The sequence below is a fragment of the Streptomyces sp. Z26 genome, from assembly GCF_003665095.1.
GTDB classification, from domain to species: Bacteria; Actinomycetota; Actinomycetes; order Streptomycetales; family Streptomycetaceae; genus Streptomyces; species Streptomyces phytohabitans.
The window spans coordinates 4864653-4979995 of record NZ_RCHV01000002.1; the positions used below are offsets into that span (position 1 = coordinate 4864653).

Genomic DNA, 115343 nt, shown 5'->3' on the forward strand with positions numbered 1-115343 from the left:
AACTGCCCCCGCCCGATGACGATCAGGTGGTCGGCGGTCTGCGCCATCTCGCTCATCAGGTGGCTGGAGACGAAGACCGTACGGCCCTCCGCCGCGAGCCCCTTCATCAGGTTCCGCACCCAGAGGATGCCCTCCGGGTCGAGGCCGTTGACCGGTTCGTCGAAGAGGAGCACCTGCGGGTCGCCCAGCAGGGCGGCGGCGATGCCGAGGCGCTGGCCCATGCCGAGGGAGAAGCCCTTGGAACGCTTGCGGCCCACGTCCTGGAGCCCGACGACGCCCAGCACCTCGTCCACCCGGCGGGCGGGGATGCCCGACAGCTGGGCCAGGGACAGCAGGTGGTTCCGCGCGTTGCGGCCGCCGTGCACCGCCTTCGCGTCCAGCAGCGCGCCCACCTGCCTTGGCGCGTTGGGGAGTTGCCTGAAGGTGTGGCCGCCGATGGTGACCTGTCCGGACGAGGGGGTGTCGAGTCCGAGGATCATGCGCATCGTGGTGGACTTGCCGGAGCCGTTCGGCCCCAGGAAGCCGGTGACGGCGCCCGGCCGTACCTGGAAGGACAGGTTGTAGACGGCCGTCTTGGCACCGTAGTGCTTCGTCAGGCCGTACGCCTCGATCATGCCGTCGCCTCTGGACGCGGGTGGCGGGGACGGCGAGTCGCCCCCCTGACAGGGCTTAGGAGGCCGCGGGGCGCGCTTTCGGTTCCCGCCGGGCCCACCGGGGCCGGGCCGACCTCGGGTGCGGCCCCGGGCCCACGGCCCCGTACGGGCGCCGCCCGCGCGTACCGTACGACACGGCTCCGGCGCCCGGGAAGCGTTCTCCCGGGCGCCGGAGCACCGTACCCGACGGTGCGGCGGAGCGTCGCGGACGGCCCCGCCGCCCGCCGCCGACGGCCTTACGCGTCGCGCTTCTTCAGCACCAGGTAACCCGCGACGAGCGACGCGACCACCCACAGGGCCATGATGAACAGCCCGCCCCACGGCCCGTACGGGCGGTCCCCGACGCCGAACTCCCCGCCGCCGCCCGTCTCCACGGTCATGATCATGGTGCCCGCCTGGTCCGGCAGGTAGTGCGCGAACTTCTTCGTCGCGCTCACGCCGCCGAGGATGCCGGAGATGATGAAGAAGAACGGCATCAGCGTGCCGAACGCCAGCATCGGGCTGCGCAGCACGAACGCGACACCCATCGTGAACAGCGCGATCAGCGTCATGTAGAGCCCGCCGCCGATCACCGCGCGCAGCACGTTCGGCTCACCGATCGTCGTGCCGTGGTCGCCGAGCAGCTGCTGGCCGACGAAGAACGTGGTGAAGCTCGTGGCCATGCCGACGACCAGGACGAGCGCGGTCGCCACGAAGATCTTGCAGAACATGAACGTGCCCCGCTGCGGGACGGCGCTCAGCGAACTGCGGATCATGCCGGTGCTGTACTCGTTCGAGACGACGAGCACGCCGAACGCGATCATCGCCAGCTGCCCGAGCGACATCCCGGCGAAGCTGACGTACGTCGCGTCGAACACCGCCTTCTCCGACTCCGCCATGGAGTCGAAGTCGGAGGCGGTGAAGGCGCAGATGAGCGCGGACAGGCCGACCGTGACGACGGCCGCGATCAGCAGCGTCCACAGGGTGGACCTGACGGACCTGACCTTGGTCCATTCCGAGCGGAGGACCCGCGTGGTGTGTGCCATGGCTCAGCGCCCCTCCTTCCAGCCCGTGCCCCACTGCTGCGTCGGCCGGTCACCGCCCGGTGGCTGCGACTGCCCCGGCGCGGGCCCCGGCGGCTGCCCCTGCGCCGCGGTGTGCGCGTGGTACTCGACCGACTCGGCCGTCAGCCGCATGAACGCCTCCTCCAACGACGCGTTCTGCGGGCTCAGTTCGTGCAGCACCACCCGGTGCTGCGCCGCCACGTCACCGATCCGCGCCGCCGGCTGCCCGTCGACCTCCAGCGAACCGTCGTCCGCGGCCACCGCGTTGACGCCCGTGGCGTGCAGCGCGTCCCGCAGCCGTTCCGGTTCGGGCGTCCGCACCCGTACGTACGTGCGCGAGTTCTCCGCGATGAAGTCGGCCATGGAGGTGTCCGCCATCAACCTGCCCTGCCCGATGACCACCAGATGCTCCGCCGTCACGGACATCTCGCTCATCAGGTGGCTGGAGACGAAGACCGTACGGCCCTCCGCGGCGAGCTGCTGCATCAGGTTCCGCACCCAGTGGATGCCCTCGGGGTCGAGGCCGTTGACCGGCTCGTCGAACATCACGATCCTGGGGTCCCCGAGCAGCGCGGCGGCGATGCCGAGGCGCTGCCCCATGCCGAGGGAGAAGCCCTTCGGCCGCTTCTTCGCGACGGACGCCAGCCCGACCATGTCGAGGACCGCGTCCACCCGGCGGTCGGGGATGCCGTTGCTCTGGGCCAGGCACAGCAGGTGGTTGTACGCCGTACGCCCACCGTGCACCGACTTCGCCTCCAGCAGCGCGCCGATGTGGTTCAGCGGCTCCTGGAGCTGGTCGTAGCGCTTGCCGTCGATGCGGACGTGCCCGCTGGTGGGGCTGTCCAGACCGAGCATCATGCGCATCGTGGTCGACTTGCCCGCGCCGTTGGGCCCGAGGAAACCGGTGACCACACCCGGCCGGACGGAGAAGGTCAGCCGGTCGACGGCCGTCTTCTCACCGTAACGCTTGGTCAGCCCTTCGAGCTCGATCATGCGGCGACGCTACGGGACCGGGCGGGTGGCGTCCACAGATACGCCCCCGTTCGGTATGCGTACATATCCGGACGGGGGCGCTCCGTGGAACTCCGCCGCTACGTCCGCCGCGCGCCCGCCGTCTCCCGGCCGAACGCCCGCCGCACGTCGGGGACTCAGCGCGACTGCTGCGCCGGCACCCCGCGCGACAGCGACTCGTCGGAGTCGTCGTCGTCGGGCTGGCCCGCCGCGGCGACCGCGGCACCGGTCAGGGTGGCCAGCATCTCGCGGACGTTCGTCAGCTGGGCGTTGATGCTGTCGCGGCGGTTGGTCAGGGCCGCCAGCTCGCGCTCGGACTCGCTGCGGACGCGGTCGGCCTTCGCGTTGGCGTCGGCGACGATGTCCTCGGCCTGGCGCTGCGCGGTCTCCACCGTCTGGCGCGCGCGACGCTCGGCGTCCGTACGGAGCTTCTCCGCCTCCAGGCGCAGCTGCTCCGCCCGGTGCTCGATCTCCGCGAGCCGCTTCTCCGCCTTCGCCTGCCGGGACGCCAGGTCGCGCTCGGACTGCTCCCGCCGCTTGGCGAGGTTCGTCTCGAAGTCCGCGGCGGCCTGGGCGGCCTTGGCGCGGGTGTCCTCGAAGAGGGAGTCCGCCTCCTCCCGCTTGGACTGCGCGTCCTTCTCGGCCTCGCCGCGCATCGTGGCGGCCTCGGCCTTCGCCTTCTCGACGACGCGGGCGCCGTCGTCCTCGGCCTTCGCCTTGCGCTCGGCGGCGAACGCCTCGGCGTCGTTCCGCACCTGCTGCGCCGCGCCCTCGGCCAGCTCGCGGTGCTGCTCGGCGGCGCGACGCGCCTCCTCGCGCAGGTCCTTGGCCTCCTCCTCGGCGAGGCGGAGGATCTTCTCGACCCGGGCACCCAGACCGGCGTACGACGGCTCTGCGTCGGTGACCTGGGCCTGGGCGTTCTGCGTTTCGAGGTGCAGCTCCTCGATGCGCTTTTCCAGAGAGGTGATGCGGGCCAGCGCGCTGTCACGGTCGGCGACGAGCTTCGTGATGCGGTCGTCCACCTGCCCGCGGTCGTAGCCACGTCGCACGAGCTCGAAGCCGAAGGGGGAGGAAGTGTCGCTCATGGGGTTCCTGTCGGGTCGGACGGGTTATCAGACGGGGGAGTGTTGGGGGGATTCATCCTAGGGGGACAAGGGTCGTGCCATCGAGTCAATGGCGGTTTGAACGGGAGAATGTGCGCTCGTTCGAGTGGCTACCCATCGGATGACTTGCCACTCGTCCGTGTGGTGCTCCCGCCAACTCCCGCCTTCACCCCGCCGTTCGGGCCGGAGCCCGCGGCACCCTTCTTGCCACCGCCCCCGGAGCCGCTCCCCGAGCCGCCGGAACGGGAGTTGCCCCCGCCGCCCGGCGTCTCGAACGACTCCAGCGCCTCCAACACGTCCTGGACACGCGAGATCTCGGCGTTGATGTCCTCCTGGCGCCGTTCCAGGACGTCGAGTTCGCGACGGCCCTCGTCCACGGTCTGCCGGGCCTCCGCCTCGGCCTCCGCGCGGATGCGCTCCGCCTCCTTCACCGTGGACGCCTTCCGCTGCTCGGCCTCCTTGAGCAGCCCCTCCGCCTTCTTGACCGCGGCGATACGCACCTTGCTCGCCTCCGAGTCCGCCTCGGCGAGCGTGTTCCTGGCCTTCTCCTCCGCCTCCGTCAGCTGCTCCTGCGCCGCCTTGACGAGCTTGTCGCACCGCTCGCCCGCCGACTGCATCGCCTCGGCCGACTCCCGCCGGGCCCGGTCGTGCAGCTGCTCGACCTCGGTCTCGACGCGGGTACGCAGCTCCTCCGCCCGATCCCGTACGGCCACCGCGTCGTTCCGCGCCTCGTCCAGCATCGTGTCCGCGTCGCGGCGGGCCTTCTCGACGATCTCGCGGCCCTCGCCGCGCGCCTCGGCCACCAGCCGGTCGGACTCCTTGCGGGCGGCGCCCACCATGCCGTCGGCCTGCTTCTCCGCCGCCGTGTAGGTGTTGCCCGCCTCCTCCTGCGCCTTGGACAGGAGCTGGTCGGCCTGCTCGGCCGCCTCCGTACGGCGCTTCGCGGCGGCGTCGCGCGCCTCGTCGCGTACGCGCTCGGCGTCCGCCCGTACCCGCTCGGACTCCTCCAGCGCCTCCGTGACGGTCCGCTCCGCCAACTCCCGCGCGGCCTCCGCCTCTTCGCGCGCGTCCCGGCGTGCCGCGGCCGCGTCCTGCTCGGCGGAGGCGCGGAGCGCGGTGATCTCCTCCTCGGCCCGCTCGTACAGCCCGCTCACCGAGTCCCGCACCTGCTGCGCGGTCTCCTCGGCGGTGGCCAGCAGCTCCGCCGAGCGCCGCTCGGCCTCGTCCACCAGCCGCGCGGACTCCGTCTGCGCGTCCTCGACCCGCTGCCGCGCCGCGGCCAGCAGCTCGTCGCTCTGCTCGCGCGCGGCCGTACGCTCCCGGTGCGCCTCCTCGCGGGCCTCCGCGAGGAGTTGCTCGGACTCGCGGTGGCGCCGCGCCGCCTCCTCCTGCGCGGCGGACAGCGCGCCTGCGGCCTCGGTGTTCGTACGCTCCGCCGCCGCGTTCGCCTCGGCGCGCACCCGGTCCGCGGTCTCCTGGGCCTCCGTGCGCAGCCGCTCCGCCTCGGCGGCGGCCTCGCTGCGCAGCTGCACCGCGACGGCCTCGCCCTCGGCGCGCGACTGCGAGGCGTCGGCGGCCGCCTCGTTCCGCAGCCGCTCGCTCTCCTCCTCGGCCTGCCGCTGAAGGGTGCCGCGGCGCTCCGCCGCCTCGTTCCGCAGCCGCTCGGTCTCCGCGCGCGCCTCCTCGCGCAGCCGCTCCGCCTCGGCGCGCGCCTCGCGCAGCGCCTCCTCGGCGGCGGCGTCCCGCTCCCGCGCCTCCGTGTGCAGGCGCTCCAGCTCGGCGGCGCGCTCCTCCTTGAGGTCGGCGGCGGACTGCTCGGCGTCCTCGCGGATGCGCTGCCCGGCCTCGTCGGCCTCGGCCCGGGTGCGTACGGCCTGCTCCTCGGCCGTGCTCCGCAGCTCCTCGGCCTCCGTACGGGCCCGCTCCAGCGCCTCCTCGGCCTGTCGGCGCAGGGTCCCGGCGCGTTCGATGGCCTCGGTGCGTACGCGCTCGCTCTCGGAGGTGGCGTCGCCGCGCATGTCCTCCGCGTCGGTCCGCGCCTTGGCCAGCAGCTCCTCGGCGCTGGTGGCGGCCTCCTCGATCTGCTGGACGGCCTCGCGGCGGGCCTCGCCGCGGATGCGCTCGCCCTCCTCGACGGCCTCGGCGCGCAGCTGCTCGGCCTCGCCGCGCAGCCGCCGCGCCTCCTCCTGGAGCTCGACGGTCTTGGCGCGGTAGTCCTTGGTGTCGTCCTTGGCGGCGCCCTTCAGCTCCTCCGCCGTGTCGTGCGCCTCGGCGCGCAGCCGGTCGGCCTCGGCCTCGGCCTCCGTGCGCAGCCGCTCGGCCTCCTCGGTGGCCGCGCGGGTGGTGGCCTTGGCCTCCTCGGACGCCTTGTTGAGGACGTCCTCGGCGGCGCGGGCGGCCTCCGCGAGCTGGTTCGCGGACTCCTCGGCCGTACGGGTCCGCGCCTCCTCCTTGGCCTCGGCGACGAGCCGTTCGGCCTCGGAACGGGCGTCGGCCCGCAGCTGCTCGGCCTCGGACTTGAGGGTCTCGGACTCCTTGGTGGCCTCGCCGACCATCCGCGCGATCTCGGCCTTGGCCGTACGGACCCGCTGCTCGTTCTCCGACTCGGAGTCCGCGAGGAGCTTGGCTGCCGACTCCTGCGCCTCCTCGACGTTCTTCGTCGCCTCGGCCCGCGCCTCGCGCAGCGCCGCCGCGGCCTCCTGCATGCGCTGCTCGGCGCGGCGGACGAGGTCGGCGGCCTCGCGGCGGCTGCTCTCGGCCTCGCCGCTGCTGGCCGTACGCACCTGCTCGGCCTGGTCGACGGCCTCCTGCGCCTGCGTGGACGCGGCGCTCAGCATGCGCTCGGCGTCGGCGCGGGCCCGGCGCAGCAGGGCCTCGGCCTCGGCGCGGGCCGCCTCGGCCTCGCTCGTCAGCCGCTGCCGGGACTCCTCGGTGAGGCGCTGGGCCTCGGCGCGGGCGCTGGCGAGGGAACGTTCGGTCTCGGCCCGCGTCTCCTCCATGAGGCGCCTGGCCTGGGCCTCGCTGCGGGTGCGCAGCTGCTCGGCCCAGGCGACGTTCTCGTTCACGTGGGACTCGACGGTGGCCCGGCGCTCGGACAGCTCCTGGTCGAGCTGCTGCCGACGGCGTACGGCCTCGGCGTGCAGGTCCGACTCGAGCTGCGCGTGCCGCTCGGTCTGCTCCTGGATCAGCCGCTGGCTCTGGGCGCGGGCCTCGCGCAGCTCGCGCTCGGCGTCGGCGCGCAGCTGGTCGGCCTGGATCTGGGCGTTGTGGAGGAGCTGCTCGGCCTGGTGGGAGAGGTTCTCGTACCCGGCGGGGCGCAGCGCGAGGGCGCGACGCGCCTCGTGCAGCTTGGCGCGCAGGACTTCGACCTGGTATCCGAGGTCGTCGGCGTGTTCGACGGCCTTCTCGCGCTCTTTCTTCAGCCGCTCCATCCCGGCTTCGAGCTGCGAGAGCTGGTCGTCAGGCTCGTGGCGGTCGTAGCCCGGCACTACGCGGTCCCATCCGTCCCCTGGTCGTTATGTGGCGAACTGGCCCTCGTCCCGGGCCTCATGCACGGGAAATGGTGTCAGATCATCGGCGGAACGTGGACCGAGCGCAGCCCGGAACTCTCCACGGCTGCCGGAGAGTCCGCCCCGGCCGTCACTCTACCGGCCGGGGAAGCGGACGTCAGTGGTCCGTTGCCGCCGACGGCTGCGCGGACGTGACCAGCTCGGTCAGGACGCCGTGGCAGTCCTTGGGGTGCAGGAACGTGATACGGGAGTCCATCGACCCGCGGCGCGGCTGCTCGTAGAGCACGCGGACGCCCTTCTCGGCGATGGCGCCCGCGTCGGTGTCCACGTCGGCCGTGCCGAACGCGATGTGGTGCACGCCCTCGCCGTTCTTGGCGAGCCACTTGCCGACGGCGGAGTCCTCCCGTACGGGCTCCAGGAGCTGGAGGTAGGACGCGCCGCCGTCGTCCGTGCCGTTGATGCGGAGCATGGCCTCGCGGACCCCCTGCTCCTCGTTCACCTCGCTGTGGAAGACCTCGAAACCGTAGGTGGCGCGGTAGAACTCCACGGTCTTGTCCAGGTCGAAGCAGGCGATCCCGATGTGGTCGATGCGCGTCAGCATGGACACAGTGCAGCGCCTCGCGGCCCGTTGCGCAACGTGCGCGCGGTCACACCAACGTGCGCACGGTCACACGGGTCCGCCGGTGACCCGGAGGCGTACCGCTCAGTATCTTGGTGATAACCCTCGTTAACTTCCTCCCGCTGGAAGGAACCCTCATGACTGGCACGCCCAGCCGCACCTCCTCCGTGATCGTCGCAGGCGCCCGTACGCCCATGGGTCGGCTGCTCGGCTCCCTGAAGTCCCTCTCCGGCGCCGACCTGGGCGGTTTCGCCATCAGGGCCGCCCTGGAGCGGGCCGGGATCGGCGGCGAGCAGGTCGAGTACGTGATCATGGGCCAGGTGCTCCAGGCCGGTGCGGGGCAGATCCCGGCCCGTCAGGCGGCCGTCAAGGGCGGCATCCCCATGAACGTGCCCGCGCTCACCATCAACAAGGTCTGCCTCTCCGGCCTCGACGCCATCGCGCTCGCCGACCAGCTCGTGCGCGCCGGGGAGTTCGACGTGGTCGTCGCGGGCGGCCAGGAGTCGATGACCAACGCGCCGCACCTGCTGCCGAAGTCCCGTGAGGGCTACAAGTACGGCGCGGTGGAGATGCTCGACGCGATGGCGTACGACGGTCTCACCGACTCGTTCGAGAACATCGCCATGGGCGAGTCCACGGAGAAGCACAACACCCGCCTGGGCATCGGCCGTGCCGCGCAGGACGAGGTCGCGGCCGCCTCGCACCAGCGGGCCGCGGCGGCGCAGCGGGACGGTCGATTCGACGAGGAGATCGCCCCCGTGGAGATCCCGCAGCGGCGCGGCGAGCCGGTCGTCGTCACGCAGGACGAGGGCATCCGCGCGGACACCACGGTCGAGTCGCTGGGCAAGCTGCGCCCGGCGTTCGCCAAGGACGGGACGATCACGGCCGGTTCGGCGTCGCAGATCTCGGACGGCGCGGCCGCCGTGGTCGTGATGAGCCGGGCGAAGGCCGAGGAGCTGGGCCTGGAGTGGATCGCGGAGATCGGCGCGCACGGCAACGTCGCCGGGCCCGACAACTCCCTCCAGTCGCAGCCGTCGAACGCGATCCAGCACGCCCTGAAGAAGGACGGCCTGTCCGTCGGGGACCTCGACCTGGTGGAGATCAACGAGGCGTTCGCGGCGGTCTGCGTCCAGTCCGTGCAGGACCTCGGGGTCGCGCCGGAGAAGGTCAACGTCAACGGCGGCGCCATCGCGCTGGGCCACCCCATCGGCATGTCCGGCGCCCGTATCGTGCTGCACCTGGCCCTGGAGCTGCGGCGGCGCGGCGGCGGCACCGGCGCGGCGGCCCTGTGCGGCGGCGGCGGGCAGGGCGACGCGCTGATCCTGCGGGTGCCGGAGCGGCAGGCGAAGTAGGCGGCGGGCGGCGGCCGTTCGTACGCGGGCGGTCGCGCCGGCGTACGGGCGGCCGTACGCGCCGCGTACCCGGGACCGGGCGCGGGGCGTACGGCGGGTGCGTACGCGTGACGGGTGCGGTCGACGCGTACGGCCGTGGCGTACGGGACGGGCGCGGGTACGGCACGACGCGGTACGGGCGGGGCAGGACACGACGCGGCGGGACGCGGCACGGTGGACGAACGGTGCCGGTGGCGCCGGTGAGAGCAGAGGAGCACGACGGATGGTGGACGTCCCCACGCTGGTGGCGCAGGCGCGGGAGGGCGGGCCGCGTGCCGTCGCCCGGCTGATCTCGCTGGTGGAGGGGGCCTCCCCGCAGCTGCGCGAGGTGATGGCGGCGCTGGCGCCGCACACCGGCAACGCGTACGTCGTCGGGCTCACCGGCTCGCCCGGCGTCGGCAAGTCGACGTCCACCTCGGGGCTGGTCACCGCGTACCGGCGGGCCGGGAAGCGCGTCGCGGTGCTGGCCGTCGACCCGTCCTCGCCGTTCTCGGGCGGCGCGCTCCTCGGGGACCGGGTGCGGATGGGCGACCACGCCTCCGACCCCGGCGTCTACATCCGGTCCATGGCCACCCGCGGACACCTCGGCGGCCTCGCGTGGGCGGCGCCGCAGGCGATCCGCGTACTGGACGCGGCGGGCTGCGACGTGATCCTCGTCGAGACGGTCGGCGTGGGCCAGTCCGAGGTGGAGATCGCCGCGCAGGCCGACACCAGCGTCGTCCTGCTCGCCCCGGGCATGGGCGACGGCATCCAGGCCGCGAAGGCGGGCATCCTGGAGATCGGTGACGTGTACGTCGTCAACAAGGCCGACCGGGACGGCGCCGACGCCACCGTGCGCGAGCTGAACCACATGCTCGGCCTGGGCGAGGCCCGCGCGCCCGGCGACTGGCGCCCGCCCATCGTCCGGACGGTCGCGGCGCGCGGCGAGGGCCTGGACGAGGTCGTCGAGGCCCTGGAGAAGCACCGCGCGTGGCTGGAGGAGCGCGGCGCCCTCACCGAGCGCCGTACGCGCCGTGCCGCCCGCGAGGTCGAGACGATCGCCGTGACCGCGCTGCGCGAGCGGATGGGCGAACTCCGGGGCGGGCGGCGGCTGGACGCGCTGGCGGAACGGATCGTGAGCGGCGCGCTGGACCCGTACGCCGCGGCGGACGAGCTGGTCGCGGGCCTCACGGAGGAGTAGCCGCGCGGACGCGCGCCGGGCGGGCGGCGCGCGGGTGGGACGGCCGGGGGCGTGGGCTCCCGGCGGCGGGCCGCCCGCCCCCGCCGGGGGTGCGGGGGCGGGCGGTGCCCGGGGGAGGAGGGACGGTCAGTCGTCGTCGCGGTCGTCGTTACGGTCGTCCCGGTCGTCGTCCCGGCCGTTGTCGTCGTCGCCGTTGTCGTCGTCCTGGTCCACGTGCTTGTTCAGCACCTTGCCGTCGGACGCGTCGAGGCTGACCTCGTACCACTTCTTGTCCTTGCCGAGGACGTCCGCCTGCCAGGCGGTGGTGTTGCGGTAGTCGTCCAGCTCGACCGACTCGACGACGCCGCCCGGCACCGCCGCGGCAGCCTTCCCGGCCGCGTCCCTGGCGTCGATGCCCGCCTTCGCCAGCCGGTCCGCCTCGCCGCGGTCGTCGTCCCGGGCGTCCCGGCCGTCGTCGTCGCGGTCGTCCCGGTCGTCGTCCCGGCCGTTGTCGTCGTCCGTGGTCCGGCTGTCGGACTGCGACGCCGTACGGTCGTCCGAGCCGGAGCCCGAGCCGTCCCCGTCCAACGCGAACGCGGTGCCGCCCACGGCGAGCGCGGCCGTGGCGACGGCGGCGACGAGGAGCTTCTTCCTGCTGGAAGCGGTGCGGGTCATGGTGTTCCTCCCTGGTGCTCGATGACGTGGTCCACCGTCGCAAGATGCACCTGAAGCCACGCTGAAGCCACCTGAAGAACGCTTCAGGCGGCGTCGGGCAAGCTGGACGCATGCGCCTGCTGATCGTCGAGGACGAACGCCGTCTCGCCCTGTCCCTCGCGAAGGGCCTGACGGCGGAGGGCTTCGCCGTGGACGTCGTCCACGACGGCCTGGAGGGCCTGCATCTCGCGGGCGAGGGTACGTACGATCTGGTGATCCTGGACATCATGCTGCCGGGCATGAACGGCTACCGCGTCTGCGCCGCGCTCCGCGCCGCCGGGCACGAGACGCCGATCCTGATGCTCACCGCGAAGGACGGCGAGTACGACGAGGCCGAGGGCCTGGACACGGGCGCCGACGACTACCTGACCAAGCCCTTCTCGTACGTCGTGCTCGTCGCCCGCGTACGCGCCCTGCTGCGCCGCCGTACCCGCGCCGGGGCGGCCGTGCTGCGCGTCGGGGAGCTGACCGTGGACCCCGGCTCCCGGCAGGTGTCCGTGGGCGCCCGCGAAGTGGTGCTCACCGCGAAGGAGTTCGCGGTGCTGGAGCACCTGGCCACGCGCGCGGGCGAGGTCGTCTCCAAGTCGGAGATCCTGGAACACGCCTGGGACTCCGCGTACGACGGCGACGTCAACACCGTCGAGGTCCACGTCAGCGCCCTGCGCCGGAAGCTCGGCCCCGGCTGGATCACCACCGTGCGCGGCGCGGGCTACCGGCTGGTGAACTCCCGTGCGTAGGGGCTCCGTACGCACCCGGGCCGCCGTCGGCGCCACCCTCGTCGTGGCGGTCGCGCTGATCGCCGCGGGGCTGGCCGTCGTCGCCACGCTGCGCGCCGGGCTGACGGACAACGCGCGGCTCCGGGCCGAGTCGGCGGCGCGCGAGGTGGCGGCGCAGGTCAGCGACACGACCACCCGGAAGCTCGGGGACGTCGAGGGGCTGGACAGCGACGACCCGGTGCAGATCGTGCGGGCCGACGGCACCGTCCTCGGCGCCTCCGACGGCCTGCGTGGCCGCCCGGCGCTGCGCGACCTCGCCCGGCCGCCGGAGAAGCGCCCCGACCCGCGGCCCAGCACCCTGCGGCCCACGGCCGGTGCCACCGCCTCGGACGACGACCCGGACGACTCGAACGACTCGAACGACTCGAACGACCCGGACGACTCCGACGACGACCGCGACGACGACCGCGACGACCCGGACGACCGGGACGACGACTCCGACGACGACGGCCCCGGCCGCCGTTCCCCCGTCGTCACGACCCCGCCCGCCGAGCCCGTCGAACTGGACCGGAACAGCACCGACACCCGCGCCGCCCTCCCCGTCGACGACGAGGGCGAGGTGACCGCCGACGGCGACGCGGCCGGCGAGCAGGACTTCCACCTCGTCGCCGTCCAGTCCGTTACCCGCGACGGCACCCCGGTGAGCGTCTACGCCGGTACGTCGCTCGCGGCCCAGGAGGAGGCCGTGTCCTCCGTCAGCCGCGCGATGCTCGTCGGGCTGCCCGCCGTGCTGGCCGTCGTCGGAGGCGTGACCTGGCTGGTCACACGGCGCGCGCTGCGGCCCGTGGAGGGCATCCGGCGGGGGATGGCCGAGATCACCGCGAGCACCGACCTGTCCCGGCGGGTGCCCGAGCCCGCCGCGCGGGACGAGGTGGCGCGGCTGGCCCGTACGACCAACGAGACGCTGGCCGCCCTGGAGACCTCCGTGGAGCGCCAGCGCCGCTTCGTCGCCGACGCCTCGCACGAGCTGCGCAGCCCGATCGCGTCGCTCCGTACGCAGCTGGAGGTGGGCGCCGCCCACCCCGAACTCCTCGACGTGGACGGCGCGGTGGAGGACACCGTACGGCTCCAGGGCCTCGCCGCGGACCTGCTGCTGCTCGCCCGGCTCGACGCGGGGGAGCGGCCGGGCGCCGGCCGCGTGCCGCTGGCGGCGCTCGTACGGGAGGAGCTGGCGCGGCGCGGCGACGAGCGCCACCCGGTGCGCCACACGGACGCGGGGGACGACGGGGACGCGGCGGACGACGGGCCGGAGGACGCCGACGGGCTCGCCGTGACCGGCTCGCGCGGGCAGTTGGCGCGGGTGCTGGGCAACCTGCTGGACAACGCGCAGCGGCACGCGGCCGGTTCCGTACGGGTCGGGCTGCGCCGTGAGGGCGGCTGGGCCGTGCTGGAGGTCGCGGACGACGGCGACGGGGTGCCGGAGGCCGAACGGGAGCGGGTCTTCGAGCGGTTCGTACGGCTGGACGACGCCCGTACCCGCGACGAGGGCGGCGCCGGGCTCGGCCTGGCCATCGCCCGGGACGTGGCGCTGCGGCACGGCGGCACGCTGACGGTCACCGGGGCGCCGGAGGGCGGCGCGCTGTTCGCGCTGCGGCTGCCGGTCGCGGACCGGGGCCCGTCCGCCGGGACGGTTCGTACGTGAGGACCGCCCGTCCCGTACGGTTCAGCCGCCGCGCACCTCGTGCAGGTGCTCCGCCACCGGCGCGAGCGCGGTGCGCAGTTCGGTCATGGCCTCCGGTGGCAGCCGGGCGATGAAGTGCCGCCGTACGGACGCCACATGGTGCGGCGCCACCGTGCGCATCGTCTCCCAGCCCTGCTGCGTCAGCACGGCGAACAGGCCGCGCTTGTCGGAGTCGCAGCTCTCGCGGCGCACCAGCCCGGCGTTCTCCATCCGCGTGATCTGGTGCGAGAGGCGGCTCTTGGACTGGAGGGTGCTCGCGGCGAGTTCGCTCATCCGCATGCGGCGGTCCTCGGCCTCGGAGAGGTTGACGAGGATCTCGTAGTCGTTGTTCGTGAGGCCGAACGGCTGGAGGTCGCGCTCCAGTTGGTGCATCAGGAGGCGGCTCACCTCCAGGTGTGTGCGCCACACCCGCTGTTCGTCCTCCGTGAGCCAGAGACTGCCGTCTTCGGTGTCCATACCACGCGACCCTACCCAGAGTTCCGTACCGACGTGATCACGTTCCGTTCACGGTTCACAGTCCGAACCGTCGCTGGAGGTCACCGAGCTGACCCGGCATGCGGGGCGTCTGCTGCCCCGTACGGGACGGCTGCCCGCCGGTTCCGCTTCCGCCTCCGCCCGCGCCGCCGGGCACGCCCGCCTGGTGCGGTACGGCGCCGGTGGCCGCCTCCTCCCGCAGCACCTCCGTGGACTGGATCAGCACCGACCCGCTGCCGGTGAACTCGAACTGGTGCTCCTCGCCCGACGCCCCGCCCAGGCCCGTCAGCGCCCGCAGCCCGCCCAGTACGCCGCGCAGGTACCCGTGGTCGTAGTGGTGGCACGGCGAGGGGCAGTCGGCCCAGCCGACCAGCGCCTGCGGGTCCACTCGTACGGGTGGCTCGACGAAGTGCACCTCGCCGTTGGACGCGGCCACGAACCGGCCGGTGCCGATGAGCGTCAGGAAGCCGGGGATGATCGACTGCTTCAGCGACAGCGACGGCTCGAACGCCAGCAGGTTCCCGGAGCGGATGGTGAGGTTGCCGTCGGCCAGGTCGTACGAGTTGACGTCGAACGCCCGGTCCGCGAGCAGCATCTTCCCGCGGCCCTCCGCGACGACCCAGTCCGCCGCGTGCAGCGGGGAGTGGAAGCTGCCCGCGACGAGCCGGTCCAGCGGGCCGTGGCCGATGGCGTGGAAGTCGATCTCCCCGTAGTACGCGATCATCTTCCCCTTCTGGAGGAACCACCGGCCGTCCAGGTCGACGCAGAACGCGTACGCGTTCACGTTGTCGTCGGAGGGCAGCGTGTGGAAGTCCAGCGCGTCCGGGGTGTTCACAGCTTCTCCTCGCTCGCCTGCACGTAGACGGTGCCCTCGCCGGACAGCTCCAGCTGGAACGCCTCGCCCGAGCCGCGCCCCACCATGTCCCGCCAACCCAGCGCCGTGGACAGCTTGTTGCGTACGTCCCCGTGGTGCGCCACGTACGCCTGCGGGTCCACGTGCACCGGACGGCCCGGCGTGACGGGCAGTGGGAGCACGCCGCCGTGCGCCATCACGGCCACCCCGCCGGTGCCCCTCAGCGAGGTCGTGAACAGCCCCTGCCCGGTGACCTGGCCGCGCACCACGCCCCGCACGCCGCCCTGCGCGCCGAGGAACACGGTGTCCTGCTCCAGCGTCCCGTCGAACGCCAGCAGCCGGTCCGCCTCGACGTACAGCGTGTCCCCGGCCAGCTCCACCACCTGCACGTGGTGCCCGCCGTGCCCGAACCACACCTGCCCGGACCCCTCGACGGTCATCAGCGGCGCGGCCTCGTTCGCGACCCGGCGCCCGATCATGGAGAGCACGCCGCCCTGGCCGCTCCGCGTGTTCGGCGTGAAGGACACCTCGCCCTTGTACGCGATCATCGCGCCGCGCTGGCTGAACACCCGCTGCCCGGGGGTCACCTCGGCCTGCACCATCTTCGCGCTGATCTCGCGGAACGGCATCAGACGTCACCCCCGAGCGTGTTCCGCTCACTGGGCTGCACGTACACCAGGCCGTCCCCCTCGAAGCGGATCTGGAACGCCTCGCCCGAGCCCTCCCCGAGCAGCGTCCGGAAGCCCACGCCGCCGCGCAGCTCCTGCCGCAGCCCGCCGGTGTGCGCCACGTACGCGCCGGGGTCGACCTGGAGCGGGGTGCCCGGCGTGACGCGCAGGATCACGGCCTGCCCGTCCGACATGAGCGCGGCCCGGCCGCTGCCCTCGACGGTGGTGGTGAACAGGCCGTTGCCCTGCGAGGCGCCGCGCAGCCCGGTGAACGTGGTGCCGGTGCGCAGGGTGCCCTCGGCGCAGAGCAGGTTGCTCGACTCGACGTGCAGCGTCTCGCCGTCCAGCCGGACCAGGCTGAGGTCGCTCGCGCGGTCCGCGAAGTAGCAGGTGCCCTCGCCCTTGACCTCCATCACGGTCATCTGCTCGCCCGTCAGCCGACGGGTGACCATGCCGCGCAGCCCGTCACCGCCGCCGGACAGCTTCTTGAACGCCATCCGGCCGTCGTACGCGACCATCGAGCCGTTCTTCGCCTTCACGGTGTCGCCGGTCAGGGTCACGGCGAGCACCTTGCCGCCCCGGAGCTGGAACTGAGCCACAAGGGTGAACATAACCGGCCCGACCGGCCGTCACCAGGGTCCGTACCGGGCCGTCGACCGTTCCGCCGCCCGAACGGGACCCGTACGGGAGTGCGTACGGGCCGCCTGCGACAATGGGCGGGTTCCGCCACCCACGCCCCGATCCCCGACAAAAGGCACCCTCGTGGACATCAAGACCGCCGCCGCCCTGCACCGCCTGCGCCTCGTCTCCGTCCCGGAGGCGCTCTCGTTCCCGGCGCTGCTCCTCTTCGGTTCGCTGCTGAGCCGGGTCTCCGACATCGACTTCCTGATGATGCCGCTCGGGATGATCCACGGGGTGCTGTTCGTCGCGTACCTCGTGCTCCTCGCCGACGTGTGGAAGCGCGCGAGGTGGTCGCTGAAGCGGGTGGCGTTCTTCTTCGTGCTGGCGCTGGTGCCGTTCGGCGGTCTGTACGGCGACCGCGTGCTCCGGCGTGACGAGGCGGACGGCGTGATCGCGGCCCGCGCCCGCGCGGAGCGCGTCGGACGCACGGTCAACTCCTGACGCGTACCTCCCGGCGCGTACCTCCTGACGCGCGCCGCGCACGCCCGGCGCACGGCTCCTGACGGCGGGTGACCCCCGCACGGCCCCTCCCGGTTCGACACCGGCTGAACTGTCCCTTTTGGTGGGAAAGTCAGACGAGTTGACCGCTGGAGGGACCGTGCCGCCGGAGGGATACGACTACGAGGGCCACAGCCGCCTCGCCGGGCCGTTCAGAACGGCCGGGCCCGAATACCGCGTCCGCTACCGCAGCCTCCTGTCCCAGGAGCCCCGGCGCGTACGGGCGATCCTGCTCATGGCCGCCGCCCCCGCGTTCTCGCTCGTGCTGCTGCTCTGGCTGGTGTGGCCCACCCACTGGACCCGCCGCGACGACCCGACGGCGTGGCTCGCCACCGCCGACGGCCTGATGCTCGTGTCGGTGGGGCTGGTCGAGCTGTTCCGCCTCGTCAACGTCGTCTCCGTGGCGCACGCCGCGTTCGTCGCCCGCGACCCGGTGCCCGTACGGCCGCGGAAGGGCAGCAGCGTCGCGTTCCTCACCACGTACGTGCCGGGCAAGGAACCGATCGAGATGGTGCGGGCCACCCTCACCGCCGCCGTACGCGTCCGGCACCGCGGCCGCCTGCACGTCTGGCTGCTGGACGAGGGCGACGACGCGGAGGCGAAGGCGCTCTGCGCCGAGCTGGGCGTCCACCACTTCACCCGCAAGGGCATACCCGACTGGAACCGGCCGCGCGGCCCGCACCGCGCGAAGACCAAGCACGGCAACTACAACGCCTGGCTCGACGCGCACGGCGACGACTACGACTTCTTCGCGTCCGTCGACACCGACCACGTCCCGCTCCCCAACTACCTGGAGCGGATGCTCGGCTACTTCCGCGACCCGGACGTGGCGTTCGTCGTCGGCCCGCAGGTGTACGGGAACTACGACCGGGCCGTCACCAAGTTCGCGGAGAGCCAGCAGTTCCTCTTCCACGCCCTGGTGCAGCGCGCGGGCAACCGCTACGGCTCCCCGATGTTCGTCGGCACCAACAACTGCGTGCGCGTCAGCGCCGTCAAGTCCATCGGCGGGCTCTGCGACTCCATCACCGAGGACATGGCGACCGGCTTCGAGCTGCACCGCCGCCGCAACCCCCGTACCCGCCGACCCTGGCGCTCCGTCTACACGCCCGACGTGCTCGCGGTGGGGGAGGGCCCGGTGTCCTGGACGGACTTCTTCACGCAGCAGCTGCGCTGGTCCCGTGGCACGTACGAGACGCTGTTCACGCAGTACGGGCGCACCTCGCACCGGCTGTCCGCGGGGCGGCTGTTCAGCTACTCGCTGATGCTCGCGTACTACCCGATGAGCGCGCTGACCTGGATGCTCGGCGGGCTGAGCTGCGTCCTCTTCCTGTGGTTCGGCGCGTCCGGCACGCAGGTCGCGCCGTCGGTCTGGCTGATGCTCTACGCCGACGCCGCCGCCCTCCAGATCGGCATCTACGTCTGGAACCGGCGGCACAACGTCTCGCCCCACGAGCCCAAGGGCTCCGGCGGGCTCGCCGGGATCGCCATGTCGGCGCTGTCCGCGCCCATCTACGCCCGTTCGCTCGCCGCCGCCGTGTTCCGCCGCCCGTGCCGCTTCGTCGTCACGCCCAAGGGCGGCTCGGCCAGCCTCGACCAGCCCGCGACGTTCCGTACGCACCTGGCCTGGGCCGGGGTGCTCGGCGGCTCGCTGCTGGCGTCGGTGGCGCTGGGGCACACGCACGCGGCGATGCGGACCTGGTCCGTACTGGCGCTGGCGGTGGCGCTCGCGCCGGTCGCGGCGTGGTGGTACGGCGAGTACCGGGTGGGGCGCGCGCCCGGCCGCCACCTGCTGCGCGCGCTGCCGCGCGCCCGGCGCACGGTGCGCGGGGAGGGTGCCCTGTTCGGTGACGTGTTCGTCGAGCAGGCGCCCGCGCACGTGGGGGAGCGGGAGCCGGTGCTCACGGCGTCGGGCGGCTGACGGGGGCGGGCGGGGTCCGGCGTACGGGTCCCCGCCCGCCGTCCGACCCGCCCGCCGTACCGCTTCCGCCCACCTTTCAAGACGGCCGCGTCCGACAGGTGACCGACCGGTAGGGTCGGGCGCGTGTCCAAGCCGCTGAGCCTGCCGTTCGATCCGATCGCACGCGCCGACGAGCTGTGGTCGCGCCGCTGGGGGACCGCACCCGCGATGGCCGCGATCACCTCGGTCATGCGGGCGCACCAGATCCTGCTGGCCGAGGTCGACGCCGTGGTCAAGCCGTACGGGCTGACGTTCGCGCGCTACGAGGCGCTGGTGCTGCTCACCTTCTCGCGCGCCGGGGAGCTGCCGATGTCGAAGATCGGTGAGCGCCTGATGGTGCACCCCACCTCCGTCACCAACACCGTGGACCGGCTCCAGCGCGCCGGGCTGGTCGCCCGGCGGCCGAACCCGAACGACGGGCGCGGCACCCTCGCCTCCATCACGGAGAAGGGCCGCCAGGTGTGCGACGCGGCCACCCACGACCTGATGGCGATGGACTTCGGGCTGGGCGCGTACGACGCGGAGGGCTGCGCCGACATCTTCGACCTGCTGCGGCCGCTGCGGGTGGCGGCGCGGGACTTCGAGACGCGGGACCTCGAGGCGCGCGACTGACGCGGGACCCACGGAGCGGGGCGGGGTGTGCCCGGGGGGTGTGCCGATCGCCCCGTAAGGGGCGGATACGCTCTCCGGCATGAAGAAGAGCGTGCTGACCCGCTACCGGGTGATGGCCTACGTCACCGCCGTCATGCTGCTGCTCCTGTGCGGCTGCATGGTCTTCAAGTACGGCTTCGACAAGGGCGAGGACCTGACGTTCGTGGTCTCGCAGGCGCACGGCCTGCTCTACATCGTCTACCTGGTCTGCGCCTTCGACCTCGGCCAGAAGGCCCGGTGGCCCTTCGGGAAGCTGCTGTGGGTGCTGCTGTCGGGGACGATCCCGACGGCCGCGTTCTTCGTCGAGCGCCGGATCGTACGGGAGACCGAGCCGCTGCTCACGGACGCGCCCGGCACACCCGCGCGGGCGTGACCCCCGCCGCGTACGCCGCCGTGTGACACGCCCCGCCCGGGGGTCACTTGCGCCGGGCGGGGTCTCGGGCGGACTATTAGTTGGACGTCCTAGTAATTATCCCATCGCAGCCCGCCCCCGGCAGACCCCGTGGGACGCGCGCCCGCGGAGAGGCGAAGAGACCCCATGGATGCTGAGGCCATCGAGCAGGGCAGGCGGCGCTGGCAGGAGCGCTACGACGCGGCCCGCACCCGCGACGCCGACTTCACCACGCTGTCCGGCGACCCGGTCGACCCGGTGTACGGGCCCCGGCCGGGCGACACGTACGAGGGCTTCGAGCGGATCGGCTGGCCCGGCGAGTTCCCGTACACCCGCGGCCTGCACGCCACCGGATACCGCGGACGCACCTGGACCATCCGCCAGTTCGCGGGCTTCGGCAACGCCGAGCAGACCAACGAGCGGTACAAGATGATCCTGGAGGCGGGCGGCGGCGGCCTCTCCGTCGCGTTCGACATGCCCACCCTCATGGGCCGCGACTCGGACGAGCCCAAGGCGCTGGGCGAGGTGGGCCACTGCGGCGTCGCCATCGACTCCGCCGCCGACATGGAGGTCCTCTTCCGGGACATCCCGCTGGGCGACGTGACCACGTCCATGACCATCTCCGGGCCCGCCGTCCCCGTCTTCTGCATGTACCTGGTGGCCGCCGAACGGCAGGGCGTCGACCCCGGCGTGCTCAACGGCACGCTCCAGACGGACATCTTCAAGGAGTACATCGCGCAGAAGGAGTGGCTGTTCCAGCCCGAGCCCCATCTGCGGCTGATCGGCGACCTGATGGAGCACTGCGCGCGCGGCATCCCCGCGTACAAGCCGCTCTCCGTCTCCGGCTACCACATCCGCGAGGCCGGTGCGACGGCCGCGCAGGAGCTGGCGTACACCCTCGCGGACGGCTTCGGGTACGTGGAGCTGGGCCTCTCCCGCGGGCTCGACGTGGACACCTTCGCGCCCGGCCTGTCCTTCTTCTTCGACGCGCACCTCGACTTCTTCGAGGAGATCGCCAAGTTCCGCGCCGCGCGCCGGATCTGGGCCCGCTGGATGCGCGACGAGTACGGCGCGAAGTCCCCGAAGGCGCAGTGGCTGCGCTTCCACACCCAGACCGCGGGCGTCTCGCTCACGGCGCAGCAGCCGTACAACAACGTCGTCCGTACGGCCGTCGAGGCGCTCTCCGCCGTCCTCGGCGGCACCAACTCCCTGCACACCAACGCCCTCGACGAGACCCTCGCGCTCCCCAGCGAGCAGGCCGCCGAGATCGCGCTGCGCACGCAGCAGGTGCTGATGGAGGAGACGGGCATCACCAACGTCGCGGACCCGCTGGGCGGTTCGTGGTACGTGGAGCAGCTGACCGACCGGATCGAGGCCGACGCCGAGAAGATCTTCGAGCAGATCAGGGAGCGCGGGCGGCGCGCGGTGCCGAGCGGCGAGCACCCCATCGGGCCGATCACGTCCGGCATCCTGCGCGGCATCGAGGACGGCTGGTTCACCGGCGAGATCGCCGAGGCGGCCTTCCAATACCAGCGGGCGCTGGAGAAGGACGACAAGCGGGTCGTCGGCGTCAACTGCCACACCGGCTCGGTCACCGGCGACCTGGAGATCCTGCGCGTCAGCCACGAGGTGGAGCGGGAGCAGGTACGGGTCCTCGGCGCGCGCCGGGAGGCCCGCGACGAGACGGCCGTACGGACCGCGCTGGACGCGATGCTCGCGGCGGCCCGCAGCGACGCGAACATGATCGAACCGATGCTGGAGGCCGTACGGGCCGAGGCGACGCTCGGCGAGATCTGCGGCGTGCTGCGCGACGAGTGGGGCGTCTACACGGAGCCGCCCGGCTTCTGAGCCGGCGCTCGGCCCGGCGCGTTCACCCCGGCGCGTTCACCCCGGTGGGGTGAGCGCGCCGAGCCCGGCCACGAGGAGGGCGGTGAAGGCGGTCACCCACGCGTCGTCCGCCGGTTCGCCGCTGACCAGCACGCGGTGGACGACGGCGCCCGCGATCACGTCGAACACCAGGTCCGCCTGCCGGGCGGCCGCCACCGGGTCGGCGTCCGGGGGCAGCTCGCCGCGGGCCTGCGCGCGGGCGCGGCCCTCCAGTACGAGCCGCTTCTGCCGGTCCACGACGGCCGTACGGATGCGGTCGCGCAGACCGGGGTCCCGGGTGGACTCGGCCACCAGGGCCATCAGCGCGGTGGCCGTCTCGGGCCGCTCCAGCAGCGCGGCGAACGAGCGGACCACACCGCCGACGTCCGCCGCGAGGCTGCCCCGGTCCGGCAGTTCCAGCTCGTCGAAGAGGACCGCGACGGCGTCCACGACGAGCGCGCTCTTGCCCGGCCAGCGGCGGTAGAGCGTGGTCTTCGCCACACCCGCGCGGGCGGCCACGTCCCCCAACGTCAGCTTGGACCAGCCCAGTTCGACGAGGGCGGCGCGCGTCGCGTCGAGCATCGCGCGCTCCGCCGCCGCGCTCCGTGGTCGGGCCATGGGCGCACCCTACTCAGCCCTCCGGCCGGGGCCACCCCCGTACTGCCCGGACGGCCGGTGTTACGCTACGAGCCGTAGCGGAACGGCGTACGTACGGGCCCGGGGGGCGGGTCCGGCGCGGCGGCGGCACGCAGGGTGGGGACCCGGTAACGAACACCGCGCGGAAGGGGGAGACTGGTTCCATGCAGCCACGCAATGTGTCCATGAGCGGAGTGGTCGACCTCGCCGCGGTGAAGGCGGCCGGAGAGGCCAAGCAGAAGGCGGAGCAGGCGCGGGCCGACGCGGCCGAGCGCGGCGGCAGCGCCGCACCGTCCGGCCTGGTGATCGACGTCGACGAGGCCGGTTTCGAGGCGGAGGTCCTCCAGCGCTCCGCCGAGGTGCCCGTCGTCATCGACTTCTGGGCCGAGTGGTGCGAGCCGTGCAAGCAGCTCGGGCCGGTCCTGGAGCGGCTCGCGCGGGAGTACGTCGGCCGCTTCCTGCTCGCCCGCGTCGACGTCGACCAGAACCAGATGCTGTTCCAGCAGTTCGGCGTGCAGGGCATCCCCGCGGTCTTCGCGGTCGTCGCCGGTCAGGCGCTGCCCCTCTTCCAGGGCGCCGCTCCCGAGGCGCAGATCCGGGAGACCCTGGACCAGCTCGTGCAGGTCTCGGAGCAGCGCTTCGGCATCACCGGCCTGCCGTACGTGCCGGAGGACGGCGCCGAGGGCGCCGACGGCGCGGACGCCGTACGGCAGGGGCCCCCGGAGCCGCCGGAGGACCCGGCGCTGACCGCCGCGCACGACGCGCTGGACGCGGGCGACCTGGACGCCGCGGTGCGGGCGTACAAGGACGTGCTCGCCGCCGACCCGGCCAACACCGAGGCCCGGCTGGGGCTGGGGCAGGCCGAGCTGCTGGCCCGGGTGCAGGGGCTCGACGCGCAGCAGGTGCGCAAGGAGGCGGCGGACCGACCGGCCGACGTGGACGCCCAGTTGCGGGCGGCGGACCTGGACCTGGCCGGTGGCCACGTGGAGGACGCGTTCGGGCGGATCGTGGACACCGTACGGCGGACCGCGGGGGACGACCGGGAGCGGGCACGGCTGCGGCTCCTCGACCTCTTCGACGTGATCGGCGGCGACGATCCCCGTGTGGTGACGGCGCGCAGCGCGCTGGCGCGCGTCCTGTTCTGAGCCGGGCGCTCCGCGCCGCCCTCCGGGGCGGCGGTGGGAGGCGTTCCGCCGCTCATTGATTTAGCGACATCAGCGGCTGTGTTTTGCCAAAGCTTGGCAATCGCAGCCGCTGTGACGCTCGGTGAGCAACACGCGGGAAATCGGCCTGACATGTCCGAATAATGCACTTGTCACGTGAAGTTTCCCCGCTACGTGGGGTGTTCGACCGATGCCGTTCGGAGCCTTCGCGGTGATCCGAGCGTTACTCGCAAGTAATGAGCCCCTTGTATGTCGGCGCCCGATGCACCACGATCAGCCAGGCTCGGTCCATTACCCGGCCCGTCAACCAGTCGGGCGCCCAAGGGCGATGGGTCCCCACCGAGTGGACCGGCGGTGTCACCGCGGTCCGCGGGCAGGGGGGTCTCTGCCGCCCGGCGGAGCCTGTCCGCCATGGAGGGTTGCGCGAGAGCGTGGCCAGTGGTTGTCGCTCGGGGGTGATCGCCGGCAGCTCGGAACGCACGCAGCAGTTCGCTCCAGTCGACGGCGCTCCCTTTCCCGAGGACGTAGCACTTCTCCCATCCCAGGCGCGGGTCCGCAGCCCGTTTCTTGAGATGTACGTCCGAGAAGGAGGAAAGTCATGGAGTCCCTGGCTCGTGGCGGGACCAGATGGAAGCGGTTCGCCGTCGTCATGGTGCCCAGCGTTGCCGCTACGGCCGCCATCGGAGTAGCCCTGTCCCAGGGTGCGCTGGCGGCCTCGTTCAGTGTGTCCGGCCAGCAGTTCAAGGTGACTGCCGACCGGCTCGAGGGCACCGGGTTCGCACAGTACGGCGCGATCGACAGCACCAAGGCGGGCACCAAGCCCGTCACGGTCGTCGGCATGAACGACGCGACGATCAAGAACCTGTGCCAGTCGGTCGTCATACCGGTGCCGGTCTTCGGTGAAGTGTCGATGAAGCTCGGCGCGGGCAGCGGAAGCACCCCCGTCGAAGCGAAGAAGCTGTACATCGACGCGGACGACCTGTCGACCAACGCGACGTTCAAGAACATCGACATCGGCGTCTCCGTCGATGACACCACCAAGGGCCCCGGCCCGCAGAAGGGCGACAAGTACCTGCCGGGCTCCTTCGCCCAGCAGGCCGACAGCGTCGTCTTCACCGATGTCAAGCAGCGCGCGTGGGCCACGACGGCCGGCACGTTCAAACTCAGCGGTCTCAAGATGAGCGTCAAGAAGGGCGCTCACGAGTGCTTCTGAGGCACTGAATGCCTACGGGCGCGGGGACACCCCCCTTTCCCGCGCCCGTACGCATGCTCCACCTGCAAGTTCTCGACAGTCCCCGAGGAGCTGTACGTATGAGCGCCGACACGCGAGAGCGGCCCGCCGACCGGCTGGCCCGGACGCGCGCGAATTTCCGGGTCTGGCGAGGACAGCGGCCGTTCTGGGGCGGGATGCTGACCCTGCTCGCCGGTATCCCGATCATGTACATCCCGTACCAGAACCTCACGCTGGGCTCGTTGACCATCCGGATGGCGACCACCGCGGGAGCGGGCTCGCTGATCATCGGCGTTCTGCTCGTCGTGCTCGGCCTGACCATGTGGTACCAGCCGGAGTCCCGGGTGTTCGCCGGTGTCGCGGCCATCCTGCTGGCGCTGGTCTCGCTGGTCGTCTCCAACTTCGGCGCCTTCCTGATCGGCTTCCTGCTCGGCATGATCGGCGGCGCCCTCGGCGTCTCCTGGGCCCCCGGTGAATCTCCCGGCGGGCGTGACCCCGTCCGGGGCAGGCGGCACGTACGGGAACCCCTCCGGCCGCGCGACGACGACGCGGACCGGGACGACCGCGACCGCGACGACCGCGACGCGTTCCGCGACACGGAGCACACCGCCGCCCTCGACGCGTACGACGCGGACGGCGGCGGGACGAAGGGCGACGGGGCGGACGACGGCGGGACGAAGGACGCGTACACCGCTCCGGACGCGGGCGATCTGTCAGTCAGTGGAACGGCTTCCGCCGCGGCCTCCCCGACCGCGACCGCAGCCGACGCGAACGACGTGAACGGGAGGCACGGTGCCGGGTGACGAGATGCGGGAGGACGCCACCGCCTCGACGGGCGCCGACCGGGAGCGAAGAGGCCCACGGCACGCCGCTCCCCGCAAGCCGCTGCTGACACGGCTGCACGTGCCCGCGGGCAAGGCGATAGCCATGGCCGCGATGCCGTCCGCCGTCCTGATGGGCATGGGGCTCACCCCCCAGCTGGCCAACGCGAAGCAGCAGCCCAAGAACCCGTTCAAGGACGGGCCCTGCGTCTCCGCGCCCGACAAGGACGAGGAGGCCGAGAAGAAGGCGGAGGAGAAGGCCGAGAAGGAGGCCGCGAAGAAGAAGGCGGCCGAGGCGAAGGCCAAGGCGGAGAAGGCGCGGAAGAAGGCCGAGGAGGACGCCCGGGAGAAGGGCGGCCGCGGCGAGGACGACGCGAACGGCTCGGACGGCGGCGCCTCCGACGGCGGTACGTCCGGCGGCGGCGCTTCGGACGGCGGTACGTCCGGCGGTGACGGCGGTACGGGCTCCGGTGGCGAGCCCGGCGCGGACGCGGGTGCCGACGCCGGTGCCGACGCGGGCGCGGACGCCGGTGCGGACGCGGGCGCGGGCTCCACGGAGTCCGGCGACGGCGCGGACGACGGTACGGACTCCGGCGACCGGAACCCCCTCGACCCGTTGGGGCTCGGCGATATACTCAAGGACGTACTCACCCCGAAGGAGAAGGCCGAGCAGGACGAAGCCGAGCGGGACGGCGGCGCGTCCGAGCGGCCCGCTCCCGGGCCGTCGTCCTCGGCCGAGGACGAGGCCCCCGACCCTGCCGAGGACGCCGTGGACGAGGTGGAGAAGGGCGTCGAGGACACCGTCGACGGTCTGCGCGACGGCGCGAAGGACGCCGGGGACGGGAAGTCCCGCCCCTCGCCCTCGCCCTCCGGCAGCGGGGACGGTTCCCGCGACGACGACCGGGACGGGAAGAAGGAGCAGCGGGACGGGGCCGCCGACGCGGAGGACGAGGACGGCAAGAAGCCGTTCCCCTGCGTGGAGGAGGAGAAGGTCGCGGGCACCGACCAGGAGACCCCCACCGCCCTCCCCAACCAGCCCTGGTTCCTGGAGGCTTCGTCGCTCGCCCTGCACGGCCTGGACTACAAGGGCGTCGTCAACGTCACGACGGCGAACGGCCAGACCAAGCAGGCGCTGAAGTTCACCGCCTCCGGTCTCGACATCGGGGACCTGCACCAGATCGTCGACGGTCAGGGCGGCGTGAAGTACCACGTACAGGCGGCCCAGGGCTCCACGTCCACCATCCGCGACGGCCAGGTCACCATGTACACCGAGCGGTTGCAGGGCAATCTCTTCGGGTTGATCCCGATCGTCTTCGACCCGGAGCACCCGCCGCCGGTCAACCTGCCCGAGGCGTTCTTCACCAAGGTGAAGGTCACGCAGGCGGCCCAGTTCGGCGGCACGCTCACCGTGCCGGGACTGCACCAGAGCATCAGCCGCTGACGCTCCCGTAGCGACGGCGACGGCGACGGCGACGGAAGGGCGGGCCGGGGAGGAGATCCCCGGCCCGCCCTTCGCGCGTTCCGCGTCCGCAGCCCACCGTGCGGCGGGCGTGCGGGAGTTACGACTCGCCGCCCAGGTGGTGCACCCGCACCATGTTGGTGCTGCCGGGCACGCCGGGGGGCGAACCGGCGGTGATGATCATCATGTCGCCCGCGTCGTACCGCTTGAGCTTCAGCAGCTCCCCGTCGACCAGGTCGACCATCTCGTCGGTGGTGTTGACGTAGGGCACCACGTACGTCTCGACGCCCCAGCTCAGCGACAGCTGGTTGCGCGTGGGCTCGTCCGAGGTGAAGGCGAGGATCGGCTGGCAGGCGCGGTAGCGGGAGAGGCGCCGGGCCGTGTCGCCGGACTTGGTGAAGGCGATCAGCGTCTTGGCGTTCAGGAAGTCCGCGATCTCGCAGGCGGCACGGGCCACCGAACCACCCTGCGTACGGGGCTTCTTGCCCTGTACGAGCGGCTGGAGGCCGCGGCTCAGCAGCTCCTCCTCGGCGGCCTCGACGATCTTCGACATCGTCTTGACCGTCTCGATCGGGTACTGCCCGACGGACGACTCCGCGGAGAGCATCACCGCGTCGGTGCCGTCCAGGATCGCGTTCGCGACGTCGGACGCCTCGGCGCGCGTGGGACGGGAGTTGGTGATCATCGACTCCATCATCTGGGTCGCCACGATCACCGGCTTGGCGTTCCGGCGGCACAGCTCGATCAGCCGCTTCTGCACCATCGGGACCTTCTCCAGCGGGTACTCCACCGCCAGGTCGCCGCGGGCCACCATCACCCCGTCGAAGGCGAGGACGACCTCCTCCATGTTCGCCACGGCCTGCGGCTTCTCCACCTTGGCGATGACCGGGACGCGCCGTCCGACCCGGTCCATCACGGCGTGCACGTCGCGTACGTCCGCCGCGTCCCGTACGAAGGACAGCGCGACCATGTCGCAGCCCATGTGGAGCGCGAACTCCAGGTCCTCAACGTCCTTCCCGGACAGCGCCGGGACGTTCACGGCCGCGCCGGGCAGGTTGATGCCCTTGTGGTCGGAGATGACGCCGCCCTCGATCACGATGCAGCGCACGCGCGGGCCGTCGACCTCGACGACCTGGAGCGCGACGTTGCCGTCGTTGATGAGGACCGGGTCGCCCTTGGTGACGTCGCCGGGCAGGCCCTTGTACGTGGTGCCGCAGATGGACCGGTCGCCCGCCACGTCCTCCGTGGTGATGACGAACTCCTCGCCGCGCACCAGCTCGACGGGACCCTCGGCGAAGGTCTCCAGGCGGATCTTCGGGCCCTGGAGGTCGGCCAGGACGCCCACCGCGCGGCCCGTCTCCTCGGCGGCCTTGCGGAGCCGGTGGTACCGCTCCTCGTGCTCGGAGTGGGAACCGTGGCTCATGTTGAAGCGGGCCACGTTCATACCGGCCTCGATCAGCGTCTTCAGCTGCTCGAAGGAGTCGACCGCGGGGCCGAGGGTACAGACGATCTTGGAACGGCGCATGGAGCGCATCCTCTCACTTTGTTCAGGAGCGAAACGTATCGTGGGCCGGGCCGACCCGGGTAACCGAGCCCCGGTCACCCCTCGTCGACCAGGGCGAAGGTCTGCCGTGCGATCTCCAGCTCCTCGTCCGTGGGCACCACCGCCACCGCGACGCGCGAGCCCTCCGGCGAGATCAGCCGGGGAACGGCGGCGCGCGCCGCGTTCCGTACGGGGTCCACCTCGATGCCCAGACCCGCCAGTCCGGCCGTCGCGGCCTCCCGTACGGGCGCGGAGTTCTCCCCGACACCGGCCGTGAAGGCGATCGCGTCCACGTGGCCGAGCACGGCGTAGTAGGCGCCGACGTACTTGCGGAGCCGGTGCGCGTACACGTCGAACGCGAGCGCCGCCGCCTCGTCGCCCTCGTCGACCCGGCGGCGGATCTCCCGCATGTCGTTGTCGCCGCACAGGCCGACGAGGCCGCTCCGCTTGTTCAGCAGCGTGTCGATGTCGTCCACCGACATGCCCGCCACCCGCGACAGATGGAGGATCACCGCCGGGTCGACGTCCCCGGAGCGCGTCCCCATCACCAGCCCCTCCAGCGGCGTCAGCCCCATCGACGTCTCCACGCACACCCCGCCCCGTACGGCCGACGCGGACGCGCCGTTGCCCAGGTGCAGCACGATGACGTTCACCTCGGACGGGTCGCGGCCCAGCAGTTCGGCCGTACGCCGTGAGACGTACGCGTGCGACGTGCCGTGGAAGCCGTAGCGGCGTACGCGGTGCTCGTCGGCCGTGGCCACGTCGATCGCGTAGCGGGCGGCGTGCTCCGGCACGGTGGTGTGGAACGCCGTGTCGAAGACGGCGACCTGCGGGAGCCGCGGGTTGAGCGCGCGGGCGGTACGGATGCCGGTGAGGTTCGCCGGGTTGTGCAGCGGGGCGAGGGGCACCAGCCGTTCGATCTCCGCCAGCACGTCGTCGTCGACGCGCGTCGGCTCGGTGAAGCGGCGACCGCCGTGCACCACCCGGTGCCCCACGGCGGCCAGCCGGGGCGAGTCCAGCCCCAGGCCGTCCGCGGTCAGTTCGGTGGCGGCGGCCTCCAGCGCGGCGCCGTGGTCGGCCACGGGCGCCTCACGCGTACGGGCGTCCCCGGCGGCCGGGGTGTGCCGCAGCAGCGAGGAGCGCTCGCCGATCCGCTCCACCAGGCCGGTCGCCAGCCGGGCGCCGTCGGCCATGTCGAGCAGCTGGTACTTCACCGACGACGAGCCGGAGTTGAGCACCAGCACCCGGGTGGGGGCGCTGGCGCGGTCGGAGCCGGTGGCGGTCATGCGGAGGTGTCCCCTTCACGGGTCTGCGGGTCGGTGGCGTGGTCGGCGGACGTGGCGGACGTGGCGGACGTGGTGGTGGCCGCGGTGGTGGCGCGGGCCGGTCCGGTGGGCCGCGGCGGCCTGCGTACGGCGGCCTGCGCCTGGATGGCGGTGATCGCGACGGTGTTCACGATGTCCTGCACGAGCGCGCCCCGCGACAGGTCGTTCACCGGCTTGCGCAGCCCCTGGAGCACCGGTCCGACGGCCACCGCGTGCGCCGAACGCTGCACCGCCTTGTACGTGTTGTTGCCCGTGTTGAGGTCCGGGAAGATCAGCACCGTCGCCTGCCCCGCCACCTCCGACTCCGGCAGCTTCGTCCGCGCGACGGACGGCTCCACCGCCGCGTCGTACTGGATCGGCCCCTCCACCAGCAGGTCCGGGCGCCGCTCCCGGACCAGCGCGGTCGCCTCCCGCACCTTGTCCACGTCCGCGCCCGAACCGGAGCTGCCCGTCGAGTACGACAGCATCGCGATCCGCGGCTCCACCCCGAACTGCGCGGCCGTGGCCGCCGACTGGATCGCGATGTCCGCCAGCTGCTCCGCGTCCGGGTCCGGGTTGACGGCGCAGTCGCCGTACGCCAGCACCTTGTCGGCCAGGCACATGAAGAACACCGACGAGACGACGTCCGCCTCCGGCTTCGTCTTGATCACCTCGAACGCGGGCCGGATCGTCGCCGCCGTCGAGTGCACCGCGCCCGACACCATGCCGTCCGCCAGACCCTCCTGCACCATCAGCGTCCCGAAGTACGACACGTCCGCCACCACGTCGTACGCCAGCTCGTACGAGACCCCGCGGTGCGCCCGCAGCTTCGCGTACAGCTCCGCGAACCGCTCGCGCAGCGGTGACGTCTCCGGGTCCACGATCCGCGCGCACGCCGCCGACGTGTCCGGCACCTCGCCGTCGCCCAACAGGCGCAGGTCGATGCCCAGTTCGGCGGCGCGCTTCCGTACGGCCGTCTCCCCGCCCAGCAGCGTCAGGTCGCACACGTGCCGCCGCAGCAGCACCTCGGCGGCGCGCAGCACCCGTTCCTCGGCACCCTCGGGGAGCACCACGTGGCGGCGGTCGGCGCGCGCCCGCTCGATCAGGTCGTGCTCGAACATCATCGGCGTGACCCGCCCGCTGCGCACCACCGAGATCCGGTCCGTGAGCTGCCCGGTGTCCACGTGCGACTCGAACAGGCCGAGCGCCATCTCCGCCTTGCGCGGCGTCGTCGCCGTCAGCTTCCCCTGGAGCGACAGCAGCTCCGCGGCGGTCGGGAACGAGCCGTCCGACACCGCCAGCAGCGGCGTACCGGGCGCCAGCCGCGCGGCCAGCGCCATCGTCTCGTCGCCCGGCAGCGCGTCCAGCGTCAGCAGCAGACCGGCGATCGGCGGCGAACCGGCCGAGTGCGCCGCCAACGAGCCGACGATCAGGTCCGCCCGGTCGCCGGGCGTCACCACCATGCAGCCCTCCGTCAGCGCGGGCAGGAACTTCGGCAGGTGCGCACCGCCGAACACGAAGTTCCGTACGTCGCGCGACAGCCCGGCGTGGTCACCGAGCAGCACCTCCGCGCCCAGCGTGCTGCGGACCTGCGCCACCGTCGGCGCGGACAGGCTCGGGTTCTCGGGGATGACGTACACCGGCTCCGGCAGGTGGCCCGCGAGCGCGGTGGCGGCGTCGTGGGCGGCGTCCCCCCGTACGCGGTTGGCGATCATGGCGATCACCTCGCAGCCGAGGGAGGCGTACGCGTGGTGGGCGTTGCGCACCTCGGCCACGACGGAGGCGGCGGTCTGGCCGTTGCCGCCGACGACGGTGAGGACGGCGGCGCCGAACTCGTTGGCCATCCGGGCGTTCAGCGCCAGCTCGGCGGGCAGACCGGTGTCGGCGAAGTCCGTGCCGAGGACGAGCACGGCCTCGTACTCGCGGGCCACCGCGTGGAAGCGGTCGACGAGTCGCGACACCAGCTCGTCGGTGCCCTTCTCCGCCTGGAGGTCCGCGGCCTCGTCGTACCGCAGACCGAAGACGCTCCCGGCGGGCTGCGTGAGGCGGTAGCGGGAGCGGAGCAGCTCGTAGATGGGGTCGGGGCCGTCATGGGCGAGTGGCCTGAACAGGCCCACCCGGTCCACCTGGCGCGTCAACAGCTCCATGACGCCCAGTTCGACGACCTGGCGGCCGTCCCCCCGTTCGATGCCGGTCACGTACACGCTGCGGGTCACGCGTGCTCTCCCTCTGGCTCTGGGTCCTCCGGGTCCGTGGTGGGGACCCGTCGCCGCGGTGGCAGGGCCGGTTCCCTCCCTGACGGTACCTGCGGTACGGACGCCGCCGCGCGGCAGGTGTTCGCGTGGTGGACGCCCGGTGCGGGGTGCTTTCCGGACGTGAAACACTCGGACCGGCTCATCGGAAGTCCGAAGCTCCAGAAGCGATCACCACCGATCAGGAGAAGCGAACCTCATGCGCATCGGAGTCCTTACCGCGGGCGGCGACTGCCCCGGCCTGAACGCCGTGATCCGGTCCGTGGTGCACCGCGCCGTAGCCGACCGGGGCGACGAGGTCATCGGCTTCGAAGACGGTTTCAAGGGCCTGCTGGAAGGCCGGTACCGCACCCTCGACATCAACTCCGTCAGCGGCATCCTCGCCCGCGGCGGCACCATCCTCGGCTCCTCCCGGCTGGAGCGCGACCGGCTCCGCGAGGCGTGCGACAACTCCGAGGAACTCATCGAGCGGCTCGCCCTCGACGCCCTCATCCCCATCGGCGGCGAGGGCACCCTCACCGCCGCCCGCATGCTCGCGGACGCGGGCCTGCCGGTCGTCGGCGTGCCGAAGACCATCGACAACGACATCTCGGCCACCGACCGCACCTTCGGCTTCGACACGGCCGTCGGCGTCGCCACCGAGGCCATGGACCGCCTCAAGACCACCGCCGAGTCGCACCAGCGGGTCATGGTCGTCGAGGTCATGGGCCGCCACGCGGGCTGGATCGCCCTGGAGGCGGGCATGGCCGCGGGCGCGCACGCGATCTGCGTCCCCGAACGGAACTTCGAGGTCGACGACCTGACGAAGATGGTCGAGGAGCGCTTCGCGCGCAACAAGCGCTTCGCCCTCATCTGCATCGCCGAGGGCGCCCACCCCGCCGAGGGCTCCATGCCGTACGAGAAGGGCGTCATCGACCAGTACGGCCACGAGCGCTTCGTCGGCATCGGCAACCGCCTCGCCATCGAGCTGGAGCACCGCCTCGGCAAGGAGGCCAAGCCGGTCATCCTCGGCCACGTACAGCGCGGCGGCGTCCCCACCGCGTACGACCGGGTGCTCGCCACCCGCTTCGGCTGGCACGCCGTGGAGGCGGTGCACCGGGGCGAGTTCGGCAACATGACGGCGCTGCGCGGCACGGACATCGTGATGGCGCCGCTCGCGGACGCGGTGGCCCAGCTGAAGCACGTGTCGCAGGACCGGATGGACGAGACCGAGGCCGTCTTCTGACAGGAACGGGTGAACGTGCGCGGGCGCCACGCGACTTGGCCGCCCGCGCCTCGGGTGTGCGCGGAGTCGTCCGCCGACACGGTCGGGGTAGTGGACTATGTGCTGCTCGAGTTGACGACGGAAGACGCGGACACGCGGCAATGGCTCGGGGTTCACACCGCATGAATGAACGAGAATCTGGCACCGGAATTCAGCGCGGATGTCCACCTGATGTGAACGTGGCCGCGGACCTGGTCGGAGAGTTGATCGCGTTCGCGCGGAAGGTGATGGAGGGGGAGAGGTCGGCCTGACCGCAGGGTGACCGCGGCGTGGAGGAGGGGCGGTCGGTGAGCGAACCAGCACGCGGTCCGTACGGGTCGGCGCCCGTCGAAGAACCCGAGCCCTCGGGCGGCCACCGCCCGGTGCTGTTCGTCCTCCCGAAGTTGGCCGTCCGTGAGTGGGAGGCCGTGGCGCGGCTGTTCCGTCCCCGCTTCGTGGGGGTCTCCGGGTGCGTGGTCTGGGAGCAGGTGTACGAGCCCGCGAACTTCCGTTCTTGGTACGAGGAGTTGGCCGGCGACCGTACGTCCATCGAGTGGCTGCTCAACCAGGTGCGGTTGTGGCAGTTCGTCGAGGTGGTGGACGGCGATCCCGAGGAGGAGCGGGCCCTGCGCGTCCTCGCCAGGGCCGTAGCCGTCGGCTGGCGTTCCGCGCTGGAGGCCGACTTCCCCGGCCGTGCGTTCGACGGGGGCGTGGTGGAGACGGAAGACGGGCCCGTGGTGTGCTTCACCGTCCGCAGGACGGCGGAGGGGGACGACGGGTCCCCGCCTGCCGCCCCCGTCAGCCCTTGACGCCGCCGCCCAGGGTGAAACCGCCGCCCATGCGGCGGGAGATGAGGATGTAGAGCAGCAGCACCGGCGTCGAGTAGAGGATGGAGAACGCGGCGAGTTCGCCGTACACGACGACGCCGTAGTTGCCGAAGAACGTGTAGATGCTGACGGACGCCGGGAGTTTCTCCGGGTCGAGGAGCAGCATGAAGGGGACGAAGAAGTTGCCCCACATCATGATGAAGCTGTAGATCGTGACGACGGTGACGCCCGGCCCCATCAGCGGCACGATGACCCGTACGAGTGCCTGGAACCAGCTGGCGCCGTCCGTCCAGGCGGCCTCCTCCAGGACGATCGGGACGCCGTCCATGAAGTTCTTCATCAGCCAGATGGCGAACGGCAGTTGGGACGTGGCGAGGAACAGCGACGTGCCCCACATGGTGTCGATCAGGTTGATCTGTACGAAGAGGCTGTAGATCGGCACCATCACCGCCGTGATCGGCAGGCAGGTGGTGAAGAGGATGCCGAGGAGGTACGGGCGGCCGAAGCGGGAGCGGTAGCGGGAGAGCGGGTACGCGGCGAGGGCCGCGCACACCATGGTCAGCAGGGTGCCGCTGCCGCAGATCAGGAAGCTGTTGAGCATCGGCGTGAACGTGATCTCGTCCGTCCACACGGCGGAGAAGTTCTCCATCGTCGGTGACGACGGCGGGCTGACCTTCAGCTTGGCCTCCGCGTCGAGGGACGCGAACACCAGCCACAGCAGCGGCACCACGAACGCTCCCGCCGCCACCAGCAGCCCCAGGTCCGCGGCGACGCGCTGCCGCCGCTGCCGGGACAGCCGGGGCGGGCGGGACGTACGGGTGGTGGCGGCCGTAGGGGACGGGAGCAGGCCGGTGCGCGCGCCCGTACCGATGGGGCCGGACGTGCCGGACGGGCCGGGTGCGGGAGCCGGGGCGGGAGCGTCGGACATGGCTCAGACCTCCTCGCGCATCAGGCGCAGGTAGACGACCGAGAAGAGGCCGCCGACGACGAGCAGCAGCAGTGCCACGGCGGTGCCGTAGCCGATGAGCGCCTTGTTGAACGCCTGGTCGTACATGAACACCGGCAGCGTCTCGCTCCGGCCTCCCGGGCCGCCGCGGGTCATGGCCCAGATGAGGCCGAAGACCGACAGCGTCTGGAGGGTGTTGAGCATGAGGTTCGTGCCGATGGAGCGGCGGATCATCGGCAGCGTGACGTGGACGAGCCGCTGCCACCCGTTGGCCCCGTCGATCTGCGCGGACTCGGTGACCTCGTCGGGGATCTCGGAGAGCGCGGCGGAGTAGACGAGCATGGAGAACGCCGTGCCGCGCCAGATGTTGGCGAACGACACCGCCAGGATCGGCAGCGTGAACAGCCAGTTCTGGGTGGGCAGATGGAGGAAGTCGAGGACCTCGTTGAGGGTGCCGCGACGGTGGAAGAAGGTGTAGAGGAGGAACCCGGCGACGATCTCCGGGACCACCCAGGCGCAGATGACGATGGCGCCGGTGATCGTCCGTACGGTTTTGCTCGCCCGCTGCATGAGCCCGGCGAGGGCGAGGCCGAGGGTGTTCTGGCCGAGGATCGACGAGATCAGGGTGAACACCAGGGTGAGGACGACGGAGTTGACGAAGTCCTCGTCGCCGAAGGCGCGCGTGAAGTTGTCGAAGCCGACGAACGACGCGGACGCCTGCCCGGTGAGCTGGAGGTCGGTGAAGGCGAGGTAGAAGCAGTAGCCGATGGGGCCGATGAGGAAGAGGAGCAGCAGCACCGTGCCGGGCGCGACCGGCAGCCAGCGCGCGTACCGGCGTACGCCGTCGTACGGGCGCCGGGGGCGCTCCGCCGGTACGTCCGGGCCGGTGGCACCCGGTCCGCCGGAGTCCGGCCCGTCGGCGCCCGGACCGCCGGGCGCCGTGGGGGCCTTGGTGAGGCTCATCGCTCGACCACCTCACCCTCGGTGATGGATCTGACCTGCTCGTCGTACGACCGGGCGCCCTGCTCCGGGCTCGCGTCGCCCGTGGTGACCTTCTCCATGGCGACGGTGATGGCCTCGGAGACGCGCGGGTAGACGGGCAGCGCGGGCCGGTAGTGGGTGACGTCCACGAGGTCGGTGAAGAACTTGGTGCGGGGGATCGCGTTCAGGTACGCCGGGTCGGCGGCGACGTCCTCGCGTACGGCGATCTGCGAGCCGCGGACGCACCACTCGCGGGCGTTCTCGCGCCGCTGGAGCGTCTCGATCATCTTCCACGACAGGTCGTGGTTCCCGGACTTGCGCGGGATCGACCAGGCCCAGCCGCCGGACATGCTGGTGCTGCCCGGTTCCCCGCCATCCTGCGTGGGCATCGGGGCGACGCCCATCGTGTCGTTCCACTCGGGCCAGGGGCTGCCGCCGGTCTTGATCCACTGCTGGTTGATCCAGGAGCCGTCCAGTGCGATGGCCAGCTTCTCCTGCGGCAGGTGGTCGGTCATCACCTGCGTCTGCATGTCGGGGGAGAGGGCGTCGGAGACGTCCGGGCCGAGCTTCTCGGAGAAGACCGTGTCGACGAACTCCAGGCTGTCGCGGAAACCCTTGCTGCCGACGACCCACTTCTTCGACTTCTCGTCGTAGAGCTGGTCCTGCGTGCCGTAGAGCAGCATCTCGAAGCCCTGCATGGCGGCGGCCTCGCCGACGGCCTTGCCGGTGAAGATGTTGAACGGGGTGACGTCCGGGACCTTCTTCTTGATCGTGCGGGCCGCGTCCAGCACGTCGTCCCAGGTCTTCGGGGCCCAGTCGGTGGGCAGTCCGGCCTTCTTGAAGATCTTCTTGTTGAACCAGAGGCCGCGGGTGTCGGTGCCGTCCGGCACCCCGTACGTCTTCCCGTCCTCGGCCAGCCCGGCCCGCTTGGCGTTGTCCTCGAAGCGGTCCCAGTCGTCCCACTTCCCGAGGTACTCGTCGAGGGGCTGGAGGTAGTCGCTCTCGATGTCGGACTGGAGCAGGAAGGTGTCCTCGTAGACCAGGTCGGGCGCGGTGTTCGGGGACCGCATCATGATCTGGATCTTGGTGTAGTAGTCGTTCTGCGGCGCCTGGATCGGGACGAGCTTGACCTTCTTGCCCGGGTTCTCCTCCTCGAACTGCTTCGCGACGAACTCCAGGTAGTCGTCGCGGACCGTGACGTTGTTGTCGATGTCCTTGGGGAAGGCGATCTCGACCGTGTTCGGGTCGTCGTCGGGGCCGATGCTGCAACCGGTGAGCGCGCCCGCGGTGAGGACGGCGCTGAGCGCGAGTGTCAGCGGAGCGGTGGGGCGCACGGGCATGACCTCCTAGGTCCCGGCTGGCGAATCCCGTCTTGGTCGCGGCGCCCGGCACGCACGTCCGCCGCGTTGTCGGAACGTCCACGCAGCCCACTGCGAGGACGTCCCTCCGCCTTGCGGCCGCACGCACCGACCACCGCGACCACCTCCACACCACGGACGACGCCATGCGCCAGACAGGACCTAGGCGCCGTACGGACCTGGGCGGCCCGCCGGTGGTGCGCGTGGGGCGCGGCGGCTGCTGCCCGGCGACCGTACGAGGGGTCCTAATGACAGGTCAATGGAACGGACGGGGTTTCGCGAAGTCCGCTCCGGACCGGGCCCGTACGCGCCGCCGCGCGCGTCGCGTTCCCCGTACGCGCGACGCGGCCGCCGGCCCGCCCCCGTCCTCGGTGGAGGGGGTGGACCGGCGGCCGCGTGGCCGTGCGGGTGCGGGGGCTCAGCCCTGGTAGCCCGCGAGGATCTTGGAGAACTCCCAGGTGCCCTGGTCGATCCCGCTGCACGAGGCGCTGGCCTCGCCGCCGCCCTCGCAGGGCCGGTCGCGGTTCACGGCCCAGAAGCTGACGCGGGCGAGCTTGTGCTCCTTCGCGTAGTCGACCATCTGCTGGAAGTCGGCCGCCGCGATGGACTCGCCCTCGACGTCGGTGACGCCGTTCATCGAGGAGAAGCCGACCTTCTGGTACGCCTCCTCGTCGGAGATCCCGTACGCGCCCTTGACCATGTCCTTCAGCCCGTCGACCGAGGACTTGGTGGCGCCGACCATGTCGGTGGTGCCGTCGCTGTAGTCGAACGGCATGACGGCCCAGGCGGCGTCCAGCCCGGCCTCGGCGCCCTTCTTGATCAGGTCCTCGCCGTTGGCGTTCGGGCCCGCGGGGGTGGTGCCGAAGGTCAGGTAGATCTTCACGTCCGCGTTCTCGCCCTGGACGATCTTGAGCGCGTCGACGGTCCGCTGCCGGACCTCCTCCGACTCGACGGCGGTGGACTCGATGTCGATGTCGATCGACTTCAGCCCGTACGCGTCGATGACCTCCTGGTAGGCGGCGGCCAGTTCTTCGGCGCTGCCGCAGGCCTCCTCCAGCTTGTTGCCGCTCCAGCCGCCGAACGACGGGGTGATGTCGCCGCCCGCCTCCTTGACGGCGTTGATGGTCTGCTCGTCCTGGCCGCCCTTCAGCGGACGCTGGCCGTCCCAGGCGGGCGTACAGCCGCCCTGGGCGAGGATGAACGCCATCGTGAGCTGCTTGTTGCCGGTCTCCTGGAGGAACTGGGCGGCGTCCGGCGGGTTGCCCCAACCCAGGTACAGGTACGGGCCGTTCATGCCGCTGGGCGCGGCGGCCTCGGTCTTCTTCGCGGGGGCGTCGCCAGGCGCGGCCTGGGCGTTGACGGCGAAGGCGCTGGCGGCGGCCACGGCGGTGGCTATGCCGAGGGTGATCCTGCTGCGTGTGGAGAGGTGGCGCACGGTGGCATCCCATCCATGGTGGGGGTCATGGCTGGGCGGCACGCTAGCGGGGTGGCATTGGTCCAGACAAGGGAAAGGTCAGGAAACCTTACTTTCTTGACCGCCCCTTGGCCGGGCCGCAGCGGTGGGTCCCGCGGCGGGTCGTCGACACGAGGTGTCAGTGCGACCAGCGGTAGCAGAACTCCGGGCGGCCCACGTGCCCGTACTGCGGGCGCCGTTCGGCGCGACCCGCGTCGACCAGGTGCTCCAGGTAGCGCCGCGCGGTGATCCGGTTGACGCCGATCACCTCGGCCGCCGCGCTCGCCGTCAGCCCCTCGTCCCCGGCGGCGCGCAGCGCGCCGGTCACCCGCTCCAGCGTCGGTTCGCTCAACCCCTTGGGCATCGTGGCCGGTTGGGGCGCCCGCAGCGCCGACAGCGCCCGGTCCACCTCCGCCTGGCTGCCCGCCTCGCCGCCGCCCGCGCCCGCCGTGCTGCGGAACTCCGCGTACTGCCGCAGCCGGTCGCGCAGCGTCGGGAACGTGAACGGCTTCAGCACGTGCTGCACGACCCCCAGCGACAGCCCCTCCCGTACGACCGCCAGGTCCCGTGCCGACGTCACCGCGAAGACGTCCGTGGTGTGCCCGGCCCCGCGCAACGCCCGCAGCAGGGACAGGCCGTGGCCGTCGGGGAGGTAGAGGTCGAGGAGGATCAGGTCGACCGGCAGCCGGTCGAGCAGACGCCCGGCCTCGGCGCGCGAGTGCGCGATCCCGGCGACCTCGAAGCCGGGGACGCGGGAGACGTAGAGGGCGTGCGCGTCGGCGGCGACCGGGTCGTCCTCGACGACGAGCACCTGCACGGGCACGCCCCCGGGCCCCGCCCCCGCGCCCGTACCGCCGCCCGACCCCGCGCCCGTACCGCCGTCCGCGCTCACCGGGCGCCGCCCGTCGCGCCCGCGCGGTCCGTGCCGCCCGGCGCGGCGCCGCCCCCGTACGGCCGCAGCGGCAGCCGTACGGTGAACTCCGCGCCGCCGTCCGCCGCCTCCCCCAGCGACACCGTGCCGCCGTGCCGGTGCGTGATCTGCTGCACCAGGGCGAGCCCGAGCCCCGAGCCGTGCGGCCCCCGGTCCCCGGGCCGCTTGGTGGACCAGCCGCGCCGGAAGACGTCCTCGGCCGCCTCCGGAGAGATGCCCCGGCCGCTGTCGGCCACGCCGATCACCAACTGCCCGGCCGCCCCCGGCCCGTCACCCGCGCCCGCGCCCGTACGCACCGTCACCGTCACGCGTGGCGCCCGTCCCCGCGTACGGGCCGCGCCGTCCGGTACGGCCGCCGCCCCGGGCTGGGCCGCGGCCTCCACCGCGTTGTCGATGAGGTTCCCGAGGAGCGTCACCAGGTCGCGCGCGGGCAGCTCCGGGGGCACGCTGCCGTCGTCCACGTCGCTGTCCGGGGACAGCACCAGCTCGACGCCCCGCTCGTTGGCCTGCGCCGCCTTGCCCAGCAGCAGCGCGGCCAGCACCGGTTCGGCGACGGCGGCGGTGACCTGGTCGGTGAGGGCCTGGGCCAGTTCCAGCTCCTCGGTGGCGAAGGTGACGGCCTCCTCGTGCCGCCCCAGTTCGATCAGGGAGACCACGGCGTGCAGCCGGTTCGCGGACTCGTGCGCCTGCGAGCGCAGCGCCTCCGCGAAGCCCCGTACGGAGTCCAACTCCCCGGTCAGCGCCTGAAGTTCGGTGTGGTCGCGCAGGGTCACGACGGTGCCGCGCCGCTCGCCGCCGGAGACCGGCGAGATGTTCACGACGACCACCCGTTCCTTCGTGAGGTGCACCTCGTCCACGCGCGGCTCGGCGGAGAGCAGCGCGCCGGTCAGGGGCGCGGGCAGGGCCAGTTCGGCGGGGTTGCGGCCGATCACGTCCGGGTCGGTGACGCCCAGCAGTTCGCGCGCCCCGTCGTTGATGAGGGCGATCCGGCGCTGTCCGTCGAGCATCAGCAACCCCTCCCGTACGGCGTGCAGCGCGGCCTCGTGGTAGTCGTGCATGCGGCTCAGCTCGGCGGCGTTCATGCCGTGGGTGTGGCGGCGGAGCCGGGCGTTCACCACGTACGTGCCGGTGCCGCCCAGCGCCACCGCGATGCCCGCGGCCAGCAGCAGTACGGCGACCTGCCGGCGCACCTGCTCGGTGATCGTATCCACGGCGATGCCCGCGCTCACGAGCCCGACGATGCGGTCGCCGTCGCGTACGGGCGTGACCACCCGTACGGACGGCCCGAGCGTGCCCGTGTACGTCTCGGAGAAGGTGTGCCCCCGCAGCGCGGGTGCGGTGTGGCCGACGAAGGTGCCGCCGATCTCGGCCGGGTTGGGGTGCGTCCAGCGCGTACGCTGCGGACTCATGATCGTGATGAAGGTCACCCCGGTGTCCCGCCGCACCTGTTCCGCGTACGGCTGGAGCGCGCCGCTCGGCTCCGGCGTACGGATCGCCTGCCGTACGGAGGGCGAGTCCGCGACCGCGTGGGCGGTGGCCGTCGCCCGGTGCCGCGCCGACGCCTCGGCCTGGTGCCGGTCCTTCACGTAGACGAAGACCGCGCAGCCCGCCACGAGCACCGCGACCAGCACCACCTGCATGGTGAACAGCTGACCTGCGAGGCTACGGGGGCGGGGTACGCGCATCCGGCCAGTGTGCCTCCGCGAGTGGCCGGAAGTGAATGTGACGTTTCGGGGTCGTTCCGTGCACGTAATGCACGTAACAGTGACCCCCGCCACATGGCGGGTGCATAGTCACCGGAATCCCCGAGCAGCCCGAACCCTCCGAGGAGCCGACGTGTCAGGCCAGTCTCCCCCCGTGGACAAGCGGGACACCCCGAAGAAGCGGGACCGAACCCACTACCTCTACCTCGCGGTCATCGCCGCCGTCGTCGTCGGTGTCACGCTCGGCTTCGTCGCCCCCGGCGTGGCGGTGGAGCTGAAGCCCATCGGTGAGGGGTTCGTCAACCTCATCAAGATGATGATCTCGCCCGTCATCTTCTGCACCATCGTCCTGGGCATCGGCTCCGTACGGAAGGCCGCCAAGGTCGGCGCGGTCGGCGGCCTGGCCCTCGGCTACTTCGTGCTGATGTCCACGGTCGCGCTCGCGCTCGGCCTCGTCGTCGGCAACATCATCGAGCCGGGCCACGGCCTCAACCTCACCAACGAGGTACGGGAGGCGGGCGCCGCCGAGGCGGAGGGCACGCACGAGAGCACCGCCGACTTCCTCCTCGGCATCATCCCCAAGACGATGGTCTCCGCCTTCACCGAGGGCGAGGTGCTCCAGACGCTGCTGGTCGCCCTGCTGGTGGGCTTCGCGCTCCAGGCCATGGGCCGCGCCGGGGAGCCGGTGCTGCGCGGGATCGGGCACATCCAGCGGCTCGTCTTCCGCGTCCTGGGCATGGTCATGTGGGCCGCCCCGGTGGGCGCGTTCGGCGCCATCGCGGCGGTGGTCGGCGAGACGGGCACGGACGCGCTCAAGTCGCTGGCCGTCATCATGATCGGCTTCTACATCACCTGTTTCCTCTTCGTCTTCGTGGTGCTCGGCGTGATCCTGCGACTGGTCGCGGGCATCAACATCTGGCTGCTGCTGAAGTACCTGGGCCGGGAGTTCCTGCTGATCCTGTCCACCTCGTCGTCCGAGTCGGCCCTGCCGCGGCTCATCGCGAAGATGGAGCACCTGGGCGTCAGCAAGCCGGTCGTGGGCATCACGGTGCCCACCGGCTACTCGTTCAACCTGGACGGCACCGCCATCTACCTCACCATGGCCTCGCTGTTCGTGGCCGAGGCGATGGGCGACCCGCTGGCGGTCAGCGAGCAGATCTCGCTGCTGGTCTTCATGGTCATCGCGTCCAAGGGCGCCGCGGGCGTCACCGGCGCCGGACTGGCCACGCTCGCGGGCGGCCTCCAGTCGCACCGGCCCGACCTGGTGGACGGCGTCGGCCTGATCGTCGGCATCGACCGCTTCATGAGCGAGTGCCGCGCGCTGACGAACTTCGCGGGCAACGCCGTCGCCACGGTCCTCGTCGGCACCTGGACGAAGGAGATCGACCGCGAGCAGATGGAGCAGGTCCTCGCCGGGAAGCTCCCGTTCGACGAGGCGACGCTCACCGACGACCACGGCTACGGCGGCGACCCGGAGCCGGACGAGCGGGTGGACGCCGCGGTGGAGCGGCACGCCGATGCGGACCCCGACGCCGACCCGGACACCGACGGCAAGGCCGACCTGACGAAGGAGCAGGCGCCCGCCCGGTGACGGGCGGCGGGCTGCTCGCGGACGCGCGCGGCTGACCACCGCGCGCGGCTGACCACCGCGCACGCGGAAGGGGCGGACCCGAACCGGGTCCGCCCCTTCCGCGTGTCCCGTCCCCGCCGCGGCGCGCGGGCGGGTGGGGGAGTCCGTCAGTCCTCCTGCTCGACCTCGGGCCCCTCGATGTCGTAGCCGATCGGGCTGTGCTTGAGCCAGCTCTTGACGATGTACGTCTTGGCCTCGGCCTCGAACTCGTCGATCATGACCGGCCGGTTCTGCGCGGACTGTCCGGCGAAGGGGGAGTCCTCCTGGTTGACGTACTCCAGGTCGCCCTCACCGGTGTGGGTGATGTGGGTGATGTCGATGTCGGCGAACGCCGCGGGGGCGGCGACGGCGCTGAGGCCGAGGGTGAGACCCGCGACGGCAACCGCACGTGCGAAACGCTTCATGAGTCCATGTCCTTCCACTGATCCGTGACCCGAAAGAGGCGCGCCGTCCTCGCGCTCACGACGGCGGCACCGGAGTCAGGTTTGCGGGCGGCACGGCGCGGCGCGGGGAGCCCCACGCGGCGACACCCGTACCGGTGACGACATTGCGCCGAACGGCCAGTGCCCGTACGGGGGTTCCGGTACGGAAATCACAGTCCGCCGGGCCGTTCCGGGTGCAGCCACACCGTCGCCAGCGGTGGCAGGTCCAGCGCGAGCGACACGTCGTGCCCGTGCGAGGGGACCCGCTCGGGGGTGAGCGTGCCCGCGTTCCGCACGTCGCCGCCGCCGTACGCGAGGGCGTCGGTGTTCAGCGCCTCCCGCCAGCCGGGCACCTCCGCCGGGACGCCCACGCGGTACGCGTGCCGCACGACGGGCGAGAAGTTCGAGACCGCCACCAGCGGGCGGCCCGCCGCGTCGAAGCGCAGGAACGAGAAGACGTTGTCCTCCGCCGCGTCCGCGTCGATCCACCGGAAGCCCCCCGGGTCGGTGTCCCGTTCCCACAGGGCGGGCGTGCGCGCGTACACCGTGTTGAGGTCCCGCACCAGGTCCCGTACGCCCCGGTGGTCGGCCTCCGCGCCGTACGCCGGGTCGAGCAGCCACCAGTCCGGGCCGTGCGCCTCCGACCACTCGGCGCCCTGCGCGAACTCCTGCCCCATGAAGAGGAGTTGCTTGCCGGGGTGGGCCCACATGAAGCCGAGGTACGCGCGGTGGTTGGCCCGGCGCTGCCACCAGTCGCCGGGCATCTTCGACACCAGCGCCCGCTTGCCGTGCACGACCTCGTCGTGCGAGACGGGCAGGACGTAGTTCTCCGACCAGGCGTAGACCATGGAGAACGTCATCTCGCCGTGGTGGTACTTCCGGTGCACCGGGTCCTTGGCCACGTACTCCAGGGAGTCGTGCATCCAGCCCATGTTCCACTTGAAGCCGAAGCCCAGGCCGCCCCGGTCGGTCGGGCGCGTCACGCCGTCCCACGCGGTGGACTCCTCGGCGAGGGTGACGACGCCGGGGCAGCGCCGGTAGAGGGTGGCGTTCATCTCCTGGAGGAAGGCGACGGCGTCCAGGTCCTCCCGGCCGCCGTACGCGTTGGGCGACCACTGGCCGTCCTCGCGCGAGTAGTCCAGGTAGAGCATCGAGGCGACGGCGTCCACGCGGAGGCCGTCGATGTGGAACTCCTCGCACCAGTAGACGGCGTTCGCCACCAGGAAGTTGCGCACCTCGCGTCGCCCGAAGTCGAACTGGAGCGTGCCCCAGTCCGGGTGCTCCGCGCGCCGGGGGTCGGCGTGCTCGTAGAGCGGCTCGCCGTCGAAGCGGGCCAGCGCCCACTCGTCCTTCGGGAAGTGCGCGGGCACCCAGTCCATCAGCACCCCGATGCCCGCCCGGTGCAGCGCGTCGACCAGCGCGCGGAAGTCGTCGGGGGTGCCGAGGCGGGCGGTGGGCGCGTAGAAGCCGGTGACCTGGTAGCCCCAGGAGCCGCCGAACGGGTGCTCCGCGGGCGGCATCAGCTCCACGTGCGTGAAGCCCAGGTCCCGTACGTACGCGGGCAGTTGCTCGGCCAGCTCGCGGTAGCCCAGGCCGTGCCGCCAGGAGGCGAGGTGCAGCTCGTACACCGACATGGGCTCGGTGTGCGGCGTACGGTCCGCCCGCGCGGCCAGCCACTCGGCGTCGCGCCACTCGTAGCGGGACCGTTCCACGACGGACGCCGTCGCGGGCGGGCACTCCGTACGGCGTGCCATCGGGTCGGCGCGCAGGGAGCGGGTGCCGTCGCGGGTGGTGATCTCGTACTTGTAGAGCGCGCCCTCCGCGACCCCCGGCACGAACAGCTCCCACACGCCGCTGGAACCCAGCGAGCGCATCGGGAAGGCCGTACCGTCCCAGCAGTTGAAGTCACCGGCGACGCGCACGCCCCGCGCGTTCGGCGCCCACACCGCGAAGCGGGTGCCCGCGACCCCGGCGTGCGTCAGGACGCGCGCGCCGAGCGCGTGCCACAGCTGCTCGTGCCGCCCCTCCGCCAGCAGGTGCAGGTCCAGGTCGCCGAGGGCGGGCAGGAAGCGGTACGGGTCGGGGACGCGCAGCTCGTCGGTGCCGGGCTCCTCGCCGTAGCGCACGAGGAGTTCGTACGCCGGGACCTCCAGCAGCGGCAGCACCCCCGCGAAGAACCCGCCGCCCTCCGCGTGCAGCTCCGCGCGCAACCCCTGCGCCTCCGCGAGGACCGTCACGGCACGGGCGTACGGGCGCAGCACCCGTACGGCCACCCCGCCGCGCACCGGGTGCGCGCCGAGCAGGGCGTGCGGGTCGTGGTGCGCCCCGGCGAGCAGCCGCTCCCGGTCGGCGTCGGGCAGCGGGTCCGCGACGCGGACGCCGCGGCTGCCGCCGTGCGGCTCCGCGAGGGGCGCGGCGGGCGGCGTCGAGGGGGTGGGCGGCGTCGGCGGGACGGTGGGGACGGGCGGGGCGTGGCGTACGGCGGTCGCGGTCGGTTCGGCGGTGTCGGTGCGGGGGATCACGGGGGGCCTCCGGGGGAGAACGGGGTCGGGACGGGTGGGGGGCGTCGGGGACGGGTGGGAACGGTCGCGGGGCGTGCGGGAGCGACGCGGGCGTACGGGGTGCGGGCGTACGGTCGGGGCGCGCGCCGGGGTCAGTCGCCCGCCGCGGCGAGGCGGCGTACGGCGGACAGCGGGATGGGCAGCCAGGCGGGCCGGTGCCGCGCCTCGTACAGCACCTCGTAGACCGCCTTGTCCGTCTCGAAGGCGCGCAGCAGCCGCGCGTCGTCGCGCGGGTCGGTACCGGCGACGTCGGCGTAACCGGCGCAGTACGCGGCCCGGTTGGCGGCGGCCCAGTCCCGCGTCCAGCGCTCGCCGGTGCCCTGCTGGCAGGCCGCGTAGTCGAAGGAGCGCAGCATCCCCGCGACGTCCCGTACGACGGGCTGCGGCAGGCGGCGTTCGTGCAGCGGGCGGGCGGGCTCGCCCTCGAAGTCGATCAGCGTCCACTCGTCGCCGCCCGCCCCGCACAGCGCCTGCCCCAGGTGCAGGTCGCCGTGCACGCGCTGGACGCGCCGCGCCTGCCCGAGGCGGGCCAGCCCGGCGACTGCGGCGAACGCGTTCCGCAGCCCCGGCCGGTACGGGCGCAGCGCCGGTACGGCCCGCGCCGCCACCTCCAGCCGGGCGGCCATCCCGGCGGCCAGCCGCTCCAGTTCGGGGCCGCGCAGCGGCGCGGTCGGCAGCGTGTCCGCGAGCGTGGCGTGCACCTCGGCGGTCGCCCGGCCCAGGCCGCGGGCGGCGGCGGTGAAGTCCCGCCGCCCGGCCAGCGCCCGCTGCGCGAGCTGCCAGCCGTCGCCGCTGCCCGGCAGGTACGGCTGGAGCACCCCGAGGGTCAGCCCGGGGCCCTCGGCCGCGGGCCCGTCCGGCGCGTCCCCGTCCGGCCCGGCCGCCGCCTCGAACCAGGCCGTCGGCGCCGGTACGCGGGCGCAGCCGCCGCGCGCCAGCGCCAGGGGCAGCTCCAGGTCCGGGTTGAGGCCCGGGTCGACCCGGCGGAACAGCTTGAGGATGTACGCGCTCCCGTACACCACCGAGGAGTTGGACTGCTCGGCGTCGAGGACGCGCGGGCGCAGCCCGGACGGTACGGCGGCGGCGCCGGGCGCGGTGACGAAGCGGAGCGGGCCGAGACGGCCGGGGGAGCGCAGCCGTTCCAGCAGCAGGCCGGTGAGCCGCGGGTCGTGCAGCGCGTCGTACAGCGCGCGACCGCGCAGCGGCCCGTCGGTGGGGGTGCCGAGGGAGGCGGGCGCGAACTCGGGCGGGAGCACGGGCCGTACGCCGACCAGCAGTTGGTAGCAGTCCGCGTCGGGTGAGCCGTCCGTGCCCGACCCCGTTCCCGTGCCGTCGCCGGGCTCGTGGGGCGGCGCGGGCTGCCGGGCGCGTACGAGGAGGTGCAGCAGCCCGGGGGTGGCGCCCGCGTCCGAACCGGCGTGCGCGCACGGCAGCAGCTCCGTGGCGGACACCAGCGAGAAGCCGCTGATCGGCCGCCCCTTCCCGGCGAACCACCGCTGCCGCGGCAGCCACTCCGTCAGCAGCGGCGCGAGCGACCGGAGGAGTCCTCCGGCGGCGCGCTGCCCGGGGGCGGGGCGACCGGCAGCGGTCACCGTCAGGGGCAAGGAGCTTTCCGACATGGCGTCCTTTCCCCGGGCACACGAGAGGTAGGCGAAAGTGTCCCGGTTTGCGGCATGGGCTTCCCGGCGGTGCGGGACGTGTCGAGGTGATTCCGTCGGGCGGGCCAACGTGGTTGAAGGTTTCTGCGCGCCGTACGCCGCGTCCGTCGGCACCACGGCCCCCGTCCCGGGGCCCGGGAGTACGCGCCGCGGTCCCGCGGTGCCGTCGTGGCCCGGCCGTCGTCCGGTCCCGGCCCGCGCCGTACGCCGTACGCGCCCCGCCGCGGCGGACGGGACCCGTGCCCCGCACCGCCCCGGCGGGGCCGACGCCGGGAAGCGTCCTCGCGGCGGCTTCCCGGCGTCATGTCACGGCTGGCGCGTCGGCCGCGCCGGGGGCCCGGACGGAGCCTCGGGCGCGGGCTGCTCCGCCCCCGCCTCCGCCCGTGGCGCGGGGCCGCGCCGCAGCCGGAACCAGTAGAAGCCGTGGCCCGCCAGCGTCAGCAGGTACGGCAGCTCCCCGATGGCCGGGAAGGAGACGCCGCCGATCAGCTCGACCGGCACCCGCCCCTCGTACGCCCGCAGGTCCAGCTCGGTGGGCTGCGGGAAGCGCGAGAAGTTGTTCACGCACACGACCAGGTCGTCGCCGCCCTCGCCGGGCAGCGGCGCCTCCCGCAGGAAGGCGAGCACCGCCGGGTTGGACGACGGCAGTTCGGTGTACGTGCCCAGCCCGAACGCCGGGTTCTGCTTCCGGATCTCGATCATCCGGCGCGTCCAGTGCAGCAGCGACGACGGCGAACTCATCGCCGCCTCCACGTTCGTGACCTGGTAGCCGTAGACCGGGTCCATGATCGCGGGGAGCGTCAGCCGTCCCGGGTCGCTGGAGGAGAAGCCCGCGTTCCGGTCCGGCGTCCACTGCATCGGGGTGCGTACCGCGTCGCGGTCACCGAGCCAGATGTTGTCGCCCATGCCGATCTCGTCGCCGTAGTAGAGGATCGGCGAGCCGGGCAGGGACAGCAGCAGGGCCGTGAACAGCTCGATCTGGTTCCGGTCGTTGTCGAGGAGCGGGGCGAGCCGCCGCCGGATGCCGATGTTGGCCCGCATCCGCGGGTCCTTGGCGTACTCGGCGTACATGTAGTCGCGTTCCTCGTCGGTCACCATCTCCAGGGTGAGCTCGTCGTGGTTGCGCAGGAAGATGCCCCACTGGCAGCGCTCGGGGATGGCCGGCGTCTTGGCCAGGACCTCCGACACCGGGTAGCGCGACTCGCGCCGCACGGCCATGAAGATGCGCGGCATCACCGGGAAGTGGAACGCCATGTGGCACTCGTCGCCGCCCTCGGCGTAGTCGCCGAAGTAGTCGACGACGTCCTCCGGCCACTGGTTGGCCTCGGCCAGCAGGACGGTGTCCGGGTAGTGCGCGTCGATCTCGGCGCGTACGCGCTTCAGGAACGCGTGCGAGGCGGGCAGGTTCTCGCAGTTGGTGCCCTCCTCCGCGTAGAGGTACGGCACCGCGTCCAGCCGGAAGCCGTCGATCCCCAGGTCCAGCCAGAACTTCAGCGCCGAGATCATCTCGTCCTGGACGACCGGGTTCTCGTAGTTGAGGTCCGGCTGGTGCGAGAAGAACCGGTGCCAGTAGTACTGCTTGCGGACCGGGTCGAACGTCCAGTTGGACGTCTCGGTGTCCACGAAGATGATGCGGGCGTCCGCGTACTGCTTGTCGTCGTCGGCCCAGACGTAGTAGTCGCCGTACGGGCCGTCCGGGTTCGCCCGGGACTCCTGGAACCACGGGTGCTGGTCGCTGGTGTGGTTCATCACCATGTCGATGATGACCCGCATGCCCCGCTTGTGCGCGGAGTCCACGAACTCCACGAAGTCGGCCAGGTCACCGAACTCCGGCAGCACCGCCGTGTAGTCCGCTACGTCGTAACCACCGTCACGCAGCGGGGACTTGAAGAACGGCGGCAGCCACAGGCAGTCGACACCCAGCCATTGCAGGTAGTCGAGCCTGGAGGTGAGGCCCTTCAGGTCCCCGATGCCGTCGCCGTCGCTGTCCTGGAAGGAACGGACGAGGACCTCGTAGAAGACCGCGCGTTTGAACCAGTCGGGATCGCGGTCCTTGGCCGGGGTGTCCTCGAACGTGTCGGGGACGGGCTCGTTGACGATCATGGATTGGGTGACCCTCCATTCGATGGGGACGGTCGCAGCGAGAACACGTGCGCGGGCGCGGGCGCGCGGCCCGGCTCCAGACGTACGTAGTTCTCGGTGCCCCAGTGATAGGACTCAGCGGTGAGCAGGTCGCTCACCTCGATCGGCGTGGCCCCTCTCACCTGCGACGGAGTGAGGTCGAGCGCCGTCGTGTCCAACGACACCGTCGCTTCGTGGGTGTGGTGCGGATCAAGGTTGATCACGACCAGAACGGTGTCGTCAGCCGGGTCCGCGCTCCGGCGCGAGTACGCGATCACGTGCTCGTTGTCGGTGGCGTGGAAGTGCGTGCCGCGCAGCCGCCGCAGGGCGGGGTGGCGGCGGCGGAGGGAGTTCAACGTGCCGAGGAGCGGGGCGAGCGAGGTCCCGTCGCGCTCGGCGGCGGCCCAGTCGCGCGGCCGCAGCTGGAACTTCTCCGAGTCCAGGTACTCCTCGCTGCCCTCCCGTACGGGCGTCGCCTCGCACAGCTCGTACCCCGCGTACACGCCCCACGTCGGGGAGAGCGTCGCGGCGAGCACGGCCCGTACGGCGAAGGCGGGACGGCCGCCCTCCTGGAGGTAGCGGTGCAGGATGTCGGGCGTGTTCACGAAGAAGTTCGGGCGCATGTACGCGGCGGCCTCGCCGGTCAGTTCCCGCACGTAATCGGTCAGTTCCCGCTTGCCGGTGCGCCAGGTGAAGTACGTGTACGACTGCTGGAAGCCGATCTTCGCCAGGGTGTGCACCATCGCGGGCCGCGTGAACGCCTCCGCCAGGAAGATCACGTCCGGATCGGTGCGGTTGATGTCCGCGAGCACCTTCTCCCAGAACACCACCGGCTTCGTGTGCGGGTTGTCGACCCGGAAGATCCGCACCCCGCGGTCCATCCAGAAACGCAGCACGCGCAGCGTCTCCCGGACGATGCCGCGGAAGTCCTCGTCGAACGCGACCGGGTAGATGTCCTGGTACTTCTTCGGCGGGTTCTCGGCGTACGCGATCGTGCCGTCCGCCCGCGTACGGAACCACTCCGGGTGCTCCTTCACCCACGGGTGGTCCGGCGAGCACTGGAGCGCGAAGTCCAACGCCACCTCGACGCCCAGTTCCCGCGCGGTCGCCACGAAGTGGTCGAAGTCCTCGAACGTGCCCAGGTCCGGGTGGAGCGCGTCGTGCCCGCCGAGCGCCGAACCGATCGCCCACGGCGAACCCACGTCGTACGGGCCCGCCGTGAGCCCGTTGTTGGGGCCCTTGCGGAACGACTCGCCGATGGGGTGCACCGGCGGCAGGTACACCACGTCGAAGCCCATCGCGGCGAGCGCGGGCAGCCGTTCGGCGGCGGTGCGCAGGGAGCCGGACACGGGGGCCGCGTCCCGGCGCAGCTCGGCGCCCTCCGAGCGCGGGAACATCTCGTACCAGGAACCGAACAGCGCCCGCTCCCGCTCCACCTGGAGCGTCAACGCCAGCGAGGACGACAGGAGTTCACGCAGCGGGTAGCGCGCCAGCACCTCCGCCACCTCCGGCGCCAGCGCGGCGGCCAGACGCCCGGCGGGCGGCAGCGAGGCGTCGCGCAGCGCGCCCGCGGCGGCCAGTACGACGGAGCGGCCGTCGACCTTGGGCACCCCGGCGGCGGCGCGCTCGTGCAGGACGGCGCCCTCCAGCAGGGTCAGTTCGGTGTCGACGTTCGCCGGGACCTTGACGCCCGCGTGCCGCCGCCAGGTGGCGACGGGGTCGCTCCACGCCTCCACCGTGTACGTCCAGCGGCCCTCGCAGTCGGGCGTCACGTCCGCGCCCCAACGGTCGGAACCGGGCGCCAACTCCCGCATCGGCGTCCACGGACCGGACCGCCCGTTGGGGTCGCGGAGGACGACGTTGGCGCCGACCGCCTCGTGCCCCTCGCGGAAGACGGTGGCGGACACCTGCAACGTCTCACCGACCACCGCCTTCGCCGCGCGCCGACCACAGTCGACGAGCGGTTGGACGTCCAAAACGGGGATGCGACCGATCATGGGCTCACCTGGTGGATCTGCGTGGAGGCGGGCGGTTATCCGCCTATTTGTAACCTCTGTGTACGCGGCGAGGGCGCTGCGCCGGTGACCCCCGTGGCGTGCTCACCCGCCTGGCGGTGCGTCGGCGCAGACGTTCGACTCCCCGCCCCGCGCCCGACACCGAGGGGCGCACCGGACTGAGTACGCGTACTCATGCGCCGGTGCGCCGTACCCGCGGAAGGTGAAACGGCGGACGGGACGCCGACGCACTCGAACCGTCTCGTCCCGGTAGATGCCCGTAGTCCATCGCCTGCGTCGGGGGCGTCGTGGCCGATCGACCCGATCTCGCGTGAAGAGGGGAGCCCCGGTGAGGCTGCGGTGTGGGCTCGCGCTGATCATGGCGACATCCCTCGCGGGGTGCGGTGTCCTCGCGAACTCACGAGACGCGAAAGACGTCAAACCCGAAATGGACATGCGGGAAGCGGCGCGGTACGCCGACGAGGTCATCAGCGGCACGATGGGCGCTGTCGTGCCACCGGTGCGGTGGGCACACGGCACCTCGACGGACGGTGTCTGCGAAGGAGGTGCTCCTGCGGGGACCGGGAGCGTCACGCGACGCGCGGCAATCACGACGGACGTCTCATCGCAGCGCAGGGGCAGCCTGCTGGGTGTGATCGAACGCCATTGGAAGAAGCGTGGTGATGAGATCACCGAAGTCCGGAAGCACAAGGAGAGCCCCGCGATGTTCGCCACCACTCCGGACGCTTTCCGCATGTCCTTGGTAGTGGGCTACCAAGGGCAGGTCTTCATCGATGTGGTGACGCCCTGCATGACGCGGTCCGAGGTGCCGCCGCCCGGGGCGCGGCCCGGCGTTCCGGACTACACCGGGCGGAAGCCGCCGTTGCCGGACGAGCACTCCGACTTCTGGTCCGACCGGGCGCCGGTGTCGGGGGAAGGGTGAGCGGCTGGTTGGCACTGCTCGGGAACGATCGTGACCGGCGAGGGCATGGCGATCACGCGGCGGGAACACCGATGAGGGTGACGGTCGTCCTCGGAAGTCTGGTGTCCGCTCTGCTGCTCTCGCTGACGGGATGCGGCGCGTCGGACGGGTCCTGGGACGACGACGGGGCGAACCCAGAGGTGCTGGACGTGAACATGAGGGAAGCCGCCGAACAGGCAGACGCCCTCCTCGACCAAACGCTGGAGGCGGTTCACCCGGGGGTGCGCTGGGAGCACGGTCAAGTGAGCGACAGCGCCTGTACCGGTGGCGGTATGGACGAGGGGGCGGAGAAGGGGGCTGTGTTGCGGCGTCGTGCCGTCTCCACCGTCATCTCCGACGAGCGCCGCGGCAGCTTCCTCGGGGTGGTGGAAAGACACTGGAAGGAACGCGGGTACCGGGTGACGTCCGTGAACTCGGACAAGAAACTGCCGGCTGTCTACGTGGAGACCTCCGAGGGCTTCTCGCTGAGCCTCAGTTTCGGCTACAGGGGGCAGGCGTTCTTCGAGGCCGCCAGCCCGTGTGCGGACCGGTCCGAGGTGCCGCCGCCCGGGGCGCGGCCCGGGGTTCCGGACTACACCGGGCGGAAGCCGCCGTTGCCGGACGAGCACTCCGACTTCTGGTCCGACCGGGCGCCGGTGCCGGGCAAGGGGTGAGCGGGTCGTTGGCGCGTCGGCGGGGAGCCGGTGGGGCGCGCCGGTACGTTCGGCGAAATGAAGGCAATTCGTCGCTTTTCGGTCCGTCCTGTGTTCCCCGAGCCGCTGCGTCCCCTCGGCGAACTCGCCCGCAATCTCCGCTGGTCCTGGCACCCCGCCACGCGTGAGCTGTTCCGGTCCGCGGACCCCGCCGGGTGGGAGGCGGCGGGCGGCGATCCCGTACGGCTGCTGGGCGCCGTCTCCGCGCGGCGGCTGGAGGAGTTGGCCGGGGACGGGGAGTTCCTGCGGCGGCTGGACGAGGCGGCGCGTGATCTGCGGGCGTACGTGGACGCGCCGCGCTGGTACCAGGGCGTACGGGAGGAGCGGGGCGAGGCGGGCGGGCTGCCCGCCGCCGTCGCGTACTTCTCGCCGGAGTTCGGCATCGCGGAGGCGCTGCCGCAGTACTCGGGCGGGCTCGGCATCCTCGCCGGGGACCATCTGAAGGCGGCGAGCGACCTGGGTGTGCCGCTGATCGGTGTCGGACTGCTGTACCGGCGCGGCTACTTCCGGCAGAGCCTGTCCCGCGACGGCTGGCAGCTGGAGCACTACCCGCTGCTCGACCCGGACGAGATGCCGCTGGAGATGCTGCGCGAGCACGACGGTTCGCCCGTGCAGCCGGTGCTCACGCTGCCCGGCGGACGTTCGCTGCGCGCGCACGTGTGGCTGGCGCGTGTCGGGCGGGTGCCGCTGCTCCTGCTCGACTCCGACGTGGAGGAGAACGCCGGTGGCGAGCGCGAGGTGACCGACCGGCTGTACGGGGGCAGCAGCGAGCACCGGCTGCTCCAGGAGATGCTGCTGGGCGTCGGGGGCGTACGGGCGGTGCGCGCGTACTGCCGACTCACCGGCCACCCGGAGCCGGAGGTGTTCCACACGAACGAGGGGCACGCGGGCTTCCTCGGCCTGGAGCGCGTACGGGAACTGACCGCGGCGGGGCGCGGGTTCGACGCGGCGCTGGAGACCGTACGGGCCGGGACGCTGTTCACGACGCACACCCCGGTGCCCGCGGGCATCGACCGCTTCGACCGGGAGCTGGTCGCGCGGCACTTCGGTGCCGACGGCGAACTCCCCGGCGTGGACGGCGAGGAGGTGCTGCGGCTGGGCGCGGAGAGCTACCCCGGCGGCGACCCGACCGTCTTCAACATGGCGGTCATGGGCCTGCGTCTGGCGCAGCGCGCGAACGGCGTGAGCACGCTGCACGGTGCGGTGAGCCGGGAGATGTTCGCCGGGCTGTGGCCGGGCTTCGACCCGGCGGAGGTGCCCGTCGCGTCGGTGACCAACGGGGTGCACGCGCCGACGTGGGTCGCGGACGACGTACCGCCCGACCCGGCGCGCCTGGACGACGCCGCGCTGTGGCGGCTGCGGCGCGTGCTGCGGGAGCGGCTGGTGCGGGACGTACGGGCCCGGCTGTACGCGTCGTGGCGGCAACGCGGCGCCGCTCACGCCGAGTTGGGGTGGATCGACGAGGTGCTGGACCCGGACGTGCTGACGGTCGGCTTCGCGCGCCGCGTGCCCTCGTACAAGCGGCTGACGCTGATGCTCCACGACCGGGAGCGGTTCACCAGGCTGCTGCTGGACCCGGAGCGGCCCGTGCAGCTCGTCGTCGCGGGCAAGGCGCACCCGGCGGACGACGGCGGGAAGCGGCTGATCCAGGAACTGGTGCGGTACGCGGACGACCCGGCGGTGCGGCACCGGATCGTGTTCCTGCCGGACCACGGCATGGGCATGGCGCAGCAGCTGTACCCCGGCTGCGACGTGTGGCTCAACAACCCGCTGCGCCCGCTGGAGGCGTGCGGCACGTCCGGGATGAAGGCCGCGCTCAACGGCGGCCTCAACCTCTCGGTACGGGACGGCTGGTGGGACGAGTGGTACGAGCCGGACTTCGGCTGGGCGGTGCCCACCGCCGACGGTGAGGCGGCGCTCGACCCGGAGCGGCGCGACGCCATCGAGGCCGGCGCCCTCTACGAGCTGCTGGAACGGCACGTCGCCCCGCGCTTCTACGACCGCGCGCCCGCGCCGGGCGCCCCGGCGGACGGCGCCGGCGAACCGGTGCCCGGCCGCTGGATCGAGATGGTGCGGCAGACCCTGGACCGGCTCGGCCCGCGCGTGCACGCCGACCGGATGGTGCGGGAGTACGTGGAGCGGCTGTACGTGCCCGCGGCCCGCGCACACCGGGCCCTGGACGCCGTAGCGGCCGAGGAGTCGGCCGCGTGGAAGGCGCGGGTGCGCGCCGAGTGGCCCCGTGTGGCCGTCGACCACGTCGAGCAGGCGGGCGCCGACGGGGACGCGCTGGAGCTGGGCGGCGCGCTGACGCTGCGGGTACGGGTCACGCTGGGCGCCCTGCGCCCGGACGAGGTGGAGGTGCAGGCCGTCGCGGGCCGGGTGGACGAGGCGGACGCGCTGGCCTGGCAGGACAGCGTACGGGTGCCGCTGAAGCCGGTCGGCGGTCCGGACCTGGACGGGCGCTGGGCGTACGAGGGGCCGCTCGCGCTGGACCGTACCGGGCCGTACGGCTACACCGTGCGGATCGTGCCCGCGCACCGGCTGCTGTCCGGGGCGGCCGAACTCGGCCTGGTCGCGGGCCCGTCGGCCGACGCGACGCCGCCCGGCCGCCCGGACTGACACGGCGGTGGAAGCCGGGACGGCGTACGTCCCGGAAACGGCGGACGCCGCCCTGCCGGGGGCTCGGGGCCTCCGGCAGGGCGGCGCTGTCACGCGTGCCGCTCAGGTGCCGCGTACGGGACGCGACGTGCGGAACGACTGTCGCCTGGCGACTACTTCACGTTGACGGCGGCCCAGGCGGCCTCGACCGTCTTGACCTCTTCGCTGCCCTCGCCGTACAGGCCGGTGGCGGCGGTGACCGTCGCCGCGCGGGCGGCGGCGTAGTCGGTGGTCGAGGTCATCTCCTCGGAGAGGGCCTTGTACCAGATCTGCTCGGCCTTCTCGATGCCGATGCCCTCGACGGTCGAGTCGTCGGCGGTCGGCGAGTTGTACTTGACGCCGTTCACCTCGCGCTCGCCGCTGCCGACGGACAGCAGGAAGAAGAAGTGGTTGGCGATGCCCGACGAGTAGTGCACGTCGACGTCGCCCGCGTTCTCGTCCCAGAAGTCGAGCGAGGAGCCGTCCTTGCTGGGCTCGTCCATGTAGCGCAGCGGGGTGCCGTCGCCGTTGATGTCGATTTCCTCGCCGACCATGTAGTCGGGGACGTCCTCGGGGTTGTCGGCGCTGAACTCGACGGCCGCCGCGAAGATGTCGGAGGTGGCCTCGTTCAGGCCGCCCGACTCGCCCGCGTACTCCAGACCGGCGGTGTGCGAGGTGACGCCGTGCGACATCTCGTGGGCCGCGACGTCGATCGAGGTGAGCGGGTGCTCGTTGTTCTCACCGTCGCCGTACGTCATGCAGAAGCAGCTGTCGTCCCAGAAGGCGTTGACGTAGTTGTCGCCGTAGTGGACGTTGCTGACCGCGCCCTTGCCGTCGCCGGCGATGCCGTCGCGCTTGTGGACGTTCTTGTAGTAGTCCCAGGTGAGCTGCGCGCCGTAGTGGGCGTCGACCGCGGCGGTCTGCTTGTCGGCCGCGGTGCCGTCGCCCCACTTGTCGTCGTCGTCCGTGAACGGCGAGCCCTCGCCGCCCTGGCCGTTGGCCAGGTCGAGGGTCTGGTTGCCGCCGCGGTCGGCGTCGGTCAGCGTGAACTTGCCGTCCGCGTCCGAGGTGCCCAGCTCGACGCTGCCGGCGTACATGCTCTCGCCGGTGCCGTTGTGGATGCCCTGGTACTCGTACAGCTTCTTGCCGGTCTGCGCGTCCGTGACGGTGTGCAGCTCGTTCGGCGTGCCGTCCTTCTGGAGGCCGCCGGTGACGGTCTCCCAGGCCAGTACGGGCTTGCCGGTGGCGGCCCAGACGACCTTGCGGGGGGCCTCGCTGCCCTTCGCCTTCGGCGTGGCGGGCTTCTGCGCGGCGGCGGCCGTGGTGGTCGAGACCTTGATCTCGGCCTTGGTGGCCTTGGTGACGCGCTTCGCGTAGCCGGACTTCGTCTCGTGGACGACCAGGTCGCCGCCGAGGACGGGCAGGCCGTCGAAGGTGCGCGCGTACCGCGTGTGGACGGAACCGTCCTGGTTCTTGATGACGTCCTTGACCTCCAGGCCCTCCTTGGAGCCGAGGCCGATCTCCTTGGCCGTGGCGGCCTTCGCGTCCGCCGTGTCCGCGGCCTTCACCATCTTGGTGTACTGCGACGCGGAGAGCGCGGCGGGCGCACCGCCCGGCACGTCCGCCTGCTTCGGCGCGGACGCACCCGCGGTCCCCGCGGTGACGCCCGCAGCGACCAGGGCGGCCGTGGCGGCGAGCGCGGATATGCGGGTCTTCTTGCTGATTCTCACTACGGTCTCTCCTCTGTCATGGGGGACCGGACCAGCCCCGGGGGCTGGTCCGGACAGAACCGAGGTACGTGTGACGAATGTCAGTACGCGTTCTTGGTGCTCCGGCAGCCTGCCATTGAGATCGCGTACATGTCACCAGTGCATCGGCGAAAAGAGGGACCTTGGCCAGAATTTTGCACGGGCCGGGAAATGTGACGAACGGAATGGAACCGTGAGGGCCTGACCTGCATCCGCCCCCGCCGGACGCCGTTCAGGCCCGCCATCTGCCGACGGCGAGTTCCGCCGTGATTCCCGGTCCGAAACCCGCGACGAGACCACGCGCGGTGTCGGTCGCGGACCCTTCCGTGAACATCCGGTCGAGTGCGTCGAAGACCACCGAACTGGCGATGTTGCCGCGCTCCGTGAGCGTCGCGCGACTGAAACGGAACATGCTGTCGGGGAGTCCCAGGTAATGCGAAAGGTCGTCCAGAATGCGCGGCCCGCCCGCGTGGACGATGGCGAAGTCCAGTGCGGTCACCTCCCAGTCGTGGTGTTCCACGAGCGTGTGCACCGCCGGTGCGAGCATCCGCATCGTGCCCGGAACGCGCTTGTCGAGCAGGAAGTGGAATCCCGTCTCCCGCACGGCGTACGAGATCCAGTCCTCCGTGTGCGGCACCAGGTGCGAGCTGTTCCGCTCGATGCCCATGCCGGTGCCGCCCTCACCCCGTATCACCACGGCCGACACCGCGTCCCCGAACAGGCCGTTGGAGAGCAGCGAGCCGACGCCGATGTCCTCCGGCTGGTAGCAGAGCGAGCAGAACTCGCAGGACACGATGAGGACGTTCGACCCCGGATAGGCCGTGCAGAAGTCGTGCGCCCGGTTGATGGCCGCGCCCCCCGCCGCGCAGCCCAGTTGGGCGATCGGCAACTGCCGTGTCTCCGGGCGGAAGTCCATCGCGTTGATCAGGTACGCGGTGAGCGACGGCATCATGAAGCCGGTGCACGACACGTACACGATCAGGTCGATGTCCTCCGGCGCCAGCTTCGCGTACGCCAACGCCCCGTCCACCACGCGCGGTACGCGTGCCTTGGCCTCCGCCTCGTAGACCTTGTTGCGCGCCTCGAAGCCGGGGTGGCTCAGGGTCTCGTCGAGCGGCCGGACGAGGTACCGGGTGCGGACCCCGGTGTTCTCGATCAGCCGGAGCACGAGGTCCAGTTGCGGGTGTCCGGCGTGCATCCGCCGGGCGAGTGCCATCGTCTCCTCGCAGGTGATGACGTGGTCGGGCACGGCGACCGCCGGCCGGCACAGTGTGGCCATGGAGTCTCTCTCCGCTCGGATCGGGAGGTGCTGGGGGCGACCGGCGACACGGAGGTCACCAGGCGACCGGGAGGTCGAGGGGATGGCGCCAGATGGAGGTGGTGTTCCACGGCACGTCGGCCGGGTCGACGGCCAGCCGCAGCCCGGGGAAGCGCGCCAGCAGCTTCGTGAACGCCACCTCCAGCTCCATCTCGGCGAGCGGCGCGCCCAGGCAGTGGTGCGCGCCCCAGCCGAACGTCATGTGCGGCACCGCGTCGCGTTCCAGGTCGACCTCGTCCGGCTCGGGGAACTTCTCCGGGTCCCGGTTCGCCGTCAGGTACGAGACGTGCACGACGTCCCCCGCCCGTACGAGCACCCCGCCCAGCTCCACGTCCTCCAGGGCGATCCGCGGGATGCCGACGCCCTTGCGGAACGGGATGTGGCGCAGCAGCTCCGTCAGCACGCGCGGCAGCCGCGTCGGGTCGGCGCGTACGGCGTCCAGCACGTCGGGGCGGGTGAGCAGCGTGTAGCCGATGTTCGCCAGCTGGTACGTCGTCGTGTCCTGTCCGGTGATCAGCAACACCATGGCCATGACGGCGAGTTCGTCGTCGTCCAGCAGCCCGGCGTCGTCGTCGCGGGCGGTGGCGAGGGTGCTGATCAGGTCCTCGCCGGGGGCGCGGCGGCGTTCGGCGGTGATCTCCGTGAAGTACGCGCGCAGTTCGGCCTTGGAGCGTACGGCCGCCTCCTTGCCGCTGCGCACCGTGTTCATCATGGTGAGGGCGTGGCCGCGCAGCCACGGCCGGGTCTCCTCGGGGATGTCGAGGGCCTCGCAGACCGTGGTCAGCGGCAGCGGCGCCGCCAGTCGCGCGAAGAGGTCGGCGGGCGGCCCCGCCTCCTCCATCCCGTCGAGCAGTTCGTCGACGACGCGTTCCGTACGGGTCCGCATCCGTGCCACGTGGCGTGGCGCGAAGCTCTTGGCGACGAGGCTGCGGAGTCGGCTGCTGGCGGGCGGGTCCATCAGGTTGATCGACTCGGACTGCACGATCGGTTCGGGTGTCATGCGCGGGAAGTCCCGGCCCACCAGGGCGTTCCGGCTGAACCGGCGGTCGCTGGTGACGGTGCGCACGTCGTCGTAGCGGGTGGCCAGCCAGGCCGTCCCCTCGCCGTACTTCATCCTGATCCGGGCGACCGGCTCCTCGGTGCTGAGGCGGCGCAGCCGCGGGTCGAACTCGAGACCCTCGGCGTAGTCGAAGGGGCAGTCCCACACTCGGGCTGCGTCGTCCATGTGCGCTCCCACGTGGCGTACTCGGAGTCGGAAGGGGGCGCAGGACAGCTACCCACGTACAGACACGGGCACTTCCGGAATGGCGGGTCATAACCGATAGAGGCACGTATCGTACGTTCGTCGGACCGTGCGGAAAGTGGCGTTCCGCTTAGCCCGGCCCCACGGGGCGGCGCGGGGCGCGGCGTTCAGGCCAGGCTGTCGCGCCAGGCGCGGTGCAGGTCCGCGAAGCGGCCGGTGCCCGCGGTCAGTTCGGCCGGGGTGCCGTCCTCCACGATCCGGCCGTCCGCCAGCACCAGCACCCGGTCCGCGATGTCCACCGTCGACAGCCGGTGCGCGATCACCACGGCCGTACGGCCTCGCAGCACCGTGTCCATCGCGCGCTGCACCGCCCGTTCACCGGGGACGTCCAGCGAGGACGTCGCCTCGTCCAGGATCAGCACGGCCGGGTCGGCGAGCAACGCGCGGGCGAACGCGACGAGTTGCCGCTGGCCGGCGGAGATACGGCCGCCGCGCTTGCGCACGTCCGTGTCGTACCCGTCGGGCAGCTCCGTGATGAAGTCGTGCGCGCCGATCGCCCGCGCCGCCCCCTCGATCTCCGCGCGGGACGCGTCCGGGCGACCGATCGCGATGTTCTCCGCGACCGTGCCGGAGAAGAGGAACGCCTCCTGCGTGACCATCACGACCGCGTCCCGCAGCGTGGCCGTGTCCAGGTCGCGCAGGTCCGTGCCGTCGAGCAGGACGCGGCCCGCGGACGGGTCGTAGAAGCGCGCCAGCAGCTTCGCCAGCGTCGACTTGCCCGCGCCCGTCGAGCCGACGACCGCCACCGTCTGCCCGGCGGGCAGCGTCAGGTCGAACGGGGCGAGCACCTCGGCGCCCGTACGGTACGTGAAGCGCACGCCCTCGAAGACGACCTCGCGCCCGTGGCCCCGCTCCGCGCGCGCGGGCAGTCCGCGCGGCTCGGCGGGCTCCGGCACGGACGGGCGCTGCGCGAGCAGCCCGGCGATCTTCTCCAGCGACGCGGCGGCGGACTGGAGGGAGTTGAGGAACATCCCGAGGTGGTCGATCGGGTCGTACAGCCGCCGCAGGTAGAGCGCGGCGGCGGCGAGCACGCCGAGCGCGAGACCGCCGTCGGCCACCCGGTACGCGCCCCAGACCACGACGGCGGCCACGGCGGTGTTGGCGGTCAGCCGGGACGAGACGACGTAGCGCGCCATCTCCAGGATGGCGTCGCCGTTGACCCGCAGGTGGCGGTGGTTCAGCTCGCGGAACGCCGCGTCGTTGGCGGCCTCGCGGCGGAACGACTGCACCGGGCGGATGCCGTTCATCGTCTCCGCGAACTTCACGATGACCGCCGCGATGGCCGTGGACCGCAGCCGGTACACGCGCATCGAACGCACCTGGAAGTTCCGTACCAGCAGCGCCAGCGGCACGAACGACAGCAGCGCGGCGGCGCCCAGACCGAGGTCGAGCCAGAGCAGCGTCGCGCAGATGTACGCCACCGACACCGAGATCGTCAGCAGCTCCTGGAGGCCCTCGTCGAGCAGCTCGCGCAGCGACTCCACGTCGGTGGTGGCGCGGGAGATGAGCCGACCGGAGGTGTAGCGGTCGTGGAAGTCGACGCTGAGGGCCTGCGCGTGCCGGTAGATCCGGCCGCGCAGGGCGAGCAGCACCCGCTGGTTGACGCGGGCGGCCGTGCGGATGAACGCGAACTGGAGCAGCCCGGCCGCCAGCGCGCACACCAGGTACCCGACGGCGACCGCCACCAGCGGCCCCCGGTCGCCGTCGTCGCGGAACGCCGGGACGGCGCGGTCGATGGCGTACGCCACCAGCAGCGGGCCCGCCTGCACGGCGGCCTGCTGCACCAGCAGCAGGACGGCGGCCAGCGCGACGCGGCGGCGGTGCGGGCGCAGCAGCGAGCCGAGGAGCGCGCGGGACGCGCCGGGGGGCGCGGGCAGCACGTCGCGGTCGAACGGGTCGTCGGCGGGGGCGGTTTCGGGGGGTGCGGGAGGTGCCGTGGGCGTGGCGGCCGTGGGTTCGGCCGCCCGTTCCGGGTCACCCGTGCCGTCGGGCGCCTGCCCGTCCACGGTCGTGGTCACCGTACGCTCCCCTCGGTCGCCGCGTCCGCCGTACGGGCGCCGCCGTCCGCGTCCCCGGGGGTGTCGGCCCCGTCACCGTCGGGCTGCTCGCCGCCCCGCTCGCCGGTCATCAGCGCCGCGTACTCCGGGCTGCGGCGCAGCAGTTCGCGGTGGGTGCCCACCGCCGTGATCCGGCCGCCGGACAGCAGTGCCACCCGGTCCGCGAGCAGCACCGTCGACGGGCGGTGCGCGACGACCAGCGCGGTCGTACCGGCCAGCGCCTCGCGCAGCGCCGCCTCGACCGCCGCCTCCGTCCGCACGTCCAGCGCGGACAGCGGGTCGTCCATCACCAGGAAGCGCGGGGTGCCGACCACCGCGCGGGCCAGCGCGAGGCGCTGCCGCTGGCCGCCGGACAGGGACAGGCCCTGCTCCCCGACCTGGGTGCCGGTGCCCTCGGGCAGCGCGTCCACGAAGCCCTCGGCCTGCGCGACGCGCAGCGCGCGCCGCAACTCCCGCGCACCCGCGTCCGCCCCGCCCATCAGCACGTTCTCGGCGACGGTCGCGGAGAACAGCGTCGGCTCCTCGAACGCCACGGCCACCAGGGAGCGCAGCCGCTCCCGAGGCAGCGTGGTGACGTCGGTGCCGTCCAACGTGATCCGGCCGGACGTCACCTCGTGCAGCCGGGGTACGAGCGCGGTGAGCGTCGTCTTGCCGCTGCCCGTGCCGCCGACGAGCGCGAGCGTCTCGCCGGACGCGACGTGCAGGTCGACGCCGTCGAGGACGGGCGGGGCGCCGGGCGGCGCGTCCGGGTAGCGGAAGGTGACGCCGCTGAGGCGCAGCCCGTCGGGGGCGGCCGGGGCGGCGGGCGCCGTACGCGCGGCCGGGTCGGTGGCGGGGGGCCGTTCCGGCTCCGTCTCCCGCTCCAGGGCCGCCGCGTCCGCCGGGACCGGGGTGTCCATGACCTCGAAGAAGCGGTCCGTCGCCGTCGCCGCCTCGTTGCTCATCGCGAGCAGGAAGCCCAGCGACTCCACCGGCCAGCGCAGCGCCAGCGCCGTCGACAGGAACGCCACCAGGGTGCCCGCCGACAGGTCGCCGTCCGCGACCTGCACCGTGCCGAGGACCAGCGCGGCGCCCACGGCGACCTCCGGCAGCGCCATGATCAGCGCCCAGATCCCGGCCAGGAGCCGGGCCTTGCGCAGCTCGGTGTGCAGCAGCAGGTCCGACTGCGCGTGGAACGCGCGGGCCTGGCTGCGGTGGCGGCCGAAGCCCTTGATGACGCGGATGCCGAGGACCGCCTCCTCGACGACGGTCGTCAGGTCACCGATCTGGTCCTGCGCCCGGCGCGCCGCCACGGCGTAGCGCACCTCGAACAGCCAGCACAGCGCGGCCAGCGGGAGCAGCGGGGTGAGGACGACCAGCCCCAGGGTCCACTCCTGGAGCAGCATGATCGTGCAACCCACCACGATCGTCGCGGTGTTGACCAGCAGGAACGTCAACGGGAAGGCGAGGAACATCCGCAGCAGCTGGAGGTCCGTGGTCGCCCGCGACAGCAGTTGGCCGCTCGCCCACCGGTCGTGGAAGGCGACCGGCAGCCGTTGCAGCCGCCCGTACAGGTCCGCCCGCATCGCCGCCTCGACGCCCGCCAACGGCCGCGCCACCAGCCAGCGCCGCAGCCCGAACAGCGCCGCCTCCGCCACGCCCACACCGAGCAGCAGCGCGCCGCCGAGCCACACGCCGCCCGCGTCGCGGTCCGCCACCGGGCCGTCCACCAGCCACTTCAGGATCAGCGGGATGGCCAGGCCCAGGCACGAGGCGACGATCCCGACGAGCGCGGCGGCGGACAGCCGCACCCGCACCGGCCGTACGTAGGGCCACAGGCGCAGCAGCGACCGTACGGCGGACCGCTTCGGCTCCGGCGCGGAGGCGGGCGCCGGGGTCGGGTCGGCTGACGCCGGGCTCGCGGTGGCGCCGGACGTGGGGGTGGCAGTCATCACGAGCGAGGTTACGGTCGGCCGCTGACATCGCTCACCCGGTTTTCGGTCCCGTCCCGACGGGGCGTTCCACGCGCCGCAGCGTACGGATCGCCGGTACGGACAGCAGCGCGCCGCACACCGCGAGGACCATGACCGCCCCGGCGAGCAGCACCGTACGCGCTCCGAACACCGCCGCCGCCGGACCCGCCAGTGCCTGGCCCACGGGCAGCATGGCGAGGGAGCCCGCCACCTCGTAGGCGTGGACGCGGTTCAGGACGGGGCCCGGCACCTGCGTCTGCACGGTGGTCGCCCACATCACGCCCCAGAAGGCGACCGACGCGCCGGAGACCGCCGTGCACGCCGTCACGGCCGGCAGCGGCAGCTGCGCGCCGACCGCCGCCGGGTAGAGCGCGTAGCCGAAGAGGGCGAACGACCCGGCGCGCAGCAGCCGTACGGGGCGGGCGCGGAGCGCGAGGAGCCCGCCGACGGCCGTACCCGCCCCCAGCGCCGAGTTGACCAGCCCGTACGCGCCCGCGCCGTGCGCCGGGATGATCTCGGCCGCCGTCAGCGGCACGAGCGGGCCGGTGGCCGTGACCATGAGGACCATCCAGACGAGGATCACGCCCCACATCCAGTCGCGCGCCCTGAACTCCCGCCAGCCCTCGGCCAGATCGGCCCGGTACGTCGTACGCCGCCGTGCCGCGCGCCCCGCGTCCGGCGCGCGCCCGTGCGCGTACTCGTGCGGGTACGGTGCGGGCCGGAGCAGCAGCAGGCAGCCCGCGCTCAGCGCGTACGTCGCCGCGTGCGCGGCGAACACCCCGCCGGGGGAGGTGAGCGCGACCAGCACCCCGGCGAGCGCGGGTCCGGCGAGCATCGTCAGGGACTCGGCCGTGCGGATCGTGCCGTTCGCGCCCTGCACGTCCCGCGCGACCCGGGGGACGGTGCTGGCGACGCCCGGCTGGAACAGCCCGGCGGCGACGCCGTTCACCGCGCCGATGGCGCAGATCTGCCACAGCACCACGTGGCCGCCGAAGAACAGCGCCGCCGCCAAGGACTGCGAGCAGACCCGGACCACGTCCGCGCCGACCATCAGCGCGCGGGTGTCGAAGCGGTCCGCGAACACGCCGCCGAAGACGACGAAACCGGCGAAGCACACGGAGAACGACGCCAGCGCGTAGCCGATCGCCCCGGCGCCGAGTCCCTGTCCGAGCAGTCCCGCGGAGAGCGCGACGGGCAGCATCGCGTCGCCGAGCTTGGCGACGCCGCGCGCGGTGAAGAACAGGGCGAAGTCCCGGTTCCACAGCCGGGGCGGGGGCAGGGGCGCGGTCGCGGAGCGGGGTGCGGGGGCGGTCTCGGCGTGGGGCTCGGCGGGCGTCCCGGCGGCGGCTTCGGTCACGGGGCCCGAGTCTCGTGCGGACCGTGCGACGTGTCCACGGAGTTCCCGGCACACACCGAGGCGTTCCGTCACGCGTCCAACCCACCGCGCCGCGCCGCCCGTTGGGTGCCGGGTGTCGCCGGGGGCAGCCTGGGCAGTATCCGTGCGGGCGGAGGAAACTGCGACCGAACGGTGACATCCGTGGTGCTCGACGCCGTATGACGGTGTGGTTTTCTTCAGGTGTCCGAAAATCACGCCCGCCGGTGGCGATCCGGGTCACGGCCCGCCGCGCGGAGGACGTACGCGGAACCGGGGGCGCACGCGGAGTGCGCGGCACGTGCGAGCGGGACTCAAGGGGGAGCCGTCGTGGATCTCAAAGCCATGCTGAAAGCGGACGCGATACGTGGCGCGGTGAACGGGGACGGCAGGGGCCGCGTCATCGGCGGGTCCGTCGCGGTGCTCGGCCTGCTGCTGGTCCTGGTGCTGTTGGCCGTCGCCTCGTTCGGCGGCGACGGCGACTCGGCCGCCGCCGACCGGCAGCGCGGCGAGGACACCCCGAAGGGCCCCTCGGACGCGGTCGTCGCGGTCGCCCCGAAGGACGGCGCGAAGGGCGTGGGCACGTCCGGCGCGCTGAAGGTGACGGCGTCGGGCGGCAAGCTCACGAAGGTCGTCGTGCGGGACGGCGACGACCGCGAGATCGCGGGCAAGCTGGCCGCGGACGGCGCGTCCTGGAAGCCGGACGGGCGGCTGCGGGCCGAGACCGAGTACACCGTCGACGCGCGCGCCGAGGACTCCGAGGGTCGGGTTTCCGCCAAGAACTCCGCGTTCCGCACGGTCGCTGCCGACGAGACGTTCCTCGGCCGCTTCACACCGGAGGACGGCCAGGAGGTCGGCGTCGGGATGCCCGTGTCGATCACCTTCGACCGGCCGGTCGAGCACCGCGCGGACGTCGAGAAGGCCCTGAAGGTCAGCGCCGACCCCGAAGTCGACGTGCGCGGGCACTGGTTCGGTGACGACCGGATCGACTTCCGGCCGGAGGAGTACTGGAAGAAGGGCACCAAGGTCAGCCTGAGGATGGACCTGAAGGGCGTCGAGGGCGCCTCGGGCGTCTACGGCACCCAGGACAAGAGCATCGACTTCACGGTGGGCCGCAGCCAGGTCAGCGTGGTGGACGCCAAGAAGAAGGAGATGACCGTCACGCGGGACGGGAAGAAGATCAAGACCATCCCGATCACGGCGGGCAAGGCGCCCAACACCACGTACAACGGCAAGATGGTGATCAGCGAGAAGCACAAGGTGACCCGGATGGACGGGGAGACCGTGGGCTTCGGCGGCGAGTACGACATCAAGGACGTGCCGCACGCGATGCGGCTGAGCACCTCCGGCACGTTCATCCACGGCAACTACTGGGCGGGCGAGGCGACGTTCGGCGCGCAGAACGCCAGCCACGGCTGCGTGGGGCTGTTCGACCACAAGGGCGGCGGCTCGTCCACGCCCGCCGCGTGGTTCTTCAAGAACTCCCTCGTCGGTGACGTCGTCGAGGTGACGAAGTCCGACGACGAGACCATCGCCCCGGAGAACGGCTTCAACGGCTGGAACATGGACTGGAAGGAGTGGACGAAGTCCTGACCCGGCCGCCCGCCACGGGCCGGGACCGGTGAGGTCCCGGCCGGTCATCCCGGCGTCGGCACCGGTACGACCGTCAGCACCGCGGACACCACGACCACGGCGGCAAGCGCCCACCACTCCACCCGCGCCGGTCGCAGCACCTGGTCGCACCCCGGGCCGTCGGGCCCCGGTTCGCCCTCCCGGCCCCCGCGCCGCTCCCGGTCCCCGTCACGCTCCCCACCCCCGTCCGTCAGGCCGCGCCGCGCGGCCAGCGCCAGCGCGCTGACCGCCGCGAAGAGCGCCAGCTTCACCAGCAGCGTCCGCCCGTACGCCGTCTTCAGCACCTCCTCCGGCGGCAGCCGCCGCAGCGTGCTGCACGTGCCCGTGACGGCCACCGCCGTGAACGCGGCCGCCGCCAGCCGGGCCCAGCGCAGCAGCAACGCCCGTACCGCGTACGGGTGTCCACGCCACAGCACCCCGACGCGCAGCACGTACAGCAGGCCGCCGACCCACAGCGCGGCCGCCGTCAGGTGGGTGGCCGTGAGCAGCGCGCCGACCAGCGGGGTGTCGTCCTCCGGGTGCGCGCGCAGCGCCTCCGCGACCACGACCGCCGCCAGTGGTACGGGCGCCCAGGCGCGGCGGCCGGTGCCGAGGCAGAGGGCGGCGAGGAGGAAGCCGTTGGCGGCGAGATGGGCCAGTCCGCCCGTACGGGTGCCGTACACGTCGAGGTGCTGCCCGCCGCCCGGCCCGCCGTCCAGGAACCCGCCGCCGTCCAGCAGCAGGAGCTGCGCCTCGGCGCAGACCACGCCCGCCAGGGCGGCCCACGTCGCCCGGCTCGGCGGCGGCGGGCCGGGCGCCTCCGGCAGGGTGCGGGCCATGCGCGCGCCCGCGGCCTCGCCGAGGAGCACGGCGAGCGCGAGGTACAGCCCGGCGCGCAGCAGGGCCGCCGGTCCGGCGCCGGGCGCGTACGGTTCGCCCGTACCGGAGGTGGCGAGCGCCGCGCCGTACAGCGCGCCGAGCGCGCCCGCCGCCGCGAGCGCCGCGGTGACCGGGGCGCGCGGCACGCGGCGCCGGGCCTCGACGGGCGTACGGGACCCGACGAATGTACGGGGCGGGAGCGGGGCGGTGAGGGGGAGCGGGGAACGGGGGCGCGCGTGTCCGCCGGTGCGGTCGGAGACTGTCACCGCTCGATCATGTACATGGTGCTGTGGTGCGGCAAGATCGGACATACGGCGCCATCGCGGGTGACCGGGGACGTCACGGCCGGACGCCGCCGCCGTACGGTCCCCGGACCCGTACCGGCGCCCTGCCCCGTCCGTGTGAACGGCGGCTAACCTGCCCCGTATGACTGTGAACCTGGAAGTCGCCGACGGCGTCGGCACCGTCCGCCTCGACCGGCCCCCGATGAACGCGCTCGACATCGCCATGCAGGACGGTCTGCGGGCGCTGGCCGCGGAGGTCACCGCGCGGGACGACGTGCGCGCCGTGGTGCTCTACGGCGGGGAGAAGGTGTTCGCCGCGGGCGCGGACATCAAGGAGATGCAGCGCATGGACCACGTGGCGATGGTCGCCCGGTCGCGCGGCCTCCAGGACGCGTTCACCGCCGTGGCGCGCGTCCCCAAGCCGGTCGTCGCGGCCGTCACCGGCTACGCGCTGGGCGGCGGCTGCGAGTTGGCGCTCTGCGCGGACTTCCGCGTCGCGGGCGAGCGCGCGAAGCTCGGCCAGCCCGAGATCCTGCTCGGGCTGATCCCGGGCGCGGGCGGCACGCAGCGGCTGCCGCGGCTGATCGGCCCGTCGAAGGCGAAGGACCTCATCTTCACCGGCCGCCAGGTCCGCGCGGACGAGGCGCTGGCGCTCGGTCTCGTCGACCGGGTGGTGCCGGACGACGAGGTGTACGCGCGGGCGCACGAGTGGGCGGCCGCGCTGGCGGCCGGGCCCGCGACGGCGCTGCGGGCGGCGAAGGAGTCGGTCGACAGCGGCCTGGAGGCGGACATCGACACCGGTCTGGCGCTCGAACGCACCTGGTTCGCCGGGCTGTTCGCCACCGAGGACCGGGAGACCGGGATGCGCAGCTTCGTCGAGGAGGGCCCGGGGAAGGCCCGCTTCCGCTGACCCGCTGACCGACGGCGGCGTACGGCGCGGCACCGTACGCCCGTACGCCGCCCGCCCGTCACGGCTTGCGCGCCAGCCCCCCGTACACCGCGACCTCCCGCGGCTCCTCCAGCGGCGTCGCCTCCAGCCGCCACCGCGCGCAGGACACCACGCCGGGCGGCAGCAGCTCCAGCCCGTCGAAGTACCCGGCGATCTCCACCGGGGTGCGCGCCGTGTACGGGGCGGCGCCGCTGCTCTCGTTGTGGCGGCGCAGGGCCTCGACGTACGCGGGGTCGGTCGCGGAGCCGTCGTTCAGGCCGAGGTAGCTGCCGGACGGGAGGGCGTCGACGAGGCGGCGCACGGTGGCGCGCGCGTCGTCGTAGTCGGGGATGAAGGCGAGGATGCCCATCAGCAGCAGCGCGACCGGCCGCGTGAAGTCCAGGGTCTCGGCGGCCTGTTCCAGGATGCGGTCGGGGTCGCGTACGTCGGCGTCCACGTAGTCGCACCGCCCCTCGGGCGCGCTGGACAGCAGCGCGCGGGCGTGCGCGAGCACCAGCGGGTCGTTGTCCACGTACACGATCCGGCACTCCGGCGCGGCACGCTGCGCCACCTCGTGGGTGTTGTCCCGGGTGGGCAGGCCGGTGCCGACGTCCAGGAACTGCCGTACGCCCTCCTCCTCGGCCAGGTGCCGTACGACCCGGCCGATGAACGCGCGCGACTCGGCGGTCACGTCGCGCATGCCGGGGAAGACGGCCAGGACGCGTTCGGCGGCCTCGGCGTCGACCTGGTAGTAGTCCTTGCCGTCGGCCAGGTAGTTCCATATGCGCGCCGAGTGCGGCCGGGTGTTGTCGATCCGGTCGCCCGCCGGGATGCCGGCCTCGTTGCCGCCGTCCGCCATGTCCGTTCGCCTTCCTGTACGCCACTGTGCTCCGGCGGCCGCCGCGTGTCGGCGCCCGGTCGTGCTGCCCGCCCGTTCCCCACCCGCCCGGGGACACTCGTACGGAGGGCCCGTCCGCGCGGGCTGACCGGGCGTCAGCTCACGGTGCAGTCTCCCACCGGGGCGCCGCCGCGACCCCGGCCGCGCTCCGCCGGGTCCCGTACGCGCGCGCCGTGGGTGTACGGCGTACGCGCGCGCGGGCGCGGGACCGCCACGGGCCCGTGGGCCGGCCGAGGGGCAGGTCACGGGCGGGTGCGGGCGGATACAAGGATGCGGTACGCGCCGCGCGGGGCGCACGTCGGGGCGCGACGCGTACGCCGGAGGGCGCTCGCACGCGGCCTACTCGCCGGTACTCTCCGCAATCCCGCGGATCGGCCACGAATTCACCGCGCGCCAGCCATGATGGTCCCCATGGCGGGAGAGGGAGACGCGTCGAGTGCGACCGAGGCACCGGACGCGGCAGGCGACACGGTGCCCGGCGAGTCGGCGCGCACCGTCCTCGAACTCGTCGGAGACCCCACGGCGGGCGAGGTGCGGCTGCCCAACCGGCCGGAGTCCGCGAGCACGGCACGCCGACTGGCGCAGGCCGTTCTCCAACTGCGCTGGGCGCTGCCGCCGCAACCCACCGAGCACGCCGTGCTGCTCGTCTCCGAACTGGTCGGGAACGCCGTACGGCACACCGGCGCCCACGCCTTCGGGCTGCGGATGCAGCGGCGGCAGACCTGGATACGCGTCGAGGTCCGCGACCCCTCCCGGGGCCTGCCCTGCCTGCTGCCGGTGCACGAGCTGGACACCAGCGGGCGCGGACTCTTCCTCGTCGACCTGCTGTCCGACCGTTGGGGCGTGGACCTGCTGCCGCGTGGCAAGACGACGTGGTTCGAGATGCGCGTACCACCGCCCCCCGGTTGACGGGTGACGGGCCCTCGGCGGGAGGTCCGGTCCGGGCCCCCGCTGGACCGACCCCTCAGCGAGGGGATTGGACACCGCCGGGAGGTCCGGACGGGGCGGACCCGAACGGACGGCTCCCCGACGGCCGCGCCCCACGACCGCCCCGGGACGGGCGCTGGGCACTGGTCCGCGGGCTCCCTGTCGAACGCGCGGAGTCCCTCTCCGGTACCACGCGAGACGGGGTCCCATGCATGAACGCGCCGACATCCGTGCGCGAGCCACGGAAAAAGGGGACGAAACGACCGAGAGCGGTGAACACCGCACCACGCACCACGAGCGGGAAACGGGGAGGAGAACCGGCATGGGCCAGTTCAGCGGCAAGGGAGCGGTGGTCACCGGCGGTACGCGCGGGATCGGCCGCGCCATCGTGGAGCGGCTGGCGGCGGAGGGCGCCACCGTCGTCTTCAACTACGCGCACAGCGCGGAGGCCGCCGCCGACGTGGAGCGCGCGGTGGGCGGCGGACCGGGCGGCTCGAAGGCGTACGGCATCCGCGTCGACCTCGCCCGCAGGGGCGCCGCCGCCGAACTGATGGCCGCCGCCGACGAGATGCTCGACGGCCTGGACATCCTCGTGAACAACGCCGCCGCGGAGTTCACCCCGACGTCGCTCGCGGCGACGGACGAGGAACTGTACGACGCGGCGATGGAGGTCAACGCCCGTTCCACGTTCCTGACGATGCGCCACGCGGCGCGCACGATGCGGGACAACGGGCGCGTCATCAACATCTCCACCCTCAACACCACGCGCCCCGCCCCCGGTACCGCCGCCTACGCCGCCAGCAAGGGCGCCGTCGAGCAGCTGACGAAGGTCGCCGCGACAGAGCTGGGCCCCCGTGGCATCACCGTCAACGCGGTCTGCCCGGGGGCCACCGACACCGATCTGCTGCGCGGCACCAACCCGGCGGAGTCCCTGGAGCAGGTCGCCCGCCTCACGCCGTTGCGCCGTCTCGGCCAACCGGACGACATCGCGTCCGTCGTCGCCCTGCTGGCCGGTCCCGACGGCCGCTGGCTGACCGGCCAGCTCGTGCACGCTACGGGCGGTATCGGCTGACCTCGTCGCCCACGCGCTTGCCCTGCTTCCTGACCTGCTTCCCCTTCTTCTGCGCGTTCTTCTGCACGCGCTGCTGGGTGGTCTGCACGTGCTTTCCCGCCGAGTGCGCGGCGTGCCGGGTGCGCCAGCCCAGCGAGGGCTTGCCCTCGGTGTCCGCGACGGCCAGCAGCAGGCCACCGGCGAGGCCCGCGTTCTTCAGGAAGTGGATCAGGTGCTGCTGCCGCGCCTCCTCGTCCTCGTGCTCCCAGAACGCGTGCGCGGCGGCGGTCGTCGGTACGAGGCTGCCCAGCAGCAGGGCCGCGGACAGGCGCGGGCACCGGCCCAGCGCGAACAGCGTGCCCGCGCCGATCTTCACCGCCGCGTCCACCTTCACCAGCGTCTCCGCGTCGGTGGGCACGGAGTCGGGCAGCTGCTCGGCACGGTCGCCCAGCGCCTTGTCGAGGAACGGGCCGGCGGACTTGGCGTGCTCCTGGCTGTTACGGAGGGCGTTGACGCCGCCGGAGATGAAGATCGCGGCCAACAGGGGCCGGGCGATGCGGCGGAGGATCATGAGGGCACCTTTCGCGTTGCGCGGTCTCGCGGTCGTCACGAGCGGGGGCCCGCCCGTCGTCCGTGGCGCCCGACGGGAAGGTCGGGCGGAACGGGCGTGCGCGGCGGGCCCGAGGACACCTCGGCTTCCCGCGCCCTCCCGCTCCTACTCCTGATTCCTACTCCTCTTTGCCGCGCCCCGCCCCGCCGACGCACCGTTCCCGCGCGTGTCCCGCCGGGTGCGCCACGCCCCGCGCGCCGTACGGCCGACCCCGCGCCCGCCGTTCCCCGTACGCTCCCGACCCCGCGCGCTCCCGGCCCGTACGCCCGCCCGTGCCCGTACGGCCGTACGCTCACCCCGCTTCGCGGACGACGGCCGCGAAGCGGTGCGCGACCGTACGCCAGACGCGGGCGGACGCCGGGTCGTCCCGCTCGGCCGTACGGCGGACCTCGCCGGGGTCGAGGCCGTGCCGCGTCATCCGCTCCGGGGGCCAGCCCGCGACGTCCGCCGCCGAGGCCTCGGGGTGGAACTGCACGCCCCAGGCCCGTTCCCCGGAGCGGAACGCCTGGTACGGGCAGTTCTCGCTCTCCACCAGCCAGCGCGCGCCGGGCGGCAGAGCGGTGATGGCGTCGACGTGGTTCTCGACGCCCGTCAGCCGGGGCGGCAGCCCGCCGAAGAGGGGGTCGTCGGCCGCCTCGGCGCGCAGCGTCAGCGCCGTGCTGCCGACCTCCGGGACGCCGTGCTCCGCCCGTACGGTGCCGCCCGCGGCCTGGGCCAGCAACTGCCCGCCGAGGCAGATCCCGAACACCGGCACCGCCGCCTCCAGCGCCTGGTCGACCAGCTCGCGGGTGCGGCGCAGCCACGGGGCGCGCGCGTGGTCGTCCGGCATGAGGCCGCCGCCGAGGACGACGAGCGCGCCGTGGGTGAGCCGGGCGGGCAGCGGGGCGCCGTCGTAGGCGTGCACGACGTCGAGGGCCAACGGCCCGCCCGCGCCGACGTCGACGCCGTTCCCGCCGTCCGCGCCGGGCTCGGTGAGCCAGTCGCCGAAGCGCTTCGGCCCACCCCTCGGACCGTTCTGCACCACGAGTACGCGTGTCATCCGGCAACCTCCCTCTAAGCCCCCGCGCCGGTAAGGTGATGGTATGGCTTATGTGTCCGTGAACGGTGTCACACTCGGCTACGACGAACACGTCTGCCGGGACGTACCTCCCAGTCGCGCCAACGGCCGTTCCGCGGTCGACCTGCCGCCCGTGGTGCTCGTGCACGGGCACCCGTTCAACCGGCGGATGTGGGCCCCGCAGGCCGCCGCGCTCGCCGCCGACGGGCACCGCGTGGTCACCGCGGACCTGCGTGGGTACGGCGAGAGCGAGGTCGTCCCCGGCGTCACGACGCTGGAGGTCTTCGCCCGCGACACGCTCGCGCTGCTGGACCACCTGGGGCTCGAACGGGTCGTGCTCGGCGGGCTGTCCATGGGCGGCCAGATCGTCATGGACTTCTACCGGATGTTCCCCGAGCGCGTCTGCGGCCTGCTGCTGGCCGACACCTTCGCCGCCGCCGAGACGCCCGAGGGCCGGGCCGCGCGCCACGCGATGGCGGACCGGCTGCTGGCCGAGGGCATGGACGCGTACGCGGACGAGGTCCTCGACCGGATGGTCGCCCCGTACAACGTCACCGCCCTCCCGCAGGTCGCCGCCGACGTGCGGGCCATGATGCGGTCGACGCCCCCCGAGGGCGCCGCCGCCGCGCTGCGCGGCCGGGCCGAACGGCCCGACTACTGCGAGCTGTTGACCCGCGTCACCGTGCCCGCGCTGGTCGTCGTCGGCCGCGACGACGCGTACACCCCGGTGCGCGACGCCGAGGCGATGCACCGGCTGCTGCCGGACTCGACGCTCACCGTGGTGCAGGGCGCCGCCCACATGCCGAACCTGGAGCGGCCCGCCGAGTTCAACGCCGCCTTCCGCGCCTTCCTCACCCGCGTGTGCGGCACCACCGGGCACTACGGCGCGACCGGCGAGTACGCGACGGTGCGGCCCGGCGAGGACTGAGGGACGGTACGGGCGGGCGTACGGCCTGCCGCCGGGCTCAGTAGCGGACGGTGTGCGTCAGCGAGAAGTGCTCCAGCACGTCCTCCATCGGGTCGTCGATCTGGCCGGTGGAGACCAGCGACACGTGCGGCCCGTTGTGCGAGCCGTGGTGCGTCTCGTCGGCGTGCGCCTCCGTGGCCGCCGCCCCGGTCAGCGCGAGCGCGGCGAGCGCGCCCGCCGCCCGCCGCCGTGCCGTCGTCGTGCTGCCGTGCGTCCCGCTGTGCATCGTCCGCTCCTCGCTCCGGCGTCCGGCCCCTGCCGTCCGGCGCCCGGTGTCCCCGCGCCCGGTGTCCGGCCGGGACGAGGCTACGGAAGCGCGCGCACCGACACGGAGCACGATCGATTCGCCAACGGGAATTCACCCGGCGGCAGCAAGCCGCTGCTCGTGCGCCACGTCCGCCCGTGACCTCCGCTGTGGCGGCGGCCGATAACCGGAGGCGCCCCGCCGTACGCCGCCTTAGCATGCGGAAACGTGACCCACAGCCCACGCACCGGCCGCCCCGTGCCCGCCGACGACCGCCTCCACCCGTTCCGCCTCGACGTGCCGGAGGCCGACCTCGACGACCTGCGCGACCGTCTCGACCGCACCCGGTGGCCCGACGAACTCCCCGACGCCGGTTGGGACTACGGCGTCCCGCGCGACTACCTCCGGGAGCTGGTCCACCACTGGCGGCACGCGTACGACTGGCGCGCCGCCGAGGCCGCGCTCAACCGGTGGCCGCAGTTCACCACCGTCCTCGACGGCGCCACCGTCCACTTCGCGCACCTCCGTTCCCCGGAGCCCGGCGCGACGCCGCTGCTGATGACGCACGGCTGGCCGGGTTCCCTCGTCGAATTCGCGGACGTGGCGGGCCCGTTGACCGACCCGCGCGCGTACGGGGGCGACCCGGCCGACGCGTTCCACCTCGTGCTGCCGAGCATCCCCGGCTTCGGGCTGTCCGGGCCGACGCGCGAACGGGGCTGGGAGTTCCGGCGGGTGGCGGCGGCGTTCGCGGAGCTGATGACCCGCCTCGGGTACGAGCGGTTCGGCGCGCAGGGCGGCGACTGGGGCGCGGCCGTCTCCCGCGAGCTGGGCCGTACGCACCCGGAGCGGGTCGTCGGCGTCCACCTCAACCTGCTGCCCGGCGCGCACGCCACCGCCGAGCCCACCCCGGCGGAGCTGGCCGCGCTGGCTCCGGAGGAGCGGGCCCGTACGCTCCGCTCATGGGACCGTACGCGCGAGTGGCAGCGCGAACGCCAGGGTTACGCGGACATCCAGGCGACCCGGCCGCAGACCCTCGCGTACGGGCTGACGGACTCGCCGGTCGGCCAACTCGCCTGGATCGTCGAGAAGTTCAAGGAGTGGACGGACTCGCGGGACCGCCCGGAGGAGGCCGTCGACCGGGACCGGATGCTGACGAACGTGATGCTGTACTGGCTGACCGGCACCGCCGGCTCCGCCGCCCGCCTCTACTACGAGCGCGCCCACGCCGCGTACCGGGACGCCGCCCCCGAGCCCTCCACCGCGCCGACGGCGCTCGCGGTCTTCCCGTACGAGAACTTCCTCGCCCTGCGCCACGTCGCGGAGCGCACGGACCGGGTCGTGCGGTGGACCGAGTACGGGCGGGGCGGGCACTTCGCGGCGCTGGAGCAGCCGGAGGCGCTGGTGGCGGACGTACGGGCGTTCTTCCGCGAGCTGCGCGCCTGACGGCCGGTCCGGGGTCCCGCCGAGCCGGAGGTCAGGAGGCGCGGAAGAAGGCGGACATGCCGTCGACGTCCGACAGGTAGCTGTCGACGCGGACGACGCGCCCGTCCCGCATGCCGAGGACCGTCGCCAGGTGCTCGTCGAGGACGCGTCCGTCCGCCGCCTCCGCGGTGTTGCGCAGGGACAGGGCGACGCCGTCGGCGCCGACGAGCACGTGCAGCAGCTCCGTACGCACGCCGCCGCCCGCGATCTCCCGCGCCCGGCGCACGGCCGCGTCGGCGCCGCGCGCGGTGCCGGAGATCGAGCCCGCGCCGGGCATCGTCCAGGTGACGTCCTCCGCGAACAGCGCGCGCAGGGCGTCCCAGTCCCGCTCCTTGAACGCGTGCAGAAAGGCGTGGGCGAGCGCCGCGTGGGCGCCGTTCTCGGTCATGGAACCCCTCGCGGGTCGGACGGTCGCTGCGGTGCCCACGCTACGGCCGGACCCGCCGCTCCGGACGGCCCCAACCGGGTGCTCCGACCACCGGGCCGGGCGGAGGCGCGTACGGGCGCTACTCCGCGCCGTCCGCCGACAGCCGCCGCGTGATCCGGTCGAACAGCTCGGTCAGCGGCTCGCCGACCTCCTGCCCGAAGGAGGTCAGCCCGTACGTCACCCGGGGCGGCGTCGTCGGCTCGACCTCCCGCCAGACGAGCCCGTCCCGGACGAGCGCGCGCAGCGTCTGGGACAGCATCTTCTCGCTGACGCCCTCGATGCTCCCGCGCAACTCGTGGAAGCGGAGGTCCTGCTGGCGCAGGGCGATCAGCACCCACACGCCCCACCGGCTGGTCACGTGGTCGACCACCTCGCGGGCGACGCAGCCGGTGTGAAACACCTCATACGGCGTGCCCGGTGCGGCCGTTCTGCGCTGCGCGCCTTCCGTCATGGGAGGAGCTTACCTTTAAGTATGTACTTACGGAAAGTTAGCCCCAGCTCCTAGCGTGCACGCCGTACGGAGAGCACACCGAAGGAGCTGAACATGATCGTGGTGACCGGAGCCACCGGAAACATCGGCACGCCGCTGACACGCGAACTGGCCGAAGCGGGCCACCGCGTGACCGCCGTTTCGCGGCACGCGGCCACGGTGCCCGACGGCGTCCACCACAGGGTGGCGGACCTCGGCGCACCGGCCGGTCTCCGGCCCGCGCTGGAGGGGGCGAAGGCCCTCTTCCTGCTGCTGTCCGGCGACCTGCACGCCACCGGGGCCAACCCGGCCGACCTCGTCCGCGAGGCCGTCGACAGCGGGGTGCGCCGGATCGTCCTGCTCTCGACGCTGGGCGTGGTGACCCGCCCGTTCGGTACGACGCGGGTCGCGATGCGCGCGCTGGAGGACACCGTGCGCGACTCCGGCCTGGACTGGGCCGTCCTGCGGCCGGGCGGATTCGCCTCCAACGCGCTGTGGTGGGCCGATTCCGTCCGTACGGAACGGGTCGTCGCCGCGCCCTTCGGCGACACCGGCGTACCGGTCGTCGACCCGGCGGACATCGCCGCGGTCGCGGCGGCCTGCCTCGTCGACGACCGGCACACCGGCGCCGTGTACGAGCTGACCGGACCGGAGGTCATCACCCCGCGCGGACAGGCGGAGGCGCTCGCGGCGGCCGTCGGCGCGCCGGTGCGGTTCCACGAGCTGACCCGCGCGGAGGCCAGGGCCGGGATGGCGCAGTCCATGCCGGTGGAGCTGGCGGACGACACCCTGGACATCCTCGGCGCCCCCAACGAGGCCGAGCAGCGCGTCAGTCCGGACGTCGAGCGCGTCCTCGGCCGGGCCCCGCACACGTTCGCGGAGTGGGCCGCCCGGAACGCCGCCGCGTTCCGCTGAGGCCCGCGTACGCGCGTACGCCCGCGACCACCGGTGGACGGTGGGCGCGGGCGTACGGCTCCCGCGTGCGGCGCGGGCGTACGGCTCGCGGCGTGCGCCGTGGCTCAGTGGTCGTCGACGATGCGGGTGGCGACGCCGTCCTCGATCTTCACCTCGGCCGAGAAGCCCTCCTTCGACGCGGCCTCCAACTCGGCCTCGGTGCACGGCGTCGCGGCCTGGCCCTCCTCGTCGCCGCAGACGTCACCCGTGCCCTGGATGTCGGTCTCGGTGGAGGTGAAGAACGCCTGCTTGACGCCCTTCATGTCGGTCACCGTGTACTTGCCGGGCGCCATGTACTCGACGTTGCCGAGCCAGGTCCCGGTGACGCCCTCGCCCTTCGCCTGCTCCCCGGACTCCTTCTCCGGCTCCGAACCGGCGTCGTCCCCGCCGGTCGCGTCGTCGCCACCGGTGCTCCCACCGCCCTGGTCGCCGCCCCCGGTGCCGTCGTCGGCCGCGTCGCCGCCCGCGTCCTCGTTCCCGCCCGCCTTCCGCTCCTGTGACGAGGAGCTGTCCGACTTCGTGTCGTCCGAGTCGTCGTCGCCCCCGCAGGCGGTGAGCAGCGCGCTCGTCGCGAGGAGCGCGGCGGCGGCGAGGGCGGTCTTGCGGCGGTAGGTGCGGAGCATGGTGCTTCCCCCAGGTCACGTGCGGTGGCCGCGGACGGCGCTGCCGCGCCACGCCGCTGCCCTTGCTTGGTCGGTCTCCACCTTGACCCCGGCCCCGGCCTGCGGGGAAGGGCGGTTACGGGGTGATGACAAGGCCGTCGTCCGCGCGGAACGTCCGGTGCGGACGGACCGTACGGAAAGGGACACAGGGGAACGGGCGTACGCGGTGCCGCGTCGCGTCAGTCCCGCCGTCCGGCGCGCCAGTCCCGTACGACCCGCTCCGGGTCGTACGGCGTCAGGCGCAGTGGCGGCCCCTCCGGCGGGTGGCGGAGGGCGGCGCGGATCCTCTCGTTGACGTCCGCGACGATCGCGCGGACCCGCGCCTCGGACGGGGCCCGCGCCGCCTCCGCGAGCGCGTCCTGCGCCTCCTTGCGGAGGGCGAGCGAGGGCGGCAGGTACGACAGTCCCTCGCGTTCCATCTTCGAACGGACCCACCACAGGTCGTCGTACGGCCGGTCGGCGTCCGGCAGCGGTCGGCCCGCGCCGGGCAGGTCGTCCAGCTCGCCGCGTTCCGCCGCCTCGCGGATCTGGCGGTCGACCCAGCTCTCGAAGTCCAGGCCGGGCGGCTTGCGTTCCGTCATCTCGGGCCCCTCTCGGTACTGCCGTGGCGCCGGTCACTTTTCATGGTACCGACGTACGACAAAAATCCTCGCCCGCCCGTGTGGGTCTTTCGGCCCGGCGGACAACGACGAACGGTGACTGGTGGGCACACCCCGGCGCAGGGCATCGTCTGGTACACGACAACGGCATCGGGAGTGGAACGTGAGTCTTGACCAGTCGCAGCGACGGTTCGTCATCCGTCAGAAGCTGACGCCGATGGTGAACCGCTACGTGGTGCACGCGGCCGGGCCGAACGGCGAGGAGGGGCCGGTCGTCGCGTTCGCGCAGCAGAAGCGGATGGCCTTCAAGGAACAGGTCACCTTCTACGCCGACGAGTCGGCCGCCAAGGCGCTGTTCACCTTCCAGGCACGGCAGCTCTTGGACCCCGGGGCGACGTACGAGGTACGCGACGTGGTCGGCGGTGAACTCGGCCAGTTCCGCAAGGACTTCAAGGCGTCCCTGCTCCAGAGCACCTGGCACCTGCGCGGCGTGGGCGCGCGGGCCGACACCACGGGCCGCGAGCGCAGCAAGTTGGTGGCGCTGCTACGCCGGGTGTGGGGCTTCATCCCGTTCCTCGAACTGCTGCCGTTCGCCTGGCCGTACCACTTCGACTTCGCCGAGGGCGGGCGCCCGGTGATGTCCGTGGACAAGAAGATCGGCCTGCGCGACCGCTACGTGCTCGACATCGCGTCCCCGGACCTCGACCGCCGCCTGGCCGTGGCCCAGGCGGTGGCCCTGGACGCCCTCCAGTCCCGCTGACCCGCCCCGGCCGCACGCCCCGCCCGTCCGCGTCCGCGTCCGCGTCCCACGCCGCCCGCCCGGACGGGCGAGCGGCGCGGGGCGGCCTGGGCGCGGATCAGCCCCGGGCGCCGGGGAGTTCGGCGCGTACGGTGCGGGCCGCCGCCACCAGGTGCTCCAGGGACGCGCGGGTCTCCGGCCAGCCGCGGGTCTTCAGACCGCAGTCCGGGTTGACCCACAGGCGTTCCGCCGGGATGGCCTCGAGTCCCTCGCGCAGCAGGGCCGTCGCCTCCTCGGTGCTCGGCACGCGCGGGGAGTGGATGTCGTAGACACCCGGGCCCGCCTCACGCGGGTAGCCGTGGTCGGCCAGTTCGTGCGCGACCTGCATGTGCGATCGGGCGGCCTCCAGGCTGATCACGTCCGCGTCGATGTCGTCGATGGCCTGCACGATGTCACCGAACTCCGCGTAGCACATGTGCGTGTGGATCTGCGTGGCCGCCCGCACCCCGCCCGTACTGACGCGGAACGCCTCGGTGGCCCACGCCAGATACGCCTCCCGGTCCGCCGCCCGCAGCGGCAGCGTCTCGCGCAGCGCCGGTTCGTCGACCTGGATCACCGCGGTGCCCGCGGCCTCCAGGTCGGCCACCTCGTCGCGCAGGGCGAGCGCGACCTGCCGCGCCGTGTCGCCCGGCGGCTGGTCGTCCCGTACGAACGACCAGGCCAGCATGGTGACCGGCCCGGTCAGCATGCCCTTCACGGGCCGCCGCGTCAGCGACTGGGCGTACGTCGTCCAGCGGACCGTCATCGGCGCGGGCCGGGAGATGTCCCCGGCGAGGATCGGGGGCCGTACGTAACGGGTGCCGTACGACTGGACCCAGCCGTGCCGCGTCGCGAGGTAGCCGGTCAGCTGCTCCGCGAAGTACTGCACCATGTCGTTGCGTTCGGGCTCGCCGTGCACCAGGACGTCGAGGCCCGCCTCCTCCTGGAACGCCAGCACGTCGCGGATCTCCGACTCGATGCGCCGCTCGTACCCCGCCGTGTCGATCCGCCCGGCCCGCAGGTCGGCGCGCGCGGTGCGGATGCGCGCCGTCTGCGGGAACGAGCCGATGGTCGTCGTCGGCAGCAGCGGCAGCCCGAGGTGCGCGCGCTGCGCCGCCGCGCGCTCGGCGTACGGCTCCGGGCGGCGCGTGTCGGCCGCGGTGACGGCGGCGGCGCGGGCCCGTACGGCCGGGTCGTGCGTCAGCGCGGAACCGGCGCGGGACGCCAGGTCGGCGCGGTTGGCGGCGAGTTCGGCGGCGATGCCGTCCGTGCCCTGGGACAGGCCCTTGGCGAGGGTGACCACCTCGGCCGTCTTCTGCCGCGCGAACGCCAGCCAGCGCAGCACCTCGGCGTCGATCTCGTCCTCGGCCCGCGCGTCGAGCGGTACGTGCAGCAGCGAGCAGGACGCCGCCACGTCGACCCGGTCGGCGAGACCGAGCAGGGTGGCGAGGGTGGAGAGGGACTTCTCCAGGTCGTTGATCCAGATGTTGCGGCCGTCGACGACACCGGCCACCAGCCGCTTCCCCGGCAGCCCGCCGACGGCGGCGAGCGCGTCCAGATTGGCGGCGGCCGGGCCGGTGAAGTCCACCGCGAGGCCGTCGACCGGGGCCTTCGCGAGGACCGGCAGCGCGTCACCGAGCCGGTCGAAGTACGACGCGACCAGCAGCTTCGGACGGTCGGTGAGACCGCCCAGCGTGTCGTACGCCCGCCTGGCCGCGGCCAGTTCGGCCGCGTCGCGGTCCTGGACGAGCGCGGGCTCGTCCAGCTGCACCCACTCGGCGCCCGCGGCGCGCAGGTCGGCCAGCACCTCGGCGTATACGGGCAGCAGCCGCTCCAGCAGGGTCAGCGGCGCGAAGTCGGCGGCGACGCCGGGCGCGGGCTTGGCCAGCAGCAGGTACGTGACCGGGCCGACCAGCACGGGCCGGGGCGCCAGGCCGAGGGCGAGCGCCTCCCGTACCTCGCCGACCTGCTGGGCGGAGTCGGCGGTGAACACGGTGTCGGGGCCCAACTCGGGCACCAGGTAGTGGTAGTTGGTGTCGAACCACTTCGTCATCTCCAGGGGCGCCACGTCCTGGGTGCCGCGCGCCATCGCGAAGTACCCGGCGAGGGCGTCCGCCTCGACGGCCGCGCGGTGGCGTTCGGGGACGGCGCCGACCATCACGCTGGTGTCCAGCACGTGGTCGTAGAACGAGAAGTGGCCGGTCGGCACCTCGTGGACGCCCGCGTCGGCGAGCTGTCGCCAGTCGGCGGCGCGGAGGTCGGCCGCGGTGGCCCGGAGGGCGTCGGCGGTGACGCGGCCCTTCCAGTGGCCCTCGACGGCCTTCTTCAGCTCCCTGTCGGGGCCCTGACGCGGGTAGCCGTACACGGTGGCCCGTGCCGCCGCGGCTGCGGACTCGGATGTCACGGAGATCTCCTTCGCGAGATGTCTCGTCGGGTCCCGGACCGTACGAGCGCGCGAAGGCGGACAGCGGCGGACGTGCGGCGCGCGGCACGCGCCGTCGGTCCTCCGTGGGTGTCGCCGACCGGCCCTCGCGGTCACGGAACGTCCGCGCACGTCACGTACGCACGCGGGCAACGGGCAGGTCTTCGGACTCGCGGGCGCGCCTGCCGGTCTCCCGGCGGGCACCTACTGGCCGTCGCTTCCCGGGCCCGTACGGACCCAGTGCGTATGACGGCGGTCGTTCCCGCTCACCGCTGCGGGGCAGTCCCGGACTCACACCGGGTTCCCTCTTACGACGCCTCCCGCCTGGCGGACGGGGCGAACCAGCTGCACCGGCCAGCGTAGACGCCGTACGGCGCGGGTGGGTAGTGCGTCCCGAGGCGTGGGCGCGGTACGGGGCGGCGCGGGGGAGCGGGCGGGCGCGCGTGGCCGGTCGGTACGCGCTGGACCGGCCGGGACCCGGGCCCATAGGGTCGGTTGCCCGCCTCCGGCGACCCGGGAAGGACCAGCCACACCATGCGCACCCACGAGACCCGCGGCCGTACGGGGGAGTCCCGGTGACCGACGGAACCCGCCCGACGGGCGGAACCGACCGCCCCGACGCCGCCGACGAGGACGTGCTGTTCGACATCGACGGCCACGCCGCCCGCGTCACCCTCAACCGGCCCCGCGCCCTCAACGCGCTCACCCACGCCATGGTGCTGCGTGTCGACGCGGCGCTGACGGAGTGGGAGCACGACGCGTCCGTCCGTACGGTCGTGCTCACGGGCGCGGGGGAGCGCGGCCTGTGCGCGGGCGGCGACATCCGCGCCATCCACGACGACGCGCGGGTACGGGGCGGCGCCTCGGGCCCGTTCTGGCGCGACGAGTACCGGCTGAACGCCCGTATCGCCCGCTACCCCAAGCCGTACGTGGCGCTGATGGACGGCATCGTGATGGGCGGCGGCGTCGGCGTCTCCGCGCACGGCTCCGTCCGCGTCGTCACCGAACGCTCCCGCGTCGCCATGCCGGAGACCGGCATCGGCTTCGTCCCCGACGTCGGCGGCACGCACCTGCTGGCGCGCGCCCCCGGCGAACTCGGCACGCACCTCGGCCTGACCGGCGCGCAGGCGGGCGCCGCCGACGCGCTGCTGTGCGGCCTCGCGGACCACCACGTGCCGTCCGAGGCGCTGCCCGCCCTGCTGCGCGACCTCGCCCGGCTGCCCGCCGAGGAGGCCGTACGCGCGCACGCGACGCCGCCGGAGCCCGGCGTGCTCGCGGCGGACCGGGGCTGGATCGACGCCTGCTACGCCGCCGCTACGGTCGAGGAGATCGTCGACCGTCTCGCCGCCGACGGGGCGCCCGCCGCCAAGGAGGCGGCGGAGACGCTCGCCGGGCGGTCCCCGACCGCGCTGAAGGTGACGCTCGCGGCGCTGCGCCGGGCCCGCCGACTGGGCACGCTGGAACGGGTGTTGGAGCAGGAGTACCGCGTCTCGCGCGCCTGCCTCGACAGCCCGGACCTGGTCGAGGGCATCCGGGCGCAGGTCGTCGACAAGGACCGCCGCCCGCGTTGGGCCCCGGCCACACTGGCCGGGGTCGCGGAGGCGGACGTGGAGCGGTGCTTCGCGCCGCGCGGCGACGGCGGACTGGGCCTCGCGCCGGGCCCGGAGGACGCGGCGGGCTGAGGACGCGCGGACGACTCGGGGCGGGCGTACGGGGGACGGCGTACGCCCCCCCCGCCAGCCGTCAGCCCTCCGTGTCCCGTTCCCCCTCGGGCCGCCGCAGCAGGTACGTGTCCATGATCCAGCCGTGCCGGGCGCGCGCCTCCGCCCGTACCTCGCGGATGCGGTCGGCCACGTCCACCAGCCGCCCCGAAACGAGGAGTTCGTCGGGGGTGCCGAGGTACGCGCCCCAGTAGATCCACACGTCGTCGCCCGTGACCTCGCCGAACGACTCGTGCGCGTCCAGCATCACCACCACGTCCCCGCCGTCGAGGGACGCCTCGTCCAACCGCCGGGCGGGCGTGATGTGGACGGGCCGCCCCACCTGGTTGAGCGGTACGCGGTGCCGGGCCGCCAGGGCGGACACGCTGGTCACCCCGGGCACCACCTCGACGTCCAGCGCCACCGTCCCGCGCTCCGCGACCCGGTCCAGCACGCCGAGGGTGCTGTCGTACAGCGAGGGGTCGCCCCACACCAGGAACGCGCCGGTCCCGCCGGGCTCCAGGTGCTCCCGTACGAGCCGCTCGTACACCTCCGCGCGCCGCGCCCGCCAGTCGTGCACCGCCGACGCGTACCCCGCGCGGTCCCCGCGGGTGCGGTCCCGCCAGGGGTCCTCGGCGTCGACCACGCGGTACGGGCCCGTGGCGTGCTCCTCCAGCATGCGCCGCCGCAGGTTCGTCAGGGACTCCTTCTCCGGCCCCTTGCCGAGGACGAAGAACACCTCCGCCCGCCGGATCGCCTTCACCGCGGCGAGCGTCAGATGGTCGGGGTCGCCCGCGCCGATGCCGATGACGAGGACGTGGCGGGGCTCCGCGCCCGCTGGTTCGCTGCTCAAGGGAGTCTCCGCTCTCCGTTCGCTGTCCGACGTACGGGGCGCGGCGCACCGGACGCCGGCGTGCCGCGTACGGGGGTCAGCACTCGATGACGTTCACCGCGAGGCCGCCGCGCGCGGTCTCCTTGTATTTCACCTTCATGTCCGCGCCCGTGTCCTTCATCGTCTTGATCGCCTTGTCCAGCGAGACGTGGTGGCGGCCGTCGCCGCGCAGCGCCATCCGGGCGGCGGTGACGGCCTTGACCGAGGCCATGCCGTTCCGCTCGATGCAGGGGATCTGGACGAGGCCGCCGATCGGGTCGCAGGTGAGGCCGAGGTTGTGCTCGATGCCGATCTCGGCGGCGTTCTCCACCTTCTCCGGTCCCCCGCCCAGCACCTCCGCGAGGCCGCCCGCCGCCATCGAGCAGGCCGAGCCGACCTCGCCCTGGCAGCCGACCTCGGCGCCCGAGATCGACGCGTTCTCCTTGAACAGCATGCCGATGGCGCCCGCCGCCAGCAGGAAGCGGACGACGCCGTCCTCGTCGGCGCCGGGCACGAAGTTCATGTAGTAGTGCAGGACGGCGGGGATGATCCCGGCCGCGCCGTTCGTGGGGGCGGTGACGACGCGGCCGCCCGCGGCGTTCTCCTCGTTGACGGCCATCGCGTAGAGCGTGATCCACTCCATGGCGTGCGCCTGCGCGTCGCCCGCCGCGCGCAGCTGGCGGGCCGAAGGGGCGGCGCGGCGGCGGACCTTGAGGCCGCCGGGCAGGATGCCCTCGCGCGACAGGCCGCGCGCCACGCACTCCCGCATCACGGCCCAGATCTCCAGCAGCCCGGCGCGTACCTCGGCCTCCGTGCGCCACGCCTTCTCGTTCTCCAGCATCAGCGCCGAGATGGACAGCCCCGTCTCGCGCGTCAGCCGCAGCAGTTCGTCGCCGGTGCGGAAGGCGTACGTGAGGGGGGTGTCGTCCAGCCGGATGCGGTCCTCGCCGACGGCGTCCTCGTCGACGACGAAGCCGCCGCCCACCGAGTAGTACGTCTTCTCCAGCAGCGGCGTCCCCGCGGCGTCGTACGCGAAGAGCGTCATGCCGTTCGCGTGGTACGGCAGGGAGCGGCGCCGGTGCAGCACCAGTTCGCGCGTCTCGTCGAACGCGATCTCGTGCGCGTCCCCGATCTCGGCCGCGAGCAGCCGCAGCCGCTTCGTGCCGCGGATGCGCTCCAGCCACCCGTCGGCCTGCTCGATGTCGACGGTGGCGGGCGAGTGGCCCTCCAACCCCAGCAGTACGGCCTTGGGCGTGCCGTGGCCGTGGCCGGTGGCGCCGAGCGAGCCGTACAACTCGGCGCGTACGGACGTGGTGTGGGCCAGCAGGCCCTCGTTCTTCAGCCGACGGGCGAACATCCGCGCCGCCCGCATCGGGCCGACCGTGTGCGAGCTGGACGGGCCGATGCCGACGGAGAAGAGATCGAAGACGGAGAGTGCCATGACGACCTCCGGGCGGTCAGGCGGGTGTGGGCGTGAGGAGCGGCGCACCGCGGCGCGCGGGGCGTACGCGGTGGGCGGGCGTACGGAGGAACGGCCGTACGGGGAACGGGAGTCGGGCCGGGGGACGGCGGCGCGGGTGGCGGTGATGCGCGCGGTGGTGGCGACGCGGGGGACGGCGCGGCGCGCGGTGGGGCGCCCGGAGCATGTCCGGGCGCCCCGGCCGTCGCTACGCGCCGAGCCCCGGGTACAGCGGGTGCTTGGCGGCGAGCGCCGTGACGCGCTCGGCGAGCGCCTTCGTGGCTGCCTCGTCGGTGCCCGGCTTCAGCGCCTCCGCGATGATGTCCGCGACCTCCGTGAAGTCCTCCGCCTGGAACCCGCGGGTCGCCAGCGCGGGCGTACCGATACGCAGCCCGGAGGTGACCATCGGGGGGCGGGGGTCGTTCGGCACGGCGTTCCGGTTGACGGTGATGCCGATCTCGTGGAGCCGGTCCTCCGCCTGCTGCCCGTCCAGCTCGCTGTGCCGCAGGTCGACGAGGACGAGGTGGACGTCCGTACCGCCCGACAGCACCGAGACGCCCGCGTCCACCGCGTCCTGCCGCAGCAGGCGCTCGGCCAGGATGCGCGCGCCGTCCAGGGTGCGCCGCTGGCGCTCCTTGAACTCGTCGCTCGCCGCGATCTTGAACGAGACCGCCTTCGCCGCGATCACGTGCTCCAGCGGACCGCCCTGCTGGCCGGGGAAGACCGCCGAGTTGATCTTCTTCGCGTACTCCTGCTTCGACAGGATCACGCCGCCGCGCGGCCCGCCGAGCGTCTTGTGCGTCGTGGTGGTGACCACGTCCGCGTACGGCACGGGCGACGGGTGCAGGCCCGCGGCCACCAGCCCGGCGAAGTGCGCCATGTCGACCATCAGCAGCGCGCCGACCTCGTCCGCGACGCGGCGGAACGCGGCGAAGTCGAGCTGGCGCGGGTACGCCGACCAGCCCGCGATGATCATTTGCGGCCGGTGCTCGCGGGCGAGCTTCTCCACCTCGGCCATGTCGACCTGCCCGGACCGCTCGTCCACGCGGTACGCGACCACGTTGTAGAGCTTGCCGGAGAAGTTGATCTTCATGCCGTGGGTGAGGTGCCCGCCGTGCGCCAGGTCCAGACCCATGATCGTGTCGCCCGGCTTGAGCAGCGCGAACATCGCGGCGGCGTTCGCGGAGGCGCCCGAGTGCGGCTGCACGTTGGCGGCCTCGGCGCCGAAGAGTTCCTTCACCCGGTCCCGCGCGAGCCGCTCGATCACGTCGACGTGCTCGCAACCGCCGTAGTAGCGGCGGCCGGGGTAGCCCTCGGCGTACTTGTTGGTGAGCACCGAGCCCTGCGCCTGGAGCGCCGCGACGGGCGCGAAGTTCTCCGAGGCGATCATCTCGAGGGTGGACTGCTGGCGGTGCAACTCGGCGTCGACGGCGGCGGCGACGTCCGGGTCCACCTCGTGGAGGGAGCTGTTCAGAAGAGTCATGAAGTCTTCCTAAGGGAGTCCGGGCAGGGGAGACCTGGCGGGCGGGTACGTGCTCAGTTGCCGGCGGTGAAGGCGGCGTACTCGTCGGCGGACATCAGGCCCTCCGGCTCGCCCGCCACCCGCACCTTGAACAGCCAACCGCCCTCGAAGGGCGCGGAGTTCACCAGCGACGGGTCGTTCACGACGTCCTCGTTCGTCTCGGTGACCTCACCGGTCACGGGGGAGTAGAGGTCGCTCACCGACTTCGTCGACTCCAGCTCCCCACAGGTGTCGTCCGCGGTGACCTGCGCACCGACCTCGGGAAGCTGCACGAAGACGACGTCACCGAGCGCGTCGGCCGCGTGCGCCGTGATCCCGACCGTCGAGACGCCGTCCTCGGCGGCCGACAGCCACTCGTGCTCCTTGCTGTAGCTCAGCTGCTGGGGGTTGCTCATGGTGCGATTCTCCTGGATGAGGGGTCCGGGCGGACGGTCGGGCGTGGGGGCGGGCGGACGCGGCACCCGGCGGACCGGGCGCCGGGGGGCTACTTCGCGCGCTGGTAGAAGGGCAGGGCGACGACCTCGTACGGTTCATGGCTACCGCGGATGTCGACCGCCACTCCCGCCGTGCCGGGTTCGGCGTACGCGGCGTCCACGTACGCCATGGCGACCGGCTTCCCCAGCGTCGGGGACGGGGCGCCCGAGGTGACCTCGCCGACCACCCGCGCGTCCGTCGCGCCGCCGGTCGCGTCACCGTCCGCGCCGCCGGTCGCGGCGACCACCGGGTAGCCCGCGCGCGGCACCCGGCGGCCCTCCGCCACCAGGCCGACCAGCTTGCGCGGCGGCGCCGTCGCCGCGCGCTCGGCGGCGGCCTCCAGCGCCTCGCGGCCGACGAAGCGGCCCTCGTTCGACGTCTTCTCGAACTTCACGGTCCGCCCCAGCCCCGCGTCGAACGGCGTGGTGTCCCGGCTCAACTCGTGCCCGTACAGCGGCATCCCCGCCTCCAGCCGCAGCGTGTCCCGGCAGCTCAGCCCGCAGGGCACCAGCCCCGCGCCCTCGCCCGCCGCCGTCAGCGCCTCCCAGACGGCGACCGCGTCGGCGGGCGCGACGAACAGCTCGAAGCCGTCCTCGCCCGTGTAGCCGGTGCGCGCGATCAGCGCCTCCCGCCCGGCCACCGTGCCCGGCAGCCCGGCGTAGTAGCGCAGCCCGTCCAGGTCGGCGTCGGTGACGGACTTCAACACCCCGGCCGCCTCCGGGCCCTGCACGGCGAGCAGGGCGTACGCCTCGCGGTCGTCCCGTACGGCGGCGTCGAAGCCCGCCTGCCGCTCGACCAGCGCGTCCAGGACCACCTGGGCGTTGGCGGCGTTGGCGACGACCATGTACGCGTCGTCCGCCAGGCGGTAGACGATCAGGTCGTCGAGGATGCCGCCCCGCTCGTCGCAGATCATGGTGTAGCGCGCGCGGCCCGGCCGGACCGCCGCGAGGTTGCCGACCAGCGCGTAGTCCAGCAGCTCGGCGGCCTGCGGCCCGCTGACGGTGATCTCGCCCATGTGGGAGAGGTCGAAGAGACCGGCGCGGTCGCGTACGGCGTGGTGCTCGTCGCGCTCGCTGCCGTACCGCAGCGGCATGTCCCAGCCCGCGAAGTCGGTCATGGTGGCGCCGAGGGCGCGGTGGACCGCGTCGAGCGCGGTGCGGCGCGGCTCGCCCTGGGGCGCGCCGCCGTCGGCATGGGTGGGGGTGCTCGTCATGTCAGGCTCCCGGGAACGGTGAATCCGATGTCCTCCCCATCTGTCATCGGAACCTGAGAGGTTCGCCCCGAGCCCGCGAACGGACCGCGACTTGCACCTTGGGTGGGACCGCCGCCACGGCGGCCCGCTTTTCAGATGTGCCTCGTCCGCGCGGTATCGGGGCCTGAGAGATTCAAGGGAGGATCTTGCTCCTTCGGCGCCCCGACGCACGGCCGGGAACTCTCCCGCGCGGATTACGAACGGCCTGTATGGAGTTGGCCTCGACATCATCGCACGGCATGGTCGGCGGGCAATCGCCTTGTCGCTCATTACCTTTTCTTGACACTCTCGGAAGAAGACCGTGGGCGAGCACGCGGTGCCGACCGGGGGGAGACATCAGGTGGAGAGTCTGCGCAGCGCGTACGCGACACCGTCGGGGGCGGGTCTGCCGGCCCGTCCGACCGTCCCCGTGGCGGGCCGTGATCTCCGCGGCACGACCGTGGCCAGAACGCTTCGCTTCCCCGCCGGGGACCGGATCGTCGTCTCCGGCCTCCCGGGCAGCGGCAAGTCCACGCTGATCCGCCGGACCGTCGCGGTGGACCAGCGCTCCGTGCGCCGCGTCGACTCGCAGGACGCCCGGGAGCGCTGGGCACGGCGGCTGCCGCACTGGCTGCCGTACGTCGTCTACCGCCCGCTCGTCCGCGTCGCCCACTACGCCGGGCTGCGCCGCGCGCTGGCGTCCGGCGCGAGCGTCGTGGTGCACGACTGCGGCACCCAGACCTGGGTCCGGCGCTGGATCGCCGCCGACGCGCGGCGGCGCGGCCGGGGGCTGCACCTGGTGCTGCTGGACGTGCCGCCGGACACGGCGCTCGCGGGGCAGGCGGAGCGGGGGCGGGGCGTCTCCGGGTACGCCTTCGCGCGGCACCGCCGCGCGGTGCGGCGGCTCCTCGCGGACGTGGCCGAGGGGCGACTTCCGGCCAGCTGCGCCTCGGTGGTCCTGCTCGACCGGGAGGCGGCGGGCGCGCTGCGCGGCGTGGCCTTCGACCGGGGCGCGTGACGGCGGTGCCCCGGCGGCGGCGCGGTCCCCGGGCCCGTACGCGCGGGACGGCCCGCCGCCCCGGGTGGGGGCGGCGGGCCGCGTACGGGGTTCCGCGCCGGAGGAAGCGGCGCCGGAACGGTCCCGGAGGGTCAGCGCGCGAAACCGGCGCCGGTCGGCGCGGAGGTGCCCTGCTCCATCAGCTCCTGCTGCCGACCCTGCTCGCGCGCGTCCCCGCGCTGCTGCCCGTCGGCCGACGCGACCTGCGGCAGGCCCGCCATGTCGGGGGCGGGGAGGCCGCCGTCGGCCATGGCGGAGGCCATCAGGTTCACGGTGGCCGTGACCGTCCGCTTCAGCTCCTTGCCGAGCTGCTGCCGCTCACCGGAGACCGACGCCTTCAGCATCGTGTCGACCTGCTTGCGGAGCGCCGCCGCGGCCTTGGGCGTCAGGTCGGCACGTCGCGGCGCGACGCGTTCGCCGAGTACGGGCGCGGGCGCCGTCGCGGAGTCCGACCGGGTCGCACCGGCGCGCTGCTCCCGTACGTCCGCGAGGGCCCGCGCCACCGCGGCGGACAGCTTGTCCGCTCGGTCGGCGGACACCTTGCCCTCGGGGGCCTTCACGACCTCCTGCACGGCGGTGACGACCGGCTTGACCACGCGGCCGGTGTTCTGGAGCACCTGTGCCTGTCGCGAGACCTGTTCGGCGCCGGGCAGGGCGGGCGCCGGGGCGGCCGCGGTCTTCGGCGCGGGCCGGGCGTCGGCGGCGATCGCCGCGGAGGCGGTGCCGACCGTGCCGAGCACGAGACCGGCGGCGAGGGCGAGGGACGTCGTCGTGTGGACGCGCATGGGAGCAAATCCTTCTTTTTGCGGGTGTAACGGGACGCGGCCCACTTTTCGCCAGCCCGGAGCGCACCGCAACCGGAGGCTCGCGCCGGGTGACCATCCGGGTTACGGCAGCCCGGCCGGCGCCCCCGCCCCCGTACGCCCCGCCCCCGTACGCCCCGGCCCGTACGCCCGCCCCCGTACGGGCGTCCCCAACTCCCGCCCCGCGCCCGGCCCGTGCCCCGACGCCCGTGCCCCCGACCACGTGGTCGGACGGCACGCGCACACGTTCTAGGCTTGCGCGCATGACCATTCCGCAGCAGTACGGGCCGGGCCACGGCGGTGGTTGGCCGGGCAACGAGCTGGAGGAGACCCTCGCCGCCTCCCTCACCGCGCCGCACGCCTCGGCCCGCCTGCTGGAGGTGCTCGCGCGCAGCAGCCTGTGGGTGCCGCTCCCCGAGGGCGGCGGCCCCGCCAGCGCCCACCTCGACCTGCCGACGGTGCAGCTCCAGGGGGCGCCGTACGTACCGGTGTTCAGCTCCGAGCAGCAGTTCCTCCAGGTGGTCGGGACCCACATGTCGTTCACCGTGGCGCCCGCGGCCGAGTTCGCGCGCGGCCTGCCGCCGCAGCTCGGCATCGCCGTGAACCCGGACGGCGCCGTCGGCGTCCCCCTGCCGCCGGACGCGGTCGCGGAGCTGTGCCGTACGACCCCGGGCGCGCGGGTCCCGGGCGTGGCCAGCGGCGCGCGGGTCCGGCTGTTCGAACCGGACTGGCAGGACGAGCCCGTGGACTTCCTGGCCGAGGTGGCGGGCGAGTTCGCCGTCGTACCGCCGATACGCACCGCCCGGCGCGCGCTGGCCAGCGCGGAGGGGCGCCCGCCCGCGCTGTACGTCGGGGTCGAACTCGACCTGCTGGAGCCGGACGCGTGGCAGCGGTCGCACGACGCGCTCGCCCGCGCGCTGGCCCGCCACCCGGTGGTCTGGCCCGTGCAGCAGGTGATGCTGGACGCGGCACGCGACCCGGTCGTGGACTGGATGCGGCAGTGCGTACGGCCGTTCTACTCGCGTGAGTACGACGTCTGACGGTGGCTGAGTATCTGCGCACACGGCCGGTGAGTGGGGCGCGTGCTGTCATCCGGTACTCGTAAGCTGGTTGACTGTCGGGCGGGACGCGGGTGCGTTTCCGTAGCATCCGGCCGAGGGAAGAGGGGGGCGGCCACGTGAGCGCGGGTGAGAGCGTCGAGCAGCTGCTGAGTCAGGTGTCGCCCGGCCGGTACGACGTCTACGAGTCACTGCTGAAGTCGCTGTCGGGCGCGCAGCTGTGGATGCTGCTGTGGAACGGGCAGGCCGGTTCCCCGGACGCCCAGTACGGCAACATGGAGGTCGACGGCCACGGCTACGCGCCCTGTGTCACCTCCCCGCAGGAGCTGGCGGCCTCCGGCTGGAACCGCGCGCACGAGGTCGTCGGCGGCCGCGACATCGCCGCCGCCCTCTACCCCGACCGCTGGGGCATCTGGTTGAACCCGCACTCCCCGGGCGGCGGCGTCGGCATCCCCTGGCTCGACCTGCGGCGCATCGTCTCCGGCCTCGACCGGCTCCCGGCCGGGCCGCTGCGGATCTCCGAACCGTCCCTGGACCTGCCGCAGTTCTACGCGCTCCTCACGCAGAACGCGCACCGCACCCCCGTCGTCCGCTCGCTGCGCCGCGCCTGGGTGCAGCCCGCGCTGGGCACGCCGTACCTGGCCATCGGGCTGGACCTCTACGACACCGGGCCGCCGTCCGTGGAGTCGGTGCAGCAGATGATGCAGCAGTCGGTCGGCGCGATCCCGGACGGGCTGCCGGTGTCCAGCGTCGCCATGTCCGACGACCACGATCCGGTCACGATGTGGCTGCGCGCGCACGCCCGCCCGTTCTTCGACCGCGACGCGCAGGTGGGCGCGGCTCCCGGCGCGGCGCCGGGCCACGGGTACGGTTACCCGCGCGCGTACTGAGCTCGCGGGCGAGGTGGCCCGGGAGCGGTGGCGGGCGGTGTTCGTGCACCGCTGACCAGTGCTCCCGGTCCGTATAACGGAACCCCCTTGGTCGCATCACAGTTGCGCATCCATTCGCCGGGACCTCTGGCGACTGATCGCGAGCGCAATGAAGACTCCCGATCCATAGGCCGTCGGCCTTGTGTACGAGCAGCTGTGAATCTCGCCGCTACAGCGGCAGGCGTGGGCCGGCCATCGCCGGTCGAGAGGGGTCCTCACCACGATGACGGCACCATTGCACGACGCGGTCAAGGCAGACGACGTTGACACCGTTGTCACCGCCGAGGTCGCAAAGGGCTCCGTCGAGGGCCGTTCGCTGGGTCAGATCGCCTGGACCCGCCTGAAGCGCGACAAGCTCGCCGTCGCGGGCGGCGTGGTGGTGCTGTTCCTGATCCTGGTCGCGATCTTCGCTCCGGTGATCACCAGCATCATCGGCCAGGACCCCAACAAGTACAACCAGGACCTGATCGACCCCCTCTTCGGCACCCCCACCGGGTCCCTGGGCGGCATCAGCTCCGACCACCTCCTCGGCGTCGAGCCCGTCAACGGGCGCGACGTCTTCGCGCGCATCGTCTACGGCGCCCGCATCTCCCTGCTGGTCGGCTTCCTCTCCGCCGTCGTGGCCGTCGTCCTCGGCACCGTCCTCGGCATCCTCGCCGGGTACTTCGGCGGCTGGGTCGACGCGCTGATCAGCCGCGTGATGGACGGCCTGCTGGCCTTCCCGCAGCTCCTCTTCATCATCTCGCTGATCGCGGTGATGCCGGACAAGCTGCTCGGGCTGGAGGGCACGGGCGTACGGCTGCTGGTCATGATCCTGGTGATCGGCTTCTTCGGCTGGCCGTACATCGGCCGCATCGTGCGCGGTCAGACGCTCTCGCTGCGTGAGCGCGAGTACGTCGAGGCCGCGCGGAGCCTGGGCGCGGGCAGGCGGTACATCCTCTTCAAGGAGCTGCTGCCCAACCTGATCGCGCCGATCACCGTCTACACGACGCTGATGATCCCCACGAACATCCTCACGGAGGCCGCGCTGAGCTTCCTCGGCGCCGGCGTGAAGCCGCCGACCGCCTCGTGGGGCCAGATGCTCAACCAGGCCGTGCGCTACTACGAGACGGACCCGATGTACATGGTGGTGCCTGGTGTCGCCATCTTCATCACGGTCCTCGCGTTCAACCTCTTCGGCGACGGCGTACGCGACGCGCTGGACCCGAAGGGCACCCGCTGACTCCCCCCATGCCAGACACCGGCCCGGTCGAACGTCCGGTCCGTGACAACTCGAAGGATGCGACATCGTGAGATTCCTAGGCACATCGAGGCGCAGCAGCGCCGCGGCGTCAGCCGTTGTGGTCGCGGCCCTGCTGTCGACCGCGGCATGCGGGGGCGGCGGCGACAGCGACAGCGGCGGCGGTGACGCGGCGGGCTTCAACGCGGCGATCGGCAAGGTCGCCAACAGCTCCGACAAGAAGGGCGGCACGCTGAAGTTCATCGGCGTGCAGGACGCCGACTCGTGGGACCCCACCCGCGGCTACTACGGCTTCGCCTGGAACTTCATGCGCTACTACACGCGCACCCTGGTGACGCCCTCGGCGGCGCCCGGTGAGAAGGCGCTGGAGCTGAAGCCCGACCTGGCCAAGAGCCTGGCGAAGGTCACCAACGACGGCAAGACCTACACGTACGAGCTGAAGGACGGGGTGACCTGGCAGGACGGCAAGCAGATCACCTCCCAGGACATCAAGTACGGCATCGAGCGGCAGTGGGCGCAGGACGTCCTCTCCGGCGGCCCGGTGCACGTCAAGAACACCCTGGACCCGGACGGCAAGTACAAGGGCCCGTACAAGGACACCTCCAAGGAGGGTCTGAAGGCCATCGAGACGCCGGACGACAAGACGATCGTCTTCAACCTGCCGAAGCCGAACAGCGACTTCGAGCAGATGCTGTCGATGACCTCGTCGTCGCCGGTGCCGAAGGACAAGGACACGAAGTCGAAGTACGGCCTCAGCCCGTACTCCAGCGGCCCGTACCAGTTCAAGGACTACCAGCCGAACAAGAAGCTGACGCTGGTCCGGAACAAGAACTGGAAGAAGGCCACGGACACCGTCCGCAAGGCCCTCCCGGACAAGATCACCGTCACGCTGATCTCCAACGCGGACGAGCTGGACAAGCGCCTCATCAGCGGTGACTACGACGTCGACCTGAACGCCACGGGCCTCAGCCCGGCCGGTCGCGCCTCCGCTCTCAAGGAGCACAAGGAGAACGTCGACAACCCGGAGACCGGCTTCATCCGCTACGCGGCGTTCCCGCAGTCGGTCAAGCCGTTCGACAACGTGCACTGCCGCAAGGCGGTCATCTACGGCTCCGACCACAAGTCCATCCAGACCGCCCGCGGCGGCCCGATGGCCGGCGGTGACATCGGCACGAACATGCTGCCGTCCGTGGTGCCCGGCTCGGACCCGAAGCACGACCCGTACGGCCTGGCGAAGAGCGACGGCAAGGCCAACGAGGCCAAGGCCAAGGAAGAGCTGAAGAAGTGCGGTCAGCCGAACGGCTTCAAGACCACCATCGCCGTCCGTAACAACAAGGACGTCGAGGTCGACTCGGCCGAGGCGATGCAGGCGTCGCTGAAGAAGGTCGGCATCAACGCGCAGGTCTCCGAGTACGACGGCGCGCAGATCGCGGGCATCGTCGGCAACCCGGACGTCGTGAAGAAGAAGAACTACGGCATCATCATCATGGGCTGGGGTCCGGACTTCAACTCCGTCCAGGGCTACGGCAAGCCGCTGTGGCACAGCTCCAACATCCTGCCCAACGGCAACAACAACTTCGCCGAGATCGACGACCCGAAGATCGACGGCCTGTTCGCCGACTTCGAGGCGGAGCTGGACAAGGGCAAGGCCGCGAAGATCGCCACCGAGATCAACAACGAGGTGACCGACGGGGCGTACTACCTCCCGTTCACCTTCGAGAAGATGATCAGCTGGCGCTCCAGCCGTCTGACCAACACCTACTCCAGCGGTGCCTACAGCGGCCAGTACGACTACGCCTCCCTCGGCGTGACGAAGTAACCGACCGCTGGCACACCCGCCACATAGGCACGAAGGGCAGGTGAAGGCCGCGGCGGTGGCCACGGGTCCCTCCGGACGACCTCCGGAGGGACCCGGTCCGCCGCCTGGCCGAGAGCAGTGCTCACATACCTGATCAGGCGGCTGTTCGCCGCCGCAGTGATGCTCGTCGCCATCGTTCTGGTGGTCTTCAGCATCTTCTTTCTGATCCCCAAGTGGACGGGTGTGGACCCGGCCACCATGTACGTCGGCAAGGCGTCCGACGCCGCCGCCCTGGAGGGCATCCGGCAGAAGCTCGGCCTGGACGAGCCGATCCTCGTCCAGCTCTTCGAGTTCTTCAAAGGCATCTTCGTCGGCCGCGACTACTCCAGCGCGGGCGACACCATCAAGTGCCAGGCCCCCTGCTTCGGTTACTCCTTCAAGACCGAGCAGGCCATCTGGCCGGTGCTGACCGACCGCTTCCCGGTCACCTTCGCGCTGGCCATCGGCGCGGCCGTGATCTGGCTCATCATCGGTCTGGGCGCGGGCATCCTCTCCGCCCTCAAGCGCGGCACCATCTGGGACCGGTTCTCGATGACCGGTGCCCTCGCCGGTGTCTCGCTGCCGATCTACTTCACCGGCCTGATCTCGCTGGCCGTCTTCTCGTACCAGCTCGGCTGGGTCAACAACGAGTTCACGCCGCTGGAGGAGAACGTCGCCGACTGGTTCAGCGGCATGATCCTGCCGTGGGTCACGCTCGCGTTCCTCTTCGGCGCGATGTACGCCCGCCTCACCCGCGCCACCATGCTGGAGGTGATGGGCGAGGACTACATCCGCACCGCGCGCGCCAAGGGCGTGCAGGAGTCCGTCGTCATCCGCAAGCACGCGATGCGGTCCACGATGACGCCGATCATCACCCTCCTCGGTGTGGACCTCGGCATGCTCATGGGCAACGCGATCCTGACGGAGACCACGTTCAGCCTGCCGGGCCTCGGCCAGGCCGTGCTGAAGGCGATCGGCGAGCGCGACCTGCCGCTGATCCTCGGCGTCACGCTGATCACGGCCACCGCGGTGGTCGTCGCGAACCTCGTCGTGGACATCCTGTACAGCGTGATCGACCCACGAGTGAGGCTCGCATGACAGACCTCGGCAAGACCGGAGCGGCCGTCGGCGAACCGACCGCGGGCCGCCCCTCGGACTCCTTCCTGGACGTCCGCGACCTGGTCATCCACTTCCCGACCGACGACGGCGTCGTCAAGTCGGTGGACGGGCTCTCGTTCCGGCTGGAGAAGGGGCAGACCCTCGGCATCGTGGGCGAGTCCGGCTCCGGCAAGTCGGTCACGTCGCTGGGCATCATGGGCCTGCACACGGTCGGGCAGTACGGCCGCCAGAAGGCCCGTATCTCCGGCGAGATCTGGCTCGACGGCAAGGAGCTGCTGAGCGCCGACCCGCAGTCGGTGCGCAAGCTCCGCGGCCGCGAGATGTCCATGATCTTCCAGGACCCGCTGTCGGCGCTGCACCCGTACTTCACGATCGGCAAGCAGATCGTCGAGGCGTACCGCATCCACCACGACGTGGACAAGAAGACGGCCCGCAAGCGCGCCATCGAGATGCTCGACCGCGTCGGCATCCCGCAGCCGAACCAGCGGGTGGACAGCTACCCGCACGAGTTCTCCGGCGGCATGCGGCAGCGCGCGATGATCGCCATGTCCCTGGTCAACAACCCCGAGCTGCTGATCGCGGACGAGCCGACGACCGCCCTGGACGTCACGGTGCAGGCGCAGATCCTGGACCTGATCCGCGACCTCCAGAAGGAGTTCGGCTCCGCGGTCATCATCATCACCCACGACCTGGGCGTCGTCGCCGAACTCGCCGACCAGATCCTGGTGATGTACGGCGGCCGGTGCGTCGAACGCGGCCCCGCGGAAGAGGTGTTCTACGAGCCGCAGCACCCGTACACCTGGGGCCTCCTCGGCTCGATGCCGCGGATCGACCGGGACCGTACGGAGCGCCTGCTGCCCGTGAAGGGTTCCCCGCCCAGCCTCATCAACATCCCGGACGGCTGCGCGTTCCACCCGCGCTGCCCGTACGCGGACGTGCCGAAGGGGAACGTCACCCGCACCGAGCGTCCCGAACTGCTGGAGGTGGGCTCCGCGCACTACTCCGCCTGCCACCTGTCGAAGGACGACCGGGAGCGGATCTGGAACGAAGAGATCAAGCCGAAGCTGTGAGCGAGGACGAGCAGATGACCAACCCCGAAGGGGCGGGCGCGCCCGAGCCGTCAGCCGGTGCCTCGGCCACGCCCGCGCTCAGCAAGGAGTCGCCGTCCGGCGGGCGGGCCGTGCTCAGCAAGGAACCCACGGGAAGCGGTGACGTCGTCCCCGACGGCGAACCGCTGCTGCGGGTCTCCGGGCTGACGAAGCACTTCCCCGTCACCAAGGGCATCTTCAAGCGCCAGGTGGCCGCGGTGAAGGCGGTCGACGGCCTCGACTTCGACGTACGCGCGGGGGAGACCCTGGGTGTCGTCGGTGAGTCCGGCTGCGGCAAGTCCACGATGGGCCGGCTGATCACGCGGCTGCTGGACTCGTCGTCGGGCACGATCGAGTTCGGCGGCCAGGACATCACGCACCTCGGTACGGCGGGGATGCGCCCGCTGCGCCGGGACATCCAGATGATCTTCCAGGACCCGTACTCGTCGCTGAACCCGCGGCACCCCGTCGGGGCCATCGTCGGCGCTCCGTTCAAGCTCCAGAACGTGGAGCCCGAGGGCGGAGTGAAGAAGGAGGTCCAGCGGCTGCTGGAGGTGGTCGGGCTCAACCCCGAGCACTACAACCGCTACCCGCACGAGTTCTCCGGCGGTCAGCGGCAGCGCATCGGCATCGCGCGGGCGCTGGCGCTCAAGCCGAAGCTCGTGGTGGCCGACGAGCCGGTCTCCGCGCTGGACGTCTCGATCCAGGCGCAGGTCGTCAACCTGCTGGACGACCTCCAGCAGGAGATGGGCCTGACGTACGTGATCATCGCGCACGACCTGTCCGTCATCCGGCACGTGTCGGACCGGATCGCGGTGATGTACCTCGGCAAGATCGTCGAGCTGACCGACCGCCAGTCGCTCTACGACCGCCCGCTGCACCCGTACACCCGGGCCCTGCTCTCCGCCGTACCCGTGCCCGACCCGCGCGGCAAGGCGAAGCGCGGCAGCGAGCGCATCCTGCTCCAGGGCGACGTGCCCTCGCCGATCAAGCCGCCGTCCGGCTGCCGCTTCCACACGCGGTGCTGGAAGGCGACGCGGATCTGCAAGGCGCAGGAGCCGCCGCTGGTGTCGCTCCGCACCGGGCACCAGGTGGCCTGCCACCACCCGGAGAACTTCGAGGACCAGCAGCCCGACGACACCGAGCTGCTGAGCGAGGTCGAGAAGGCCAACGAGCAGGCGGCGTTGGACAAGACGGCCGTCGCCCAGCGCGACCGGGAGGCCGTCGGCAAGGAGTGACGCGGGACGTCCGGGCCCCGGCGGCCCGGTCACGCCGTACGCGCGGCGCCGCCCCGGCGGGGACCCCTCAGGGGGCCTCGCGGGGGCGGCGCCGTTTCGCGCGCGGGGCTCGCGGCCCGCCCCCTCAGCCCGCGCCGTCAGAACGGGAACGCGCCCCGCCCGTGCTGCACCGAGATCCACCGCTGCGTGGTGAACGCCGCCACCATCGCCTCGCCGTTCAGCCGCCCCATGCCGGAGTTCTTCTCCCCGGCGAACGGGATGACCGGCGCGTCGTCGATCGTGCCGCCGTTGACGTGGAACATGCCCGTCTCCACGCGCTTCGCGATCTCCATGCCGCGCGCCACGTCACCGGTGTGCACGGCGCCGCTGATGCCGTACGGGGTGTCGTTGGCGATCGTCACCGCCTCGTCCACGTCGTCGAAGGTGACGAGCAGCGCCACCGGCCCGAAGATCTCCTGCCGCAGCACCTCCGACCCGGCGGGCACGTCGGCCAGCACGGTCGGGCCGACGACGCAGCCGTTGGCCTCGCCCCGTACGAGCGCGGTGGCGCCGTCGCGCAGGGCCAACTCGACGGCGGCCTGGACGCCGTCCACCTGCGAGGTGTTGATCAGCGGGCCGATCTGCGTCTCCGGGTCCCGCGGGTCACCGACGCGCAGCGCCCGTACCCGTGCCGTGAACGCCTCGGTGAACTCCCGCTGCACCCCGCGCTGCACGAGGATGCGGTTGGCCGCCATGCAGTTCTGCCCCTGGTGCGCGAAGCGGCTGAGCACCGCGCAGTCCACGGCGGCGTCCAGGTCGGCGTCGTCCATGACGATCAGCGCGCTGTTCCCCGACAGGTGCAGCACCGACTGCTTGAAGTGCGAGGCGGCCACGGTGGCGATGTGGCGGCCCGTACGGTCCGAGCCGGTGAACGAGATGACCTTCGGCACCGGGTGCTCCAGCAGCGCGTCACCGACCTCGGCGACATCGGTGATCACCACGTTCAGCAGGCCCGGCGGCAGACCCGCGTCCTCGAACAGCTTGGCCACCAGGGTGCCGCCGGTGACCGGCGTGCTCTGGTGCGGCTTCAGCACGACGCCGTTGCCCAGGGCGAGCGCGGCGGCGACGGACCGTACGGCCAGCAGGAACGGGTAGTTGAACGGGCTGATCACGCCGACGACGCCGACCGGCACCTGCCGTCCGACGTTCTCCTTCCCCTCCTCCTGGGAGGGCAGCGCGCGGTCCGTCGGCAGCAGGGCGAGGGCGCAGGACTCGACCAGGAACTCCTTGACGCGGGCCAGCTCGATGTCGGCCTTCGCCTGCGTGCTCCCGGTCTCCAGGACTATCGTCTCGGCCAGCTCCGGTTCGTTCTCCTCGACGAGCCGCAGCATCCGTTCGAAGACGGGGACCCGTGCGGCGCCCCCGGCGGCGGCCCAGTCGCGCTGGGCGCGCTGCGCGGACCGGTACGCCTCGTCGACCTGGTCCGCGGTGGCCACGGTGAGGGCGGCCAGCTTGTCGCCGCTGTACGGGTCGAAGTCGATGATGTCCCACTCGCCGGAGCCTGGACGCCATTCACCCGCGATGTACTGAAGTGTCAACTCCGAGAAATACGACATCGTTGGCCTCTCCGTAGAACACCGCGCACACATGCTGCCGGGATCTTCCATGTTACGTACGTGGCAGGGGAGTTGACCCCCATACGCGGTCACCAGGGCCAATCCGCATACCCGCCGGTAATAAGCCGGTGTACTGTGCCCCCCATGTCCGACGAAATCAGCAGCGAGTTCGACCGCGACACGGCCGTCCGGAGGGTCGCGCCCGGCGAGTACGCCGCGGACCTCGCCAAGGGATGGGCCTTCGGCGACGTGCTCAACGGCGGCTACCTCCTCGCGGTCGTCGGCCGTGCCCTCGCCGACGCGCTCCCGCACCCCGACCCGTTCACCGTCAGCGCCCACTACCTCGCGGCCACCGGCGCGGGCCCCGCCGTCGTCCGCACGGACGTCGCGCGCGCCGGCTTCAGCCTGTCGACCGGTTCCGCCTCGCTGTTCCAGCGGGACGAGGACGGCACGGAGGTCGAACGCATCCGCGTCCTCGCCACGTACGGCGAACTGGACCGCCTCCGCGACGACGTGCGCACCAGCGCCCGGCCGCCGGACATGCCCCCGTACGAGGAGTGCGTCAGCACCGACGAGAACCCGGACCCGTCGTTCTCCCCGGAACTCGTGCACCGGCTCGCGCTGCGGCTCGACCCGACGAGCGTCGGCTGGGCCGTCGGCAGCCCCTCGGGGAAGGGCGAGATGCGGGCCTGGTTCGCCCTCGCGGACGGCCGCGACCCCGACCCGCTGTCGCTGTTGCTGACCGTCGACGCGCTGCCGCCGACCGCGTTCGACCTGGGGCTCAAGGGCTGGGTGCCGACCGTCGAACTCACCGCGCACGTACGCTGCCGCCCGGCGCCCGGACCGCTGCGCGTCGCGCTGACCACGCGGAACATGGCGGGCGGCTACCTGGAGGAGGACGCCGAGGTGTGGGACTCGGCGGACCGGCTCGTCGCCCAGTCCCGGCAGCTGGCGCGGGTGCTGGAATAGGGTGCGGCTCGCTCGCTGTATTTTCGCTCGGCTCGCTTCCGGGCGCTTGTGTCCGGTGCCGACGTTCCTCGGCGCGGCGCTCGCTCGTGCCTCGCTCCCTTGGCCTCGTCGCTTTCGGCACCGGCGCGCCCTTCGGCTCGCTCGCGGGGCTACTCCGCGGCGGTCGGGAGCGGGCGGGCCCGCTCCGTCGAGGCGATCGTCGCCGAACCGACCACGCGCGTCCCGTCGTACAGCACCACCGCCTGCCCCGGCGCCACCCCGCGCACCGGCTCCGCGAACCGCACCCGCAGCTCCCGCCCGTCCCCGACCGGCTCCGCCGTGACCTCCGTCTCGCCGCCGTGCGCGCGCAGCTGCGCGGTGTACGTGCCCGCGCCGCGCGGCGGGGCGCCGCACCAGCGCGGGCGAACGGCGCTCAGCGCGGACACGTCGAGCGACTCGGCGGGGCCGACGGTGACCGTGTTCTCCACCGGGGAGATGTCCAGCACGTAGCGCGGTCGGCCGTCCGGCGCGGGATGGCCGATGCGCAGGCCCTTGCGCTGGCCGATGGTGAAGCCGTGCGCGCCCTCGTGGGTGCCGACGCGGGCGCCGGACTCGTCGAGGATGTCGCCCTCCGCGCTGCCCAGCCGCTTCGCGAGGAAGCCCCGGGTGTCGCCGTCCGCGATGAAGCAGATGTCGTGGCTGTCCGGCTTCTCGGCCACCGCCAGCCCGCGCCGCTCGGCCTCCGCGCGGATCTCGTCCTTGGTGGTCAGGGTGTCGCCCAGCGGGAACATCGCGTGCGCGAGCTGCCGTTCGTCCAGCACCCCCAGCACGTAGCTCTGGTCCTTCGCCATGTCGCTGGCGCGGTGCAGCTCCCGGCCGCCGTCCGCACGCCGTACGACGGTCGCGTAGTGCCCGGTGCACACCGCGTCGAAGCCGAGGGCCAGCGCCTTGTCCAGCAGCGCGGCGAACTTGATCTTCTCGTTGCAGCGCAGGCACGGGTTCGGGGTGCGCCCCGCCTCGTACTCCGCGAAGAAGTCCTCCACCACGTCCTCGCGGAAGCGCTCCGCGAGGTCCCACACGTAGAACGGGATGCCGATCACGTCGGCGGCGCGGCGGGCGTCGTGCGCGTCCTCGACCGTGCAGCAGCCGCGGGCGCCCGTACGGAACGACTTCGGGTTCGCGGACAGCGCCAGGTGCACGCCGGTCACGTCGTGCCCGGCCTCGGCGGCGCGGGCCGCGGCGACGGCGGAGTCGACGCCGCCGGACATGGCGGCGAGCACGCGCAGCCGGGGGGCGGTGGCTTCGGGGATGCTGGGAGGAGTGGCAGTCATAGCCCTTACAGGGTACGGGGAACGGTGCGGAGGTCGTACGCGTTGTTCGAGGCCGTGGGACCCGTGACCGGGGAGCGCCCGGACCGCCGGTCCCGGCCAGGGGCGCGGCCCCCACCGACGCGACCGACGGGAGAGACGTGGCGGACGACGTACGGCCCGGTGACGGTCGGCCGGAACGGCCCGAGCCGGAGCCCGGACAGCCGGGACGGGAACGGGAGCCGGATCGGGAACGGGAGCCCGACGCGGGCGCCGTCCCGGCGGCGCCCGCGCGGCGCGGGCCGGGCAGGCGCGCCCTGCTGCTCGGCGGCGCGGCCGTCGGCGTCGGCGCCGCCGGGGTCGCGGCGTGGGACGAGCTGAGCCGCTGGTGGTGGCGGGTGCCGGGGAACGACAAGCCGCGCACGCCCGGCGCCGTCGACTACCGGGGTGCCGAGTGGGTCGCGGCCGCCAGCGCCAACTGGCGCCGGGGCGACCGACCCGACGACTACACCGTCGACCGCGTGATCATCCACGTCGTCCAGGGCAGCTACGCGGTCGCGCTCAAGGTCTTCCGCGACCCGGGCCACGGCGCCGCCACCCACTACGTCGTGCGCGGCAGCGACGGGCACGTCGCACAGTGCGTACGGGAGCTGGACGTGGCGTTCCACGCGGGCAACCGCGCGTACAACGAGCGGAGCGTCGGCATCGAGCACGAGGGCTTCGTCGACCGGCCGCGGGACTTCACGGACGTGATGTACGCGTCGTCGGCGCGGCTGACCGCCGACATCTGCGCGCGGCACGACATCCCCCTCGACCGCGAGCACATCATCGGCCACCACGAGGTGCCGGGCGCCGACCACACCGACCCGGGCCGCCACTGGGACTGGGACCGCTATCTGCGGCTGGTGCGGGCGGCGGCGAAGGAGGCGGCGGAGGCCGGTGCGCGCGGGTCGGGGCGGCCAGGGGAGTCGGGCGGGCCGAGCGCCTCGGCGGAGCCGTCGGGCGGCTGAGCCGCCGTACGACGCCCCGTACGGCGACCCCGCCCGGCGGCTACGACAGCCCGGCCGAGCGGGCGCGGGCCACCGCCGGCCCGATCGCCGCGGCCAGCGCCTCGACCTCGGCCTTCGTCGAGGTGTGCCCGAGGGAGAAGCGCAGCGTGCCGCGCGCCAGCTCAGGGTCGGCGCCCGCCGCCAGCAGTACGTGACTGGGCTGGGCGACCCCCGCCGTGCAGGCCGAGCCCGTCGAGCAGTCGATGCCCCGCGCGTCGAGCAGGAGCAGCAGCGAGTCGCCCTCGCAGCCGGGGAACGAGAAGTGCGCGTTGGCGGGCAGCCGCCCGTCCGGGTCCGGGTCGCCGTTCAGCACGGCCTCGGGCACCGCCGCCCGTACGGACGTCACCAGCGCGTCCCGCAGCGCGCCCACGTCCCGGGCGAACTCCGGGCGGCGCTCCGTGGCGAGCCGCGCGGCGGTCGCGAAGGCGGCGACGGCGGGCACGTCCAGGGTGCCGGAACGCACGTCGCGCTCCTGACCGCCGCCGTGCAGCAGCGGTTCCGGGGTGTGCTCGCGGCCGAGGAGGAGCGCGCCGATGCCGTACGGCCCGCCGATCTTGTGGCTGGTGAGGGTGAGCGCGGCCAGCCCGGAGTCCGCGAAGGAGACCGGCAGCTGGCCCACGGCCTGCACCGCGTCCGCGTGCGTCGGGATGCCGAACTCGGCGGCGACGGCGGCGAGTTCGCGTACGGGGAGGACGGTGCCGATCTCGTTGTTCGCCCACATCACGGTGACGAGGGCCACGTCGGAGGGGTCCCGTTCGACGGCCTCGCGCAGCGCGTCGGGGTGCACGCGCCCGTACGTGTCCACCGGCAGCCACTCCACGGCCGCGCCCTCGTGGTCGGCCAGCCAGCGCACGGCGTCCAGCACCGCGTGGTGCTCGACGGGGCTGGCCAGGATCCGCGTACGGGCCGGGTCGGCGGCGCGCCGGGACCAGTACAGGCCCTTGACCGCGAGGTTGTCGGCCTCCGTGCCGCCGCTGGTGAACACCACTTCGCTGGGGCGTGCGCCGAGCGCCTCGCCGAGCGTCTCGCGGGCCTCCTCGACGGTGCGCCGGGCGCGCCGTCCGGCGCCGTGGAGGGAGGAGGCGTTGCCGGTGACCGTCAGCTGCTCGGTCATGGTCCGGACGGCTTCCGGGAACATCGGGGTGGTCGCGGCGTGGTCGAAGTAGGCGGAGTTTGCCATGGTGCCGACGATTCTACGAGCCCGCGCGGGGGCGCACGGCGGGCGCTCGGGCGCGTACGCCCCCGTACGCGTGCCGCGGCGGCGCCGGAGAGGGGAACTCCGGTGCCGCCGACGGCAGTTCGGGACGGGGAGGGCGGGGCGCGGCCGGGTGGCCGGTCCCGACCGCCCGGTCAGTTCTGGTTCTCGGCCTGGAACATCCAGTGCTGCTTCTCCAGGTCGCCGGTGAGCTGGATGAACACGTCCTCGGTGACCGGGTCGGCCTTGCCGACGGCGCCCATGCGCTCCCGTGCCCTGCCGATGGTCGACGAGAGCGCGGCGACCATCGTGCCGACGGCCACGGAATCCTGGAGCCAGCCCTCCTTGACGGTGCCGATGGCGCTCCCGGCGGCGACGGTCGAGGCCCTGCCGTCGGGCGGTACGCCGAGGGCGGAGGCGCGTTCGGCGACGGTGTCCGAGTACTGCCGGGCGATGTCCACCACCTCGTCGAGCTGGAGGTGGATGGAGCGGAAGCGCGGTCCCACGATGTTCCAGTGGATCTGCTTGGCGACCAGGGACAGGTCGACGAGGTCGACGAGCGTGCCCTGGAGCGCCTCTCCGACGGTCTTCAGGTCCCGCTCGGGGAGCGTGCTCTTGACTGCGTTCGACACGATGGAATCGCTTTCTCTAGGAATGCGCCTTTCGTCCCCCAACGGTACCGCCGCCCGAGGACGGCGCCCGCTGCGAGTCGCGTACGGGTGCCCCGTCGCCTACGCGTGACACGGAGTGCCTCGTTCCGGCGTCGGGCGGCCCGCTGGCCGCCGTCCGACCTGTCCGTTGCGTGGTGGATCGTCCCTCTGTCGTGCAGAAAAGTTTCTCGGACGGGAAGGCGCTGGTCGAGCGCGCTTTCGGGCCGACGGGCGGGTGCCGCCCCGTGCGGGCGGCGGCATGACTTCGGTCCCCTCTGGACAGTGATGCGCTTGGAGCCCGTGCGTGGTTCCCGGAAGACCTCCACCACAGGGGCCCGGCCGCGCAGCGAGGCCGCATCCTCTCTAGAACCGGAGGTTTCGTCATTTCAGCGCGACCTGTGCAGGAATTCGGAGACAACCCGGTAGACGTTCGGGAGACCGGGCACTACACAGAGGAATACGTCCCCAGCTTCGTCGAGAAATGGGACTCCCTCATCGACTGGGACAAGCGCTCGCAGAGCGAGGGCAACTTCTTCATCGACCTGCTGCGCAAGCGCGGCGTACGGAGCGTCCTCGACGTCGCCACCGGCACCGGCTACCACTCGGTGCAGCTCCTCGACGCGGGCTTCGAGACCGTCAGTGCCGACGGCAGCGCCGAGATGCTGGCCCAGGCGTTCGCGAACGGGGTGCGGTACGGCGACCACATCCTCCGTGTCGTCCAGGCGGACTGGCGCTGGCTGAACCGCGACGTGCACGGCGAGTACGACGCCATCGTCTGCCTCGGCAATTCCTTCACGCACCTGTTCTCGGAGCGTGACCGACGGAAAGCACTCGCGGAGTTCTACGCGATGCTGAAACACGACGGCGTCCTCATCCTGGACCAGCGCAATTACGACGCGATCCTCGACAGCGGATTCTCCAGCAAGCACACGTTCTACTACTGCGGCGAGGACGTCGCGGTGGAACCGGAATACATGGACGAGGGACTGTGCCGAATGCGGTACCGATTCCCCGACGAATCCGTGTACCACCTCAACATGTATCCGCTCCGCAAGGAGTACACCCGGCGCCTCATGACCGAGGTGGGCTTCCAGCGCATCGAGACGTACGGCGACTTCCAGCACACCTACCGGGACGAGCAGCCCGACTTCTTCGTGCACGTGGCGGAGAAGGAGTACGTGATGGAGGACGCCGAGGGCGACGCGTACTCGGCCGCCGTCAGCACCGCCCGCAGCTACTACAACTCGTCGGACGCCGACACGTTCTACGCCTCCGTGTGGGGCGGCGAGGACATCCACATCGGCCTCTACGCGCACCCCGACGAGCCCATACCCGACGCCAGCCGCCGCACCGTCGCCCGCATGGCGGCCAAGCTGGCCCCGGCCGAGGGCACCGTCGTGCTGGATCTCGGCTCCGGATACGGCGGTTCCGCCCGTTACCTCGCCGAGGAGCACGGCTGCCGGGTCCTCGCGCTCAACCTCAGCGAGGTGGAGAACGAGCGGCACCGCCACCTCAACGCCGAACGCGGGCTCACCGGCGCGATCGAGGTCGTCGACGGCTCGTTCGAGAAGATCCCGTACCCGGACGCGTCCGTCGACGTCGTCTGGTCGCAGGACGCGTTCCTGCACAGCGGCAACAGGCGTCGCACGCTGGAGGAGGTGGCGCGCGTCCTCCGGCCCGGCGGGCGGCTGATCTTCACCGACCCGATGGCGGTCGACGGCTGCCCGACGCGCGTGCTCCAGCCCATCCTCGACCGCATCCACCTGGACGACATGGGCTCACCCGGCTTCTACGGGCGGGAGTTGGCCCGGCTCGGCTTCACCGAGGCGCCCGACGGGGGCTTCGAGGAGCACCGCGAGCAGCTCGCCACGCACTACGGGCGGGTGCTGCGGGAGACCGAACGGCAGGAGGCGGAGGGGCTGGCCGGGCAGGTCAGCGCCGAGTACCTCACGCGGATGAAGAAGGGGCTCGCGGACTGGGTGCACGGCGGTGAGCGCGCGCACCTCACCTGGGGCATCTTCCACTTCGTCCGCGGTTAGCGCGCCGGTACGGCCTCGCGCCGTCCGCCGTCCGCCGTCACCCGCCGTCGTCCGGGGACGGCGGCGGTGCCGGTGCCGGTGCCGGGACCCGCCGGGAGGCGGAGCCGGGGATCGGCGGCGGGCCCGGCTCGGGCCCCGCCGCCAGCAGCAGGCCGAGGCCGCGCCTGCTCGCGGCGACCACCACGCGGTCGCCCGCGCGCAGGACGTGGTCCGGCGGCGGCGTCCACTCCAGCCCGCTCATCTCGGCCGAGGACATCCACGACAGCTCGGACCGCCGCCGCCCCGGCGTCCCCGCGTCCAGGGCCAGCACCCGCCAGGTGCCCGCCCGGAACGCCCCGGCGACCGTACTGCCCTCCAGCAGCGGGTTGTCCCGTACGTCCACGGCCGCGAACACCAGCACCCGCCGACCCACCGGGATCGCCCCCAGCACCTGGCGGCCCATCATCGCGCCCGCGAACGCCGGTGCCGCCAGCGCCGACACGGAACGGCTGCGGGTCTGCGCCAGCGGGTACGTGTCGCGCAGCGTGCGGTAGACCGTCGTGGCGAACTCGTCGTCGAACAGGCGCATCGCCACCCGCAGTTCGGGCTTCACCTGCCGGGCGTAGAGGGCGGCCTCCAGATTGGTGCCGTCGTCGCTGGTGAGGGCGAGCAGGGCGCGGCTCCGCTTGATCTTCGCCGCCTCCAGTACGCCGCTCTCCGTCACGTCCGCGATCAGCGTCGGCACCCGCCGCGAACGGGCCACCGCCATGCCCCGCGCCTCGTGGTCGCGTTCGATGCAGACCACCGGGATCTCCATCTCCAGCAACCGGTCCAGGACCCGCGTACCGACCTTGCCGAGCCCCAGCAGCACCACGTGCCCGGACAGTCCGCGCGGCGGGTCGGGGAGCGACGCGGCCTGCCGGAACGCGCCGTAGCTCTCCAGGACCACCGCCAGCAGCAGCGGCAGCGTCATCAACCCGGCCATGCCGGACAGCAGTTGGAGGATCTGCTCGTCGGGCGGCTGGTCCACCTTCGGGTCGTTGATGGCGAAGAAGTCCAGCAGCACCACGTAGCTCGCGTGCACCGGACTGCCGCCGCTCATCCACCAGTTGACGGCGGCCAGCGCGGCCAGCACGCCGCCCATGGCCGCCACCGAGTAGCGCAGGCGCCGGGAGAACAGCTCCTTCAGCGGCTGGAACGGCAGCCTGCGCCGCAGCCGTCCCGCCGCGCCCTCGGAGTCCGTACGCCGGACGATCGCCTCCAGCACGACGGCGCCGCGGTCCGGCGGCAGCCCGTCGAGGCCCGCCTCGTCGGGGAGCAGCACCGGTACGTTCCCGCCGTGCGGCTCCTCGTCCGCGTCGCCCTCGCCCTCGGCGTCGTCGGAGGTGTCGGGCAGCACGGCGAGCGTGCACAGCTGCCGCCGGTGCCGCTCGCGGGTGCCGATGGTGCGCTCCTGCGCCCGCAGCAGCAGGCCGTCCGCCGACACGATCTTGTCGCTGCCCACCACGGCCGCCGCGACCAGCGAGGGCGCGGCGGTGTCCGCGTCGGACAGCACCGTCGTGGACGCGTCGATGGCCGCCGCGTCCATGTCGGGGTGGTTCACCTCGACGGCGCGGTCCAGCAGGTTCTCCAGATAGCCGCCGAGCGTCCGGTTGAACATCCGGATCACCAGCCGCAGCCGGGGGTTGAGGCGTCGGGCGCGCAGCGCGATGTGGATGTTCAGCTGGTCGTCGCCCGAGGTCAGGGCGAGCGCCGCGGCCTCCTCCACACCCGCCGCGCGGAGCGCCGCGTCGTCCGGGATCTGCGCCTCCACGGCCCGTACGGACAGCTCCGCCGAACCCACCAGCGCGGCGATCCGCGGACCGTGGTCACCACCGCGCAGGGAGGGGAGCACGACGCAGACCCGCTGCCCGTAGACGGTCGCCAGCTCCTTCGTGAGCCGCTGCGCGAGGGAGTTGTCCCCGCAGACGACCATGTGGGGACGTACCCGCGGGCCCCCGCCTACGCTGCCGTCCATGGAACCCACGGACAGTGCCACCCCCTTGAACGTCTGCGTCTTCTGCTCCGCCGCCGACCTCGACGAGGTCTACACGGCCGCCGCCCGCGAGTTCGCCGAACTCCTCGGTCGGCGCGGACACACCCTGGTCTGGGGTGGTTCCGACGTCGGCCTGATGAAGGTCATGGCGGACGGCGTGCAGGACGCCGGTGGACGACTCGTCGGCATCACGGTCGAGTTCCTGCGGAGCAGGGCCCGCGAGGGTGCCGACGAGATGATCGTCACGGCCAGCCTCGCCGAACGCAAGGCCCTGCTGCTCGAACGGGCCGACGCCGTCGCCGTGTTGGTCGGCGGCACCGGCACGCTGGACGAGGCCACGGACATCCTGGAGCTGAAGAAGCACGGCATGCACGGCAAGTCCGTGGTCGTCCTGAACACCGCCGGTTTCTACGACGGGTTGAAGCGGCAGCTCCAGCGGATGGACGCGGAACGCTTCCTGCCGGTCCCGCTGGACGACCTGTGCACCTTCGCCGACCGCCCCGACGAGGCGCTGTCCGCGCTCGGTGGCTGACGGCGTACGGGCGCGGGTGACGATTTACGGGCACGGGCGGCGGCCGGTGTCGTACGGGCGCCGCGAGAGGATGCCCGTATGACGGCACAGGACACCTCCCCGACGCCCCCGGCGTCCACGGCCCCCGCGACCCACCTGCTCACCGGCGGCGGCTCCGGCATCGGCGCGGCCATCGCCGCCCGCCTCCTCGCGCGCGGCGACACCCTCTGGCTGCTGGCCCGCGACGCGGGCCGCGCCAAGGAGCTGCGGGAGCGCTTCCCCGGCGCCCGTACGCTCGTCGGCGACCTCGCGGAGCCCGAGCGCCTGTCGTGGGCGCTCGGGCACCAGACGCTGCCCGACCGGCTGGACTCGCTCCTGCACGTCGCGGGTGTCGTCGACCTCGGCCAGGTCGGTGAACTGACCCCGAAGGTCTGGCAGGCGACCCTCGCCGCCAACCTCGTCGCCCCCGCCGAACTCACCCGCCTCCTGCTGCCGCAGCTGCGTTCCGCGCGCGGCCACGCCGTGTTCGTCAACTCCGGCGCCGGGCTGCGCGCGCACGCCGAGTGGAGCGCGTACGCCGCCAGCAAGCACGGCCTCAAGGCGCTCGCCGACGCGCTGCGCTGGGAGGAGAGCGGCAACGGCGTCCGCGTCACCTCCGTCTACCCCGGCCGTACGGCCACCCCCATGCAGGCGAAGGTGCACCAGCAGGAGGGCCGCGAGTACGACCCGGCGCGCTTCATCACGCCCGAGTCGGTCGCGACGACCGTGCTCACCGCGCTGGACCTGCCGCGCGGCGCGGAGATCACCGACCTGAGCGTGCGTCCGGGCGGCGCCTGAACGGGCCGGGCGGGCGCTCCCGCCGCGCGGGCCGGTTCCCGTGCGCCCGTACGACGGGCGCGCCCGGCCGCCGTACGCTTGCCCGCGTGACGGAGAAGCACGAGTTCAGCTGGGGTGCCGCGGCCGCGACCGGGATCGGGTCGATGCCCGGCGGGGACGTACGCGAGGCAGTGAGAACGATCACGGGTTCGCTGGAGGCGCTGCCGTACCTCCCGGAGCTGCCCGCGCGCGGGCCCGGCGCGGACATGACGGGGCGTACGGCGGGGCTGCTCGCCGAGCTGTACGTCCAACTGGAGCCCAGTGGCTGGCGGTTGGCCGACCGGCCCGGCCGGGACACCCGGCGGGCGCGGGCCTGGCTGGGGGAGGACCTGGACGCCCTGGAGGAGTTCGCGGGCGAGCACCGCGGCCCGCTCAAGGTGTCCGCCGTCGGCCCGTGGACCCTGGCGGCCACACTCCAACGGCGCGGCGGCGAGGCGATGCTGGGCGACCCGGGCGCCTGCCGCGACCTGACGGCGTCGCTGGCCGAGGGCCTGCGGGCGCACCTCGCGGACCTGCGGCGGCGGGTGCCCGGCGCCGAGCCGGTGCTCCAGCTCGACGAGCCGGCGCTGACGGGGGTGCTGCGCGGCGACGTCCGTACGGCCAGCGGGTACCGCACGTACGGCGCCGTGGACCGCTCCGTGGTGGAGGGCGCGCTGCGCGAGGTGGCGGCCGTCCACGACGGGCCGCTGGTCGTGCACTCGTGCGCGCCCGGCGTGCCGTTCGCGCTGCTGCGCCGGGCCGGGGTCACCGGCATCTCGTTCGACGCGGGGCTGCTCACCGAGCGTGAGGACGAACTGCTCGGGGAGGCTGTCGAGGGCGGCGTCGCCCTCTTCGCCGGGGTGGTGCCGGGCGACGGCCACGACGCGGACGCGTTGTCAGACCCGGCGGGTAGCGTCATGGGTGTCAGGTCGCTCTGGCGCAGGCTCGGGCTGGCCCCGGCGCTCCTCACGGAGTCCGTCGTGGTCACTCCCGCGTGCGGACTCGCGGGCGCGTCTCCCGGGTACGCGCGCGCGGTGCTCGCCCACTGCGTCCGGGCCGCGAGATCCCTCGCTGACAACCCTGCGTGACGGGAGGACGAGACGGTGGCTGGCGAACAGGACACGGCGGTGCCCGCGGAGGCGCGTGAGCGGCACGCCCGGCTGGCGGAGGAGATCGAGGGCCACCGCTTCCGTTACTACGTGAAGGACGCGCCCGTCGTCAGCGACGCCGAGTTCGACCGCCTGCTGCGCGAGCTGGAGGGCCTGGAGGGGGAGCACCCCTCGCTGCGCACGCCGGACTCGCCCACGCAGAAGGTCGCCGGGCAGTACGCGACGGAGTTCACCGAGGTCGCCCACCGGGAGCGGATGCTCTCGCTGGACAACGCCTTCGACGACGAGGAGCTGGACGCCTGGGGCGAGCGCGTCGCCCGCGAGCTGGAGGGCGTCGAGCACCATCTGCTGTGCGAGCTGAAGGTGGACGGCCTCGCGGTCAACCTCACGTACGAGCACGGGCGCCTCACCCGCGCCGCCACCCGCGGCGACGGCCGTACGGGCGAGGACATCACGCCGAACGTCCGCACCATCGAGGACGTCCCGGAGCGGCTCGGCGGCGACGACGTCCCGGCGCTGGTGGAGATCCGCGGCGAGGTCTTCTTCCCGATGGAGCGCTTCGAGGAGCTGAACGCGCGACTGGTCGAGGCGGGGGAGAAACCGTTCGCCAACCCCCGTAACGCGGCGGCGGGTTCGCTCCGGCAGAAGGACCCGAAGGTGTCGGCGTCCCGGCCGCTGCGCATGGTCGTGCACGGCATCGGCGCCCGCGAGGGCTTCGACATCGGCCGGCTCTCGGAGGCGTACGACCTGCTGCGCGACTGGGGCCTGCCGACGTCGCCGCACACGCGCGTGGTGGACGGGCTGGCGGGCGTACGGAAGTTCATCGCGCACCACGGCGCGCACAGACACGCCGTCGAGCACGAGATCGACGGCGCCGTGGTGAAGCTGGACGAGATCCGCCTCCAGGGGCGGCTCGGCTCCACCTCGCGCGCGCCGCGCTGGGCCATCGCCTGGAAGTACGCGCCGGAGGAGGTCAACACCAAGCTCGTCGACATCCGGGTCGGTGTCGGACGCACCGGCCGGGTCACGCCGTACGCGGTGGTGGAGCCCGTCACGGTGGCGGGCTCCGAGGTCGAGTTCGCGACCCTGCACAACCAGGACGTGGTCCGCGCCAAGGGCGTGCTGATCGGTGACACCGTCGTGCTGCGGAAGGCGGGCGACGTCATCCCGGAGATCCTCGGGCCGGTCGCGGACCTGCGG

Annotated in this window: 96 protein-coding genes and 2 riboswitches (2 of these 98 cut by a window edge); of the genes, 43 read left to right on the plus strand and 53 right to left on the minus strand. The window is 72.8% G+C overall.

What is annotated here, in order from left to right; translation table 11 throughout:
- The 6 genes from D7M15_RS21270 to mce all read right to left on the minus strand — a co-directional run.
- Positions 1-614, minus strand: the 5' portion of a protein-coding gene (locus D7M15_RS21270; RefSeq protein ID WP_121518959.1) for an ABC transporter ATP-binding protein. The gene continues 559 nt to the left of window position 1, outside the view; the window shows 614 of its 1173 coding nt (coding positions 1-614); it begins with the start codon at positions 612-614; its stop codon lies beyond the left edge, outside the window.
- Positions 615-889: 275 nt separating this feature from the next.
- Positions 890-1678: an ABC transporter permease gene (locus D7M15_RS21275; RefSeq protein ID WP_121518960.1), complete on the minus strand. Its 789-nt coding sequence runs from the start codon at positions 1676-1678 to the stop codon at positions 890-892.
- Positions 1679-1681: 3 nt separating this feature from the next.
- A complete protein-coding gene (locus D7M15_RS21280) occupies positions 1682-2689 on the minus strand; it encodes an ABC transporter ATP-binding protein (RefSeq protein ID WP_121518961.1) in 1008 nt (335 codons plus the stop codon).
- A gap of 155 nt (positions 2690-2844) precedes the next feature.
- Positions 2845-3792, minus strand: coding sequence for a cellulose-binding protein (locus D7M15_RS21285; RefSeq protein ID WP_121518962.1), 948 nt, complete (start codon positions 3790-3792; stop codon positions 2845-2847).
- Between the two features lie 128 nt (positions 3793-3920).
- A complete protein-coding gene (gene scy, locus D7M15_RS21290; RefSeq protein WP_121518963.1) occupies positions 3921-7298 on the minus strand; it encodes a polarized growth protein Scy in 3378 nt (1125 codons plus the stop codon).
- 178 nt (positions 7299-7476) lie between these two features.
- Positions 7477-7920 (minus strand): methylmalonyl-CoA epimerase, encoded by a 444-nt coding sequence (mce, locus tag D7M15_RS21295; protein ID WP_121521161.1) that lies wholly within the window; start codon positions 7918-7920, stop codon positions 7477-7479.
- A gap of 155 nt (positions 7921-8075) precedes the next feature.
- On the opposite strand from mce, the gene D7M15_RS21300 reads away from it, so the two are divergent.
- Positions 8076-9290, plus strand: coding sequence for an acetyl-CoA C-acetyltransferase (locus tag D7M15_RS21300; protein WP_121518964.1), 1215 nt, complete (start codon positions 8076-8078; stop codon positions 9288-9290).
- Between the two features lie 262 nt (positions 9291-9552).
- Complete coding sequence (gene meaB / locus D7M15_RS21305) at positions 9553-10509, plus strand: methylmalonyl Co-A mutase-associated GTPase MeaB (RefSeq protein WP_121518965.1); 957 nt, start codon at positions 9553-9555, stop codon at positions 10507-10509.
- A gap of 126 nt (positions 10510-10635) precedes the next feature.
- On the opposite strand, the gene D7M15_RS21310 is transcribed toward meaB, so the two are convergent.
- Positions 10636-11163 (minus strand): PepSY domain-containing protein, encoded by a 528-nt coding sequence (locus tag D7M15_RS21310; RefSeq protein ID WP_121518966.1) that lies wholly within the window; start codon positions 11161-11163, stop codon positions 10636-10638.
- A 110-nt stretch (positions 11164-11273) separates the two neighbouring features.
- Here D7M15_RS21310 and D7M15_RS21315 point away from each other — a divergent pair, with 110 nt between their 5' ends.
- On the plus strand, positions 11274-11939 hold the full coding sequence (locus D7M15_RS21315) for a response regulator transcription factor (RefSeq protein WP_121518967.1): 666 nt from the start codon (positions 11274-11276) through the stop codon (positions 11937-11939).
- Positions 11932-13620, plus strand: a complete 1689-nt coding sequence (locus D7M15_RS21320; RefSeq protein ID WP_121518968.1) for a HAMP domain-containing sensor histidine kinase — start codon at positions 11932-11934, stop codon at positions 13618-13620. Before D7M15_RS21315 ends, D7M15_RS21320 begins: the two co-directional genes overlap by 8 nt.
- 21 nt (positions 13621-13641) lie before the next feature.
- Here the strand turns inward: D7M15_RS21320 and D7M15_RS21325 are convergent, their stop codons facing one another.
- The 4 genes from D7M15_RS21325 to D7M15_RS21340 are packed head-to-tail and all read right to left on the minus strand — an operon-like array spanning position 13642 to position 16253.
- The gene (locus tag D7M15_RS21325; RefSeq protein ID WP_121518969.1) at positions 13642-14115 is read right to left on the minus strand and encodes a MarR family transcriptional regulator; all 474 of its coding nucleotides are present in this window, start codon (positions 14113-14115) and stop codon (positions 13642-13644) included.
- 55 nt (positions 14116-14170) lie between these two features.
- Entirely contained in the window at positions 14171-14968 is a 798-nt protein-coding gene (locus D7M15_RS21330; protein ID WP_121518970.1) for an AIM24 family protein, read from the minus strand.
- Positions 14965-15615: an AIM24 family protein gene (locus D7M15_RS21335; protein ID WP_121518971.1), complete on the minus strand. Its 651-nt coding sequence runs from the start codon at positions 15613-15615 to the stop codon at positions 14965-14967. Before D7M15_RS21335 ends, D7M15_RS21330 begins: the two co-directional genes overlap by 4 nt.
- Complete coding sequence (locus tag D7M15_RS21340; RefSeq protein WP_206337399.1) at positions 15615-16253, minus strand: AIM24 family protein; 639 nt, start codon at positions 16251-16253, stop codon at positions 15615-15617. The genes D7M15_RS21335 and D7M15_RS21340 overlap by 1 nt, the downstream gene beginning before the upstream one ends.
- 163 nt (positions 16254-16416) lie before the next feature.
- Between D7M15_RS21340 and D7M15_RS21345 the strand changes: the two genes are divergently transcribed.
- The 5 genes from D7M15_RS21345 (at position 16417) to D7M15_RS21365 (ending at position 21680) form a co-directional block, all read left to right on the plus strand.
- Complete coding sequence (locus D7M15_RS21345; protein WP_121518973.1) at positions 16417-16776, plus strand: DUF3817 domain-containing protein; 360 nt, start codon at positions 16417-16419, stop codon at positions 16774-16776.
- A 157-nt stretch (positions 16777-16933) separates the two neighbouring features.
- Positions 16934-18751, plus strand: a complete 1818-nt coding sequence (locus D7M15_RS21350; RefSeq protein WP_165906310.1) for a cellulose synthase catalytic subunit — start codon at positions 16934-16936, stop codon at positions 18749-18751.
- Between the two features lie 123 nt (positions 18752-18874).
- On the plus strand, positions 18875-19402 hold the full coding sequence (locus D7M15_RS21355) for a MarR family transcriptional regulator (protein WP_121518974.1): 528 nt from the start codon (positions 18875-18877) through the stop codon (positions 19400-19402).
- 79 nt (positions 19403-19481) lie between these two features.
- Positions 19482-19814, plus strand: coding sequence for a DUF3817 domain-containing protein (locus D7M15_RS21360; RefSeq protein WP_121518975.1), 333 nt, complete (start codon positions 19482-19484; stop codon positions 19812-19814).
- Between the two features lie 165 nt (positions 19815-19979).
- On the plus strand, positions 19980-21680 hold the full coding sequence (locus D7M15_RS21365; RefSeq protein ID WP_121518976.1) for a methylmalonyl-CoA mutase family protein: 1701 nt from the start codon (positions 19980-19982) through the stop codon (positions 21678-21680).
- A gap of 36 nt (positions 21681-21716) precedes the next feature.
- Here D7M15_RS21365 and D7M15_RS21370 read toward each other — a convergent pair whose 3' ends face one another.
- Positions 21717-22316 (minus strand): TetR/AcrR family transcriptional regulator, encoded by a 600-nt coding sequence (locus tag D7M15_RS21370; protein WP_121518977.1) that lies wholly within the window; start codon positions 22314-22316, stop codon positions 21717-21719.
- Between the two features lie 182 nt (positions 22317-22498).
- Here D7M15_RS21370 and D7M15_RS21375 point away from each other — a divergent pair, with 182 nt between their 5' ends.
- From D7M15_RS21375 to D7M15_RS21390, 4 genes are all read left to right on the plus strand, one after another.
- Entirely contained in the window at positions 22499-23479 is a 981-nt protein-coding gene (locus tag D7M15_RS21375; protein WP_121518978.1) for a tetratricopeptide repeat protein, read from the plus strand.
- Positions 23480-24095: 616 nt separating this feature from the next.
- Entirely contained in the window at positions 24096-24710 is a 615-nt protein-coding gene (locus tag D7M15_RS21380) for a DUF6230 family protein (protein ID WP_121518979.1), read from the plus strand.
- 98 nt (positions 24711-24808) lie between these two features.
- The gene (locus D7M15_RS21385; protein ID WP_121518980.1) at positions 24809-25531 is read left to right on the plus strand and encodes a DUF6114 domain-containing protein; all 723 of its coding nucleotides are present in this window, start codon (positions 24809-24811) and stop codon (positions 25529-25531) included.
- Positions 25521-26990, plus strand: a complete 1470-nt coding sequence (locus D7M15_RS21390) for a hypothetical protein (RefSeq protein ID WP_206337400.1) — start codon at positions 25521-25523, stop codon at positions 26988-26990. The genes D7M15_RS21385 and D7M15_RS21390 overlap by 11 nt, the downstream gene beginning before the upstream one ends.
- Positions 26991-27108: 118 nt before the next feature.
- On the opposite strand, the gene pyk is transcribed toward D7M15_RS21390, so the two are convergent.
- The 3 genes from pyk to pta all read right to left on the minus strand — a co-directional run bounded on the left by pyk (position 27109) and on the right by pta (position 32071).
- Complete coding sequence (gene pyk, locus D7M15_RS21395) at positions 27109-28533, minus strand: pyruvate kinase (protein ID WP_121521165.1); 1425 nt, start codon at positions 28531-28533, stop codon at positions 27109-27111.
- Positions 28534-28607: 74 nt separating this feature from the next.
- On the minus strand, positions 28608-29837 hold the full coding sequence (locus D7M15_RS21400) for an acetate kinase (protein ID WP_121518981.1): 1230 nt from the start codon (positions 29835-29837) through the stop codon (positions 28608-28610).
- Entirely contained in the window at positions 29834-32071 is a 2238-nt protein-coding gene (gene pta / locus D7M15_RS21405; RefSeq protein ID WP_121518982.1) for a phosphate acetyltransferase, read from the minus strand. The genes D7M15_RS21400 and pta overlap by 4 nt, the downstream gene beginning before the upstream one ends.
- Before the next feature lie 235 nt (positions 32072-32306).
- On the opposite strand from pta, the gene D7M15_RS21410 reads away from it, so the two are divergent.
- Positions 32307-33332, plus strand: coding sequence for a 6-phosphofructokinase (locus tag D7M15_RS21410; protein WP_121518983.1), 1026 nt, complete (start codon positions 32307-32309; stop codon positions 33330-33332).
- Positions 33333-33658: 326 nt separating this feature from the next.
- Positions 33659-34159, plus strand: coding sequence for a hypothetical protein (locus D7M15_RS21415; protein ID WP_240649405.1), 501 nt, complete (start codon positions 33659-33661; stop codon positions 34157-34159).
- On the opposite strand, the gene D7M15_RS21420 is transcribed toward D7M15_RS21415, so the two are convergent.
- The 6 genes from D7M15_RS21420 to D7M15_RS21445 form a co-directional block, all read right to left on the minus strand.
- A complete protein-coding gene (locus D7M15_RS21420; protein WP_121518984.1) occupies positions 34149-35105 on the minus strand; it encodes a carbohydrate ABC transporter permease in 957 nt (318 codons plus the stop codon). The two genes, D7M15_RS21415 and D7M15_RS21420, sit on opposite strands and share 11 nt — an antisense overlap.
- Positions 35106-35108: 3 nt before the next feature.
- A complete protein-coding gene (locus D7M15_RS21425) occupies positions 35109-36086 on the minus strand; it encodes a sugar ABC transporter permease (protein ID WP_121518985.1) in 978 nt (325 codons plus the stop codon).
- A complete protein-coding gene (locus D7M15_RS21430; RefSeq protein WP_121521169.1) occupies positions 36083-37438 on the minus strand; it encodes an extracellular solute-binding protein in 1356 nt (451 codons plus the stop codon). The genes D7M15_RS21425 and D7M15_RS21430 overlap by 4 nt, the downstream gene beginning before the upstream one ends.
- 442 nt (positions 37439-37880) lie before the next feature.
- Positions 37881-38897 carry a chitinase gene (locus D7M15_RS21435; RefSeq protein ID WP_121518986.1) on the minus strand — a complete coding sequence of 339 codons (1017 nt, stop codon included), beginning with the start codon at positions 38895-38897 and terminating at the stop codon, positions 37881-37883.
- Positions 38898-39054: 157 nt separating this feature from the next.
- Positions 39055-39738 (minus strand): response regulator, encoded by a 684-nt coding sequence (locus D7M15_RS21440; RefSeq protein ID WP_121521171.1) that lies wholly within the window; start codon positions 39736-39738, stop codon positions 39055-39057.
- A 65-nt stretch (positions 39739-39803) separates the two neighbouring features.
- The gene (locus D7M15_RS21445; RefSeq protein WP_121518987.1) at positions 39804-41531 is read right to left on the minus strand and encodes a sensor histidine kinase; all 1728 of its coding nucleotides are present in this window, start codon (positions 41529-41531) and stop codon (positions 39804-39806) included.
- A 172-nt stretch (positions 41532-41703) separates the two neighbouring features.
- Here D7M15_RS21445 and D7M15_RS21450 point away from each other — a divergent pair, with 172 nt between their 5' ends.
- A complete protein-coding gene (locus tag D7M15_RS21450) occupies positions 41704-43140 on the plus strand; it encodes a cation:dicarboxylase symporter family transporter (RefSeq protein WP_240649406.1) in 1437 nt (478 codons plus the stop codon).
- A 146-nt stretch (positions 43141-43286) separates the two neighbouring features.
- Here the strand turns inward: D7M15_RS21450 and D7M15_RS21455 are convergent, their stop codons facing one another.
- The 5 genes from D7M15_RS21455 to D7M15_RS21475 form a co-directional block, all read right to left on the minus strand.
- Positions 43287-43583 (minus strand): hypothetical protein, encoded by a 297-nt coding sequence (locus D7M15_RS21455; protein WP_121518989.1) that lies wholly within the window; start codon positions 43581-43583, stop codon positions 43287-43289.
- A gap of 188 nt (positions 43584-43771) precedes the next feature.
- The gene (gene glgB, locus D7M15_RS21460) at positions 43772-45961 is read right to left on the minus strand and encodes a 1,4-alpha-glucan branching enzyme (protein WP_240649706.1); all 2190 of its coding nucleotides are present in this window, start codon (positions 45959-45961) and stop codon (positions 43772-43774) included.
- A 293-nt stretch (positions 45962-46254) separates the two neighbouring features.
- Complete coding sequence (locus tag D7M15_RS29185; protein ID WP_121518990.1) at positions 46255-47781, minus strand: maltokinase; 1527 nt, start codon at positions 47779-47781, stop codon at positions 46255-46257.
- 345 nt (positions 47782-48126) lie between these two features.
- On the minus strand, positions 48127-49923 hold the full coding sequence (gene treS / locus D7M15_RS21470; protein ID WP_240649407.1) for a maltose alpha-D-glucosyltransferase: 1797 nt from the start codon (positions 49921-49923) through the stop codon (positions 48127-48129).
- The gene (locus tag D7M15_RS21475) at positions 49920-51938 is read right to left on the minus strand and encodes an alpha-1,4-glucan--maltose-1-phosphate maltosyltransferase (protein ID WP_121518991.1); all 2019 of its coding nucleotides are present in this window, start codon (positions 51936-51938) and stop codon (positions 49920-49922) included. The genes treS and D7M15_RS21475 overlap by 4 nt, the downstream gene beginning before the upstream one ends.
- A 376-nt stretch (positions 51939-52314) precedes the next feature.
- Here D7M15_RS21475 and D7M15_RS21480 point away from each other — a divergent pair, with 376 nt between their 5' ends.
- The 3 genes from D7M15_RS21480 (at position 52315) to glgP (ending at position 56228) form a co-directional block, all read left to right on the plus strand.
- Positions 52315-52878: a hypothetical protein gene (locus D7M15_RS21480; protein WP_240649408.1), complete on the plus strand. Its 564-nt coding sequence runs from the start codon at positions 52315-52317 to the stop codon at positions 52876-52878.
- A 71-nt stretch (positions 52879-52949) separates the two neighbouring features.
- A complete protein-coding gene (locus D7M15_RS21485) occupies positions 52950-53570 on the plus strand; it encodes a hypothetical protein (RefSeq protein ID WP_240649409.1) in 621 nt (206 codons plus the stop codon).
- Positions 53571-53627: 57 nt separating this feature from the next.
- The gene (glgP, locus tag D7M15_RS21490) at positions 53628-56228 is read left to right on the plus strand and encodes an alpha-glucan family phosphorylase (protein ID WP_121518992.1); all 2601 of its coding nucleotides are present in this window, start codon (positions 53628-53630) and stop codon (positions 56226-56228) included.
- Positions 56229-56380: 152 nt separating this feature from the next.
- Here glgP and D7M15_RS21495 read toward each other — a convergent pair whose 3' ends face one another.
- The 6 genes from D7M15_RS21495 to D7M15_RS21520 form a co-directional block, all read right to left on the minus strand.
- On the minus strand, positions 56381-57976 hold the full coding sequence (locus D7M15_RS21495) for a M4 family metallopeptidase (protein WP_121518993.1): 1596 nt from the start codon (positions 57974-57976) through the stop codon (positions 56381-56383).
- Positions 57977-58226: 250 nt separating this feature from the next.
- Entirely contained in the window at positions 58227-59273 is a 1047-nt protein-coding gene (locus D7M15_RS21500) for a type III polyketide synthase (RefSeq protein WP_121518994.1), read from the minus strand.
- 55 nt (positions 59274-59328) lie between these two features.
- Positions 59329-60537 carry a cytochrome P450 gene (locus D7M15_RS21505; RefSeq protein ID WP_121518995.1) on the minus strand — a complete coding sequence of 403 codons (1209 nt, stop codon included), beginning with the start codon at positions 60535-60537 and terminating at the stop codon, positions 59329-59331.
- A gap of 185 nt (positions 60538-60722) precedes the next feature.
- Positions 60723-62633: an ABC transporter ATP-binding protein gene (locus D7M15_RS21510; protein ID WP_165906312.1), complete on the minus strand. Its 1911-nt coding sequence runs from the start codon at positions 62631-62633 to the stop codon at positions 60723-60725.
- Positions 62630-64603: an ABC transporter ATP-binding protein gene (locus tag D7M15_RS21515; protein WP_121518996.1), complete on the minus strand. Its 1974-nt coding sequence runs from the start codon at positions 64601-64603 to the stop codon at positions 62630-62632. The genes D7M15_RS21510 and D7M15_RS21515 overlap by 4 nt, the downstream gene beginning before the upstream one ends.
- A 34-nt stretch (positions 64604-64637) precedes the next feature.
- Entirely contained in the window at positions 64638-65903 is a 1266-nt protein-coding gene (locus tag D7M15_RS21520; RefSeq protein WP_240649707.1) for an MFS transporter, read from the minus strand.
- A 438-nt stretch (positions 65904-66341) separates the two neighbouring features.
- On the opposite strand from D7M15_RS21520, the gene D7M15_RS21525 reads away from it, so the two are divergent.
- Positions 66342-67589 (plus strand): Ig-like domain-containing protein, encoded by a 1248-nt coding sequence (locus D7M15_RS21525; RefSeq protein ID WP_121518997.1) that lies wholly within the window; start codon positions 66342-66344, stop codon positions 67587-67589.
- Positions 67590-67633: 44 nt separating this feature from the next.
- Here D7M15_RS21525 and D7M15_RS21530 read toward each other — a convergent pair whose 3' ends face one another.
- Positions 67634-68752 (minus strand): CopD family protein, encoded by a 1119-nt coding sequence (locus D7M15_RS21530; RefSeq protein ID WP_240649410.1) that lies wholly within the window; start codon positions 68750-68752, stop codon positions 67634-67636.
- 160 nt (positions 68753-68912) lie between these two features.
- Between D7M15_RS21530 and D7M15_RS21535 the strand changes: the two genes are divergently transcribed.
- The gene (locus D7M15_RS21535) at positions 68913-69680 is read left to right on the plus strand and encodes an enoyl-CoA hydratase-related protein (RefSeq protein WP_121518999.1); all 768 of its coding nucleotides are present in this window, start codon (positions 68913-68915) and stop codon (positions 69678-69680) included.
- Between the two features lie 58 nt (positions 69681-69738).
- Here D7M15_RS21535 and D7M15_RS21540 read toward each other — a convergent pair whose 3' ends face one another.
- Positions 69739-70557, minus strand: a complete 819-nt coding sequence (locus tag D7M15_RS21540) for an SAM-dependent methyltransferase (protein ID WP_121519000.1) — start codon at positions 70555-70557, stop codon at positions 69739-69741.
- Between the two features lie 450 nt (positions 70558-71007).
- On the opposite strand from D7M15_RS21540, the gene D7M15_RS21545 reads away from it, so the two are divergent.
- Positions 71008-71505 (plus strand): ATP-binding protein, encoded by a 498-nt coding sequence (locus D7M15_RS21545; RefSeq protein WP_240649411.1) that lies wholly within the window; start codon positions 71008-71010, stop codon positions 71503-71505.
- A gap of 340 nt (positions 71506-71845) precedes the next feature.
- Entirely contained in the window at positions 71846-72595 is a 750-nt protein-coding gene (locus tag D7M15_RS21550) for an SDR family oxidoreductase (RefSeq protein WP_121519002.1), read from the plus strand.
- Here the strand turns inward: D7M15_RS21550 and D7M15_RS21555 are convergent.
- Positions 72576-73145: a DoxX family membrane protein gene (locus D7M15_RS21555; protein ID WP_206337401.1), complete on the minus strand. Its 570-nt coding sequence runs from the start codon at positions 73143-73145 to the stop codon at positions 72576-72578. The genes D7M15_RS21550 and D7M15_RS21555 overlap by 20 nt on opposite strands.
- Before the next feature lie 331 nt (positions 73146-73476).
- Positions 73477-74223 carry a type 1 glutamine amidotransferase gene (locus tag D7M15_RS21560; protein ID WP_121519003.1) on the minus strand — a complete coding sequence of 249 codons (747 nt, stop codon included), beginning with the start codon at positions 74221-74223 and terminating at the stop codon, positions 73477-73479.
- A gap of 43 nt (positions 74224-74266) precedes the next feature.
- Between D7M15_RS21560 and D7M15_RS21565 the strand changes: the two genes are divergently transcribed.
- Positions 74267-75169 (plus strand): alpha/beta fold hydrolase, encoded by a 903-nt coding sequence (locus D7M15_RS21565; RefSeq protein WP_121519004.1) that lies wholly within the window; start codon positions 74267-74269, stop codon positions 75167-75169.
- 37 nt (positions 75170-75206) lie between these two features.
- Here the strand turns inward: D7M15_RS21565 and D7M15_RS21570 are convergent, their stop codons facing one another.
- On the minus strand, positions 75207-75434 hold the full coding sequence (locus tag D7M15_RS21570; protein ID WP_121519005.1) for a hypothetical protein: 228 nt from the start codon (positions 75432-75434) through the stop codon (positions 75207-75209).
- A 276-nt stretch (positions 75435-75710) separates the two neighbouring features.
- Between D7M15_RS21570 and D7M15_RS21575 the strand changes: the two genes are divergently transcribed.
- On the plus strand, positions 75711-76895 hold the full coding sequence (locus D7M15_RS21575) for an epoxide hydrolase (RefSeq protein ID WP_121521185.1): 1185 nt from the start codon (positions 75711-75713) through the stop codon (positions 76893-76895).
- A gap of 31 nt (positions 76896-76926) precedes the next feature.
- Here the strand turns inward: D7M15_RS21575 and D7M15_RS21580 are convergent, their stop codons facing one another.
- Together D7M15_RS21580 and D7M15_RS21585 are read right to left on the minus strand one after the other, a co-directional pair.
- Complete coding sequence (locus D7M15_RS21580) at positions 76927-77322, minus strand: nuclear transport factor 2 family protein (protein WP_121519006.1); 396 nt, start codon at positions 77320-77322, stop codon at positions 76927-76929.
- A 118-nt stretch (positions 77323-77440) separates the two neighbouring features.
- The gene (locus D7M15_RS21585; RefSeq protein WP_121519007.1) at positions 77441-77812 is read right to left on the minus strand and encodes a helix-turn-helix domain-containing protein; all 372 of its coding nucleotides are present in this window, start codon (positions 77810-77812) and stop codon (positions 77441-77443) included.
- Positions 77813-77905: 93 nt separating this feature from the next.
- Here D7M15_RS21585 and D7M15_RS21590 point away from each other — a divergent pair, with 93 nt between their 5' ends.
- Positions 77906-78745: an NAD(P)H-binding protein gene (locus tag D7M15_RS21590; protein ID WP_121519008.1), complete on the plus strand. Its 840-nt coding sequence runs from the start codon at positions 77906-77908 to the stop codon at positions 78743-78745.
- 104 nt (positions 78746-78849) lie between these two features.
- Here the strand turns inward: D7M15_RS21590 and D7M15_RS21595 are convergent, their stop codons facing one another.
- On the minus strand, positions 78850-79407 hold the full coding sequence (locus tag D7M15_RS21595; protein WP_121519009.1) for a hypothetical protein: 558 nt from the start codon (positions 79405-79407) through the stop codon (positions 78850-78852).
- Positions 79408-79625: 218 nt separating this feature from the next.
- Entirely contained in the window at positions 79626-80027 is a 402-nt protein-coding gene (locus D7M15_RS21600; protein ID WP_121519010.1) for a DUF1992 domain-containing protein, read from the minus strand.
- A gap of 181 nt (positions 80028-80208) precedes the next feature.
- On the opposite strand from D7M15_RS21600, the gene D7M15_RS21605 reads away from it, so the two are divergent.
- Positions 80209-80805 (plus strand): hypothetical protein, encoded by a 597-nt coding sequence (locus tag D7M15_RS21605; RefSeq protein WP_121519011.1) that lies wholly within the window; start codon positions 80209-80211, stop codon positions 80803-80805.
- A gap of 97 nt (positions 80806-80902) precedes the next feature.
- Here D7M15_RS21605 and metE read toward each other — a convergent pair whose 3' ends face one another.
- Positions 80903-83227: a 5-methyltetrahydropteroyltriglutamate--homocysteine S-methyltransferase gene (gene metE / locus D7M15_RS21610; protein ID WP_121519012.1), complete on the minus strand. Its 2325-nt coding sequence runs from the start codon at positions 83225-83227 to the stop codon at positions 80903-80905.
- A gap of 176 nt (positions 83228-83403) precedes the next feature.
- A riboswitch (cobalamin riboswitch) is annotated at positions 83404-83556 on the minus strand.
- Positions 83557-83820: 264 nt separating this feature from the next.
- Here metE and D7M15_RS21615 point away from each other — a divergent pair.
- A complete protein-coding gene (locus D7M15_RS21615; protein WP_165906313.1) occupies positions 83821-84927 on the plus strand; it encodes an enoyl-CoA hydratase/isomerase family protein in 1107 nt (368 codons plus the stop codon).
- A 61-nt stretch (positions 84928-84988) separates the two neighbouring features.
- Here D7M15_RS21615 and cobF read toward each other — a convergent pair whose 3' ends face one another.
- The 5 genes from cobF to gcvT form a co-directional block, all read right to left on the minus strand.
- Entirely contained in the window at positions 84989-85798 is an 810-nt protein-coding gene (cobF, locus tag D7M15_RS21620; RefSeq protein WP_121519014.1) for a precorrin-6A synthase (deacetylating), read from the minus strand.
- A gap of 76 nt (positions 85799-85874) precedes the next feature.
- Positions 85875-87257, minus strand: a complete 1383-nt coding sequence (locus D7M15_RS21625) for an L-serine ammonia-lyase (protein ID WP_121519015.1) — start codon at positions 87255-87257, stop codon at positions 85875-85877.
- A gap of 226 nt (positions 87258-87483) precedes the next feature.
- Positions 87484-88758, minus strand: a complete 1275-nt coding sequence (glyA, locus tag D7M15_RS21630) for a serine hydroxymethyltransferase (RefSeq protein WP_121519016.1) — start codon at positions 88756-88758, stop codon at positions 87484-87486.
- A 53-nt stretch (positions 88759-88811) separates the two neighbouring features.
- Complete coding sequence (gene gcvH / locus D7M15_RS21635) at positions 88812-89192, minus strand: glycine cleavage system protein GcvH (RefSeq protein WP_121519017.1); 381 nt, start codon at positions 89190-89192, stop codon at positions 88812-88814.
- An 89-nt stretch (positions 89193-89281) separates the two neighbouring features.
- The gene (gcvT, locus tag D7M15_RS21640; RefSeq protein ID WP_121519018.1) at positions 89282-90484 is read right to left on the minus strand and encodes a glycine cleavage system aminomethyltransferase GcvT; all 1203 of its coding nucleotides are present in this window, start codon (positions 90482-90484) and stop codon (positions 89282-89284) included.
- Between the two features lie 141 nt (positions 90485-90625).
- Positions 90626-90721: riboswitch (glycine riboswitch) on the minus strand.
- Between the two features lie 187 nt (positions 90722-90908).
- Between gcvT and D7M15_RS21645 the strand changes: the two genes are divergently transcribed.
- Positions 90909-91520 (plus strand): AAA family ATPase, encoded by a 612-nt coding sequence (locus D7M15_RS21645; protein ID WP_346428835.1) that lies wholly within the window; start codon positions 90909-90911, stop codon positions 91518-91520.
- 131 nt (positions 91521-91651) lie between these two features.
- On the opposite strand, the gene D7M15_RS21650 is transcribed toward D7M15_RS21645, so the two are convergent.
- A complete protein-coding gene (locus D7M15_RS21650) occupies positions 91652-92344 on the minus strand; it encodes a hypothetical protein (protein WP_121519020.1) in 693 nt (230 codons plus the stop codon).
- A gap of 281 nt (positions 92345-92625) precedes the next feature.
- Between D7M15_RS21650 and D7M15_RS21655 the strand changes: the two genes are divergently transcribed.
- The 7 genes from D7M15_RS21655 to D7M15_RS21685 all read left to right on the plus strand — a co-directional run bounded on the left by D7M15_RS21655 (position 92626) and on the right by D7M15_RS21685 (position 100871).
- Positions 92626-93402 carry an enhanced serine sensitivity protein SseB gene (locus D7M15_RS21655; protein WP_121519021.1) on the plus strand — a complete coding sequence of 259 codons (777 nt, stop codon included), beginning with the start codon at positions 92626-92628 and terminating at the stop codon, positions 93400-93402.
- A gap of 137 nt (positions 93403-93539) precedes the next feature.
- On the plus strand, positions 93540-94310 hold the full coding sequence (locus D7M15_RS21660; RefSeq protein ID WP_121519022.1) for an enhanced serine sensitivity protein SseB C-terminal domain-containing protein: 771 nt from the start codon (positions 93540-93542) through the stop codon (positions 94308-94310).
- Between the two features lie 262 nt (positions 94311-94572).
- Positions 94573-95571 (plus strand): ABC transporter permease, encoded by a 999-nt coding sequence (locus tag D7M15_RS21665; protein ID WP_121519023.1) that lies wholly within the window; start codon positions 94573-94575, stop codon positions 95569-95571.
- Positions 95572-95638: 67 nt separating this feature from the next.
- Entirely contained in the window at positions 95639-97408 is a 1770-nt protein-coding gene (locus D7M15_RS21670; protein WP_240649412.1) for an ABC transporter substrate-binding protein, read from the plus strand.
- A 117-nt stretch (positions 97409-97525) separates the two neighbouring features.
- The gene (locus D7M15_RS21675) at positions 97526-98524 is read left to right on the plus strand and encodes an ABC transporter permease (RefSeq protein WP_121519025.1); all 999 of its coding nucleotides are present in this window, start codon (positions 97526-97528) and stop codon (positions 98522-98524) included.
- Entirely contained in the window at positions 98521-99615 is a 1095-nt protein-coding gene (locus D7M15_RS21680) for an ABC transporter ATP-binding protein (RefSeq protein ID WP_121519026.1), read from the plus strand. Before D7M15_RS21675 ends, D7M15_RS21680 begins: the two co-directional genes overlap by 4 nt.
- 14 nt (positions 99616-99629) lie before the next feature.
- Positions 99630-100871 (plus strand): dipeptide ABC transporter ATP-binding protein, encoded by a 1242-nt coding sequence (locus D7M15_RS21685; protein WP_121521187.1) that lies wholly within the window; start codon positions 99630-99632, stop codon positions 100869-100871.
- Between the two features lie 137 nt (positions 100872-101008).
- Here the strand turns inward: D7M15_RS21685 and D7M15_RS21690 are convergent, their stop codons facing one another.
- The gene (locus tag D7M15_RS21690; RefSeq protein WP_121519027.1) at positions 101009-102466 is read right to left on the minus strand and encodes an aldehyde dehydrogenase family protein; all 1458 of its coding nucleotides are present in this window, start codon (positions 102464-102466) and stop codon (positions 101009-101011) included.
- A 144-nt stretch (positions 102467-102610) separates the two neighbouring features.
- Here D7M15_RS21690 and D7M15_RS21695 point away from each other — a divergent pair, with 144 nt between their 5' ends.
- Entirely contained in the window at positions 102611-103435 is an 825-nt protein-coding gene (locus D7M15_RS21695; RefSeq protein ID WP_121519028.1) for a thioesterase family protein, read from the plus strand.
- A gap of 149 nt (positions 103436-103584) precedes the next feature.
- On the opposite strand, the gene mnmA is transcribed toward D7M15_RS21695, so the two are convergent.
- A complete protein-coding gene (gene mnmA, locus D7M15_RS21700) occupies positions 103585-104745 on the minus strand; it encodes a tRNA 2-thiouridine(34) synthase MnmA (protein ID WP_240649413.1) in 1161 nt (386 codons plus the stop codon).
- A 293-nt stretch (positions 104746-105038) separates the two neighbouring features.
- Here mnmA and D7M15_RS21705 point away from each other — a divergent pair, with 293 nt between their 5' ends.
- On the plus strand, positions 105039-105731 hold the full coding sequence (locus D7M15_RS21705; protein ID WP_240649708.1) for an N-acetylmuramoyl-L-alanine amidase: 693 nt from the start codon (positions 105039-105041) through the stop codon (positions 105729-105731).
- Positions 105732-105771: 40 nt separating this feature from the next.
- Here D7M15_RS21705 and D7M15_RS21710 read toward each other — a convergent pair whose 3' ends face one another.
- Both D7M15_RS21710 and D7M15_RS21715 read right to left on the minus strand, forming a co-directional pair.
- The gene (locus D7M15_RS21710) at positions 105772-106950 is read right to left on the minus strand and encodes a cysteine desulfurase family protein (protein ID WP_121519030.1); all 1179 of its coding nucleotides are present in this window, start codon (positions 106948-106950) and stop codon (positions 105772-105774) included.
- Positions 106951-107120: 170 nt separating this feature from the next.
- A complete protein-coding gene (locus D7M15_RS21715) occupies positions 107121-107597 on the minus strand; it encodes a DNA starvation/stationary phase protection protein (RefSeq protein WP_121519031.1) in 477 nt (158 codons plus the stop codon).
- Between the two features lie 416 nt (positions 107598-108013).
- On the opposite strand from D7M15_RS21715, the gene D7M15_RS21720 reads away from it, so the two are divergent.
- Entirely contained in the window at positions 108014-109654 is a 1641-nt protein-coding gene (locus D7M15_RS21720) for a methyltransferase domain-containing protein (protein WP_240649414.1), read from the plus strand.
- 37 nt (positions 109655-109691) lie between these two features.
- On the opposite strand, the gene D7M15_RS21725 is transcribed toward D7M15_RS21720, so the two are convergent.
- Entirely contained in the window at positions 109692-111650 is a 1959-nt protein-coding gene (locus tag D7M15_RS21725; protein ID WP_240649415.1) for an NAD-binding protein, read from the minus strand.
- Here D7M15_RS21725 and D7M15_RS21730 point away from each other — a divergent pair.
- From D7M15_RS21730 to ligA, 4 genes are all read left to right on the plus strand, one after another.
- Positions 111649-112200, plus strand: coding sequence for a TIGR00730 family Rossman fold protein (locus D7M15_RS21730; protein ID WP_240649416.1), 552 nt, complete (start codon positions 111649-111651; stop codon positions 112198-112200). The genes D7M15_RS21725 and D7M15_RS21730 overlap by 2 nt on opposite strands.
- 78 nt (positions 112201-112278) lie before the next feature.
- Complete coding sequence (locus D7M15_RS21735; protein ID WP_121519034.1) at positions 112279-113016, plus strand: SDR family oxidoreductase; 738 nt, start codon at positions 112279-112281, stop codon at positions 113014-113016.
- Positions 113017-113159: 143 nt separating this feature from the next.
- Positions 113160-114122, plus strand: coding sequence for a methionine synthase (locus D7M15_RS21740; protein WP_121521193.1), 963 nt, complete (start codon positions 113160-113162; stop codon positions 114120-114122).
- Between the two features lie 15 nt (positions 114123-114137).
- Positions 114138-115343, plus strand: the 5' portion of a protein-coding gene (gene ligA / locus D7M15_RS21745; RefSeq protein WP_121519035.1) for an NAD-dependent DNA ligase LigA. It continues 978 nt past the right edge of the window; 1206 of the gene's 2184 nt are visible here — the first part of the coding sequence; the start codon lies at positions 114138-114140; the stop codon falls past the right edge of the window.

What these genes read in the sequence shown, in the direction of transcription:
- glyA (WP_121519016.1), bottom strand. Translation starts at nt 88,758, where the DNA reads ATGACTCTTCTGAACAGCTCCCTCCACGAGGTGGACCCGGACGTCGCC.
- D7M15_RS21310 (WP_121518966.1), bottom strand. Translation starts at nt 11,163, where the DNA reads ATGACCCGCACCGCTTCCAGCAGGAAGAAGCTCCTCGTCGCCGCCGTC.
- D7M15_RS21280 (WP_121518961.1), bottom strand. Translation starts at nt 2,689, where the DNA reads ATGATCGAGCTCGAAGGGCTGACCAAGCGTTACGGTGAGAAGACGGCC.
- meaB (WP_121518965.1), top strand. Translation starts at nt 9,553, where the DNA reads ATGGTGGACGTCCCCACGCTGGTGGCGCAGGCGCGGGAGGGCGGGCCG.
- D7M15_RS21585 (WP_121519007.1), bottom strand. Translation starts at nt 77,812, where the DNA reads ATGACGGAAGGCGCGCAGCGCAGAACGGCCGCACCGGGCACGCCGTAT.
- glgP (WP_121518992.1), top strand. Translation starts at nt 53,628, where the DNA reads ATGAAGGCAATTCGTCGCTTTTCGGTCCGTCCTGTGTTCCCCGAGCCG.
- D7M15_RS21385 (WP_121518980.1), top strand. Translation starts at nt 24,809, where the DNA reads ATGAGCGCCGACACGCGAGAGCGGCCCGCCGACCGGCTGGCCCGGACG.
- D7M15_RS21505 (WP_121518995.1), bottom strand. Translation starts at nt 60,537, where the DNA reads ATGGACGACGCAGCCCGAGTGTGGGACTGCCCCTTCGACTACGCCGAG.
- D7M15_RS21650 (WP_121519020.1), bottom strand. Translation starts at nt 92,344, where the DNA reads ATGCGCGTCCACACGACGACGTCCCTCGCCCTCGCCGCCGGTCTCGTG.
- D7M15_RS21710 (WP_121519030.1), bottom strand. Translation starts at nt 106,950, where the DNA reads ATGGCAAACTCCGCCTACTTCGACCACGCCGCGACCACCCCGATGTTC.
- D7M15_RS21410 (WP_121518983.1), top strand. Translation starts at nt 32,307, where the DNA reads ATGCGCATCGGAGTCCTTACCGCGGGCGGCGACTGCCCCGGCCTGAAC.
- D7M15_RS21380 (WP_121518979.1), top strand. Translation starts at nt 24,096, where the DNA reads ATGGAGTCCCTGGCTCGTGGCGGGACCAGATGGAAGCGGTTCGCCGTC.
- D7M15_RS21560 (WP_121519003.1), bottom strand. Translation starts at nt 74,223, where the DNA reads ATGACACGCGTACTCGTGGTGCAGAACGGTCCGAGGGGTGGGCCGAAG.
- D7M15_RS21690 (WP_121519027.1), bottom strand. Translation starts at nt 102,466, where the DNA reads ATGTCGTATTTCTCGGAGTTGACACTTCAGTACATCGCGGGTGAATGG.
- D7M15_RS21325 (WP_121518969.1), bottom strand. Translation starts at nt 14,115, where the DNA reads ATGGACACCGAAGACGGCAGTCTCTGGCTCACGGAGGACGAACAGCGG.
- D7M15_RS21680 (WP_121519026.1), top strand. Translation starts at nt 98,521, where the DNA reads ATGACAGACCTCGGCAAGACCGGAGCGGCCGTCGGCGAACCGACCGCG.
- D7M15_RS21375 (WP_121518978.1), top strand. Translation starts at nt 22,499, where the DNA reads ATGCAGCCACGCAATGTGTCCATGAGCGGAGTGGTCGACCTCGCCGCG.
- D7M15_RS21365 (WP_121518976.1), top strand. Translation starts at nt 19,980, where the DNA reads ATGGATGCTGAGGCCATCGAGCAGGGCAGGCGGCGCTGGCAGGAGCGC.
- D7M15_RS21420 (WP_121518984.1), bottom strand. Translation starts at nt 35,105, where the DNA reads ATGTCCGACGCTCCCGCCCCGGCTCCCGCACCCGGCCCGTCCGGCACG.
- D7M15_RS21535 (WP_121518999.1), top strand. Translation starts at nt 68,913, where the DNA reads ATGACTGTGAACCTGGAAGTCGCCGACGGCGTCGGCACCGTCCGCCTC.
- D7M15_RS21500 (WP_121518994.1), bottom strand. Translation starts at nt 59,273, where the DNA reads ATGGCCACACTGTGCCGGCCGGCGGTCGCCGTGCCCGACCACGTCATC.
- D7M15_RS21665 (WP_121519023.1), top strand. Translation starts at nt 94,573, where the DNA reads ATGACGGCACCATTGCACGACGCGGTCAAGGCAGACGACGTTGACACC.
- D7M15_RS21570 (WP_121519005.1), bottom strand. Translation starts at nt 75,434, where the DNA reads ATGCACAGCGGGACGCACGGCAGCACGACGACGGCACGGCGGCGGGCG.
- D7M15_RS21565 (WP_121519004.1), top strand. Translation starts at nt 74,267, where the DNA reads ATGGCTTATGTGTCCGTGAACGGTGTCACACTCGGCTACGACGAACAC.
- D7M15_RS21400 (WP_121518981.1), bottom strand. Translation starts at nt 29,837, where the DNA reads ATGACCGCCACCGGCTCCGACCGCGCCAGCGCCCCCACCCGGGTGCTG.
- D7M15_RS21695 (WP_121519028.1), top strand. Translation starts at nt 102,611, where the DNA reads ATGTCCGACGAAATCAGCAGCGAGTTCGACCGCGACACGGCCGTCCGG.
- D7M15_RS21685 (WP_121521187.1), top strand. Translation starts at nt 99,630, where the DNA reads ATGACCAACCCCGAAGGGGCGGGCGCGCCCGAGCCGTCAGCCGGTGCC.
- D7M15_RS21370 (WP_121518977.1), bottom strand. Translation starts at nt 22,316, where the DNA reads ATGGCCCGACCACGGAGCGCGGCGGCGGAGCGCGCGATGCTCGACGCG.
- D7M15_RS21275 (WP_121518960.1), bottom strand. Translation starts at nt 1,678, where the DNA reads ATGGCACACACCACGCGGGTCCTCCGCTCGGAATGGACCAAGGTCAGG.
- mce (WP_121521161.1), bottom strand. Translation starts at nt 7,920, where the DNA reads ATGCTGACGCGCATCGACCACATCGGGATCGCCTGCTTCGACCTGGAC.
- D7M15_RS21360 (WP_121518975.1), top strand. Translation starts at nt 19,482, where the DNA reads ATGAAGAAGAGCGTGCTGACCCGCTACCGGGTGATGGCCTACGTCACC.
- D7M15_RS21540 (WP_121519000.1), bottom strand. Translation starts at nt 70,557, where the DNA reads ATGGCGGACGGCGGCAACGAGGCCGGCATCCCGGCGGGCGACCGGATC.
- D7M15_RS21335 (WP_121518971.1), bottom strand. Translation starts at nt 15,615, where the DNA reads ATGCCGTTCCGCGAGATCAGCGCGAAGATGGTGCAGGCCGAGGTGACC.
- D7M15_RS21545 (WP_240649411.1), top strand. Translation starts at nt 71,008, where the DNA reads ATGGCGGGAGAGGGAGACGCGTCGAGTGCGACCGAGGCACCGGACGCG.
- D7M15_RS21600 (WP_121519010.1), bottom strand. Translation starts at nt 80,027, where the DNA reads ATGACGGAACGCAAGCCGCCCGGCCTGGACTTCGAGAGCTGGGTCGAC.
- D7M15_RS21625 (WP_121519015.1), bottom strand. Translation starts at nt 87,257, where the DNA reads ATGGCACTCTCCGTCTTCGATCTCTTCTCCGTCGGCATCGGCCCGTCC.
- D7M15_RS21740 (WP_121521193.1), top strand. Translation starts at nt 113,160, where the DNA reads ATGCCCGGCGGGGACGTACGCGAGGCAGTGAGAACGATCACGGGTTCG.
- D7M15_RS21485 (WP_240649409.1), top strand. Translation starts at nt 52,950, where the DNA reads ATGAGGGTGACGGTCGTCCTCGGAAGTCTGGTGTCCGCTCTGCTGCTC.
- gcvH (WP_121519017.1), bottom strand. Translation starts at nt 89,192, where the DNA reads ATGAGCAACCCCCAGCAGCTGAGCTACAGCAAGGAGCACGAGTGGCTG.
- D7M15_RS21515 (WP_121518996.1), bottom strand. Translation starts at nt 64,603, where the DNA reads ATGACTGCCACCCCCACGTCCGGCGCCACCGCGAGCCCGGCGTCAGCC.
- D7M15_RS21445 (WP_121518987.1), bottom strand. Translation starts at nt 41,531, where the DNA reads ATGCGCGTACCCCGCCCCCGTAGCCTCGCAGGTCAGCTGTTCACCATG.
- D7M15_RS21455 (WP_121518989.1), bottom strand. Translation starts at nt 43,583, where the DNA reads ATGAAGCGTTTCGCACGTGCGGTTGCCGTCGCGGGTCTCACCCTCGGC.
- gcvT (WP_121519018.1), bottom strand. Translation starts at nt 90,484, where the DNA reads ATGACGAGCACCCCCACCCATGCCGACGGCGGCGCGCCCCAGGGCGAG.
- D7M15_RS21590 (WP_121519008.1), top strand. Translation starts at nt 77,906, where the DNA reads ATGATCGTGGTGACCGGAGCCACCGGAAACATCGGCACGCCGCTGACA.
- D7M15_RS21425 (WP_121518985.1), bottom strand. Translation starts at nt 36,086, where the DNA reads ATGAGCCTCACCAAGGCCCCCACGGCGCCCGGCGGTCCGGGCGCCGAC.
- treS (WP_240649407.1), bottom strand. Translation starts at nt 49,923, where the DNA reads ATGATCGTCAACGAGCCCGTCCCCGACACGTTCGAGGACACCCCGGCC.
- D7M15_RS21285 (WP_121518962.1), bottom strand. Translation starts at nt 3,792, where the DNA reads ATGAGCGACACTTCCTCCCCCTTCGGCTTCGAGCTCGTGCGACGTGGC.
- pyk (WP_121521165.1), bottom strand. Translation starts at nt 28,533, where the DNA reads ATGCGCCGTTCCAAGATCGTCTGTACCCTCGGCCCCGCGGTCGACTCC.
- D7M15_RS21725 (WP_240649415.1), bottom strand. Translation starts at nt 111,650, where the DNA reads ATGGACGGCAGCGTAGGCGGGGGCCCGCGGGTACGTCCCCACATGGTC.
- D7M15_RS21735 (WP_121519034.1), top strand. Translation starts at nt 112,279, where the DNA reads ATGACGGCACAGGACACCTCCCCGACGCCCCCGGCGTCCACGGCCCCC.
- D7M15_RS21580 (WP_121519006.1), bottom strand. Translation starts at nt 77,322, where the DNA reads ATGACCGAGAACGGCGCCCACGCGGCGCTCGCCCACGCCTTTCTGCAC.
- D7M15_RS21595 (WP_121519009.1), bottom strand. Translation starts at nt 79,407, where the DNA reads ATGCTCCGCACCTACCGCCGCAAGACCGCCCTCGCCGCCGCCGCGCTC.
- D7M15_RS21315 (WP_121518967.1), top strand. Translation starts at nt 11,274, where the DNA reads ATGCGCCTGCTGATCGTCGAGGACGAACGCCGTCTCGCCCTGTCCCTC.
- D7M15_RS21550 (WP_121519002.1), top strand. Translation starts at nt 71,846, where the DNA reads ATGGGCCAGTTCAGCGGCAAGGGAGCGGTGGTCACCGGCGGTACGCGC.
- D7M15_RS21555 (WP_206337401.1), bottom strand. Translation starts at nt 73,145, where the DNA reads ATGATCCTCCGCCGCATCGCCCGGCCCCTGTTGGCCGCGATCTTCATC.
- D7M15_RS21655 (WP_121519021.1), top strand. Translation starts at nt 92,626, where the DNA reads ATGACCATTCCGCAGCAGTACGGGCCGGGCCACGGCGGTGGTTGGCCG.
- D7M15_RS21300 (WP_121518964.1), top strand. Translation starts at nt 8,076, where the DNA reads ATGACTGGCACGCCCAGCCGCACCTCCTCCGTGATCGTCGCAGGCGCC.
- mnmA (WP_240649413.1), bottom strand. Translation starts at nt 104,745, where the DNA reads ATGACTGCCACTCCTCCCAGCATCCCCGAAGCCACCGCCCCCCGGCTG.
- D7M15_RS21475 (WP_121518991.1), bottom strand. Translation starts at nt 51,938, where the DNA reads ATGATCGGTCGCATCCCCGTTTTGGACGTCCAACCGCTCGTCGACTGT.
- D7M15_RS21480 (WP_240649408.1), top strand. Translation starts at nt 52,315, where the DNA reads ATGGCGACATCCCTCGCGGGGTGCGGTGTCCTCGCGAACTCACGAGAC.
- D7M15_RS21730 (WP_240649416.1), top strand. Translation starts at nt 111,649, where the DNA reads ATGGAACCCACGGACAGTGCCACCCCCTTGAACGTCTGCGTCTTCTGC.
- D7M15_RS21525 (WP_121518997.1), top strand. Translation starts at nt 66,342, where the DNA reads ATGCTGAAAGCGGACGCGATACGTGGCGCGGTGAACGGGGACGGCAGG.
- D7M15_RS29185 (WP_121518990.1), bottom strand. Translation starts at nt 47,781, where the DNA reads ATGTCGGAAAGCTCCTTGCCCCTGACGGTGACCGCTGCCGGTCGCCCC.